The organism is Pseudoalteromonas sp. JSTW (assembly GCF_013423925.1).
Taxonomy (GTDB): Bacteria; Pseudomonadota; Gammaproteobacteria; order Enterobacterales; family Alteromonadaceae; genus Pseudoalteromonas; species Pseudoalteromonas lipolytica.
Genome location: NZ_CP058972.1, coordinates 2,745,001 through 2,860,343 on the forward strand (window position 1 = coordinate 2,745,001; position 115,343 = coordinate 2,860,343).

Below are 115,343 nucleotides of genomic sequence, written 5' to 3' on the forward strand. Positions count from 1 at the left end.
CCGGTGCTTCTTCTGTAAGTAACGTCACAGCTGAATGCTATTAACATCCAACCTTTCCTCCTTACTGAAAGTGCTTTACAACCCGAAGGCCTTCTTCACACACGCGGCATGGCTGCATCAGGCTTGCGCCCATTGTGCAATATTCCCCACTGCTGCCTCCCGTAGGAGTCTGGGCCGTGTCTCAGTCCCAGTGTGGCTGATCATCCTCTCAAACCAGCTAGGGATCGTCGCCTTGGTGAGCCATTACCTCACCAACTAGCTAATCCCACTTGGGCTGATCTTATGGCGCGAGGCCCGAAGGTCCCCCGCTTTGGTCCGAAGACATTATGCGGTATTAGCAGTCGTTTCCAACTGTTGTCCCCCACCATAAGGTACATTCCCAAGCATTACTCACCCGTCCGCCGCTCGTCAGCAGAGTAGCAAGCTACTCTCTGTTACCGCTCGACTTGCATGTGTTAGGCCTGCCGCCAGCGTTCAATCTGAGCCATGATCAAACTCTTCAATTAAAAGTTATTTCTGTCCTTCCCATAAGGGAGCGGACATGCTCAATGAATTCTGAATTTATTTAACATCTTTCGATGTTGAATTGACTGTGCTGAAATAAGTAAACTTATTTCCGTTGGTCACTCACTTTCCATTAAAGGAAAAAACATTGAGACTCTAAATTTGTTTGTCTTACTACCTAAGTAGCTCGACTGTTAGAACTCAATCTGTACGAGTGCCCACACAGATGATTGCTTTATATTGTTAAAGAACGTTTCGAGTTGCTTTCGCGTCTCGAGGGATGCGTATAATACATCCTTAATTTTTCGAGTCAACACTTAATTTCAAACTTTCTTTCGAAGACTTAAAACCGAAGTTTTACTTAACTCTCTGCTACGTTGTTCAGCGTCTTTCGTTGCTGCCCGCCGTGTCAGTGGATGCGCATTATAGGGAGATGGATTTTTTACGCAAGCACTTTTTTGCAGAAAACTACTAAAAACTTACCTTTCGCGCAAAAAACAAGCTAAAGGCAGTAAAAAACACAGTTTACTGTACAAAATACAGCCAACTTTTCTCGAGAGGATCTTAAGTATTATCGAAATTAGGTAATAAGCAAGTTTTAAAAATAAAAAAAGCGCCCTTATTTAAATGACGCTTTCTTTCATTTTCTAAATATTAATACAAGATACTGTAGAGTTTACGACGATACTTTGAAGCTAACGCATCACCATCTGGTAATGAAGCAATAATTTCTAGGTATGTTGGTTTTGCATCTGCAAAGTTTAGATCTTTCTTAAGTACATTAAACAATAACTCTAATGCTTCTTCTTTGCGCCCTGCTCCATTAAATGCATTACTTAATTCCAGCTTTATTTCTAAATCGTTCGGGTACTTTTCTACTTTTACTTGTAACGCTTTTATCTCTGGTGAGTCTGTTGCTGCCAATGCCTGCTCACATTTAGCTTTAATGTTTGTAAAATAAGCATCGCGCTCGCTTTCATCAACTGAATCTAATAAAGCTTGCGCATCATCTAATTTATGAATTTGAATACAAATATCCGCGAGCACTAATTTTACGCGCGTATGACTTGGGTCTAGCTCATACGCTTTCTTGGCATAATTAAAAGCATTGTTTAGATCTTGATTAATTAAGGCTTGTTTAGCTTGTTCAAGTAATAACTCATGTTGTGCAGGTAAATGCTTTGCAAGTGCATCACGAATTTGCTGCTCAGACTGTGCGCCTGGCAACATATCAACAGGAGCAGCATCTTTTAGCAATACTAATGTAGGCAAAGCTTGCAAGCCAATTTGTTGTGCCAATTGCGACGCCAGCGCTTGCTCCACATCACAGTCTAGTGTTGCTACTAATAAATGCTCACCATATTCGCTGGCTATTTTCTCTAAAATTGCAGCTTGCTGATGACATTCTGGGTTTTGTGCAGAATAAAAACTAAGTAGCACTAGTTTTTCTGAAGATGTTTCACCCAATGCTTGCTGCAGATTCTGCGGTGTAAGATTTATCATATTGTTCATGTGATCGATTGCACTATATATTCATTTAGGTTTTTATATGGTGACGAACATAACAATTACAAGCCCACTCAGTCGAGGTCATTATGAAATTATCGCGCATATGTGCTGCATTAGTACTCCTTAGTCCACTTGCTCACGCCGCATCATTGGATTTAAATCTAACGCAATCAATGCCAAATATCGAAAAGCTTTATTTAGATTTACATCAAACACCCGAATTGTCTTATCACGAAAAGCAAACAGGTCAAAAACTAGCAAAAGAACTTAAAAAGCTTGGTTTTACTGTGACTGATAATGTGGGTGGTTACGGGGTTGTAGGCCTTTATAAAAATGGTGAAGGCCCAACTATCATGATCCGCACAGATACTGACGGATTACCTATTGTTGAACAAACGGGAAAGCCTTACGCTTCTAAAGTCACTGTGAAAAATGACAGCGGTGCGACTGTTGGTGTGATGCATGGTTGTGGCCATGATATCCATATGAGCTCTTTTATTGGGACCGCAGAGCAATTAATATCTCACAAAGATCAATGGCAAGGCACGCTAATGATGGTAGCACAGCCCGCTGAAGAAGTTGGTGGCGGTGCAAAAGCCATGCTAAAAGAAGGACTTTTCTCTCAATATCCGACCCCAGATCATGTCATTGCGCTGCATGTTAGTGCGAGCGTCCCTGCGGGGAAAGTGAGCATGAAAAATGAATATACCATGGCCAGTGTTGACTCTGTAGATATCACTGTAAAAGGCAAAGGGGGCCATGGTGCTTACCCACATACAACAATTGACCCCGTTGTTATCGCTTCGCGCATTGTTTTAGCATTACAAACAATAACGAGTCGCGAGCTTTCTCCATTAGAACCCTCGGTCATTACTGTTGGCTCTATTCATGGTGGTTCTAAACATAATGTCATTTCTGATGAAGTAAAACTGCAATTAACACTTCGCAGCTATAATCCCGAAGTACGTTTGCAGCAAATTGCGGCGATTAAACGAATTAGTAAAGGTATTGCACTGAGTGCTGGTTTGGATGAAAGCTTAATCCCAGAGGTATACGTTCATGAAGATGAGTCTATTCCATCAACTTATAATAACCCCGCACAAACAAATGTTGTACGTAATGCGATTTCCAGTGCACTTGGTGAAGAAAATGTACTTGATGCAGATGCAGTAATGGCAGGTGAAGATTTTGGTTTGTATGGCCGTACAGAGCACCATGTCCCTATCACGCTATTTTGGTTAGGGGGTGTCGAACCTAACCAGTACAATGATGCAATAAAATCGGGTAGCACTTTACCTTCACTGCACTCCAGTAAATTTGCGCCAGATTATAAAAAAGCCCTACCCACAGGAATAACTGCGATGAGCAACGCCGCTGTCGCATTATTCAATCAATAACTATTTTAAGGCTAAGCTGGCTTAGCCTTAGATTTTGCTTTTCTTTTAAAACGCCGCTTAGGTGGCGTTTTTGGTAGTTGCGCAAATACCTGGCTATCGCAGTGTTTGGCTTGTTCTACAAGTTGTTGCAATTCATCAAGTAGCGGTGTTAAAAATTGCTGATAACTCATTTGCTGTTCAGCAATGTTACTCAAAGAAGCTTCCCACTTCGCTGTTAAATCAGGACTCGCTAACGCAAGAGGTAAGGCACTTATAAGCGCTTGCCCTGTTTCTGTAGCAATAATACTTTTACCTTGGCGTTTTAGAAAACGTCGTTTAAAGAGTAACTCAATAATGCCCGCTCGCGTGGCCTCTGTTCCAAGTCCATCAGTTTCTTTCAGTATTTTTTTGATTTCTGAATCTTTTACATAACGACTAATGCCCGTCATAGCACTTAATAGAGTGGCGTCTGTGAAATGCGCGGGCGGTGACGTCATTTTGTCAACGAGCTGAGCTTCGTAACAATGCAGTTGCTGGCCTTTTTCTAATGGAGGAAGTGTTTGTTCGTCCTTTAATTCTGTTTTACCCATTAATGCTTTAAAGCCCAGACTAACATCTTGCTTAGCTGTTGTTTTAAAAAGCCCGCCCGCAATCATCACACTCACTTTGGTTTCATTAAAAATATAATCTGGATAAAACTGAGCTAAATATTGGCGACAAATAAGTCTATAAACCTTTTGCTCATCGGCATTTAAGGCTGCAGTACGTAATTGTTTAACTGTTGGCACTATCGCATGATGCGCAGCGACCTTGCTATCATTAAAACATTTACTTCGCTTACTGCTATCGGCTTTATTGCATGCTTCATTAGGTTGTCCATCATTATGCGCAATTGCAGCAATAATGCCCGCAGCCTCACGGTGATGATCTTTTGGTAAGTAACGATTATCTGAACGAGGATAAGTAATTAATTTATGGCGCTCGTATAAATTTTGGCAGATATCGAGCACACTTTGTGCTGGCATCGAAAACGCTTTTGCTGCATCTATTTGTAAAGCGGATAAGTTATAGGGCAAAGGTGCTTGTTGTTTTTTTTGCTTTTGCTCAAGTTCTGATACCGTTGCAGGCTGGTCAGTTATTCGCGATACAACATTTTCTGCAAGTCCTCGGTGCAACACGCGACCTTCGTCATCTTGATACGGCTCACACGCTTTACTCGGTTGCCACTTAGCTGTAAATGTTTGCTGGTTTTGGGTTTTTAGATGGGCCAATACTTCATAAAAAGGCTTGGCTGTAAAATTAGCAATTTCATTATCACGGTTGACGACTAAACCTAAAATAGGCGTTTGCACACGGCCAACAGATAACACATTACCAAATCCAGCTTTTTGACCGGCTAATGTATAAGCACGAGTCAAATTCATGCCAAATAACCAATCAGCGCGTGAACGAGCCAAAGCAGAGACACTTAAAGGAATAAACTCGCGATTAGACCGCAAATTATTGAGTGCTTTTTTTACTGCATTTAAGTTTAAATCGCTGATTAGTAAACGTTGTATTTGCTGTTTTTTTGCTTGGCTAAGTTTAACTTGATCGATCACTTGATCGACAAGTAATTGCCCTTCGCGGTCAGGATCGCCTGCGTGTACAATCTGAGTAGCCTGTTTGATTAACTTTTTTAAAACGGTAAGTTGTTTGCGCGTTTTTGGTTTTGGCTTTAGTTGCCATTGCTCTGGCACGATAGGTAAATGTTCAAAACGCCATTTTTTAAAGCGTTCATCGTACTCATCAGGTTCAGCTTGCTCAAGTAAATGACCTATACACCATGAAACACAATCACCATTGGCAAGTTCAATAAAACCATCCTGCTTTTTTTGAGGTTTTGGCAGCGCATCTGCTATAGCGCGTGCTAAAGAAGGTTTTTCGGCAATGTAAAGTTTCATAAAGCAACACTAGATACTGTTTATATGAACAGTAGTCTAGCATAGGGTTTTTAACTTAGGAATAAGTTAAGCGTGCTTTGCTCGCCGTGTTAGTAAGTAAATCAGTGGTAAATAACACACAATAACAGTAGCAATATTAATGAGAGGCAGCAGCGTCTTATACATATATGTGCTGTACGATAAGTCCCAAAGGTGACGATCGACTAAACGAAAGAGTTGTAAAATAGGGGCCATAATAACAACAAGTTGACCCAACACACTCTGCCACAAATAAACTTTATCTTTGATCCCTAAATACGCAATTACAGCCATCCAAGCAATATCATTGAAAGCCCACACTACATAGCGCCAGACATAAATATCATCAAAACCACGTAAATGGTCATGAATCAACGTGCCGTATAAAAAGAAGCAGGCTGTGATTAGTGCAAACCGAAAGGCAAACCAGTCTTTTTGTAGATAGAAAACGAAAATAGCTGGGCTCAACATGAATACCCAGCTATTATTTAATATTGATATGATGGAGCCAAACCAATCAGGCAAAATTACCTACCTTAATCAGTTTTATCATCATCATCACCACTACCATTACCTGGCATGTAGCAGTACTTATCTATTTTTTTCATTTGTATACTCCATTACATCTGTTAACGAAGTTTTACTGTAATAGATTTATGGTCTCACATCAATAGGGTCTGACTCGTGCGCTTTACCCTGCATTATAGAGATCTCGACACGTCGATTACGTCGGCGATCTTCATCGGTCACATTGGGAACAAGCGGCCGTGTTTCAGCATGCCCGACAACCACCATGCGCGACTTATCGAAACCTGAGGCTTTTTCCATTTCACTGGCAACCGCCACCGCTCTTTTCGAAGATAAATCCCAGTTATTGGTGTATAGCTCATTAGAAACCTGAAAATCATCAGTATGGCCAGACACCGTAATTTCACCAGGTACGTCTTTAAGTAAGGTCGCTATATCACGAATGATAGGTTTAAATTTAGGCTGTAAAAATGCGCTGCCCGATGGGAACGAGCCATTTTCACGAATACGGATAATAATTTGCTGACCAAGCGACTCAAGCTCAATCGCCCCATCCATAATCTGTTGCTCTAATTGCTGAGCAATTTTTTTCACAAGCTCATTAGTTTGCTCTTGATCAGCCGCTGAAATTGACTGCTCCATCGCTTGCTCTTGCGCAGTACTTTGCGATTCACCACCGCGCTTGTTACCTCGTTGCTCTTGGCGACCACCAGCAGAGCTTTCATCACCCGCTTGAAACTCTAACATTTGCTGAGTCATTTCAACGGTTTGTTGTTGAATCGTTTCAATCGGCGTGGGCTCAGGTTTACCTGGCGTGAACTCCATTGCAATCACCGAGGTTCCTTTGGGAATATCTTTTACTTCAATCTTATTTTGCACACCAAAAGCAAACTTCATCGAGCCTGCTATTTGCTTAAACTTAAGTACATCCATTTCAGAGAAAGCAAGTAAGAGTACAAAGAAGCACATTAATAACGACATTAAGTCAGCAAACGTGCCCATCCAAGCTGGCAGGCCAGGGGGCGGACATTTGCACTCTTGATCAGACATGCCTACTCCTCAGTATCTACTTTACGTTTAGATTCGGCTAAATAGTTTTTCAAAATCCCTTCAATTACTTTCGGGTTTTGACCATCTTGTATGCCTAAAACCGCATCCAAAATGAGGCGCTGGTTTAGTGCTTCTTCGTCTTTACGAAGCTCAAGCTTTACCTGGATTGGAATAGCAATAACATTCGCTAAAAATGCACCGTATAAGGTGGTAAGTAAGGCCACCGCCATAGCAGGACCAATCGCTTTAGGGTCATCCATGTTTGATAACATCGCAACCAACCCTATCAGCGTACCAATCATACCCATTGCCGGGGCGATATCAGCAAGCGATTTAAATAAAGTGGCACCATGTTCATGACGTGCAGATGTCAAAGAAATATCTTTTTGTAGCGTAGCCCTCACAACATCGGCATCATGACCATCAACCAGCATATCAACCCCTTTTCGCATGAACGCATTGGGGATATCAGCCTCTTCCAGCGCGAGAAAGCCACCTTTACGTGCAGAGTCAGCTAGTTCAACTGCTTTTTCAATTAACTCTTCTGGAGATTCAATTTTGAACATGAAGGCTTTAGCTGCAACCTTCCCTATCCCCAAAAACTGTCCCATGGTGAAGTTTGATAACACAATAAAAATCGAGCCACCGAATACAATGACCACCGAAGGTGTGTTGTAAAACATTGCAACTTGGCCGTCACTACTTAACACCATCGACATAGCAATTAAGCCTATGGCACCAAGAATACCTATTATGGTTGCTAAATCCACATACCCCTCCAGAGGAAAATAACACGACACCCTCAGGCATCAAATTTTTATTATTAACTGCTTATCGGCAAGCAATTGAATTACTTAAATCATTAAATGAATTAATTTTATTTTAATGTAAGATTTTTAAGCTACAAGTTTAAGCTGTATCTAAAAGCGTAAAAATAGCATATCGAAATCGCTTTATGCGTAAAAAAACACATCATTCTTTGACCTAGTTTAGCATTCCCCCTAAAATTGGCCTCACTTTCTAATAGCTATCGAGGCCACAATGGCGGCAAAGAAACCAGAAAACTTAAGCTTTGAAGAAGCGCTGGATGAATTATCTCAAATAGTTGTGCAAATGGAGCAAGGTGAACTGTCTTTAGAACAGTCACTTAAACAGTTTGAACGTGGTATTTCACTGGCAAATGCCTCATCAGGTAAATTACAGCAAGCAGAACAAAAAGTGGCCATTTTAATGGGCAACGATAGCCAAGCTCCTCTGAGCAACTTTGATTCAAACCTGGACTAATTCAGTGCAATTAAAAGAACAACTACAACGTGCTCAACACGATGTTGAAGCCATGTTAAATCGCTATTTTGATCAGCCACTTAATACCGAACAAACAATTAAAGACGCAACCCATTATGGTGTTTTAAATGGGGGGAAGCGTTTACGGCCGTACCTTGTTTACGCAACCGGTCGTATGATGGGAGCAAACAAAGCCGATTTAGATGTACTTGCAGCAGCCATTGAGTGTATCCATAGTTACTCACTTGTACACGATGATTTGCCAGCAATGGACGATGATGATTTACGCCGAGGCCGACCAACTTGCCACATTGTTTATGGCGAAGCACAGGCAATTTTAGCCGGCGATGCACTGCAAACGCTTGCATTTGATTTAATTGCTAATCATCAATTTACGGTGCCAGCGACACAACAGGTTAAAATGATAGCCTCATTAAGCAAAGCCTCAGGTATTGAAGGTATGGTTGGGGGACAAGCACTGGATATTGTCTCTACCGATCAAGTGATCAGTGTTGAGCAATTGGAACGTATCCACCAACTGAAAACCGGGGCGCTTTTAAATTGTGCAATTACACTGGGAGCTTTGTGCGCGACTCACTGTGATCAGCATACATTGCAGCAACTAAATCTATTTGGTCAAGCGATAGGTCTGGCTTTTCAGGTACAAGACGATATCCTAGACGTTGAAGCTGATACTGAAACATTAGGAAAGCCTCAAGGGTCAGATATTGCGGCTAATAAAGCAACCTACCCTGCTTTATTAGGCATGGCAGGTGCTAAACAAAAAGCGCAAGATTTACTTGCCCAAGCTCATCAGGCTCTTGAGGCAATAGATTACGACACAAATGAGTTGGCAAGCCTTGCCAGCTATATAGTTGAACGTAAATATTAGTGCCTACAAAAGAAAGACAAAATAACTAAAAAATCAGAGCCGCTATGGGCTATAATGCACTCTGGTTAGCGAAGGATGTATAAAAAACATGACACTTGATAGTAGCAAGTATCCATTATTAAGTTTGGTTGACGAACCAGCACAACTGCGTGATTTAGCGCAAGACAAATTACCTGCGTTTAGTAAAGAGTTACGTGAATACCTTTTGAACTCAGTTTCGCAAAGTAGTGGTCATTTAGCATCAGGATTAGGCACTGTTGAGTTAACTGTTGCGCTGCATTATGTCTATAACACCCCTGAAGATCGTTTAGTATGGGATGTGGGTCACCAAGCATACCCACACAAAATCTTAACGGGTCGTCGTGACCAAATGCATACGATTCGTCAAAAGGATGGCTTACACCCTTTCCCATTCCGTGAAGAAAGTAAATACGATACATTCAGTGTAGGTCACTCTAGCACCTCTATTTCTGCAGCCCTAGGCATGGCAATTGCGGCAGAAAAAGAAGGTAAAGATCGAAAAACAGTTGCCGTAATTGGTGATGGTGCCATTACTGCGGGTATGGCATTTGAAGCGATGAACCACATGGGTGATGTAAACCCAAATGTGCTGATTATCTTAAATGATAACGAAATGTCGATTTCAGAAAACGTGGGCGCATTAAACAACCACTTCGCTCGCATTTTATCAGGTAGTTTCTATACCAATATCCGAGAAGGCAGTAAAAAGCTACTTTCGGGTTTACCCCCCGTAAAAGAACTTGCCAGCCGAATGGAAGAGCACTTGAAAGGCATGGTCATACCAGGCACTTTCTTTGAAGAGTTAGGTTTAAACTATATCGGCCCAATAGATGGCCACGACGTGAATATGTTGGTCGATACCCTGCGTAATATGCGTAACCTTAAAGGGCCGCAATTACTGCATATAAAAACGCAAAAAGGCAAAGGTTATAAACCTGCTGAAGCGGATCCTATTGGCTACCATGGGGTACCGAAATTTGACCCTAGCATGTCAAAATTGCCTAAATCAAAACCGGGCGCAGCCACATTCTCGAATGTGTTTGGTGATTGGCTTTGTGACATGGCAAAACAAGACGACAAACTCATGGCAATTACCCCTGCAATGCGAGAAGGCTCGGGCATGGTACGCTTTTCAAAAGAGTTTCCTAAACAGTACTTCGATGTTGCCATTGCAGAACAACACGCCGTGACACTCGCTGCAGGTTTTGCGTGCGAAGGCTTAAAGCCTGTCGTTGCTATTTACTCTAGTTTCTTACAACGTGCCTATGACCAACTAATTCATGATGTTGCACTGCAAAACCTCCCTGTTTTATTTGCCATTGACCGTGCAGGTATTGTTGGCGCCGACGGTGAAACACACCAAGGTGCTTACGATTTAAGCTTTATGCGCTGTATACCAAACATGATCATCATGGCACCGAGTGACACCAATGAATGCCGCCAAATGCTTTATACTGGCTATCAATGTAATCAACCGGTTGCGGTACGTTATCCGCGCGGTAGCGCTGGCCATTGTGAAGTGCAAGCACAGATGCATGCAATTGAACTTGGTAAAGCCCGTACAATAAAACAAGGAAACAAGGTGGCCATATTATCATTTGGAACCTTGTTAGATAATGCACAGCTTGCCGCAGAAGCATTAAATGCAACCCTGCTTGATATGCGCTTTATTAAGCCACTCGATACACAGGCAATTAGCGACTTACTAAGCGAGCACGATGTGATTGTAACTCTCGAGGACAACGCGATTGCTGGCGGTGCAGGTTCTGCAGTTAATGAATACCTTGCTACCATTAAAGCCAATGCATCTATCTTGAATTTGGGTATTCCTGATGAGTTTATAAAGCACGGTACGCAGGAAGAAATGCATGCCGAAATGGGCCTAGATGCAAACGGTATTTTAGCCAGCATTAAAGCCTTTATTGCTTAACTTACACAATCAGTTCAAATAAAAAGGAGCATAATGCTCCTTTTTTTAATTTTAAAATCAATAATATAAAAACAAACACTAAAAAAGTTATTTTTTCCTGCATCCAATCTCCCCTCTTCCCCGTTTACTCAATGAGGTTAACTCGTGAGCAAGGGTTATGCTTTTGAAAGCGGTTCTGAGCACTACACGTTGTCTGTTCACTTTTTGATGGATTATTAAATAAGGTATGAACAAATGAAAGCGTTTAAAAATGATGAAATAGCACTACATACTCACACAGATTCAACACCAACAAAATTTACTCTTTGTGCATTAACACTAGCCGTGTTACTCGGCGTAAGTGGATGTAGTGGTGACGATGGTAAAGACGGTGCGATGGGTGCTCAGGGTGTTGCAGGTCAAGATGGTGCTGACGGAGCCAATGGTGTTAACGGTCAAGATGGTACAAATGGCACTGATGGTTCAGACGGTATGGATGGTAACGATGGTGCACCCGGTTTTGCAGCTGCCACCTTTATTCTCGCTAATAATGGCCAAGAAAATACGGGGACAGTCAATGTTATCAATCAAAATGCCGCTAAGCTTTCAAGTTTTAACACTGGGGCAAATGAAGGTGTCGTATTCGACAGTTTAGGTAACCTTGTACAAGCAGCCGATTCGGGCAATGGGGCAATCAGCACAGTGTGTCAGATTCTCAGCCGAGGTGATGGCGGGATGTATAACAGTGACGTTGATAGAATGATATCAGGTACAAACAGCACCTTAGTCAACCCCAAAGGCATCACTATTTCAAACAAGCACGGGCTAATTTTTGCTGCTGACTTTAATGGTATGCAAGTAACGGTGTTCGGTAAAGAAGCCGCAGGAGATGTTGCACCACTGGCCAGCACAGTGACAGACGCAAAACCGTGGGATTTAACCTACGATGAAATTAACGACCGATTATACGTTGCACTCACTAATGGTGATGTGGCCGTATATGATAACTATGTAATGGGCGGCTTTGCAGCCACACCCGCGCGGACAATTACCCCTAGCGATGAAACCGGCGCCAAAATATCAGTGAACCTTCATGGCATCTCGCTTGAATCACATACTAATAAATTAGTACTCTCTGATGTAGGAAGTGCATCTGATGCAACCGACGGTGCACTCTTTGTTATTTCAAATGCATCACAGGCTGATGGCATGGTCACAGTTGACCGCCATATCGCAGGCCCAATGTCTATGCTTGGCAATCCGGTTGATATTAGTCTGACAGGCAGTGATTTACGTGTTGCCGAAAAATCAAATGATGCCGTACTCGTGTTTAGCAATATTTTCGCTGGTGACAGCGGTGATATTGCTCCTGACTTAGTGACAGCAACCACAAAGCCTGAATCAATCACACCTACAGTCATGCACAATGGTATGCAAGATAGCTCTGACAGCGTCATGATTAACATGCCATTATTGGGCGTTGCTGTCAGTAGTAACCCAGCTGTACTAGGCGCTACAACCGGTCAAATTAGTCGTATTAATGCCCCCTTGACTGCAGAGCTTGCCAGCTATAATGCAAGTCAAACCATTGAAAGTGTCGCCTTCGACAAATCAGGGACAAGCTATGCCACGTACGATAATGCAACGACATCAATAGGCGGTCTCGTTGTCTCGAACAAAGTAGCAACCCATCGTGATGGCGACACATTTACAACCAGCCAAGACAGGCTAATCACTGGAGCAAATACAGGTATCATTTCACCTAAAGGTATCGATGTGGCCTCTGATAATGGCATGGTATTTGTGGCTGAATTTAATGCCACAACCCCTGGTATTTTAATCTTTTCGAGCTGTGCAACGGGCAATGTTAGCCCACTCATGACTTTAACAGCCAATGGCGGTGCTCGCCCATGGGATGTTGATTATGATCCTGCAACAGACAAAGCATTTGTTGCCCTGACTAATGGCACAGTTGCAGTATTTGACGAAGTGAAAAGCAAATTAATGGCAGGCATGACAACCATCACTGGAGAAGACCGTTTGATCACACCAGCATCCGGTGGTACGGCGTTTGCAGCGCCAACTAACCTTCATGGTATTGATTATGGTCCTCTAAGTGATTCATTGATAGTGTCAGATGTAGGCAGTGCAGCCGATGCTACCGACGGTAAAATTTACGTGTTAAATGACGCATCAAAAGCAAGCGGCTTAACCAATGTAAGCGTCAACATTGCAGGGCCTGCTAGTCAGCTTGGTAACCCCGTTGATATTATGTATACAGGCAACCATTTATATGTCGCTGAAAAGTCGAATGGTTTGGTAATGCGCTTCGATAATATTTTAAATAGCCCAAGTGGTGATATTGCCGCGACTGTGAGTTACTCATTCACGGCACCAGAGTCAGTGGCTATTTTACCGGCTTGGCTTAACCATTAAAACTAAAAAGGGGGCTTAGGTAACAAGCGCCCTGGTTAGCCTCACAATGCCTTCTCTAGTAATAGACAAGGCATTTTTAATTACACATTGACCTAGGAACACGGAATACTATAGTGTCACCAGTTCCATATTGCTGAAAAAAGATTGTGCATGTTCTACCGCTTCCAGCACCGTTAATTACAGTATTTGTAGCCCCATCTGAACCATTAAAACCTAAAACATCTCCATTTGAATTAGTGAACATGCCTGTTTCATTCAATTCTGCTAACTTATCTAGAGTACATTCATTGTCAATTACTGAAGGTCCTGCATCATGCCCTTTTAGAGCTGAAAGAGTCATGCCTGCAACTCTCGATGCTTCATCAATAATAGTGTAACGGGCACGTGGCGCGCCATTAGAATCATGAAGGTAGATTTCATAATCAAAAACTAAACCATCTTTAAACGAACTTTCTTTTTCGCTTTGTTCAAACTCCCAAATTAGGGTAGGCTTTTTCGTTTCATCAGTGTATTGTACGGTGAAATTTACACCCATTAGGTTAACTCCAACACTAGTGGAGCTGACTCGCCCTGAATTGTTAATACGATCTAAGACGTCTGCGCTTGGAGAACTTTCTAAGTTAAACATTAGAGATAAATTCATCAACTCTTTGAGCTGATTTATTTTATTCGGCTCGACTATGATGGATAAAGCTGAATTATCTGGGCAAGATGCCGATGAAGATGTACGCGTAGCCTTTGCATTAAAAGTCATTAAATACTGAGAGTTAATTGCTTTATAATTTTGAATATTGCTTACTGCATAATTAAGCGCAGCATTGTAATCAACAACAGCTTGGTAGCCTTCAATTTGATTCTGGCTCAGTGTCATGTCTAATGCTAGGGTAGGAAAAATTGGAGCAACGTTACTGTGCCCTAATAAAAAACTATAAACAGCTTTCGTGTCAGGGTTAACTAAAACCACATTTTTCTGAACAGAGCTACAAATCATATTAGCATCGTTCATTGGACGGTTAGGGTCTTCTGGGTAACACTTCTTAGGGTTTACGTACTCATTTTTTGCTATTGTTCTAGCAATGTCTTTACTTGTACATTGCTTGCAAAAAAAAGCCTCAGATTGAATATCTGCTACACCACTAAACGAATAAAGACACAAAAGGGAAATTAAAATTACTTTCATTGTTTTCATATTTCATTCCTTTTAAATACAACTCCAACAAAATGTTATCACCACTATATATTAGTAAATCAAAAAATCATATCTAGCGCATCCAAATCTTGATGTCTGCTAGGCCATTCTCTTGTAAAACACTGAGTTGCTGATCAACATTATTGGTTTGTTCAAACTCAAATGCATCTAGCTGCTCATCAAAGGTAATATTAGCCACACCATCACCCCCGCGCTTTTTAACTTGATGCAGTGCAATATCAGCTAAATTGACAGACGTTTCCCAGCCAATTACTTGGCCGCCTAATAAAGGCAATGGATAAAACGACCAACCGATTGATGCGGTGATTGTTGTCGACTCACCATTTGGTAACCTAAATGAGTTACTCGCCACTGCTTCACATAATTCTGCAACATAATCATCTATCGCGGTGCGTTTAAAATCGCGCAGTAAGAGTAAAAACTCATCGCCGCTCCATCGAGCCACGTAGTCGGAACCTTGAGTACGGCTATTAAGCAACGTAGCCATTTGTTGTAAACAGCTGTCGCCTGCAAGCGGACCATACGCGTCATTAATACGGCTAAAATTATCAAAATTAATAATTAACAGTACCAACGATTTACCTTGTGCCTGCAATGACTGTGAATTTCGCTGAAAGTGTTCAATGTCTTTCGGTAATTGATCAAATAAGAAGCGACGACTACGAAGCCCCGTTAGCTCATCAGAGTGGCTGACTAACTTAAGCTGCGAGTTCACTTGGTTAAGTTTATCGTTAGCCTCACGAAGCTCTACGGTACGCTCAGTAACTAAACTTTCCAGCGCCAATTGCTTACGCTTCTCTTGCGCTCTAAACACCCAGAATACAAGATAAAACAATAGAATAAAGCTGCTGGTGATCAGCAACCTAAAGTAAATAGTCTCATCAAAGCGGCGCGGTACAATAAATGAATACTCTGTTCGGCGTGCTTTTTTCCAATCTTCACCCCGGCGTTTTGCTTCAAGCTGAAATAAGAAAGAACCAGGGGGTAAGTTAGTATAAATAGCTTCACGTCGCGTATTCGCGTATCGCCAATCATTGTCTAATCCGCTTAATCGATAACGAAATTCAATACTCGAAGGCGCATAATAATCAATCGCTGTGTACTTAATCGTTATGTCACGCTCATCTATTTGCAGCTCAGGTTTGTTACCTAATGTTGCGGTGCTCAAATGGCGCAATGGAGTAACAATATTTTCAATACGTGGCTTTAATGCTTTCACTCCAAAAAGTTCTACACTTTTCGGAATCTCAACAACACCTTGCAAGCTTGGGTACCAAATTGAATTTCCTGTATCTGCAACCGCATCATGGCCAAGCCCCGCACAACATTGACTCGCTTTACCATCGAGTTGACGATCAAACGATGAGATAACCTGCTCCACTTTCAAGCTTTCAATATCAGTACCAAACTGTTCAACCGGCATACGGTATACGCCTTTCATGGTACTAACCCAAATACGCTTCAACTGCTTGTCATACACTAGACTAAAAATAGAGCCATAAGGTAAACCATCGGTGGCATCAAGCTGCCGCCACTGCCCTTTTGTACTGCGATAAAATAAGCCGTCATTTAATGAGCCTATTAAAATGCCAACCCCTTCAATGTTTAAAATACTGGTGACGTAGGCACTTTCTAAGCTTGTTTGGTCGCCTATTTTTTCAATACCGCGGTCGGTAAAGTAGTAAGCTCCTTTACTGGTTCCGATAAGACCAAAGTTCTGTTCATCAAGAACATAAGTAATAAATTTACTACCAAGGAACGCGTTATAGGCAAATGGAGTAAGCCCCCCGTAACTTAAACGATACATACCGCGCCCAGTCCCTAACCAAAATCCTCCTTTATTGGAGCGACTAATAGCAAACACTGGGTTGTCTCGTAATGCACGGCCGGGCACCGTATATAAACTTTGGTTCTCGTAATAAAAAACGCCACGACCTGTTGCGATATAAAGGCGATCACCATCAAACTGCAAATCGTGCACGGCGGCACGACCAAATTGATTACTAGGGATTTTGTTAACAAAGTTTTTATTGTAATCGAAATAGCCAACACCACTTCGGTTAGCAACCCACAGCTTGCCGTCGGGGGCTTGGCTTATCGCCATTACCGCCTCGGTCATGTTAGAAATTGCTGAGTGGCGCTCAATACGCCCTTCATGTGCAAGCCATAAACCTTCACTAAAGCTTGCTAACCAAATATTATTTTGGTTATCGCGGAAGATATCTGCAAACCAAATACTTTGATCAAGTTGGCTCGGCTCTACCCATTGCCAGTCACCCGAGTTATCACGGAACAAGAGTCGCCCATAGGTTGAGATCCACAATGCACCATCGGAGTCACTCATGAATTTATACACCGCCGAGTTACTCGCATTAGGCAAAGGAAATGGGCGTAGTTCATCGTCTAAATCAAGAAAGTAAGCACCCAGCTCAGAAGCAAGATACAAGTTACCTTCAAGCCAAGCCATATCATGAATAATCGTTTGTGCTAAACGCTCGGGAAGTGAGACTTTTGCGGTTAACTCTAAGCGCAGTTTCGCAAAATCAGATGAGGTATTGGTTAAGCGCAGTAAGTGACGTTCATTTACCAGCCAAATTCCTTCAGGAGAGAGCGCCATTTGACTGACAGAACCCACAATTTGCGTGATTGCGGTCGCGTTAGACACCGGAACACTTAAGGCTGAGTTCTGTTGCAGTGCTACCTGATTACGAGCGACATAATAAAGACCATTCGCAGCAATCCAAATACTGCCCTTTGAGTCTTCTAAAATGTCCCGCACGGGGCCTTTCACATTGAAAGTTTGCGACATCATGGTTTCAGGGTCGAGTGTGACTAACCCATTTTTGGTGCCAACCCACAGCAAACCATCACTATCAACTAATAACTTGTTGATACCATTGCTTGGTAAAAAATCGCTATTTTGTGTATTAAAGTTAGTAAATGTATTACCGTCAAAACGACTAAGACCAAACTGGGTGCCTAGCCACATATAACCCTGTTCGTCTTGCGCAATGCTTTTTAATGATTGTGATGGCAAGCCATTTTGGATATTCCATTGTTTGACAACGTACTCAGTGATAGATGCAAACACCGACGTGCTACAAAACATCAACAAACAAACCACTAGAAATCGCATCATACCTTTGCCACCAAGAAAACCTTAATTCATTGCTTAAAAAGGTAAAAGGCCACTTTTAAACAAAGCTTGAACACAAATCAATGAAAATACACCTGCTAGAATATCATCAGCCATGATGCCCAGACCACCATGTAAACGTCTATCAAGAATACGTATTGGGCCTGGTTTAGCGATATCAAAAAAACGGAACAATAAAAAACCAACTAACAGTGACTGCCAACTGAGAGCAGCACCAATCATGGTGATATAATAACCAGCTACTTCGTCCCATACAATGGCAGGATGATCATGTACCCCTAAGTCATCAGCTGTTTTACCGCATGCCCAAATACCAAACACACTAATCACCACAGCAAACACAATTTGCAACCACAGTGGAAAGTACATTGTAGTAAAAATTAGTGGCAACGCAGCAAAAGTACCAAATGTACCCGGCGCTTTAGGCGCTAAACCTAAACCGAAACCCAAACCAAAAAATTGATGTGGACGTTTTAAATTGAATAAACGGTTACTGCTCAAACCGGCTCCTTCGTAAAATGCTGAAATCCTTTACCTTGATAGTTAAATTTTTCACCATCAAGTAAAAGTTCAATTTCGCCTACGCCATTTTTGATTTGTCCAATACAACTGGCTTCAACGCCATACTGACGAAGCTTCATATCCACCATGCTTTTGTTACTTTCTGGCACAGTGAAAAGTAATTCGTAATCGTCACCATAATTTAAAATATAATCAAACTGCTCAGCACGCGGAATTGACGCATTCACGGCGTCAGACACCGGAACTTTATCAACATTTATAACCGCGCTTACTTGAGAAAGCGCTAAAATATGCCCTAAGTCAGCCAACAAGCCATCGGAGATATCGATTGCTGCAGATGCTGCACCACGCAATACTTGTCCTGCGGCAACACGAGGAGCGGGGTAATCAAAGCGATTATTTAAATACGATAAATGCTCTGGTGCGATATTGAAACCTTGCTTGCGCGCTTCAATCGCCACACCTGCATCACCTAAGGGGCCTGTCACGTAAATCCAATCACCCACTTTTGCACCACTGCGACGCAGAGCTTTGCCTTGCGGTACGATACCTTTTGCACAAATAGTAATGGTGAGAGGCCCTTGCGTGGTGTCTCCCCCTATAATTTGCACATTAAAGTATTCGGCAATTTCATGCATCCCTTCAGTGAACTCTTCAAGCCATTCAACGTTTGCTTCTGGCAAAGTTAAACCAACCGAAATCCACGTAGGCTCTGCACCCATCGCCGCTAAATCACTTAAGTTGACGGCCAGTGCTCGATGTCCAAGTGCACGAGGAGAGATATCATCAAAAAAGTGAACTCCTGCAACAAGGGTATCAGTTGTCACGGCTAACTGACAGTTTTCAGGCACGGTGACCAACGCACAATCGTCACCTATTCCAAGGTTTACATCACGGCGGATAATACCGCGACCTTTAAAGTAACGATTGATTAATTCAAATTCCTTCATACACAAAAAAGCCGGCCCAAGCCGGCTCTCCTCTACGGGGTTACTTACTTACGCAGTTCTTTAACTGCTTTATCAAGTACACCGTTGACAAATTTATGACTGTCTTCAGCACCAAACATTTTCGCAAGCTCAATACCTTCATTGATTGCTACTTTATAGGGTACGTCTTCACGGAACTTAAGCTCATAGGCAGACAGACGTAAAATTGCTTTTTCGACCATATCTAACTCATCAGCAGGGCGTGCTAAATGTGGTGCAACAATCTCATCAAGTTGCTTACAATTAACAACAACACCACGTGCTAGGTCTTTGAAATATTCGACGTCGATTTTAGTCACATCATTTTCAATTAACATTTGCTGTTCGATATCAGCAATTGGGTTGGCACTTAACTGCCAAGAATATACGGCCTGAAGTGCTAAGATGCGTGCTTTACGTCTTGCTGCTGGTTTCACAGAGATTCCTTAAACTTAAATTTTGTCTAACACATTAACCATTTCGAGCGCGCCTAAAGCAGCTTCGCCGCCTTTATTGCCCATTTTGGTGCCTGCGCGTTCGATTGCTTGTTCAATGCTTTCAGTGGTTAATACGCCAAATGCAACCGGGATATCGTACTCAAGTGATACTTGTGCAAGACCTTTGTTTGATTCGCCAGCGACTAAATCAAAGTGTGGTGTGCCACCTCTGATCACGACACCGAGGGCGATGATTGCATCATGTTCTTTCTTTGCTGCAACGCGTTTCGCTGCTAAAGGTAATTCAACGGCACCTGGTACGTAAACAACAGTAATGTCGTCGTCAGATACACCACCTGTGCGCTTAAGCTCATCAACAGCACCTGCTAAAAGGCTGCTACCAATAAAGTCATTAAAGCGTGAAATGACAATGGCAAATTTTTTGCCCGGTGCGTATTTGTTACCTTCAATAATTTTCATTTAATAACCCTAAAAAATAAGTTTAAGCGGTTGCGATTGCGCAAAAATTACGGCGCATAATACCACAAAAATATAAAAGTCGCCTAGTTAACCTGAACTCTGGATAATAAATCTATCTCCAGCGGTTACTTTCAACGCTTACTGCCTTGAATTTACATGCAATAGGCCAAGAATACCTTGGCCTTAAAATTAGCTTGCTAGTAAATTTTGTTAACTAAGCTGTGCGTTAATTAAGACTGCGGCTCAACGTAATCAACCACTTCTAAGTGGAAACCAGACAATGCATGATACTTCTTCGGACGACTCATCAAGCGCATTTTCTCAATGCCAAGGTCTGCTAAAATTTGTGACCCCACACCCACAGTGCGTGACGTGCCTTGGAATTTACGATGACTGACATTTTCACCCGCATCTTCTGCTGCAAATGCTTTGACCGTTGCTTCAAGATCTTCGGTTGATTCTTGTTTACCTAAGATAACCAATACGCCGTTATGCTCAGCAATATAGGCCATTGCATCTGATAAACTCCAGCTACGATCTGCGCTGCGGTCTGACAGTAAAATATCGTTAAACGTACTTTGTAAGTGAACACGTACTAACGTAGCGTCATCTTTCGATACGTCGCCTTTTTGCAATGCATAGTGGAGCTGACCATCAATGGTGTCTTTATACGTGACTAAATCGAATTCACCGTGATCGGTTGGCAACTTACATTTTGCAACACGTTCAATGGTGGTTTCGTTTAGATTTCTGTACTCGATTAAATCAGCAATTGTACCAATCTTCAGACCATGCTCTTTAGCAAACACCTCAAGGTCGGGACGACGGGCCATGGTGCCATCGGCATTGAGAATTTCAACAATAACAGAAGAAGGCTCAAGACCAGCCAAGCGCGCTAAATCACAGCCCGCTTCAGTGTGACCCGCACGGGTAAGAACGCCGCCAGGTTGTGCCATAATAGGGAAAATATGACCCGGCTGTACGATATCGCTTGGCACAGCTCCTTTCGCAATGGCCGCTTGCACTGTGCGTGCACGATCTGCAGCTGAAATACCAGTTGTTACGCCTTTTGCAGCTTCAATCGACATTGTGAAGTTTGTTGAGAAAGCCGCTCCGTTATTTTTAACCATTAACGGTAATTCTAACTGCTGACAACGCTCTTGAGTCATGGTTAAACAAATTAAACCACGACCATGCGTTGCCATAAAATTGATAGCATCTGCACTTATGTGCTCTGCTGCGATAATTAAATCGCCTTCATTTTCTCTATCTTCATCGTCCATTAAAATAACCATTTTACCGGCTTTAATGTCATCGATAATTTCTTGCGCGCTGTGTAAATTCATAATGTGCCCATGAGAGTATGATTAATAATGACGTATCTTCGCTTATTTAATAAAACCAGCTTGCGCTAACAAGCTCATAGATATGTCTGAACGGGAAGGTTGTTCAGCCCCTTTGATCAGGCGCTCTAAGTAGCGAGCAATTTGATCAACTTCTAAGTTAACCTGCGTGCCCACTTGAAATTCTGCAATCGTCGTTTGCTCAGCGGTGTGTGGAACAATGGTCAGCTTGAAGCGATTTTGCTCGACCTCATTCACTGTTAAACTAATTCCATCAATACATACCGATCCTTTATACGGAATGTATTTCATTAAATTATGGTCGGTACTTAGCCAGTACTCTGTTGCTCTGGCATTGGCGGTAATGCTTTCAACTGTCGCGATGCCATCAACATGGCCTGACACTAAATGCCCACCAAGGCGAGAAATTGGCTGCATGGCCTTTTCTAGATTCACGGTTTGGCCTTTTTTATAGTGCGCAAACCCTGTCAGGCTAATGGTTTCATTTGATAAATCAGCACTGAAGCCATCGCTATGTTTAGTAACCACTGTTAAGCACACACCATTTGTTGCAATACTGTCGCCTAGTTTTACGTCTTTCATATCCAAATCATTACTTTGAATACGAATAGCAAGATCACCTTGTTTTTGTGTTAATTCAACAATTTTACCTGTTGCTTCAATTATTCCAGTAAACATAATGCTACTCTTTATCTTCAGTGTGTGTGGCTTGCTTTGCTTTGTACGCTGTTAAGCGGATATCGTCGCCAATTATCTGTGTGTCGGTAAACGTTAATTGAGTGACATCACCCATGGCTGTTACTTCTGCAAAGTTTAGTAAGCTTTTGCCCATATCACCTATTAACTTTGGGGCAATATAAACAATGTATTCGTCTATTAGGTCTTGCTGTGCAAAAGCGCCCGCTAGGGTTGCTCCTGCTTCAAGCCAAATATGATTAAATTGTAATTCGGCTAACCGTGCTAAAACGGCCGATAAATCAACTTTATTCTTGTTAGCTGCCACCACTTCGTGTTTTACAAAATGTGGCCATTGCTGCTGATTATCAAGCTGTGTTGTGAAAATAATCACCGGACTCTCAATACTAAATAAAGCGAGATCTGGGGTGAGTCTGTTTTGCGAATCGATAATCACACGTGTTGGCTGACGTATCGGCAATGATGTTGGCATTGCAAATGGCAGCTCTTCAGTACGCACATTTAATTTGGCGTTATCACTGATAACAGTATCTGCACCACTCAAAATTGCGCAGCTTTGTGCGCGAAATGCTTGAACGTCTTGGCGTGCTTGCGGACCCGTGATCCATTTACTTTGACCGTTATTAAGTGCCGTTTTTCCATCTAAACTACAGGCCATTTTACAGGTAACAAAAGGCAACCCTGTTTCCATTCGCTTCAAAAAGCCTTTGTTTAAATCGCGCGCCTGTTGCTCAAGTAACCCAGAGGCAACGTCAATACCTGCATCAGCCAATATTTGTAAGCCACGGCCACTGACTGCTGGATTTGGGTCTACCATTGCAGCAATCACTTTACTTACACCAGCCGCTTTTAGGCCTTCAGCACAGGGCGGAGTACGACCATAATGACTGCAAGGTTCAAGCGTCACATAGGCTGTTGCCCCTTTGGCATTATCGCCAGCAACGGCCAGTGCATTCACCTCGGCATGACCCTGCCCGGCAAGTTGATGAAAACCCTCACCAACTATATGGCCGTCTTTAACAAGTACACAACCCACATTAGGGTTTGGCGTCGTGGTAAAACGGCCCTGTTTGGCAAGCTCAATAGCGCGTGCCATATAAATGCTATCAAGTTCAGTGAACGACATGCTTAATCACCTAAACGGGCAATTTCTTCGCCAAACTCACGAATATCTTCAAATGAGCGATATACTGAGGCAAACCTAACATAAGCTACTTTATCAAGCTTTTTGAGCGATTCCATAATACACTCGCCGATTAAATGGCTTGAGATTTCACGCTCTCCGGTGGCACGTAGCTGTGATTTAATCACGTTAACGACTTCTTCGATTTGCTCTGTACTCACTGGGCGTTTTTCTAATGCGCGGTGCAGACCATTTAATAATTTGTCTTCGTTAAAAGGTTCTCGACTACCGTCTTGCTTTATCACCCTTGGCATAACAAGTTCAGCACCTTCAAAGGTGGTAAAACGCTCGTGACATTCGTTGCATTCGCGACGGCGTCTAACTTGGTGACCACCGCCAACAAGTCGTGAATCGATTACTTTAGTATCTTTTGCTGTGCAAAAAGGGCAATGCATAAGGTTAAACTTCCGTTTATAAAAAACAAAAAAAGACCGCTTAGTAAGCGGCCTTTATAATAGCAAAAAACAACACTATTGTTATCTTAATTACGGTTTAACCAGCAATTAAGCGTAAACAGGTAGTTTTTTACAGATTGCTTTAACTTTCTCTTTTACTTCTGCTTGTACTGATGCATCGTTGATGTTGTCTAGTACGTCACAGATCCAGCCAGCAAGTTCTTTAGACTCAGCTTCTTTGAAACCACGGCGCGTAATTGCCGGAGAACCAATACGAAGACCCGACGTTACAAACGGTGAACGTGGGTCATTTGGTACTGAGTTTTTGTTTACTGTGATGTTTGCATTACCAAGGGCAGCGTCAGCATCTTTACCTGTGATATCTTTATCAATTAGGTCTAGAAGGAATAAGTGGTTGTCTGTTTTACCAGAAACAACTTTATAGCCACGCTCTTGTAACACTTCAACCATTGCTTGTGCGTTTTTAACCACTTGCGCTTGGTATGTTTTGAATTCAGGCTGTAATGCTTCTTTAAACGCAACCGCTTTAGCAGCGATGATGTGACATAAAGGACCACCTTGGCCACCCGGGAATACGGCGCTGTTAAGCTTTTTATAGATCTCTTCATCACCACACGCAGAAACAATTAGACCGCCACGAGGACCCGCTAATGTTTTATGAGTTGTTGTTGTAACAACATGCGCGTGAGGGATTGGGCTTGGGTATACGCCAGCCGCAATAAGACCTGCAACGTGTGCCATATCTACGAATAAGTACGCATCCACTTTATCAGCGATTTCACGGAACTTAGCCCAATCAACGATACCTGAGTATGCAGAGAAACCCGCAATGATCATTTTTGGTTTGTGCTCTAGTGCTAGTGCTTCAACTTGAGCGTAATCAATTTCGCCCGTTTCTTCATTTAGGCCATATTGAATTGCGTTGTACGTTTTACCAGAAAAGTTAACGTGTGAACCATGCGTTAAGTGGCCACCATGAGCTAAGCTCATACCTAGTACGGTGTCATGTGGCTGAAGAAGCGCTTGGAAAACAGCCGCATTAGCTTGTGAACCAGCGTGCGGTTGTACGTTTGCGTAGTCTGTGCCGAATAACTCGTTTGCACGGTCAATTGCTAATTGTTCAACAACGTCAACGTGCTCACAACCGCCATAGTAACGTTTGCCTGGATAACCTTCAGCATATTTGTTTGTAAGCTGAGAACCCTGTGCTTCTAGCACGCGTGGGCTACAGTAGTTTTCAGACGCGATCAGTTCGATGTGCTCTTCTTGACGAGCCGTCTCTTTAGTGATGGCTGCAAATAACTCTGGATCGAAATCCGAAATATTCATGCTACGTTCTAACATGGGGTCTCCTAAGGCAACGTGTATGGTGTTTTTTTGAAGGCTATATTGTACGCTGAAAACGCACATTTGCCTATCGTGTAAAGATGAACATATTTAAACAGGGATTGAATTTATTTCACAGTGTTTTAATAATGATATTTTTTTATTGATACATAACGAAAATTTATGAATTTAAAATATTACATAGGTTTTTAAAATGTCATTTGCATAAAAAATAGCACACAGGCATTGCTTTTTACTATTTTCAAACTACCCTAATAGTCTTAATAAATATCAAGGATGGTATAAAATCTCATGTTAGCAAAACCTCTTTACGAAGCCGCCCCCTATGGCTACTTTATCCTCGGCATCAGTTGCATCACATTAGCGAATAATGTGGTGCCTACAGTCATTGGTATCGTACTCTTTTTACTGGGTGCAAATATTTGGCGAATGCGCTCAAATGCAAGACGCACAGATCATTCGAGTCAACGAGTAAATCAAAGAAAGCTCTATTATTACTATGAATTTAAACCATTTATTGTTTTTATTGCGGCATATACCTTGATCCAATGGACACAAAATGAACTTGTTTCAGTGATTGGCGTGTTACTGTGTATTACCGCTGTGGTGATTCTTGTGATGCGGATTTTAAACCGGCATAGTCATTCAATATTGCATTAAAAAAGAGCGGCTTAGCCGCTCTTTTTTATGGTTTTTTACGCCAGTTTTTTTAACAGCTCAGTACGCAAAAGCTGGTAATCACACACAATATCTTCTGCAAGACATTGCTTTGCTAACGCATCTGCTAAAGGCTTTGGCATCGGTAACTCAATCTCGAGTATTTCTTCCACGCTTTCTTTAAATTTAGCGGGGTGTGCCGTCGCTAAAAAGATACCCGCACTGCCCGGTGCAATGTTTTCTTTTAAGCCTTGGTATGCAATCGCAGTATGAGGCTCTGCAACATACCCTGTTTGATGAATTTTTTTCATCACCTCTTTGGTTGTCTCTTCATCGACACAGCTTGAATAAAAGTCATCATAACTAAACCATGCATTATCTAACATGTGCTGAACACGCGGCCAATTGTTTGGTTTACTCACATCCATCGCGTTCGATAACGATTCAATCGTTGCGTTAGGAGCCCACTCTTTATTTTGCAAGAAACGAGGCACCGTATCGTTTTGGTTGGTTGTTGCACTAAGTTTTGCCACTGGCATCCCTAGTACAGCGCCAATCATCGCAGCACACACGTTACCAAAGTTTCCACTTGGTACAGAGATATGCGCTTTAGCACGTTGCGCTTTTGGCAATTGCGCTATTGCTTCAAAGTAGTAACACACCTGTGCAACTAAACGACTGATGTTGATTGAATTCGCTGAGTTTAACCCTAGCTTTTCTTTTACTTCATCATCGAGAAACGCTTGTTTTACCATGCTTTGGCAATCATCAAAGCTGCCATCAACCGCATAGCAATGAATGTTGTTGCCTAACGTAGTGAATAGTTTTTGCTGTGCTAGCGAAATTTTGCCTTTCGGATATAGAATAACCACATCAATATTCGGTTTGTTGTAAAAGGCATGCGCAACCGCAGCACCTGTGTCACCCGACGTTGCGGTTAGAATGGTAACTTTTTCTCCTTGGCTAAATTGTGCAAGACACTCTGCCATGAAACGCCCACCAAAATCTTTAAACGCTAATGTTGGCCCGTGAAAAAGCTCTAAACAGTAAATATCCTTTTCGACTTCAACAAGTTTTACATCAAAGTTAAACGCATTTTGTACCATCTCAGCAACGGTGTCTGCGGGTAATTCATCCCCAATCAAATGGGATAAGATTTTGCTACTGCGAGTAACAAAGTCCAAATCCAATAAAGCATCAATATCAGCAATAGGCGCCAAGCTATCTGGAAAGAAAACGCCTTGGTTACGACCCAAACCCGTTTTTACAGCTTCAATAAACGACACCTGTTGTGTTGCATCTTTTAAATTATGTAATTGCATTGTAGTTCCTTAAATTCTTTATAGCTGTCGTGTGCCAAGCTGATCAAGCTGGCAAATATGGCAAAAACCATGTTCATTAATGTAATTATCATTAAGCCACGCTGCGCATTGCTTAGCGGCTTCTAGACTTTTACACACTGTAAAAAGAGTCGGTCCAGCACCCGAAATACTCACAATCTCAGCGCCAAGTTCTGGTAAAGCATGCTTCGCCTCGCTAAACCCGTTTATAAGTGGCGCTCGGTGTGGCTCAGCAATTTCATCACGCATAATTGATAAGGCATCATCAAAACGCCCTGTCAGTAACAAGCTACTAAATGCAGACAATCTTTGTGCGAACTCGACACTGTCATGCATTGATAGTTGCGTGGGTAAAACCGAGCGAGCTTTTGCCGTATTAAGAGAAAAGCCAGGAAAAGCTGCCACGTAATACCAGCGCTCATCAACCGGTAACGCAATGGATTTATTGGGAATAAGATCGCCTGTTAACTGTAAACCACCTAGGTAACATGGCGTGATGTTATCGTAATGACGACCACCACTCACAATCGCCTCAAAATCAGCCATAAGTTCAATCAACTGCTCTTGCGATAAGTCAGTTTTAGCAAACTGATCAAGCGCAGCAAATGTGGCAACCACCGAGCATGCACTTGAACCAAGCCCAGAACCGATTGGTAAGTTCTTTTTAAGCTCTAGTTTCACGGTGGGCATGGCCGGTGCAACATGCGCTTTAAAATGAATAAGGCACTGATAGGCAAGATTTTCTTCTGCGTTAGCTGGTAACTTACTGGCATACTCTCCTGAGCACACAAATGTGTCTTGCTCAGCTGCAGATACCTCAACCACATCACCAAGTAGGCTGCCATCAATAGGGGCCAATGCGGCACCTAAAGCATCAAATCCAACCGCAAAGTTACCGATAGAAGCCGGTGCGTAAATACGGATCATAACCTTCTCCTAGCGTGATAATGTTTTTAAGATATCAGCAAATACACCTGCGGCAGTCACTTCTGCACCCGCACCATAGCCACGGATAACAAACGGACGAGGCTGATAATATTGGCTAAGAATCGCCAGTGCATTTTCACCATCACGAATATCATAAAGTGCATGCTTACTATCAACCGCTTCAATACCTACTTTGCAGTGACCATTTTCAATAGTGCCAACATAACGCAGCACTTTACCTTCGCTTGCTGCACTTTGGATACGGTCATTAAAAGCAGCATCAAGACTGGGCAGCTTTTCCATAAACTCAGCAACCGAATCTCCCTCTGCAAACCCTGTTGGTAATACAGATTCAACTTCAATATCGCTTAACTCAAGTTCAAGTCCAGACTCACGCGCAATGATCAGCAGCTTTCTAGCAACATCGGTCCCCGATAAGTCATCACGTGGGTCTGGCTCAGTGAAGCCACTTTCTTTTGCCTTTACAGTTGCTTCGCTCAACGAGAGGCCATCTTGCAAAGCACCAAACATGTACGACAATGAGCCTGATAATATGCCGCTGAACTTAATAAGTTCATCACCCGCGCCAAATAATGACTTTAAATTATCAAGGACTGGTAAACCTGCCCCTACGTTGGTTTCGTATAAAAACTTACGGTTATTCTTTTGTGTCGCAGAAATCAAATCTTGATAGTACGCAAATGAGCTGGTATTTGCTTTTTTATTCGCAGCCACAACATGGAAACCAGCATTTAAGAAATCAACATACTGCGCGGCGAGTTTATCGGCTGAGCTACAATCAACAATAACAGGGTTGATTAAATGGTTTTGTTTCACAAATTGCTCAACGAGTTTTAAGTCAAAACCTTGCTCCGATACCGCTAATTTTTCTTGCCAATCACTAAAGGCAATACCGTCACTGTCGAGATAGAGTTGTTTTGAGTTAGCAACACCGTACAAATTAAGCTTAATATTGCGCTTTTCAAGCCATGCTTGCTGGCGCTCAAGTTGCTGGATAAGCTCTTGACCAACTAAACCACAGCCTAATAAGAACATATCGATTGATGGAATATGTGTAAAAAAGTTCTCGTGGCACACTTTCACAGCATCATTGCACAGCTCACCATCAATAACCGCAGAAATAGCACTCTCTGTTGAATCTTGGGCAATCGCCACAATGTTGACTTGCGCTTGCGCTAATGAAGCAAAGAATTTTGCTGCAAGACCCTTATGCGCTCGCATATTGTCGCCCACTAAAGTAACAATCGCTAAATTACGTTGTACTTGAACGGGTTCAATAAGCCCAGCTTGCGACTCAAGTTCGAAAGCCGTTTGCAACGCTTCTAGAGCCAGCGCTAAATCACTTTCGTGAACACAAAAACTGATACTAAATTCACACGACGATTGTGTAATTAACACAATCGATACATTGTCATGAGCAAGGGCATTAAACACCTTAGATGCCATACCCACTTTACCTTTCATGCCGGGTCCTGAGACCGTTAACATTGCAAGGTTTTGTAAGCTTGATAACGCTTTAACCGGTTCTGATGATACGCTATCGTTACTGATCACAGAGCCTTCAGCGCGAGGGTTATGAGTATTTTTGATCTCGCAAGGTACGCCAGCTTTAGCACATGGCAAAATTGTTTTTGGGTGTAACACCTTGGCACCAAAGTAAGAAAGTTCCATCGCTTCTTTATAAGACAGCGAATCTACTTTAGAGGCTTTTTTGATATAACGCGGGTCCGCATTGTAAACACCGTCAACATCGGTCCAAATTTGACAAACATCGGCTTCTAAGCAGGCTGCAGCAATTGCTGCCGAATAATCAGAGCCATTACGGCCGAGTGTTGTAAGCTCGCCTTGCTCATTAGCCGCAGTAAAACCAGGCATGATGTAAATGGTACTTGGTGCTGCTTTTAATGCTTCACGAAAACGCAACTTACTCGCAGCTAAGTCTGCTTCTGCATCAATATATCCACCAACAGAAGCAATACAATCGGTTGCCTCAAGGTAGTGCGCATTACTCTCTTTTAACATACGCTGCATGAGCGCTACACTCACTCGCTCACCAAAGCTAATAACATAAGCTTTAACTTGGTCTGGGCAGCACGTTAATAATGCAACACCATCCAATTTATTTTTTAGGTCATTTAAATTAGGCCAATTATCAACTGCGCCAAACTCTGCTTCTACATCCGCCTTTAACTGCTCACAACGATTAACCAGTGCATGCCATAACTCACTATAATCACGCCCCTGCTCTGCTGCACTCGCTAGCGCAACGAGTGAATCAGTCATGCCGCCCGGTGCAGAAAGCACTAATAGCATTTCATCTTTAAGTTCTTGTTTGACTAACTGAGCTACCTGTTGCAAACATGCGAAGTCAGCCAAGGACGACCCGCCAAATTTTAATACTCGCATTATTTATGTTTCCTCATCCCATAAACGAAAAAAGGCCTGTGTTCTAGTGAACACAGGCCTTTAATTTTGTTGCACCGACCTATGCCACTATCCCGTAAGGATGATGGTTGTAATAATAATGGTCGTTGCGTGATTAAATGTTTTCATAGCCCCTAGACTGCCTTAAAAACAGCCAGTCTGTCAACCCTTAATAAAAAGATAAATTATGCAATTAGGTTATATAAAGACTTAATGAATACCAAATTTATGCAAAGTTGTTTTTAAGCGGACAAGTTCTATCGGCTTATCAATAAAATCAATGGCACCAAGTTTTGCGACTCGTTGCTTCATTTCTGTTTGAATATCCGCCGAAATAACCAACACAAAACACTCTATTTTTTCGGCTTTAATCGTTTCAAGTACAGCAACACCATCAACTTCTGGCATGGTTAAGTCGAGGCAAAGCAAATCAAAGTTTTGCTGCCGCAATAAAGCAAGTGCCTCACGGCCGTTACTGGCTTGTTTAATGTCGGCACTGATGCAGTCACCTAAACAGCGTACGACCTGTTTTCGGGCAACGTTTGAATCATCACAGACAAGCACTGAAAAATTAGAATTACTCATGAAATATACATCTTCGCTGTTGCAAACACAGCGTTAATAGAGGATAAATTAAAGATGACTAATTTTATATCACACTTTTTAAAAGGCAGTAAGGTCAAGTTTTTTCATGATTTAGTTACAATCTGTAAATGATCCCGTAAAAAAGGATATATTTATTTATTTTTAATCATTTATTAGCTAACTTTAGAATTAGCTGAATGTATTACAAATCTCACCAAGGAGCTATGGATAATCCATGCTACAAAAAAGCCTGTCAAAAAAATTATTAACCAGTGTGCTCTCGGTTTATTTTTTATTAACGTTTGTCGTTACGTGTGGGCAGGTTATTGCTGAGTACGTTAATACCAAGGATTACATTCGCGATGAATTAACCACGTTGCAAAAAACATTCAGTCGCAGCCTCACACGCGCCATTTGGGAGCTGAACACTAAGCAAACGATCACCACAGCTGAGGGGTTACTTGCGATCCCTATGATTGAAGGCATTATTGTGCGAGATGACAGTGGTGAAGTGTTATCACAATTAGGGCGCTCTTTAGACATACATGAGTTATACAGTCAGCAGCTAGTGCAAGAAGAGGCGATTATTGAAGACACCCCGTCAGGTTTATTTGGTTACACTTTTCCGCTGATTTTTGAGTTTTCAGGCAGAGCCACCCAAGTGGGTGATGTCACCCTATTTTCAAGCCGAGACGTCGTATTTAGCCGTATTATGATCTCGATTTATTTCTTAATCGGTAATGCGATGATCAAAACAACATTTTTGATCATCCTATTCTTAATTGCCTTTAGAAAACAGTTAACAGAACCCTTAGCCCAGCTCACAGAACAAATAGAAGATCTTGAACTCAATGATTTAGAAGGTCGCCATATCGACATTCAAACCAGTGAGCATAACGAATTAAAAGTGATGGAAGAGTCATTTAATCGCCTGATTGATAAAGTGGTACTGTACCGAGAAGAGCTTGAACATACACAAAAAGAATTACTGATAAGCAACGAAAAACTGGATCAACAAAACCTGCAATTAGAGCAGGAAGTCGCTCGTAAGACATCAAACTTGAGCCAAGCAATGATGGACTTACAGCAACAAAAATACGAGTTAGAAAAACAAAAGTTCACCTTAACTGAAGAAATCGATTTACGTAAACAAACCGAACAAGAGCTCATAACAAAGCAAACTGAACTACAGCGTTACCTTGATGAACTGAACATGGCCCAAGAGCGGTTAGTAGGCTCAGAGAAAATGGCCGCATTAGGCGGGCTTGTTGCCGGTATTACTCATGATGTAAACACCCCGATTGGTATTGGTGTTACAGCGACCTCTTTTTTACAAGAGCGCCTGAATCAAATTGAAGCAGCCTATAAAGACAAAACCCTTTCGCCGAAAGCATTAGAAGAGTTTATAAACGACGCAAAACAAAGCACCAGCTTATTAACCAGTAATTTAGACCGTGCTTCTGAGCTGGTCGCCAGCTTCAAACAAATCGCGGTAGACCAAGCCAGTGAAGCGGTGCGTACAATTAATTTTAAAGAGTATTTAGGCGAGGTGATCCGCTCGTTACACCCTAAACTTAAAAAAACATCGCACCATATAAACCTAGATTGCCCTGAAGACTTAACACTCAATTTACCTGCGGGGGCAATTAGTCAAATTTTCACTAACTTAATCATGAATTCACTCATTCACGGTTTCGAAGGCATAGAAAGCGGCATCATAGAGATTGTTATAAAAGAAGAAGACGATGAGGTTATCATCGACTTTAAAGATAACGGTAATGGTGTAACTCAAGAGCAGTTAGAAAAGCTATTTGACCCATTTTTTACTACCAAGCGCGACCAAGGCGGCAGCGGTTTAGGCACACACATTACTTTTAACTTAGTAAAACAAACGCTCAGTGGCGATATAGAAGTAACAAGCGAGCCTGGACAAGGCTTGCATTACCATATTAGTTTCCCTAAAAACATGCCAAAGCCACTTTCAATGTTTAATACATAAACAAAACCCCCTGATGCCGAAATCATTCATTTCGGCATCACTTTTTTATTGCTATGATTGGGCAAATTTAATGAAAGGATTAGCCTAATTATGTGGTTTAGTAACCTTATCTGTTACCGTTTTAAACAAGACGTATCATACAACCAAGAAGACTTCGATAAAGCCCTAGAACAAGATCTGTTTCGCTCATGTGGTGGTCAAGAGTTATCAACGTTTGGTTGGACCAAAGCCTTTGGTAAACATGGTCAAACCCTATCGCACTTTTCTCAAGATAGCATTTTAGTGTGCGCAAAACGTGAAGAAAAAGTATTACCCGCAGCGGTTATTAACGAACTGGTTGCTGAAAAAGTAGAGCAGATTGAAGCGGAAGAAAACCGCCCAGTTAAGAAAAAAGAAAAAGACGAACTAAAAGAAAATATTCTGCATACGCTACTTCCTCAAGCATTCAAAAAGTCGAGCTTACAGTTTGCATTTATTGACCAAAAGAATGGCTGGGTGGTTGTTAACAGTGGTAGTTTTAACAAAGCCGAAGAACTTCTTGCCTTGTTACGTAAATCGTTAGGGTCGTTACCTGTAGTGCCCGCATTTGCAAACTATGATCTCGATGTGTTTCTAACCGATTGGCTAACACAATTTAATGCGCCTGAGGGGTTCGCTATTGGCAACGATGCAGAACTTGAAGAAGCAGACGATAGTGGCGCACAGGTTAAACTTAAAGGCCATGATTTATCGTGTGATGAAGTGAAATCGCATCTAGAAAATGGCAAGCGCGTGACTAAGCTTGCACTTGATTGGCAAGAGCGAGTTAAGTTCATGCTGCAAAACGATGGGTCAATAAAACGACTAAGCTACTCAGAAACACTTAAAGAAGAAAACGCCGATATCCCTAAAGAAGATATGGCCGTAAAATTAGATGCAGACTTCATTTTAGCATCTGAAGAAATTAAGCAATTACTTGAAGAACTAACTCAAGGATTAGGAGATGCAAGCGATTTATAATCAGCTTGTTGACACTAAAAGCGCAGATTAGTCGTAATCTGCGCTTTTTAATGCGTTATTCAGTAAACACCGCTTTTACATCATTTAACATGTCGTGATATTCATCTGAATTAAACATATCAAGTGACGAAATAACACCTTTATCTAAATAGGTCTGTAATGCTGAAGACTTATCTGATACTTGCAGGATCCCCTCTAAGATCGCGCCTATGCGAATAAAGTCAACATAGCAAATATGCTCAGGACGATAGTTAGGGTTTGCCCAGCTCTCAGCAACTTCAACAAATTCATCAGTGAAGCCCCACGCTCGCATAATAGCTCCCCCTACTTTGCCTCCCAATTTTTGAATTGCATGCGCAAGAAAGCTCGGGTTCGCAAATACTTCGGGGTGTTTTTCGGCTTCCGTTAAAATGGGTAACACGCCAATGTTATACACTAAAGCCGCTAGCGTAATGGTGTCGCGATTTAATGACGTCTTCTTATTATCACGTAGGAAAAAATCCATTAAGGTAATTGAGTGGCAAGCCACCTTCAGCGTTTTTTGCCACGCTTTATCCATGTAGCCTTTAATCAACTCATTGTGCGATACAAACAGTTGCTCCATTGCCATGGCCGTTGCAATGTTTTTAATTTGCCGTAAACCTATCCGCGTTACAGCTTGGTGTAGGTTTGTCACCTTAACCGAGCGCCCCATAAAGGCACTGTTCGCCACCTTAATCATGCGGGCAGAAAGCGCGGGGTCGTGTGAAATCACATCGGCCATTTGCATCAAATTGACATTAGGATTGTCTGCAGCTTGTCTGACTTTTACAGCCACTTCAGGTAAAGTAGGCAACACTAGGGTGTCATTATTAATTCGGTCGACCAAAATGGTCAGTAGTGCATTTTCTGTTGACATATCTTTGCCATCCTCTTGAATTAGCTTGCTTTTATAAAACCAAACTAATGACTGACATTGTTAGATTAATTATTGTTTTAGTATTGTCTAAGTTAGCGCTAAAGTTAAGAAATTCACAGTAATAATCTACTTTTATATTTTAAGACACCGATTTAATTGCTTAAAATCATATACTGCGCAGTAAACTTGCCATTTATATGTTAGGTTTGCTTTAATGCTTACACATTTATTTTCAAAGCAACGACTCTCTCTTTTTAACGGGCAAAAAAATGACATTAAATAAAATTAGCCACGCACTTATCTTATCTGGTGCAGTTTTTCTAGGTGCATGTTCTGACCAACAAGCGACCCCTTCTCAAACAAAGCCTGCTGCAGAGCAAACGACTCAAAATACTGAAGAAAATAATCCGCAACTAATCAATGCAGACAGAAACCGCTTAGATATCTATACAGACTTTACATTAACCTCAGACTTAAGCCACTTAAGCGATAACCAAAAGCAAATGGTTGGCAAACTTATTGACGCATCAAAAATCATGGATGCATTATTTTGGCGTCAAGCATTTGGTGAAAACAAAGAAGCATTTTTGGCAAAAATTAATGACGAAAAAGTGCAAAAATTTGCAGATATCAACTACGGCCCATGGGACCGTTTAAACGGCGATCAGGTGTTCTTATCTGGCTATGAAGAAAAGCCACTTGGCGCAGAGTTTTACCCAAGCGATATCACTAAAGAAGAGTTAAACAACGCAACAGTTGAAGATAAAACAGGCCTTTATTCAGTTATTAAACGTGATGAAAATGGCAAACTATACAGCGTGGCTTACTCAGTAGAATACGCACAGGAACTAGAAAAAGCGGCAAACTTACTCCGTGAAGCAAGTAAACTTGCCGATGACAAAGAATTTGCAAACTACTTAAGCATGCGTGCTGATGCACTTGTTAGTGATAACTTCCAACCCTCTGACTTCGCATGGATGGACATGAAAAACAACCCAATTGATGTTGTTATTGGTCCAATCGAAACCTACGAAGATCAACTCTTTGGTTACCGTGCCGCTTACGAGTCTTACGTGTTAATTAAAGACCTTGCGTGGAGTGAGCGTTTAGCTAAGTTTGCAGCTTTCTTACCAGAGCTACAAAAAGGCTTACCCGTAGACGATAAGTACAAGCAAGAAGTACCGGGTTCAGACGCTGACCTTAATGCATATGATGTTGTTTACTATGCGGGCCACTCAAATGCCGGCAGCAAAACAATTGCTATTAACTTGCCCAATGATGAGCAAGTACAGCTTGAAAAAGGCACCCGCCGTTTACAGCTTAAAAACGCGATGCGCGCTAAATTCGACAAAATCTTAGTGCCAATTTCAGAGCAATTAATTGTGCCTGAGCAGCGTAAACACATCACCTTTGATGCGTTTTTTGCAAACACCATGTTCCACGAAGTCGCACATGGCTTAGGAATTAAAAACACTATCACCAACAAAGGGACTGTGCGTCAATCACTGCAAGAGCATGCCAGCGCGCTTGAAGAAGGTAAAGCAGATATCCTTGGTCTTTACATGGTTGAGCAGTTACTTAAAAAAGGTGAAATCACTGACGGTACGCTAGAAGATTACTACATCACCTTTATGGCTGGTATATTCCGCTCAGTGCGTTTTGGTGCATCAAGTGCACATGGTAAAGCAAACATGATCCGTTTTAACTTTTTTGCCGAAGAAGGTGCATTTTCTAAAAATGCAGATGGCTTATACAGCGTAAATATGGAAAAAATGAGCTTAGCGATGGCAAAACTATCGCGCCTTATCTTAACGATTCAAGGTGACGGCGATTATCAAAAAGTCGACCAATTAATCGCGACTCATGGTGAAATTAAAGCCGAGCTTGCTAAAGATTTAGAAAAGCTAAGCCAAGCAAACATCCCTGTTGATGTGACCTTTAAACAAGGTAAAGAGGTATTAGGTTTAAACTAAACGCACTCTCATCTGAGTAATAACGAGTTTAAACAAAAAACGCTGCTTTCGAGCAGCGTTTTTTTATGCTTAAACAACAGTCATTAATGCGCCACAAAGCTCAGCCCATATTTATTGTTTAGTTTTACGATTTCCCCATTTAGCAACATTTTTTGAAACTCAGCATTAAACTCATCAATAAATTGCGCTAAATCTCGCTGCTTAGTAAAACCAAAATAGCCTTGATTAACCGTTAAAATAGGAGAAAGTATGATCACCTTATCGGCAATACCCAAACTTTCTATCACCGGCCTTGCTGCGCGGGGGTGAGTTAGAATTAAATCAACCCTGTCATACATTAATTGTAAAAAACTTGCCCGCACATTGGCGACTTCCGATAACAGTAAACTCGATTCATGGCGCTTAAATTCAACCCCATAATCCCAGCCACGAATAACCCCTATTACATCTTTTTTTAAACTGGCGAAGTTTCCTCGCCAAGTAACTTCATTATTCGGTTTGGTATAAAAAACAATAGGGTCTTCATAAAAGGGTAATGCACTAAAGAGCATGTATTGGTTACGCTGAAACGATTTATAAGGGCCAATAATGGCATCGGCATCACCTTGCTCAACCATTTTTAAAGCCCGTTTAAGCGGCATAATATCAATCACAATAGTATGCCCCAATCGCTTGCCTATTTCATAAACGATGTCAGCCCCGAGTCCTGTTGGAGAACCGTGCTGATCCTGTTCTAAAATGGCAGGAAAATGACTTCCTACAAAATAATAACTTTTTGCCACACTCTCAAAGGCACTCAAAGATAACATCGTCACAAAAAAACAACGTGTTATTATTGCCGCGCTAACGTGCCACTTTTTCATATTTGCTGGACTATATTTTCGATATTCACCGTTTAAAAATACGCTTTAAGCGAAGTAATCTGCTCATCAGAATACGGAACCGCCGGTAACTTACCCCACACAGGTGCAGGCCAAGCAGCATCTGTTTTAAAGCGTGCGATATGATGAATATGCAGTTGTGGCACCATATTTCCCAAAGCAGCCACATTGAGCTTGTCTGGATTAAAAACCTGCTGTAATAATTTACTTAGTTTGGCCGACTCGCGTAAAAGTGTCACTTGCTGCGCTTCACAAAGGTCGATAATTTCTTTTAAACCCGCTTCTCTCGGGACTAAAATAAACCACGGATATTGGCTGTCATTCATTAGCAATACTTTACACAGTGGCCAATCTGCTAATTCAATACAATCACGCTGTAATTCAGGTGCCAAGGAAAATGGCATATCAGCATTTTTCATCAATAAGTCCTTAAATCTAAGTTGTACCCCTGCTACTTTATAGCATTTAGTTGCAGTTGCCTAAGCTTACCATTAACATCGTGGCAGTTTTTATTCGAGCGAAGGTACCCCTGTGCTAAAAAAAATTAAATCTCTCTCACTTGCCTTACCAATAGTGGCAACAGCACTGAGTGTGAATGCTGAACCACTATCACTAGAGCGTATTTTTGACGATCCTAGTTTAGCAGGTAAAGCACCTGTACAACTTAAATTCTCACCCGATGGTAGCCGCGTTACCTACTTACAAGGTAAAACCGACGACTACAACCGTTATGACTTGTGGGAATACAATTTAAAAGATAACAAAAACCGCTTATTAGTTGACTCTGCGGCACTATTCTCAGGCCCAGAAAACCTATCAGATGAAGAAAAAGCACGACGTGAGCGTCAGCGTATCTTTGGTAAAGGGATTTTAGAGTATAAATGGTCAAAAGATGGTAAAGCACTGCTTTTCCCACTGAATGGCGACCTTTATTACTACGAACTTGCCTCAGCTAAAAGCCGCAAACTGACCGATACCGAAGCATTCGAAACCGATGCACGTTTTTCACCGAAAGGTCATTTTGTATCGTTTATTCGCGAGCAAAACCTTTACGCACTGAACTTAAAAACGGGTCAAGAAATCCAGTTAAGTAAAGACGGCGGTGGCGTTATTAAAAACGGCATGGCTGAATTCGTGGCTCAAGAAGAAATGGGCCGCATGACGGGCTACTGGTGGTCAGGTGATGAAACAAAAATTGCCTATACGCGTGTCGATGAAAGCCCTGTAAAAGAAGCGATTCGAAACGAAATTTACGCTGATGAAGTAAAGCTTTTCAACCAGCGTTACCCGTTCACGGGTACAGACAACGTTAAAATTAAACTCGGTGTTGTTAGCATTAACAACCAACAAACTGATTGGGTTGATTTAGGCGAAGACGAAGATATCTACATTGCTCGCGCCAACTGGTTAAAAGATAACAAAACGCTATCTTATCAATGGCAAGACCGCTCACAGCAAACGTTAGAGCTGCGTTTTTACAACAGTGAAACGAAAAAGCAAAAGGTCGCCCTAACAGAAAAAAGCGATACATGGATTAACTTACACTTTGATCTACAGTTCCTAAACGATAAAAAACACTTCGTGTGGGCCTCTGAACGTGACGGCTTTAAACACCTTTATTTGTACCGCACAAATGGCGAGATGATCCGCCAAATCACGCAAGGTGACTGGGTGGTTGATAGCTTAAAAGGAATCGATGAGAAAAAAGGCATTGTGTATTTTGCAGCGCGTAAAGACACCGCTCTTGAAAGCCATTTATACAGTGCACCGTTATTCAAAAAAGGGGATATTAAGCGCATAACAGAGCTTGGTGCTTATCATAATGTGGTTATCGCCAAAGATAATAAAACCTTTATCGACAACAGCTCATCGGTTAATAAACCAGGTTCAGCCGCACTTCGTAAAATTAACGGCGAGTTTATTACCTGGCTTGAAGAAAACAAACTCGATAAGTCGCATCCACTTACACCGTACTTAGACGATTTAATCACTCCTGAATACGGTACATTAACAGCTGAAGACGGCCAAATAATGCATTACCGTTTATTCAAGCCGACTAACTATCAAGATGGTAAAAAGCACCCTGTTATTGTAAACGTATACGGCGGCCCACATGCCCAACGAGTGACAAATAGCTGGCGCAGCAAAAACTTGTATTTCCAATACATGGCACAGCAAGGCTACGTTATTTTTCAACTCGATAACCGTGGCTCTTACAACCGTGGTAAAAAGTTTGAAGACGTTATCTATAAACACTTAGGGGTTGCTGAAGTCGCTGACCAAATTAAAGGGGTTGAGTTCTTACGCACTCTTGATTACGTTGATCCTGAGCGCATAGGTATTTACGGTCACAGTTACGGTGGCTATATGGCACTGATGACCATGTTTAAAGCCGGTGATTATTTCAAAGCGGGTGTATCGGGCGCGCCAGTGACCGACTGGGCACTTTACGACACACACTACACAGAACGCTACGTAGGCCACCCTGCAACAAATGCAAAAGGCTACGAAGCAAGTGCCGTTTTCCCTTATGCTGAAGGCTTAAAAGGACCGCTAATGATTTACCACGGCATGGCTGATGACAACGTGTTATTTACTCACGCCACGAAGTTATTTAAACAACTGCAAGATCAAGAAAAGCAGTTTGAGATGATGACGTACCCAGGTTCTAAGCACAGTTTACGTGGTAAGAGTGTGCAAACACACTTGCACCAAACTATCACAAGCTTTTTCAACCGTCACTTTAACGTACAATAGTTAAATTTAAATTCGGTAACTTAGACTAAAGGCTGATTGTCCAATCAGCCTTTTTTTTGTCTCAATGTATTCCATCCACAACTAGATTTAATACCTGTTTTAACTACACTTAACATATTGCTTTTAGACAAGCATGACCAAGGAATACACATGAACTACTTACGCCGTTTTACAATCTTACAACGCCTTGCCATGTTGGTTAGTGTAGTGGTGGTTGGATTGATCTTTTTAAGTATCTCAAGCTTAATGAAGCAATATGATTCTTTAGAACAAGAGCAATACACCAAAACTCAAAACCTAGTGGAGTCAGCCCACAGCATTATTGAACACAATTATGCTTTATTCCAACAAGGTAAACTCAGTGAACAACAAGCAAAACAAGCTGCGCTGGATACTATCGCTGCACTTCGCTATGACAAAAGCAATTACTTTTGGATAAACGACTATCAACCTGCGATGGTTATGCACCCATTCAAACCAGAGCTTGAAGGTAAATCACTTGCCAACAATAAAGACCCCGACGGGGTACACCTGTTTGTTGACATGGTGAACGTGGTTAAACGACAAGGCGAAGGGTTTGTTCCATACAAATGGCCTAAGCCTGGAAAGGATCAACCCGTTGACAAAATTGCCTATGTTAAGGGTTTCACACCATGGCAATGGATTATTGGTTCGGGTGTCTACATTGACACCATTGAAGATGCATTTGCTTCACTACGAAATCACGTCATTATCACTGCGGTGGTTATTATTGGTCTGTTAATTGCGCTCAGTTATTTAATTGCAAATAGTATATTACGACCAACTCAATTGGCTGCTGATATGATGAAAGACATTTCGCAAGGTGAAGGTGATTTAACCCAACAACTTGATGAAAACGGCAATGATGAGGTCTCTCGGCTATCGCGTTACTTCAACCTATACACTGCAAAAATGCGAGAGTCACTCAAGCAAGTCGCGCAAAATGCTCAACAGGTCAATCAGTACGCCCACAATGTGGATGATGCCACTAAAACCAATCATTCTTTTATTGAACTGCAAAATGACAGCTCAACACAAGTTGCCACCGCAATGGAAGAAATGACTCATCAAATTCATGATGTTAGCCAAAATGCAGATCAAGCTGAGCATGCAGCAAACGACGCGGCGCAAAATGCTTCAACCGGTAAACAGGTGCTCAACAAAACCATTACCGCTATTGAAACTCTGTCGCATAATATTGAGCAGGTTAGTAAGGTAACCACTGACCTTGCAGCAGAGAGTAACAATATAGGCTCTGTACTGGATGTTATTCGCAGCATAGCAGAGCAAACAAACTTACTTGCGCTTAATGCCGCGATTGAAGCGGCGCGCGCGGGAGAGCAAGGGCGCGGCTTTGCTGTCGTAGCCGATGAAGTGCGTACACTGGCTAGCCGTACCGGTAAAAGTACTGATGAAATTCAGGCCATGATCAGTAAGTTACAAGCAGGTGCTAAAGCTGCGGTTGATGCGGTATCTGCCAGTCAACAACTGTCGAGCGAAACCGTCTTACAAGCAGGTGAAGCAAGCAGCTCACTCAGTGAAATTGAGCGTTTGGTCACAATTATTAAAGATATGAATAGCCAAATAGCCCGCGCCACAGAACAACAAACGAGTGCGGCAGATGAAGTTAACTTACGTATCAATGAGCTGTCACAATCAACCGAACAGTCACTATCTAATACCCAAGGGCTATCAGATGCCAGTGAAAGCTTAAAGCAAAGCTCACAAGCACTGAGCGATGTGGTAAATCGCTTTAGACTTGATTAAGCTAAATTTTAACGAAAAAAAGCCCCGCTTCATTTTTGCGGGGCTTTTTTAATGCTTAAATATTACAAGCAATAACGTGCAAATAAACTGCTGACAGCTGCTGCGGTTGGCTTACCATGTTGCCAATCACCGCCTTCTACACCACTGCCCGCGATGTCCATATGAACATACGGTAATGGGTGTGCTGATTCAGTGCCATGCTTATCTAAACCACCTACAATCGCTAAGAATGCCATTGGGAACTGGTGTCCACGTGCAGTCACAGCTGACGGTGCATTGTTACTCGAAAGTACATCATCGGCTAATGTACGAGGCTTAACAAAGTCGTAGTCTTCACGACGGCTGCGAGAGACCTCTGCGCCATCAGCCCATAAATCACCTAAATCAGCAATTTTACGTGAAACCTGCGCTTGACGAGCGGGTCCATTTTCAACATAAGCGCTGTAAGGACCCATCGCACGTGCTGCGTGACCTGTTAGCGTTGCAACAGTGAATAGCTCTGGATTTACTTCATTTAATGCGCGGTCTTTCATTTCACTGAGTAAATCACCCATTGCTAAACGCCCCTCTGCGTCGGTATTACCGATGCGTACACGAACGCCTTCACGGCACGTAATGATTTCGTCAGGCACGAAACAATCAGAACCAATTGAGTTTCGAACCACGGCTAAGTAAGCAATCACCTTGACACCTTTAGGTGCATAATCAGCCACTGACTTCATAAAACCAGCGACCGATGCTGCGCCACCTTTATCGCGGCTCATACCCGCCATAAAGCCACCCACTTTAAGGTCGGCACCACCGGTATCATAAACAAGCCCCTTACCAACGAACATTAACGTACGCTCAATGTCACCCTCAGGAACATATTCAAGCTTAACAACACGTGGATGATGACGCTCAACAGCGTATGATGCACGCGCTACAGTGCTCATCATTGGGTAATCTTTATCGATAGTGTCGATATCTGAAATCACATCAACAGACACTTTACTGCCCGCAAATAACTCAACACAATAATCGGCAAAACGTGGCGGTGCCATGCGCTCAGGCTCTGTACCGCATAAGTCACGCGCAGCATATTGGCCTGCGGCAATTGCATTCAATGCTTTAACCATGGCCTCATCAGCACCCACTAAGCTAATTTGACTGATTGGCTCAATCGCTTGGCCATGAAACTCACGCGCTTCAAGTGGCTGCCATAATGCTTGGCAAGCACCTAAAAAGGCAACTTCAAGTGCATGTTTGTAACGCGCATCGTGGTGTGCACTCGCAAGTAAAATAGCAGGCTTGGTGCTGCCCGAAGCTTTTGCTTCTAGCACGGCTAATTTAGCAGCATCAAAATAACGACGTACATCGTCATAATCGCGATTAAGCGGACCTGTAGGCGCTAAAATAACGCGCTTTGAGTCAATCACAAGTAATGTGACTTGCTTAGAGATACGTGCATCAATGGCTTGTTGAGCACTGATAGCGTGGCTTAAGCTTGCATCGGCTAAAGACGAAAAATTATCACCGATAATAATCAATGCATCGTGATCTGCATCAGCTAATTGAGAGGCGACAACTGCATGAGGGTATGCCATAAAAAAAGGTCCTGCTGTTAGAAACATAGGACCTTATTATCATTGATTTAACGCGCTATTGCCAGCCGTGCAAATGAGCGGCTGGCAAGCAAAGTTTACTGCTCTGACACAGATTGGTTGTCTTTGCGATGTTTCACAATGACAGACCATGCTTCTAGCATCACCAGCACACTGATCACCAGTACCAGTAAATCGAGTGTTACAAGTAACCAGTTGCCTTGTTGGTAATATTCACCTAGCTTAATCACACCCGCGAAAAATGCCATTACCAGTACAAAGCTCATCGGTATTAACGTGTACTTCGCTGGACGATTCGCTTTGATTAACATTACCGAAATAACCAGTAACGTTAAACTTGCAAGGATTTGGTTGGTAGAGCCAAACAGCGGCCAAATGATCATTCCGCCGCTGCCATCGGCACCACCTGCACCAAAGGCAAGTAGCAAGCAGCACAGCACAGCGACGAGCGTTGCGACAATCCCATTGCGAATAATACTGATATTATAAATATCACCCCACTCTTGAATAATGTAGCGTTGTAAACGAACGCCAGAGTCCATTGTCGTGCCTGCAAATAGCACCACCATTACCGCAAGTAAGGTCGACGCGACTTCTTGTGAAATACCCCAACCACTTTCGATTAAGTTTGCACCCCCGTTGATAAAGGCACTCACGCTCCCCGCTCCTAAGTGGCTGTAAATTTCATGCCATTCTTCAGGTGATACAGCCAATGCGACACCACTTACCGCTACCAGCGTAATAAGTGCAAGCATGCCTTCGCCCACAGCACCTAAATACCCAACAAAGCGACCGTCAGTTTCTTTGTTTAACTGTTTAGAGCTGGTACCTGATGACACGATTCCATGGAAACCCGATACTGCACCACAGGCTATGGTGACAAACAACAGCGGAATAATACTCGGCGTATCCACTGCCGTTTGCGTATTAAATGCAGGTGCGGTGATATCTGGCATTGAAATAAAGACCGCGCCATATAAAAGCACTAAACCAACCAGCAACTGCATACCATTAATAAAATCGCGAGGTTGTAATAACATCCACACAGGCAGTAAAGAAGCAATTGCAGCGTAGATGAACAAGATAATGATCCAGTTTGCGTTTGCACTTAAGCCAAACATCTCATCTGGCAACGCAATGGGCATACTACTGCCAAGATAAATGGTGTAATAAAGGATACCGACACCAATTAAACACAGAGGAATTAAAGAAACTTTACGGCGCAGTAACTGGCCTATAACAAGGGCCACAACAATGGCTGACCAAGCAGGAAAAACCGCATTTGGCTGGGATACAAATGATTTAGCAATAACAACCCCAAACACCGCATTCACCATCAGTAGCACTAAAAATACCACAATCATAAATAACGCACGGGTACGCTTACCGATGACGCTTTCAGACAAAGCCCCCATCGACTTACCTTTGTTGCGAGCACTGGCCCAAAGAGCCCCCATATCATGGACGCCAGCAAAAAAGATTGTTCCAAATACGACCCATAACACGGCAGGCACCCAGCCCCAATAAACAGCAATAGCAGGACCGACTATCGGTGCCGCACCTGCTACAGACGTGAAATGGTGGCCCCACAACACGACCTTATTGGTGGGTACATAATCCACACCATCCTCAAGCTCATGAGCAGGTGTGACGAAGTTATCATCCATTTTAAAGATTTTTTCGGCGATGAATTTCGAATAAACAAACCATCCGAATAACATACCGACTATTCCGAGCAGCACGATCACGACCGATTGCATAGTCATCTCTCTTATGTAGTTATAATGTTGTCTAGAGGCCGTGAACACAAATGGTTCAACACCCCACACTAAACACTAACAAACTTTAAACAACCTAGGTGTTAACCTTTAGTCTAATATACTTAACTGAAAATGCTCGTGGGCTTCACTCTTTATTCCCACACCAATGCCCAAGAGTCTGACGGGTTTATTATTTCCGCGTTCATACGCTTTACTCATTAACTCTGTAAAAATGCTGTCATCTAACTGATGATGACTTTGGTCGGCACTGGTCACTGTGAAATTTGCGAACTTCACTTTAACTGATAATTTGTTGATTCTGTTACTCAGTTGCTGCCTTTCTAAACGGCGTACTAACTCTGTCATTAAACGGGGTAACTCAGATAAACACTCAGCTAAGCTATTTTTGTTGAATTCATAAGTGTGTTCTACACTCAGCGATTTACGTACGCGTTCCGTAGACACTTTACCTACGTATTCTCCTGCGCATTTTTGATAAAGCGAAACACCAAAGTTCCCCACGTGTTGCTGCATCCAATTAACCCCTTTTTCGCGAACATCAGCTCCCGTGTATAAGCCTTTAAGTTGCAATTTTTCAAGCGTCACCTTCCCTACACCTGGGATCTTGCCTAGCGGCAACTTGGCTAAAAAGCTATCCACTTGCTCAGGCAGTACCACGCACTGACCATTGGGTTTATTCTCATCACTGGCTATTTTGGCAATAAATTTAATCGGTGCGATACCCGCCGATGCAGTTAGGCCTGTTGTGGTAAAAATTTCTTGTCGAATTTGCTCAGCCATTAGAGTCGCACTGCCTCTGCATGCACTGCTTTGGGTAACATCTAAATAAGCTTCATCAAGCGATAAGGGTTCAATCAGGTCAGTGTATTTAGCGAAAATTTCACGGATTTGTTGAGAGACTTCTTTGTATACATGCATTCGTCCGGGCACAATGACTAGATCAGGACACAATTGTTTAGCATGGTAGTTAGACATAGCTGAACGAACGCCATATTGGCGCGCAATATAGTTGGCCGTAGAAAGCACACCACGGCGACTGTTCCCACCAATCGCAAGAGGCACACTGGCAAGTGCAGGATTGTCACGCATCTCTACTGCAGCAAAAAAGCAATCCATATCAATATGAATGAATTTTTTCATCAGGCATACAACAACTGTTCATTTATACAGTTATTATTGTTTAATCTACCTGATAGTGCAAGCGAACATACTAAGAGGTTTGACGTGTTTGCTCGCGTGTTTTTTTGCGATTAAACAGCCGTGCTCCAAATAACCAAAAGGCGGCTTCGAGAAAAAGTCCCAAGACAATTAGTACGATAAACCCAGACATTGTGCCCATACTGTAGCACAGTAGAGCCAGAGCCAGTAAGATGAATAATACTGCCCACTTTATCATTTTCGCTGTTAGTTGCTGCATAACTAGGTCCTTCATGTGTGTTCGATTTACTCACACTTTACGTAAGCGTGAACTTATAAAGTTAGCACAATATACTTAGTTTTCTAATTTTCTTGAGCTAAAAGCAGCATGTTGCTAACCTAGCTTTTCTCACAATTAACCTGGATTTGCTATGCAATCGTTTATAGAACAACACCCTATCAGAACAAAAATTAATGTAGCATGGGGTGAAATGGACGCCCTTCAGCATGTGAATAATGTGGTCTATTTTCGTTACTTTGAAACCGCTCGTATCGACTTTTTTACACAATTAGGCTTTCTTAAAGATTTACAAGCAACAGGCGTGGGTCCGGTGATCAGCGAAAACAATGCTCGCTATAAACGCCCCGTGACGTTTCCAGATTCCGTGCATGTTGGTGTAACCATAAGTGACATTGAAAAAGATCGCTTTATGATGCACTACACCGTATTCAGTGAGAGCCAAAAGGCAGTTACCACTGTTGGCTCATCACACGTTGTCATGTTTAACTTTACTACGGGTAAAAAAGCAGAACTAAGCGATGAGCTTTTAGCTGCACTTAAAGCCCACTCTAACGATTAACAAGGAACTAATATGCTTTATAGCCCACTTGGCCGAAGTGGTATTGACGTCTCCCGTGTTTGCTTAGGAAGCATGACATGGGGTATGCAAAATAACCAAGCTGATGCCGATGAACAAATTGCCTATGCGTTAGATAAAGGCGTTAATTTTATCGACACGGCAGAAATGTATGCCGTACCGCCCTCGCCCGACACCTATGGTAAGACCGAAGAGATTATTGGTCATTGGCTTGCACGTAATAAAGATAAACGTGAAAACCTCGTTATTGCGACTAAAATTGCCGGTAATGGTTTACCTTGGGTTCGTGAAGGCGAAGATATCACTCGTCAAGCGGTGGTTAACGCCGTTGATGCCTCATTAAAACGATTACACACTGATGTTATCGACTTATATCAGCTTCATTGGCCTAACCGCACCTCGCCGCATTTTGGTAAACAATGGCCCGGCATTGTGCGTTTTTCAGATGCCGACACCGAGCAAAATATTGCAGGTATGCTCGATATTCTTGAAGGCCTGAATGACTGTGTTAAAGCCGGTAAAATTAAACACTGTGGTCTTTCTGATGATAGTCCATGGGGTATTAGCCAATACTTGCGTTTAAGTGAGCAACATAATTTGCCGCGCATGGTGTCTATTCAAAACGAATTTAGTCTACTGCATGCCAAAGACTGGCCTTACTTAATCGAGCAATGTATTCACGAAGATATTGCGTATTTACCTTGGTCACCCCTTGGTGGTGGTATGTTAAGTGGTAAATACCTTAATGGTGCGCGCCCTGAAGGTAGCCGCTGGACACTGGTACAACGCAATGGCCTATTTAGAGACACGCCTCAGTCGCAACAAGCTATCGCAGAGTATGTAGAGATAGCGAATGCCTTTAATCTAACCCCTTCACAACTTGCGCTTGCATGGTGTGATCAGGTCGATGGTGTCAGTTCAACCATCATCGGTGCCACGTCAATGTCGCAGTTAAAAGAAAATATTGATGCTTTCTCAGTGACGCTCACCGATGAGGCACTTGAAAAAATAGCACAGGTATTTAATCGCTACCCAATGCCATTTTAATGCTGTAAAGCCTATCGTTTGATAGGCTTTAATCCCGCCAAAACCAATACTATATAACCATTTTTAATTGCTGTTTATTTTATTTTCAATACTTTGGTGTATAGTTAATCATCGTTATTGAGTTGTAAGGTAAACGATGAGAAAACATCTAAAAAAAGCATTCTATGTTATTTCTAGCTTATTACTTGGCTCGTATGTGCATGCTTCTGAACAACTATCAATTACATGGCTCGAAAACGATAGCGGGCCTTTTTATATCGAAAAAAATGAAACAACTCCTCACGCGGGTTTATGTAACGAAATAACCGATTTACTCATCACCGCCCTGCCACACATAAAACATACCAAGGTGACAATCCCACAAAAGCGAGCAAGTAAATATTTAGATGAAGGCCACATGGCTTGTTATGCGTGTATGATTCATCGTGAACAAAAAACACATCGCGTTACTTACTCTATTCCGACCACGGTTTACCCACCGTTTACTATCTTAAGTAATAGCGAGCAAGCTGAAAAAATTTATAAAGCTCACGGTAATCCCGTGTCATTAATTTCGCTGTTAACGGATGCACACTTTATGTATGGTCAAAATGATGCACGCAAGTTTGGCAACACACTGGATAACATTGCAAAAAACATTAAGCTTTATGACTATGCAGCACTGAGCAGTACCGGCAGTCAAGCAAGTTATGCACTACTCACGCAGCTTGAGCACGGCTATATTGACTACACCATTGATTACCCATTTGTGGCAGACTATTACAATAATAAATACCAGCAAGATATAAAAAAACTCGCCATCGGTGACCCTGAACAGCATGTTGTGCTGGGTGCGATTGGCTGCTCAACCAGCGCCCCCAATAATTATGCACAACGCGTGTTAGTCGACATTAATAACGCGCTTAAAAACACCGTATTACCAAGTGAAAAATATCAACAAAACCAACGAGCTTGGTTAGAGGAAAGTTTTCCTGATTTTTTAAATTACTACCAACGATTTATCTTAGCGCCACTTAAATCGCCTGCCATTGATGGGTTAGAACTTGAGTAGAGCCATCTTTTAGCGCCACATTAAAAGTGGCACCTGAAATAACTTTACCCACTCCCTCAGGGGTGCCTGTCATAATGATGTCACCATCCTGTAAACTCATAAATTCATTGATCTCAGCTAAAATCTGCTGAGCAGTGTGGATCATCAACTGAGTGTCGCCAAGCTGGGCTAATTTACCATCAATGTGTAGACTAAATTGATACTGCCCTGACTCATTGACTGGCACAAACTCTGTAAAAAGTGCAGCTCCATCAAAGGCTTTAGCACGCTCCCAGGGTAAGCTTTTTTGTTTTAGCTGAGTTTGTAAATCGCGTTTGGTTAAGTCAAGTCCAAGGCCAACACCAGCAAGCTGTTTATTTTTAACTAAAAAACACAACTCTGCTTCGTAATGTAATTGCTCAGAACCGTGCTTAGCATACAGCGACTGCGTTAATGCGCTGTTCGGTTTTACAAATAACACCATACTGGTCGGTGTTTCGTTATTGAGCTCTGCGATATGAGCGGCATAGTTTCGACCAACACACACCACTTTACTTGGTGTCACTATTTCGTTAACAAATTTGACTGAGTGCATTGTGGGTTCCTTATAATCTACAACACCTTTTGTACTATATTAACATTAATTGAATTATCTAATTTTACCTAAAACAGCTGCAAAACCCGTTAAAAAGCCAAAAAGTTACACTTAATTATTCCTTATAATAACATGAACATACATATTAATTGCCAACTAAAAAGTGATTTATATTGACCATTGTTTAACTTTCTAATAACTTATTGTAAGCGGTTACATTTATAAAAATCGGGTTCGGCGATTTTTTTTGCAATAGAATGTAAGCGCTTACATTTAGACAACAAACACGAAAAATAAAACCAAATCTGGAGATTTGCATGAACCACACACTATTCAAGAAAAAGCAGCTTGCCATTAGCCTTTCCATGGCAATGGGATTAAGCGCGCTAGTTCCTCACTCAGCTGCTGCCGAAGAAAAATCCGAGAAAGCGAGTGATATTGAAGTAATACAAGTATCGGGGATCCGCGGTAGCCTTGTAAAATCAATGGATATCAAACGTCAATCTGCAGGTGTTGTTGATGCAATCACGTCAGAAGATATCGGTAAGTTTCCAGACACAAACTTAGCAGAATCTCTGCAACGTATTACAGGTGTGTCTATAGACCGCAGTAACGGTGAAGGCAGTAAAATCACTGTACGTGGCTTTGGTCCTGAGTTTAACTTAGTCACGTTAAACAACCGCCAAATGCCAACAACGGGCGGCCGCTCATTTGATTTTGGTGATATCGCGACTGAAAGCGTCAGCGGTGTTGAAGTATACAAAACAGCTCGTTCAGACATACCTAGTGGTGGTATCGGTGCAACCGTTAATATCACTACAGCAAAACCATTATCGAACCCTGGTCTTAAGGCATCAATTGGTGCAAAAGCGGTTCATGATACATCAAACGAAACTGGCGATAATATTACACCTGAAGTTTCTGGCATTTACAGCAACACTTTCAATGATGACCGTTTTGGTGTTTTAATTTCAGGTTCAGTGCAAGAGCGTAACAACCGCGAGCAAGCAATGGCGGTTGATAACTGGATCCCGAATGTTGATATTTCGTCATCTCCAGATTTAGCATTAACAGACAACAATCAACGTGCCGATGGGGCAACATGGTATCCACAAAATGCCGGTTATGCCTTCTCGGACAACACACGTAAACGTACTAACGGTCAACTTGTATTGCAATACGCGCCAACAGACCGTATTACAGCAACACTCGATTACACCTACTCAAAACTTGAATTTGAAAAAGACGGTCGTAGTTTCGGTGTGTGGTTCAATAATGGTGGTAACGTAAGTTCAGCGAACATCAACGAAAATGGCACTTACACAAAAGTTACTGAAATTGGTGGTGATTATTCGACAAACCTTAACCGTGGTGCCACAGAAAACGAAAACAAATCACTGGGTTTAAACATTGATTGGCAAGTAACTGATAACTTAAACATCGAGTTTGATGCTCACAACTCATCAGCAGAAAGTGCTGGGGTTGGTCTTGGCCATGATGCATTTATGATCATTGGTAATACATCGTGTTCATGGTGTGAAAACCCAACAGTGAATATTGATGAGAAAATGGCTGACTTCAGCCAAGGAGAAATCCCACTGATCGATATGACATTGACCAACGGTCAAGCAGAGCTATTACCAAGCGATATGGGAACCCTATTCGCTGGTGTTAATAAAGACACGAACACTAACGATCTAGACCAGTACCAGTTAAAAGGTACTTGGTACAATGAAAACACAGGCGCGCTTTCAAGCATTAACTTTGGTGTATCACATACAAAAGTTGATTTCCGTACTACCACGGCTTATTCAGGTCAGTTAGCGGCTGGTTGGTGGCTAAATTCTGCTGATTGGTATGATGACAGCATGTTTACGCGTGTTGACAGCTCTGGTTTACTTGATGGCTTCTCTGGTGGCGGTAGCGACAAGCTATTAAACTACTACTACGATGCTGACTTTGATGAAATCGTTGCAATCGCCGAAAGCATTGACTGTGACCACCCTGATGGCGGCATTGGTGCATGTAGTTGGCCAGCGGATGTAAACGGCAAGGTGCAAGCGGGTCCAATTGATGATGACCACCGTGTTAGCGAAGAAACGACGGCATTTTATGCACAAGCTAACTTCGAAACAGAATTCAACGGCATGCCAATTAACATTACCGCAGGCTTACGTTACGAATCAACAGATGTTACAGCAAACAGCCTAGAGCGCCCTGCTGTTGCAATGGAATGGGTAAACGGCAACGAATGGTCATACATTTATGCTGATGAGCGTACATTCTCAAACGGTGAAGGCAGCACGAAAGAATTTTTACCAAATATCGATATGAACATCGAAGTGGTTGAAGATGTGATTGCTCGTTTCTCATATAGTCGTACCCTAGCTCGCCCACCTGTTGGCGCACTGCGTTCAACAACGTCTTTCTTGGGTAACCCCAAAGTGGGTCAACGTAAAGTTGCGGTAGGTAACCCGAACTTAAAACCTTATACAGCCGATAACATCGACTTATCACTTGAGTACTACTACGGTGAAGGCAGCTATGTTTCTGCTGGTTACTACCGTAAGCAAGTTGATAACTTCTTAGTGAACATCACCACAGAAGAAACAATTGACGGCATCACAGACCCATTCATTGGTGACCGTGCTGAGCAAGCGCGTGAAGACCTAGCTGCGGCAGGTGAGCAACCGTCTGACCAAGCAATTCACGATAAAATCAACGAAAACCAAGGCACTGAAGAAGGCACACCGATTGTGGGCAATAGCACTGACCCACTGGCAAACTTCTTTGTATCTCGCGATAACAACGTTGAGACCGCTAACCTTTGGGGTTGGGAGCTTGCTGCACAGCACATGTTTGGTGAAACTGGATTTGGTATCGCAGCCAACGCAACGTTTGTATTTGGTGATGTTGAAGCAGACAGAGATGCTATCGGTTATCAATTTGCCTTACCGGGCTTAAGTGATTCAGCAAACTTCTCAGCTATTTATGATTTAAACGGCTTATCGGCGCGTATTTCATATAACTGGCGCGATGAATTCTTAACAGGCTTTGATCAACACTCATCACCTGTTTTTACTGAGTCTTATGGCCAGTGGGATATCAACGTGAACTACGCCGTGAACGAAAAGCTAACGGTGTTTGTTGAAGGTCTAAACCTGACAGATGAAACGCAACGTACCTACGTTCGTTACTCTGAGCAGCTGTTACGTGCAAACCAGTACGGTGCGCGCTACAACATCGGCTTCCGCTACTCGTTCTAGCATTTTGTTGTCAAAAAAGCCGCTCAACAGCGGCTTTTTTTTTCACAAATATGCTAGTTTGTCTTTATAGCGTTTAAGGTAGCTTTGAACATGCAACAGAATAATGTAAAAAAAGTGGTCATTTTAGGAGGGGGAACTGCCGGTTGGTTAACCGCGGGTTTAATTGCCGCACAGCCACATTTAACCCATAACGCACAGATCACCCTCATTGAATCCCCTTATATTGCCACCATTGGTGTTGGTGAAGGTACCTGGCCGACAATGCGCCAAACACTGAAAACCATCGGCATTAGTGAAAGTGACTTTATTCAAACCTGCGATGCTTCATTTAAACAAGGTTCACGCTTTGATGGCTGGTGCGAAGATGATGGCAGCACCCATTATTACCACCCGTTTAGTTTGCCTGTTGCCTATCAGCAGCTAAACATTGCTCCCTATTGGTTCGCCAATAAAGAGGCCGTAAGTTTTAGCCATGCCGTCGCAAGTCAAACCTACTTATGCGATCACCACAAAGCCCCAAAAAACCACCTACACAGCGCCTACCAAGGCGAAGCAAACTATGGTTATCATTTAGATGCTGGAAAGTTTGCGATGTTATTGCAAACTCACTGCACCACTCAACTTAATGTCGAGCATATTGTAAGCCATGTTGAAAGCATTAATAACGATGATGAAGGCTACATCAGCTCATTAGAAACACGCGATCATGGAATAATTACCGGCGACTTGTTTATTGACTGCTCGGGGACACACGCAAAGCTCTTACATCAACATTACGGCGTTGAATTAATCGAGCAACAAGATGTGCTATTTAACGACCGCGCAGTGGCAGTGCAAGTACCTTATGCAAGTCCACAACAAGACATTTTGTCTTATACCAAAGCCACCGCTCAAGATGCGGGCTGGATTTGGGATATTGGCCTACAAAGTCGTCGTGGGCTTGGTATGGTTTACTCAAGTCGTTTTGCCAACAGTGATGATGCCAAACAAGCGCTTGGCCGCTACATTGAAAGCACCCAGCCAGGCACAGACCAAAGCCAATTAACATTTCGCGAGATTCGTTTTACACCCGGCTACAGGCGCACTTTTTGGCATAAAAACTGTTTAGCAATCGGAATGTCAGCAGGCTTTATTGAACCGCTAGAAGCCTCTGCACTCGTGATGGTGGAGCTTGGTCTTAATAATTTACTGGCTAATTTCCCCACACACCGTGCAGCGATGCCTACGCTTGCCAAACGCTTTGATGACCAATGCCATTATCGCTGGCAGCGCATAATCGAATTTTTAAAACTGCATTACGTGTTATCAAAACGGACCAGTCCATACTGGCAAGCACATAAAGAAGCCGCAAGTGTACCGGCGCAACTGCAAGAGAATTTAGCGCTGTGGCAGTATCAAAGTCCATGGCTCAACGATTTTGATCGTGCCCAAGAGGTATTCTCTGCGGCCAGTTATCAGTATGTGCTCTATGGCATGAAACAGCTGCCTAAATTTCCAATCATGGCAATGCCTGCTGCAATTGTTGAGCACTTTACTGCTAATCAACAACATGCCAAACATGCTTTACAGCAGCTACCAACAAATCGTGAGCTGCTAAACCATATTCAGCAATTTGGTATTCAACCTATTTAATATCAGCATTAGGAGGCCCAATGGCCAATCACGTTTTACTTGATAATATTAGCCATAAAGACCTGAAAGTGATCACCGCACGCGGTGCCGACTGGGGCGATCAAATTAGCTGCGCCACTATTTTCCCAAGTGAGTTTGCAAAAGTACAAGCAAACCAACCTATCGTATTTCGTAAGCAACCACAAACAGGCCAGTTTGAAGCATTGGCATTATTTGGTTTTGAAAATAGTGAAAACCTACTGCTTGATGAAAAAGGCGAATTAAAACTAAGTTACTTACCGCTTAGCATGCAGCGCCAACCGTTTTTAATAGGCCAACAGACGCAATATAACAATGGAATTCCTGAGCAATCATTAGTGGTGCATATTGATTTAGACAGCCCTCGTGTTAGTACAAGTCAGGGGGAAGCCATTTTCCTTGAGCATGGCGGTAACAGTGATTACTTAAATCACATTGCTCAAGTACTGAATACCCTGCATCAAGAGCATCAAACAATTAATGGTTTTTTTGAGCGCCTACTTGCCGCCAACCTGCTGGAAGCATTCAGTATCGAATATGCCCAAAAGAATGGCGAAAAAGTTACAGTGACAGGTTTTTATACCATTAATCAACACGCACTAAATGATTTAACACCGCAACAGTTAAAACAGTTGCAACAGCAAGGCGACTTACAAGCCATTTATATGGTACTTGCATCAATGGAACAGATCCCACACTTACTGAATAAGAAGTGGGCGCAGCAGTAATGTTTAGCGCAGCGCCAATTAATGAGTGCAATGCCTCAGAGATTACCAACCTTAAAGCGTTTTTAGCCGACTTAACTGAGCCTTTGGTGATAAGAGAGCTGTGTGCTCACTGGCCTCAGGTTGCAGCAGCCAAAAAAGGCGAAAAACAGGCATTAAGCTACCTTTTAGAGCTGGCCAATAATGCGCCTGTTCGCAGTTTTAGTGCCGATGCTATGCATCAAGGCCGCTATTTTTATAATGCTGATTTATCGGGACTTAATTTTTCACAACACGCCGACTCACTTAAAAGCGTGCTAGACAAGTTAGTCGATAAATTAGCGCACACACAGGCTGACTCGTTGTATATGGGGTCAACCGCTGTGGAATACTGCGCGCCGGGCTTTAGCCTCGACAACCCATTAGAGGTGACCGATTATAACTGCCTAACAAGTCTCTGGGTCGGAAATCACAGTCATATTGCGGCTCATTACGACAATGCCGATAACTTGGCGTGTGTTGCTGCGGGTAAGCGCACCTTTACCCTACTACCCACTGAGCAGGTAAATAATTTATATGTTGGGCCTCTTGAGTTTACACCCGCGGGTCAGGCTATTAGCTTAGTCGATTTTAATAACCCTGATTTCACGCGTTTTCCACGTTTCAAAGAGGCAGCAGAAAAGGCGCAAACAGCGACATTAACACCTGGGGATGCTATTTATATTCCTGCACTTTGGTGGCACCAAGTCAGTGCAACACAGCCATTTAATGTGTTAGTTAATTATTGGTGGCGACAAGCTCCGGAGTATTTGGCCAACCCCTTTGATGCTATGTTGCATAGCATGTTGGCGATAAAGGACTTACCAAAAGAGCATAAACAAAAATGGCAGCAATTGTTTAATCACTATGTATTTGCTGATGAGCTCGATTTAACCAGCCATATTGCACAGCCTGCACACGGTATTTTGGCTGATATTGATGAATTAACCGCAAGAAAAATAAGACAATTATTACTGCAAAAACTCAACCGATAGAATGAGCCAAAAGCCAGCAGATGCAACGAGTTCGGCGAAACACCTGCAGGCTCTTGGCTCATAATTCACTGACGTTTGCCTTTTATGTGCACTGCTGATGGCTGCACAGAAGCGCACCCCTTGCCCGTTTCACTGTTTTGACTACACTGAAAAACACGCACATAATCCACTAGCATTTGCTTTGGATAACCACTCATATCAACCCCTTTGTCATTGACATTGGCGGGCCAATTACCCCCAACTGCAAAGTTGAGTAATAAATGAAAACGCTGATCAAAAGGGGCAAAACCGCTGTTTTCTACAAATGAGCCATCGGCTTGCTGTGATGTTGAATACCACTGGTCATGGCGAAACGTTGCATAGTGCACATTATCAACATACCAACGAATTTCATCTTGCTGCCATTCAAGCGCATAAACATGAAAATTATCAGCGGGGTTATCTGCATCACTAAAACGATAAGGCGTGCCACTGTAAACATTTTCAGGAGCAGGTCCACCGTAATGCAAGGTGCCATGCACGCGTGTTTCTAAGCTACCAGCTGGGGCTGTTTTATCATCAGTTTGAGTGTTTAAATTAACCGCTTCCATAATGTCAATTTCGCCTGATGACGCCCAGCGACCATAGTGCCAATCCGTAGGCAGCATCCAAATAGCAGGCCACGCCCCTTGTCCTGCTGGCAATTTAGCGCGAACTTCAAAGCGTCCATAACGCCAATCACCTAAGTGCTTAGTACGAAGCCGTGCCGATGTAAATGGCTGAGTAGCCACCAACGCTCTTTCAGCATCGCGAGTAACTTCATCTGCGTTATGTAAAGGCCCAGTGTATTGCTCTTTACGCGCAACAATATGCAACAAGCCAGATTCAACAAAGCTGTTTTCGCTTCGGGCGGTATAGCATTGCTGCTCATCATTACCACCACCACGGCAATTAACTTCGTGCTGCCACTTAGTTGGGTCAATGGTGTTTTGTTCAAACTCATCGTGCCAAACAAGCTGCCAGCCTTCACCTAGGCTGGCTTTAATGGGTTCTGCTGTTTGCTGACAGGCACTCAATGCGCCTGTTAGCAAAATAACAGCATAGGTTTTTACTGACATGAAATTGTTGAGTCCTGTGCGTGTGAACTGCTCACACTAAGTTTAGCAACAGATACATGCCACGCACCGTCAGTTGCAAGCTGCCACGGTGAGAATATTTGTCCAAGGTTAACGCCTTGCTCAACAAAACAGTTCAAATCAACCGTGAGTGTTTGCCACTCAGACGTGCGTGTTAGCTGTTTGCTAATATCAAATTGACCGTCACAATTTTCACCACACTGCATCCCTAACATCAATGGTGCATCTGCTGCTTGGTCTATCTTAATTTGCATTTCAAGCTGACCCGCTTTTTCAACATATGAACGCAAATCTGACGGGAACGCAGCCATTAAACGTACCGCAGCAAGCTCTTTACCATTAAAGGTAATCGCACGCGCGTCTTCTTGTACGTCTTTATCAAAGGTTTTTACGCTTACCGCATTGAGTGATGCACGGCTACTTGTCATTGTTTGTTGCTCATTACCACTTTGCAGTTGCAATGACCAAGGGGCTTTTACTGCGCGTTCAAATAACACTAAATCTTCTAATTTAGTGGCCACGTCAGATACCTCGTTTAGTTCATCAGTTAAGGTATTGGCATCTTGGTAGGTTAAGCCAAAGCCATACGGCAGCAGAGGTGCGTAGTTTTTATCGCCACGATTATAATTTTCTACCGGATTATTTGGCCAAGAGAACGATAATTTCCCTTTAAAATCATGATTAATTGAACCGTCAGCCTGTTTAAAGATAACATCGCTAATGGCATCACCTTCACTGCCTACAAGCCAAGTTGCTACAAACGCATCACTGGCATTAAGCTCAGCATTCACCCACATTGGGCGACCACTAATAAACAGAGATACCACTGGAATTCCGGCTTGTTTCAACTTTTTAAGTAAGGCTAAATCTGATTTATTACCACGCTGATATTCAAGGTTATCTAGGTCACCATTGCCTTCTGCATATGGTTGTTCACCAAACACCACAATGGCCACATCAGGTTTTGTTGTATATTCACCATTTAAATCGTATTGAACCTGTCCACCGGCTTGCTCAACCGTGTGTTTAATACCATCGTAAATTGATGATCCACCCGGAAAATCACTGTTTTCATTACCAGTGCCTTGCCACGTAATTGTCCAGCCACCCGACTGCATACCAATGTTGTCAGCACCCAGACCTGCGACAAGTACATTTGCTTTAGGCGATAATGGCAACAGCTGTTGCTTATTCTTTAATAACACTAACGATTCACGCACCGCTTGCTTGGCAATTGCACGATGCTCCGCACTGCCAATGATGTCTGTTTTGCCTGAAAGCGGACGGTTTGCCGGGCTTGGTTTATCGAATAAACCGGCACGCATTTTAACGCGCAGAATACGCGTTACTGCATCATCAATTCGGCTTTGGGCAATGTCGCCACTGTTAACTTGTTTGATTAAATTTTCATACAATGGCTTCCACGCATCTGTTGGTACCATGTAAACATCAAGACCCGCATTCGCAGCTTGTGCACAATTACCATTTGTACAACCCGGAATTTGACCGTGACCATTCCAGTCTCCAACAACAAAGCCATCAAAGCCCATTTTACCTTTTAACACATCGGTAAGTAGGTACTTACTGCCATGAATTTTCTCTCCATGCCAGCTATTAAACGACGCCATCACGGTTTGTGCGCCGGCACCTAGCCCACCGACATAGCCTTGGGCATGAATATCAAATAACTCTTGCTCAGATGCCGTGTTATTACCTTGATCGTCACCCCCTTCAGTCCCTCCATCACCTAAGAAGTGCTTAACGGTACTGATCACGCGCTTATCCGATAAAAAGTCTTCATCAACTGCGCCTTGTAACCCTTTTACAATTGCTGCTGAGTAAGCTTTAACGATTTCAGGGTCTTCAGAATAGCCTTCATATGTACGTCCCCAGCGATCATCACGAACCACGGCAACGGTCGGTGCAAACACCCAGTCGATACCCGTTACCATCACTTCTTGTGCGGTTGCCGCTGCAATTTTCTCAATTAAGGCGGGGTTGTTTGTCGCCCCTAAGCCAATGTTGTGTGGGAATAAGGTCGCCCCAATTACGTTATTGTGACCATGCACAGCATCGGTGCCCCACATAGTAGGGATTTTGCTGCCATCAAGTGAATCGTCAATTGATGCTTGATACATTTTTTCAGCTAAGTCTATCCAATCAGCGGCGCTGGCGTGTTTATCATTATTAGGGAATGCGCCTCCACCATTTAGGTAAGAACCAAACCCGTATTTACGCATATCTTCAACCGTAATATCTCGAATTTCAGGTTGAATCATCTGCGCCACTTTTTGCTCAAGCGTCATGTCTGCCAAAAGAGCAGCTATTTGCGCTTCCATTTCTGGGTCTGCGTTAATGCCCGTTTCGATACGAGGCCAGATTTCATTCTCAGCGTTCATTTTTGCCACCTTATCTTGCCCTGTACAGCCAAGAATGCTGATGCTGGCAATCATTATCGAACACAGCGTTAATGGTTTTTTTATTGTCATAGTCTGCACCTTTAAGAATGACGGTTCTGAGACACTACTTTTGAGCCAGAAAGCGCAAAGTAAGTAATATATAAATAACAAGCGATTGGCAGTAGTAACGCGAGCTGTACACCGATTGAATCAGCCAGCATACCTTGCATAAGCGGTATAATGGCGCCGCCAACAATCGCTAAACATAAAATACCTGACCCTTTTGAAGTGTATTTACCCAGACCATGCAGTGCCAAGCTAAAAATGGTTGGGAACATAATTGAATTACATAATCCAACCAGTAAAATCGCCCACATTGCAAGGCTGCCCTCGCCGGTCATTGCAACAATAATCAATACAACAGCCAGTAATCCATGACACGCAAGCACTTTACCTGCATTGAACTTTTGCATTACCAGCGCGCCGATAAAGCGGCCGATCATGGCGCCAGCAAAATAGTAGCTAATGTAATGAGCGGCTTCTTTATCAGTTAAGCCTGCAATGTTATCAAGAGTTAAAAAGCCAACTAAAAAGCTGCCAATGGCGACTTCAGCACCGACATAAACAAAAATACCCACAGCACCAAGAATCAAATGGCGATACTGCCAAACGCTGCCTAAATCAACAAAGTCTTCAAGGTCTTGATGCTCCGCTTCGTTATCAGCTTCTCTGCCTAACTTAGGTAATTTTAAGAATGCAAAAATGAGGGCAAGAACCAGCAAACTGGCAGACAACATTAAATAAGGAAACTTCACTTGTTCCGCAGTCGCATGACTCACTTCCGTTAAAATTAACCACCCACCAAAAATAGGTGCAACCGTGGTGCCTAGCGAGTTGAATGCCTGGGTCATTGTTAAACGTGAAGACGCGGTTTTTTGTGGTCCAAGTACACTGACATACGGATTAGCAGAGACTTGTAAAATAGTGATGCCTGATGCAAGCACAAACAAGGCAAGTAAAAACAACTCATACACATGTGCGACAGCCGCAGGGTAAAACAGTGCGCATCCAATTGCTGCTACAACCAGCCCTACAACAATACCAAACTGATAACCAATACGACTTACAAGCTTACCGGCGGGAATAGACATCACAAAGTACGCGCCAAAAAAGCAAAACTGAATCAGCATCGCTTGCGTGTAGTTAAGTGAAAACATGCCTTTTAGATACGGGATCAGAATATCGTTTAAACACGTGATGAATCCCCACATAAAAAACAAAGTGGTTAATGATGCCAGTGCAAAAGTTTGCTTGGGCATCGCCACTTGACTTGATGTTGCCGCAACAGGCGTTGAAACATGAGCCATAATTTTATTCTCTAGTTATTTATATTTATCAGTTTGTTACAGCAAATATAGTGCTTTTTCATGGTTAAAGAAAAAACAAAAAAGTGTTGCAACATAAAATGTAAGCGCTTACATTTATAACATATAAATCATATTAAGCAATTTATTTGCAGAAAAACTGTAAGCGCTTACAACTGACTACTATGCTGTATGCCAGCCGCCTTACACAATCAATGCGAAGGAAGACTATCCACTGTGTTTAAAACTATTTCTCTTTTGCCCGACTCGTATTTACTCAAGCCCGAGTTTACCTTTGGTGTTGCTACTGCCTCATTTCAAATTGAAGGCGCACGGGATACACGCTTAGCGTGTATTTGGGACACTTTTTGCGAAAAACCTTCCGCCATTGCCGATAACAGTAACGGTGATATAGCGTGCGATCATGTTACACATTGGCGACACGATATTGAGATGATTGCTGATTTAGCCGTTGATGCCTATCGTTTATCTATTTCATGGCCTCGGGTAATCAACGAGGATGGCTCTGTAAACTCACAAGGCATGGCATTTTATACTGAGTTACTCAGCGCACTAAAAGCACGCAATATCAAAACATATGTCACCTTATACCACTGGGATTTACCCCAGCACCTTGAAGACAAAGGGGGCTGGCTGAATCGCGAAACAGCCTACAAGTTCCAAGACTATGCCGACAAAGTCAGTCGTCACTTAGGTGACTTGGTTGATTCTTTTGCCACGTTGAACGAACCGTTTTGTAGTGCGTATTTAGGCTACGAAATTGGTGTGCATGCACCGGGCATAAAAAGCCAGCAAGCAGGTCGTCAAGCGGCTCATCATCTATTACTGGCTCATGGTTTGGCTATGCAAGTATTACGCAAAAACTGCCCTAATACCGAGGCAGGTATCGTATTAAACTTCAGTCCAACCTACCCACTGACAGAGAATGATTGCAACGCAGCAAAGCTTGCTGACCAATACCATAATCAGTGGTACATTAAAGCGGTTTTAGAGGGATGCTATCCCCCGCTTTTTGATGACTTAGCGGCGGATGTAAAACCCATTATCGAAGCCGATGATATGGCAATTATTAGTCAATCTGTCGACTTTATTGGCGTTAATTACTATACCCGCATACACTACAAAAACACGCCTGATGGCTGGTTTGAAGAAGCCCCGCTGACCGATGTGCGTGTCACCGATATGGGCTGGGAAGTTTACCCAGAAGGCCTGACTGAGCTGCTTGTTTCATTACATCAGCACTATAATTTACCCAAAATGTATATCACCGAAAATGGTGCAGCTATGGCTGATAGTTTAGTAGATGGTGAAGTATACGATATTGAACGCGTTGATTATTATCACACTCATTTAAATGCTGTGTGTAATGCAATTCGCCAAGGCGTTAATATTCAAGGCTATTTTGCATGGAGCTTAATGGATAACTTTGAATGGGCATATGGTTATGAAAAACGTTTTGGGTTAGTTTATATCGACTATCAAAGCCAACAACGCATTTTAAAAGAAAGTGCAAAGCAGTATCGCGCACTGTTAAAGCAGCGAAAAAAATAATAACAAACGAGAACACACATGCTGACAACAAAAGAAAAGATAGCTTATGGCTTAGGAGATACAGCGAGTAACATTATCTTTCAAACGGTGATGTTATTTTTAACTTTTTTCTATACCGATATTTTTGGTATCTCGCCAGCAGTTGTCGGCACCTTGTTCTTAGTGGTAAGAGTCGTTGATGCGATTACCGATCCACTTATGGGCGCATTAACCGACTCGACACGCACTAAATATGGCAGTTACCGGCCTTATTTGCTGTGGCTGGCTGTGCCATTTGGGGTGATTAGTATGATCACCTTCACAACCCCCGATTTACCCGAGTCGGGCAAGGTCATTTACGCCTTTATCACCTACACACTCCTTATGCTTGTGTATACCGCTATCAATATCCCTTACTCTGCTTTAGGGGGCGTATTAAGCCCAGACCCTAAGCAACGCGTATCTATACAGTCTTATCGCTTTGTATTCGGTATGTTAGGAGGATTGATTGTCAGTGCCTGTACTTTACCGCTGGTAAATTGGTTAGGTAAAGGTGACAACGCCCTAGGTTATCAGCTTACTATGGCACTGATGAGTGGCTTGGGTGTGGTGTTATTTTTAATCTGTTTTCGCTTTACCAAAGAGCGTGTTATAGCCGAGCATAACAGCTCTCTGAGCTGGAAAAGCCGCATGAGCACCTTATTGCAAAACGGCCCGTTTAAGGTACTTTGTTTTGCCGCCGTTATGCTTTTAACCAGTATGGTACTTCGTACTACCTTGGCAATTTATTACGTCAAGTATGTTCTTGGCGAAGCTGAACTGGTCACTTACTTTATTACAATTGGCATGATAGGTAATATTTTAGGCTGTGCTTGTGCGCAACCACTCAGTAAACGTGTCGATAAAAAAACGGCCTATATTCGCTTACAATACATCTCGGCCATCATTAGTTGCGTGGCATTTTGGTTACCGAGCGAACAGTTAGCACTTGCCTTTATTATTTACTTTTTATGGTGCTTTTTCACCCAAATGGCCACCCCGTTACTGTGGGCCAAAATGGCCGACACAATTGACTATGGTCAATGGAAAACCGGTGAGCGATTAACCGGCCTAGTGTATGCCAGTGTGGTGTTTTTCATTAAGCTTGGCCTTGCTTTGGGTGGGGCTATTGCTGGCTGGTTACTCGCATTTTACGGTTACGAAGCAAACACAACGCTGAGTAATCAAACACTGTCGGGAATTTTGATTTCATTTACGCTATACCCTGCAATTGGCAGCGTGCTTGTCGCCTTAATCATGAAAAGGTATATTCTCGATAATAAAACAGTTGAGCAGATCAGTGCTGACTTGTCACTGAAAAATCATCCATAATTTGGGTTTTAAAAAGGAATAACATGGCCACCATTTACGAGGTGTCGAAACTAGCGGGTGTATCACTTGCGACTGTTTCAAGAGTAATGAATAACAACGCTAATGTTAGTGATGCCACTCGCAAAAAAGTCACCGCAGCGATGGATGAACTTGGTTATAGACCTAACTCAATCGCCCAATCATTAGCGTCGAATTGCTCAAACAGTGTTGGCCTTTTGGTATCTGAATTACATGGTCCCTTTTATGGACCGATGATGAGCGGTATAGAAAATACTTTTCGCAATCAAAAAAAGCACTTAATTATCGCCGCAGGCCACAGTAATGAAGAGCGTGAAAAACAAGGCATTGAATTCCTTATTAGTCGTAATTGTGACGGGCTTATTTTACATGTTGAAGCCGTAAGTGATGACTACCTTATAAAACTCAGTAAAAGCCAAGTACCCTTTGTGCTAATCAATCGCTTTATTAGTGAATTAAGCGATCGGTGCATTATTTTAAACAATATTAAAGGTGGCTACCTTGCAACGAAACATGTGCTTGAACAAGGCCATAAACAGATTGCATATATTAGTGGTCCACTTTGGAAAAAAGACGCGCAAGACCGTCTTGAAGGCCATAAAAAAGCACTCGCAGAGTATGGGTTACCCTTTGATGAACAATTACTTTATCAAGGTGACTTTATGGAAGCCAGCGGGTTTACAGGCCTAAAAACGCTTTATCAACACGCTAAGCCGTTTAGTGCGGTTATTTGTGCCAATGACGAGATGGCAACCGGTGCTATGGCGAGCGCCAGAGAGCTCGGTCTCACACTCCCTGATCAACTTTCTATAATGGGTTACGATAATGTGTTTTTTACACGCCATGTTTACCCCCCTCTCAGTACCATAAACTACCCTATTAACGAAATGGGCAAAATGGCGGCAGATTGGGTGTTGAGCCACGTTTATCAAAAGCAAACGGCTCCTTTGCAAACCGTATTTGAACCTGAGCTGGTTGTAAGGCAGTCGATAACAACTAACCCTCAATAAGCTGGGTTAACAAGCCTAAGTTAATCGGCTTTAACAGCACTTGATCAATATCTAACTGTTCAATTTTTTCTGGTTCTGGCTCAGCCCCACTGACAATAACTAACGTTAAGTTGGGGTAAAGCTGTTTAACTTCGCGTGCTAAATCAAGTCCTTCACCATCAGGTAGGTGCATATCAAGTAACACTTTATCGAAGTGTTGGTCCGTGTGTAAGGTTTGTAGGCACGCCTTATAACTGGCTGCAATCACCGTTTCGACACCCAAGCTTTCTAACAATAGCTGCGTAATTTGCGCGGCATCACTATCATCTTCCACCAGCAAGTAGCGCGTACTTTGTTGTGTTATGGCGGGGCAATCATCACGTGCCACGACGGGGTCGGTTTTTCCTTGGCAAATATAATGGTTAAGCACATGGTAAAGTAGACCTGAATCAAGGGGTTTCGCTATCATGTCATTAAAGCCAAGCGCGGTAAGTTCGCTTTTAACGCCTTTCATTGTGGCGGCTGTTAACGCAATAATAGGACCTTGGTAACCCATTTTTCTGAGCTCTATGGTTGCTTCTTTGCCGCCCATAACAGGCATGTGCAAATCGATAAAAACAATATCAAACGTCTTACCATTTTTTTCAGCAGCGGCCACTTTTTCAATCGCTTGTTTGCCGTTTTCAGCGTATTCAACATCAGCCCCTGTGCTGGCGATCATATGGCCCACTAAAATACGCAAATCTTTTAAATCATCTACAACTAACACACGGCCATGGGTGGTCAAGGTCGTTAACTTTTGTTGGTAATCTGGATTCGAATCAAAGCGAAGTCGTTGGCGTTCAACATCGCGAATATTGCCAGGGTAAATCGACAAGGTGAACTCAGACCCGACTCCCTGAGTTGACTCCAAACTGATTGACCCCTGCATACGCGTTAACAGCTCAGAACAAATAGCAAGGCCTAGGCCTGCTCCGCCCACATCGCGTGATTCAACATCGGCAATTTGTTCAAACGGTTTAAAGATAATAGCTTGCTTTTCTGGTGCAATACCCAGCCCTGTATCTTTAATACTAAAAAACAGCATTTCGCGCTCATTAACCCACGCAGTCCATGCGCGCACGACAATTTCACCGTGGTTCGTAAACTTAATCGCGTTATTAATAATATTAATTAAAATCTGTCGTAAGCGCGTGGCGTCTGAATTAATGATCAAAGGCAGGGCTTGCTGCGATTCAAATCGCAATGATAACCCCTTATCAATCGCAGATACCCGCATCAGCGTGTACACATCAGCCATCAAGCTATCAAGGTTTACATCACTGCAGTTCAACTCAAGTTTATCTGCAGCAATTTTAGACAAATCAAGTACATCGTTTAACAAACTCAAAAGGTGCTTACCGTTTCTGTAAATCACCCCGAGCTCATTCTGCGCATGCTGGTTTTTTTCACTTTGCATTAATAGCTCAGTGTAGCCAAGAATTGACGACAAAGGGGTGCGTAACTCATGACTTAAGTGCGCCAAAAAACGGTCTTTCGAGCGGTTTTCAGCTTCGGCTTTTAAACGCTCAACACGTTCATCTTCGACTTCTCGTCGCGCTAGTGCGTAACGTATCGCGCGCGCAAAACGCCCTGAGCTCATTTCGCTTTTGACTAAGTAGTCAACAGCTCCCGCATCGAGCGCAGCGGAATCAAGCGTTTCGTCAGACTGCCCCGTAAGCATGATTATCGGGCCGCGAAAACCATTCGCAACAGCCCGTTTTAGCACTTCTAATCCGTCCGATGCCCCTAAGCGATAATCTAACAAACAAATATCATGTTTGTTCTCACTCAGTACACCAATCGCCTGCTCAGGGCAGCTTAACCATTCAACATCAAATGTATGGGAACCCAGTTGCTCTAAGTAATCACAGGTCAGAATATAATCATCTTCATCGTCTTCTACTAACAGTAATCGGGTTACCTTATCTAACATTGCTTATCCTTTAATCATTATTTGATGGCGGTAGTTCAACAAACTCGACCCAGTATTTTCCTAAGGTTTTCATGAGCTCGACTAATCCATCAAAAGTAACCGGTTTGGTGATATAAGAGGCTGCACCTAAGTCGTAGCCTTTGATCATATCTTCCTCTTGCTTTGATGTAGTAAGAATAACAACCGGAATCCCTTTTAAATTAGGGTTAGACTTAATCGCTTGTAACGCTTCACGTCCATCCATGCGAGGCATATTTAAATCAAGTAATATGAGCCCTGGACGCGGCGAGTTTTCTTTCTCACTGAACTTGCCTTTTCGTTCAAGGTATTCAAGTAGCTCAACACCATCTTCAACAAAAAACAGCTCATTGAGTACGCGACTTTCAGCTAAAGCGTCTTGGGTTAATAAACGATCGTCTTCATCGTCATCTGCCATTAAAATGGTTATGGGTTTTACTTTATTAAGTGGCATCTAAGCCTCTCCTTGCAATGTGAAAAGTGATGTTTCCACAGGTAGTTTAATAGTGAAGCTTGCACCCTCACCCACTTGACTGGTTGCTGTAATTTCACCACCGTGGCGTTCTACGATTCGTCGGCATACAGACAAGCCAATTCCAGTGCCTTTGTATTGCGAACGACCATGAAGGCGCTGAAATGGAACAAATATTTTTTCTAGGTACTCTTCAGAGAAGCCAATACCGTTATCTGAAATAGTAATAATTTCCCACGCAACATCGCTGTTGTGTGCAGGGCTAAACTCTTCAGTTCGTTGATAGGAGATGGTAATGATAGGTGGCACATTTTCACGTCTAAATTTAACGGCATTAGAAAGAATATTTAAAAACAGTTGCAGCATCTGACTCGGATCAGCTTGAATATGCGGTAACGTATCTAAGTTTACCGTTGCCTCTGACTCTTTAATGGCAATCTCAAGGTCATCTAACACTTCATGAACGACCTCGTTAAGGTCTGTATCAATAAAGTCTTTGCCACGGGTTGTAACTCGCGAAAACTCTAATAAGTCATTAATCAAATTAGACATGCGCTGCGCCGCATTTTTCATACGATTAATATAATCGAGGCCTTTTTCACCCAAATCGTCTTTGAACATACTTTCGAGCCGATCACTAAACGCCTGAATTTTCCTCAGAGGCTCTTGTAAATCATGGCTGGCGACAAACGCAAACTCTTCTAGCTCTCGGTTCGAGCGACTTAATTCGTCTGAATAAATGGTTAACTCTTGGGTACGTTCTGACACTTTAGCGGCCAATGTTTCATTTTGCACTTCTAAATCTGCACGGTATTTTGCTGCATTAAGTGAGTTGATCCGCGTCAAAATAAACATGCCAATGATCAATAGCGTACTGGTCACCGCAGTGATCACAAAAGTCAGTTTCGCGTCGTTTTTGATTTGCGATAATTTAGCGAACTGTTCGACTTTAAAATTAAGTTCGCGCATATGAATTTCATCAACAGCAGCGCGAATGTCTTTGTAAAGTTCGCGCCCTTTATCTGTTAAAAGCAAACGCCGAGCTTTCACGTTTTTATCGGCCAAAGCAAGATCCGTAATTTGGCTCATTATTGCGATTTTGTCATTCACTAAAAAAATAAACCGCGCAATACGCTCAGCCTGACCGGGTATCTCAGAATGTAAACTTTTAACCAGCATAATTTGCGCTTGCATAGACGCAATCGCATCATTGTATGGCAGCAAATAATCTTCACGGTCTGTCAGTAAGTAACCTCGTTGACCCGACTCAGCTTGCACCACCGATAAATGTAATCGTTCAATGGCAGTATTTAGCGAATTGGTGTTATCAAGACTATTTTGTGTCTCTGTCAGTGAGCGAATCGTGTTTACTGCCAAAATGGCATTGGCTATCACAATACACAGAACAATCGCTATAAAGCCTGCCCAATTTAATGTGATTTTTCCCTTTTGTTTATGCATTTTCTTCCCAATGGCTTATTCGTTAATCGCTGGTATGCGTATCACTAATTTGCTGAAGTTGCTCACTACATTGCTGGCAATTGGCGATAATCTTATCAAGCGCGGCCAATGCTTTTTCTTTAGGCATATCGTTTTCTAATACGAGCTTAACTAACTCTGCATTCATTGAAATACGGTTAAGTGGTGCGCGAGCATCGTGTACCAACTGACGTAAAGACTCGTGATTATTCATTTTTTATCCTTTTTTTATTTGTATTCTCCGATGCCGCCATAAGCATTTAAACGGTTATAGAGTGTTTTAGTACTGATCCCCAGCATTTGTGCTGCGATGGTTTTATTACCTTGTACTTTATCCAAGGTTGCGTGGATCAGCTCTTTTTCGACTTCTTCTATGGTTTGTCCGGCCATAACCTGGCTGGTCTGTGTTTCTTTATTGACGCGAGAAAATGGTGATTCGAGCGATTCAGGTAAAGTAATAGCACTGCCTTTAGGGTCGCTCATTATAAAAGCACGGTGAATAGCATGGCGAAGCTCTCGCACATTACCGGGCCAATCATGACTTTCAAGTTCTTTTAGCTGACTTGCTTGCCATTTAAAGTCTGTGCCATTTTCTTCGTTTAGTTGCTCTAAAAATGCGTTCGCAAGTAGCGGGATATCTTCTTTGCGCTCACGTAGCGCAGGAATATCAATCGGAAAAACAGCTAAGCGAAAATAGATATCTTCACGGATCACGTTATTCTGCGCAAGGTCATCCAACGTCCTGTTGGTTGCTGAAATCACACGGCAGTTCACCGCTTGCTCTTTTGTCCCCCCGACACGGGTCACTCGTTTATTTTCGAGGACACGCAATAAATTTGGTTGCATATCAATGGGCATTTCGGTGACTTCGTCTAAAAATAACGTACCACCAGCAGCTTGCTCAAACACCCCTTCTTTGCGTGCAACAGCCCCTGTGAAAGCGCCTTTTTCGTGGCCAAATAATTCGCTGCCAATCAACTCTTTAGAAAATGCACCGCAGTTTGTAGCAACAAGCGGGCCATCGCAGGCTGTCGCATTGTGAATCGCTTGTGCGACGACTTCTTTACCAGCACCACTTTCCCCCATGAGCATGACATTGGCAGAGGTTGCTGCGACACGTTCAATCATGGTGTAAAGCTTATGCATAACATCAGATTCACCAATGAGCGTGCCAAAATGACGTTTAATACTCGGTGCTGACTTTTTCTTTGTATTTGCTTTTTTAGGGTTGAGAACCCTTTCGATGTCTTCGCGCTGAAGGGGTTTAACTAAGTGCCCTACATTCGCCTCACACATTTCTGCTAATTTCCCCTTCACCGAAGGGTGGCCAGAAATGAGAGTCACTCGCGGGGATTGACCAATTTTTTTAAGGTGTTCAAGTAGGTGCAGACCACTGCCATCTGGTAACATAAAATCTAAAAAGACGTGGTCGAATGTATTGTTTTCGAACCATTGCTCTGCTTCTGCAAGGTTTGCAGCTGTATTTATATTATGCCCGAGGAATTCTACAATGTGACACACGACATCACTAAACTCACTGTCATCATCAACTAAAAGCACATTTAACATATTCTTTCCCTAAGCCTTTTTTTACCATTCTACGCACAGTTTTTCCGAAAATAAAACAACGAGCGTTAGGTAGCTAAGTTATTATTAATTACAACTATATTATCGCAATAAGTTTCAATTTGGGGTAATTATAATGAATTAAATATTCATAACACGTTATCATAACTCACCAAATATTAAGCTAAGCTGTACTTTAGCGAAGTTGCTACGTTGTAATTAAATGAAATTATTAAGAAAAGTTATTCATCCAAGCCTAAGTAATGATTATGGTTCGGTATTTATTCGCAACACCGCGCGTGCAATCGTGCTAAAAGGTGAACACATACTGCTTTTATACACCGCACGCTATGATGACTATAGTCTACCGGGTGGTGGGGTCGATAACGGTGAAAGTATTGAACAAGGCCTGTACAGAGAGCTTTCAGAAGAAACCGGTGCACAACAGATAAACATAACGCACCCACTAGGCTTATACGAAGAAATTAGGCCGTGGTATAAAGATGATTTTGATTGTGTGCATATTAAATCTTACTGCTACTTTTGCGAGATCAACGGTGAGCTAGCCGCGCCCAAAATGGAGCACTACGAAGTACAAAATGGCATGCAACCAAAGTGGATTAATATTTATGACGCCATCGCTCATAACGAGACCACCTTGGCTATGAGCGAAAAACAAGGTTTATCTATTCAACGAGAAACCTACTTACTCAAGCTGATTGCTAACACGCTTTGAGGTTTTTTCGATGGAAAAGCACGGTATGCCTATAATGCCGTGCTAATACCTTACTGATACTCATACAGCTTTAGGCGGCGCATAATAGCGCCATATTCCGACTAAATTACTCAATAAAAATACCGTTTCCATCACCACTGCGACTGGCGAAAACAAGAGCGCGTTATGTGTTATCCAACATAGCGTACCTACCACCATCATCAGCCGTAATGATAAGTCTTTACTTTGGAACGAAGCATAAGTCTGAATTAAGGTTGCGGCGAGGGCTATAACACTCACCCAGTTATACCAAGTCAGGCTTACAGCAGCCATACTCAGCAACATGAAAACAACCATCATCCTGGTTTTACGGGCAAAAATACAATATACGTAGCGCACTGCGGCTATGAGCATTAAGCTTGCGGCACTTAAATTATCAAGTAGCAAAAAGTGCACAGAAGTGAGCAACACAGAACTAAACAAACAGGCTAAAATAAACTGCCTTTGCTTAAATTGAAATGACGCTAAATCGAGTAATGTGGCAATCGCGACCAAGCATTGCGATAAAATAAACATACCAACTCCTGAAAAATCAGCAGTGTAATGTTCCTTAAAATCGCGCACATTAACTTAAGTTAAGGCGCCCTCTAATTCGCGATAATGAAATAGCTGAAATACCTAAATACATTGCGACCTCATTTAAACTCAATTGTGCGAGCCAATGCGGTTTGTTATCCAGCAAATATTTATACCTTTGCTCTGGCGTATTCAGTAATAAAAAGGCTTCTTTTGCCTCTTTAAATAATAGCTGTTGAGTGATTAATTTATGCTTCATTGCTTGCCAATCTGGGTTATCAAATAAAGTCAGTGGCACCTTGATAAGCTCAGCGTCCCGCATTACTTTAAGTTGGTAAAACGCATTAGTTTCGGTTAGCCAGTTGCCATAAAGCAGTGCAAACTCATCCTGAAAGTAAAACTCTTTGCACTTTTGAGCGCCCTGCTCTGATACATGTAATGCGCTAAGTACTCCAGATACAATTAAATACCCCGCTTGTTGTTGCTCACCTTGCTGTAGCAGCACATGCTCTTTAGCGTACCGCTTGAGTGCAATCATGCCCGCAAGCTTATTACGAAACTCATTAGCAAGGTAATGGTAACTATCACCCAAGGGCAGTAACTGAGTATCCGTCAAGATTGCCACCCTTGCATTAATAGCGCGGTTATTTGTTTGGCGTTAATGCCTTCTCTGGCTTTAAAATGCTCACCACACCACAGCGGTGAAAAACCACTGCTTCCTTGTGCTTCTGCTCTCGAGCGCAGTGCTGTTAAGGCTATCGAGGCATAAGGAAAAGCAGGCGCTTGCATTGGCATTGCGCCAAGCTCTTGCATAATTCTGTTTCGTATCCCACGCGCAGGACGACCCGAGAAAAGAGTGGTGAGCTCAGTATTATTTGCCGCTGTCGTTTTTAATGCTTCACGGTGTAATGCGCTTGTCGTTGCTTCTTCACATAACAAGTAGGCACTGCCAACTTGTACTGCCGCCACGTTGAGCTCTTTAAACATTTTTACCTGTTCTGGCGTACTAATGCCCCCAGCCGCAATTATCGGTATATCCAAACATAAACAATCATGAACGAGCTGTTCGGTGCTGGGCTGTAACGATAAATCCATCGATAAAAAGCATCCTCGGTGTCCACCCGCTTCTTTGCCCTGTGCAATGATTGCATCAACACCACGCTCTTTTAACCAACGAGCTTCGTCTAAAGTCGTTGCTGATGACAAAACCTTGCCACCCCATGCTTTGATTTGCGCGATAATTTCTTGATTAGGTAAGCCAAAATGAAAACTAACCACGGGAGGTTTATAAGTCGCAATTGTATCAATTACCTGCTGATCAACGGGCTGTCGTGAGGCTTTGCGACTGAATTGCGATGCATCTATTTCAAACTCAGCAAAATATGGGCTTAATAGTTCATGCCACTGCTGTTGCTCAGCTTCGCTGTACGGGCTGACTTGATGACAAAAGAAGTTTAAATTATATGGCTTATTAGTATGGTGCGTTAAATAGTCTAACTCGTTAATCAGTTGCTCTTTCGAGAGCATGGCACAAGGTAACGACCCCAAACCTCCCGCTTCACACACCGCAACCGCCAGTTGTGCATTTTGCACCCCTGCCATGGGCGCTTGGATAATCGCAAGCTCTGTATTAAACAATGTATTACTCATAGCCTATCCTTGTAAGTTTTGCAGCCTCTTGCAGTTTTTACATATTTCCACACACACAGAAACCAGATAAAAACAAATAAAAGCCAATAAAAACAAAAGCCTAAAAAGCATTTAAAAAGCTGGTGTTAGCTTTGCACAAGGTCATGTACATTTTGTAAGGAGATAATGATGACTGATACAGTAACTACAATCAATCCAACAAACGAGCAAACTTTAAATACCTACACTCTCTTGTCTTTACAAGAAGCTAAGGCTGAAATAGATAAATGCCATAAAACCTTTTTATCATGGCGCGAGACATCTTTAGTAGAGCGAGCTAAATACCTTAATCAACTTGCAAAATTGATTGACGATAATAAACATGAATTAGCACAGTTAATGACTGACGAAATGGGCAAGCTTTATCAACAAGGCTTACAAGAAACGGAACTTTGTGCTGCTATATGTCGCTACACAGCCGACCAAGGCCCTGAGGTCCTCGCCGAAGAAAAACGCGATATGCAAGGTGGCCGCGCCATCATTAGCTACCAACCTATCGGTGTTATCTTAGGTATTCAACCTTGGAACTTCCCTCTTTATCAGGTTATTCGTTATGCCTGTGCTAATGTTATGGCTGGTAACACGACCGTGCTAAAACACGCCGGTAACGTATTTGGAATGGCTGAAAAAATTGAGCAGTTATTTAACGAAGCTGGTTTTCCAACCCATTGCTTTAAAAACTTATTAATCGACGGTAAAACAGCCAGCGAATTAATTGAGCATACCGCTATTCGCGGTGTCACATTTACTGGCAGTGACAGCACGGGTAAAAAAGTGGCAGAGCGTGCCGGTAAGCATGTCAAGAAAACCGTGCTTGAGCTTGGCAGTAATGATGCTTACGTTGTCCTTGATGATGCCGACCTTAATACCGCCATTGAAGCATGTACCCAAGGTCGTCTTATCAATAATGGCCAAACATGTGTCGCGGCGAAACGCTTTGTGGTGGTTGACGCAGTATATAATGACTTTAAAGCACGTATTAAAGAACAGTTTGAGCAAGTAAAACTGGGTGACCCTAATGATGAAAACACAGGGCTTGGGCCAATGGCACGTGAAGATTTACGCGCACAGCTTCACCAACAAGTACGTGACTCTATTGATGCTGGAGCGAAGGCGATTGTCGGTGGCAGCATGCCAACAGGCACTGGTTTTTACTACCCAGCGACCTTACTTGAAAATGTAAAACCAGGAATGCCAGCCTACGATGATGAGCTATTTGGCCCCGTGGCCTCTCTGATCCGCGCCAAAGATAATGACGACGCAATGCGTATAGCCAATGACTCGCGCTATGGATTAGGAGGAGGTATTTTTTCTAGCAACGAGAAACAGGCTGTTGAACTGGCTAGGCTGCATTTTGATACAGGAATGGTAAATATAAATGGCTATGGACTCGCTCAGCCAAACTTGCCGTTTGGTGGAGTGAAAGACAGTGGCTATGGCCGAGAGCATGGTGGTTTTGGCTTACGCGAATTTGTAAATATTAAAACCATTATGATCAACCAATAATACACACTAAAAGGGCTCATTGAGCCCTTTCTCATTCATCAAAGGTCGGAACTTGCTGCTTTGATGCCATAGGCATTTTTAACTCTTTAATCGCCTTATCTTTATCAATATCCTCATGTTGTTTTTGATTTGAAGCAGCGGGGTCATAAGTCAATTCGGTTAATAGTGCAAAATGATCAGAGCCATACTTAGCAAGGCGTTCAATTCGTTTTACACTGAATTCATCACTGTGGAATAAGTGATCAAGCGGCCAACGCATAAAAAAGTAACCCGCATGAAATGTATTAAAAAAGCCGCGTCCTTTACGCGGGTCTAACAACTTAGAAACTCGCATAAACAAACGCGTGCTCCGTGACCAAGCAACATCATTCAGATCGCCTGCAACGATGCAAGGGCGCGTTCTATTTTTAAGGGCTTTGGCCAGAATAATAAGCTCGGTATCACGAGGACGCGAGGTGTCTTTTTCGGTGGGACTAGGAGGAGCTGGGTGAATAAAGTGCGCCTCGACTTCTGTGTTATTGGCATCTACAAATACGATATGAATCGAGGGAATATCCGCTTCGATTAATTCACATACCTGTTGGTGTTTAATTTCAAACTTACTGTATAAATGCATACCGTAACGATTATCTTTAGGGCAATAGATACGATATGGGTAATCTGCTTCTAGACAACTGAGCTGCTGTTGCCACGTTTCATTAGATTCAAGCGTGATGAGTAAATCTGGTTGGTGGTTTTTTACCAGTTTAATAAGTTTGCCGTAGTGCGTATTCGACATCAGCACATTCGCAGACATTATGCGAATACTGTGAGCATCATCTTTACTACTTGAGACAACTTCTTTCTTAGCGAACCATGTGTAGGGGTAAATCCAGTTCGCTTGCAGTAGCAAAACCACAAAGCTTATAACAATACAACCGAGTAAATAATGGCTGTTGGAGAGGTAAAATAACACGCTTGCTCCCAGCAAACATGCAACTGCAAGATACGCTACTTGCAGCCGCACAAAATCACAACTTCGAATTAAATAATGCTGGGAGTACGAAAATGGCAATAGTGAGACAATAAGCAAAAGTACAGACAGTACACTCAATGCATGGCTCATATAACTCATTGGCACAATTTATCGGCTCAGAATCGAGACTATTTCGCGGGTATCCTCTACCAAACGAACAATGGTGCCATCAACCTGAATTGAAATTAACCCGTCGTTATTACGCGATTTAATCACCTTACCTCGACGATAAATATCGCGGTCAAGTATGTCACCTTTTCGGTATTTCTTTTGCCAACCAGGCGGAAGATCTCCACCATTTTCAAGTTTTTTATCTAGACCAGGCGGTAAGCTTTTTCCTTTGTCTTTGTCCTTATCTTTGTCTTTTGCTAAAGCGCCTGTCGCAACAATACTAAGCCCTAAAACAGCCACTGTTAAAAATGTTTTCATACGAACTCTCCTTTTTATGTATTCTACTAAGCGTAGCAACTATTTCTGAACTGGGAATGAAAGAGTATAAAAAAGCCGCAAAGCGGCTTTAAACAGGATTAACGATGACGCGACACGATGGATAAAATTTCTCGTGTGTCATGTACTAAGTGTATTAAGCGGTCATCAATTTCAATGGCAATAATGCCATTTCTATCGCGACGCTTTATTACTCGGCCGTGGCGATAAATATCTCTGTCGAGAATATCACCATGATGATACCGTTTGTACCAACCTGGCGGTAATCCACCGCCATAACCTACTTTTTTGTATAAACCGGGTGGTAAATCACGGTAGCTATAGCGGTCATACCTATCGTGATGACAATCACGGTCATGGCGATGATGCTTATGATGCTTTTTATGTTTATGGTGCTTTTTACGTTCGTGTTTGTACTCGTATCTGTCATGGTCACGATCATGTTTAGCACTCGCTTCTATAGGCACCAAACTCAAACCTAGCACGGCTAACGAGATAGTAATTATTTTATTCATAATAGAGACCCTCTGCATTTGCTCTTGTTGAAAAGCCTATCAAGCAAGCCTGAATCATAGATGAAGGGTTACAATTAAAAATAACAAGTTCATAAATAACAATACGTTATAAAAACAATCTTTACATTTCTTTAAACTTCTTTGGCACTTTTCATGACTTTCTCTGTCTGAATGAAAGCTTCAATTAGGAACAATGACTGTGATTAAAAAACCAAAATTACACCCATTGTTTTCGAACACGTTATAAAAAAGGATCGTTTATGAATTCATTAAAGTGGTGTTTGATCATTGTGATATTTACGCTAACTGGCTGCAGTACCATGTTGAGTCAACACGGTAATCAGCAAACTCAATCTAGCTCATTGGTTGACTATTTATACCCAGATCAACAACAACGAGCAGCCGAACAAATCAGTGTGCCCACTCTAAACTTACCCGCCACAGTGGGTATTGCCTTTATTCCTAACAAATACAACAACGGCCTCCATCATAGTGACGAAATAGCACTACTCAACAAAGTAAAAAAACAATTTATGCAGTATGACTATATTGACCGTATCGAAGTCATCCCAAGTACCTATTTAAAGGGAGGCGAGGGGTTTACTACTTTAGAGCAGGTATCACGCTTATACGATGTGGACATTATGGCGCTGGTGTCGTATGACCAAGTGTCACAAAGTTTAGAAAATAATGCAGCCTTCTTATACCTCACCATTGTTGGTCTCTATGTCATTCCGGGTAATGAAAACACGGTGCAAACATTCGTCGATACCGCGGTATTTGATATTAAAAGCCGAAAAATGTTGTTCCGTGCGCCAGGCATCCATAAAGCAGAGAAACGAAGTACAGCAATTGGTATCGATGAAGTCGCGAAACAGCAATCGCTAGCAAGTTTTAATGCTGCTGTTGACGACATGATAGGAAATCTAGATACCGAATTAGGTCAATTTAAAATTCGCGTTAAAGACGAGAAAATTGCCAATGTCAGCCATAAAAAGGGGCACAGTGGCAGTAGCCTATTTTGGCTTATCGCTTTACTTTTGGGGACTGTGTGTCTGCGACGAAAAGCAATTCATTAATCGCGAAAGCTTTTACACACCGTTAAAAGCAGTTACCCTTTGATTCTCGTTGTCGTTGTTTAATCAAAGGGTTTTCATGAAGTTGTCATTAATCTCAGCGCTTATTGGCTCTCTTTCAATTAGCTGCCATACATTTGCCGCAACAAATGAACTTGAGCATATCACTACCACCGCCTCTCGTACTGAAGTGCTTGCTGATCCACTTCCTGTGGTTGTAAGCAGTATTTCTAAACAACAATTATCACTCATTGCACCCACGCATATTCAACAAGCCCTTAAACAGGTTGCAGGTGCAAACTTACAACATGGTAATGGACAAGAGTACTTACCCGCTCTTCGCTCGCCAGTGCTATCGGGCGCTGGGGCCTGCGGTGGGATACTCACAGCAGAAGATGGTATTCCCCTACGTGCCGCTGGTTTTTGTAATATCAACGAATTATTTGAAGCGCACACAGAAATGGCTGAGCGCATTGAGGTATTAAAAGGCCCAGGCTCAGCTCTTTATGGTTCCAATGCAGTCCATGGGGTTATTAACGTTATTACGCCCGATACAACCTATGATCACACCACACTTGGTTTAGACTACGGTTCTTTTGGCTATAGCCGCTATAAATTGGGGCAAGGTCACGACTTTGGCAAACAAGGCCTTGGTATTAATGTGAGTATCACTCGCGACACAGGCTACCGTGATGATGAAGGGGTTGACCAAGAAAAAGTGACCATGCGTCATCGTTATGATGCTGACAATTTCACGCTCAATAGCGGCCTTACTTATACGCACTTAGATCAACAAACCGCAGGCTATATTGAAGGCTTTGAAAGCTACAAAGATGAAGACATTGCACAGTCAAATCCAAACCCCGATGCCTTTAGAAAAGCACAATCGATGCGTGTGTGGTCCAAGTTAAATTGGACAAAAGACGACAACAATAGTTTCACGCTAACCCCTTACCTGCGCGACCAAAGCATGACCTTTTTTAAACACTTTTTACCCGGCACACCTTTGGAAGAAAACGCGCAACAAGGCGTAGGTATACAATCAATGTGGCAGCACCAATTTGCAAACGCAAGTACGCTTACCGTGGGCTTTGATGGTGAGCTTACCGATGCCGATTTTTTACAATACCAAGATAAGCCAACAGAGGGGTCTGCTTTTTTGGTTGCAACAGTCCCTCAGGGTAAACATTATGACTATCAGGTTACGAGTCGCTTACTGGCACCATTTATAAACCTAGACTGGCAACATGATGAACTATTAGTCACTGTAGGGGGCCGATACGAACACATGCGTTATGATTACACGAACCATATGCTCGCAGGACGCACGAAAGAAGATGGCACCCCGTGCGGAATGGGTGGCTGTCGCTATTCTCGCCCAGAAAGCGGTATTAATAGCTTTGCTAATTTCTCACCTAAACTTGGCATAAGCTACCAATTTACCAATAATCACTTTATTTATGCCAATGCGTCTGAAGGCTTTCGAGCGCCGCAAGCGGCTGAGCTTTATCAGCTTCAGCGTGAACAAAGCGTTGCTGAGTTAAAATCAGAAATTGCAAAAAATCTAGAATTTGGCTTCAAAGGTCAGCAAGCACAACTCCATTACGTGATAAGTGCTTATGCTATGAATAAAGAAAATACGATTTTCCGCGACAGTGACTTTTTCTATGTCAATGATGGGCAAACTCAGCATCGCGGCATTGAGCTTGAACTCGCCTACGCCATTACGCCCACTATCTCAATGCAATTAGCTGCAACGCACGCTAAACATACCTACAGCTATGACCAACTATTAGGTGAGGTTAATATCAATGGCAATGAGGTCGATACCGCCCCGCGTAATATCGCTAATTTACAATTACTTTGGCAGGCTAATGATATGACACGAATAGCGCTTGAGCTCTACAACACCAGCGGCTATTTTACCGACCCTGAAAATCTTCATCGTTACGAAGGCCACTCGCTGGTTAATTTAACAGCAGCTTGGCAGCTTACCCCTACGTTTGCTGTCACTCTGCGCGTGAACAACTTAACCGATGAGCACTATGCTGAACGAGCAGACTACACGAGCTTTAACGGCGATCGCTATTTTCCAGGAAGACCCCGTAACGCAATGTTATCAGCACGTTATCAGTTTTAAGTGACCGCATTATTTGGTGAGCTATCTCATAGTTCACCCACGCTGTTTAGTATTTAGGTATGATAGTTTTATCTCTTACTTAAGTGTCTAAACAGCGTGCCATCTTCTCAAAACGCAATTCGCACCCTTTTATTAGTGCTTGGCATTTTTCTTATTGCAGCCAGCTTACGCGCGCCCATCACAGGCATTGCGCCAGTACTAGAACAGATTATTGAGCAATTTAAGCTCACAGCATCGCAAGCCGGTATGTTGACCACTTTACCCCTGATAGCCTTTGCCATTGCCTCCCCCATGGCAGCAAGCCTGGCTAAAAAATATGGTCTGGAACTGTCGTTGTTTATCGCTCTGCTCCTGATTGGAGTGGGTGTTTTGTCTCGCCTGATTGATTCTGCAAGTGTTTTATTTATTGGCACCGCCGTGATTGGCGTTGGTATTGCGATTGGTAATGTATTATTGCCAAGTCTTATTAAGCGTGATTTTTCGCATAAAGTGGCGGTAATGACGTCAAGCTACGTACTTGCAATGGGCATATTTGGCGGGAGTTATTCAGCACTGATCACTCCCCTTGCAGAATACAAAGAAATAGGCTGGCAAGTGGCTTTAGCCAGTTACTCATTACTGGTGTTACTGGCCATTGTTGTTTGGCTTCCTCAGTTAAAACAGCATACGATGCCTGGCAAAGCACAGGTATCGCACACCACTCAGGCGAAAGTTTGGCATTCCCCTTTAGCGTGGCAAATAACACTATTACTCGGTTTTAACTCATTTTTTACTTACATTATGCTTGGTTGGCTGCCGAGTATTTTGATTGAGTTTGGTCATACAGCTGAACACGCTGGAGCCTTGCAAGGTGCGTTTCAAGTTGCCTCAGCATTACCCGGTATCGTGCTTATACCCTTATTAGCAAAACTAAATGATCAGCGAATACTCACTTTTAGTTTGGCCTTATTAGGTGCGCTATGTTCATTTGGATTATTGTACGCCCCAAGCTTCGCTATGCTTTGGTCTGTCACCTTAGGATTTTGCTCAGGTGCTTGTTTTATTTTAGGTTTATCGTTTGTGAGTTTACGTACTCATAATGCGCAGCAAGCTGCTGCTTTATCAGGTATGGCGCAATGTATCGGCTATTTACTGGCCGCAACAGGGCCAATCTTGGCCGGTACATTACATAGCTTTTTTAATAATTGGGCTGGCGCGCTATGGCTATGTATTGTATCAAGCCTGTTATGCGCGCTATTTGGTTACTTGAGTGGCCGAAACGTGACTATCAATGACGTGACTATCAATGACGTGACTATCAACAATGACGTAACTATCAACAATAAATAGTACAGCCCCTTATTGACTGGCTGCCGTGATTTCAAATGTGCTCATATCCGCTAAGTTATCAAGCCATGGTTTATGAGAACGATACCAAATATGTGTGTTTGGGATAAGCTCAGCGGCTTGCTCAACAGCCCCTAAACGTAAGCCATAAATGCGCTCGCCTTCACCGACTGAGGTCGCGTACAAAGCAGTACCACAATTAGCACAAAACCCCTGTGCTCTTTGATTACCGCTTTCAGCGATTTTTATATATTCTTTTGGTGTAGCACCCGTGAATGTAACAGCATCGGGCATTGACATAACAACGGTACGAAATGGTGCCCCTGAAATTATTTGACAGTCGGTACAATGACAGTTAAATACTTTATTTTCATCAACTTGCGCTTGGTAAGTTACCTCACCACAGTGACAACGACCCGTGATTTGCATATTAAACTCCTTCTTGTTTAGTTTCGTATAGATTCGCACGCTTGATACTGCGTAAGTCATTAAATCTTACCCCGTGCTGCGCCATAATAGGCAGTATTTTTTGACTAATAAGTTGGCGAATATAAAACGGCTGATTTGGCACAAAATGATGAATAGTATGGGTACGACCAAAGTCAAAACAAAATAATTGAAAAGGTATAAACCAGCGACTATTAATCACGTGAGTTTGCTCAATCACATTGTTTACACCACCGTAGTAATGCATCGATGAAGTAATAAAATTGAGCGATGATGAACGAATAATATTTGGTATTATTAACACTACCATCAAAAACTCAGCAACCGCCAGCACATCTAACCCCCAACTAGGTAACATAGATTCTAACGGCATAAATAACTGCAGTAAGTAGTACGCGATTACCCCATATAAAATAACGAAATAGGCGGTCGCAATTGGAAACCCCGCGTTAAATACGGTCAAAAACTTAAAGCCTTTAATTTCTTTATTAAAGCGCTTACTGTTGATTACTAATCCCAACAAACCATCAACAATCACCACAGCCCTAACAAACGGGTTTTTTATGCCATTACCGACCAAACGTTCTTCTAAGTCTTGATTGGTTCCTGAGACCTTATGATGGTGCAAATGAATTTTACGTCGATACCACGGGTTCACCGTATTTGGTCGCATTAACCACACAACCAGCATCATAAAATTATGAAGCCAAGGACGCTTACTAAAATATTGCTTATGAATAAGGTCATGTTCAAGTTCGTGAGAAATAGACGTAATCACAGCCGCTAAAATAATACACAACCACGCGGGAATGAGGCTCATATAATAAAGTGACGCGACACCAATTAATGACAATAGTGACAACAACAAAATAACCAAAGCAATACTATTTTGTTGATTAAGAACAGGGTATTTCGCTCTCAGTGCTTGTTCTTCTGTTTTAATAGCACTGACAATCGCCTGAATATTTTGCTTAGCGGTTAATTTTGGCATAGTTACGTTTGCTCGTTTGTGTATACCAAAATCATACCGCGAATACTCAGCGGTCTCTAGCAAATTGCTCTAAAAAAGGAAGTATCTCACTGGGTGGCAAAGGTTTTGAAAAGTAATAACCTTGAATATAGTCACAACCAGCATCCGTTAACACTTCAAGTTGAGCGTATTCTTCAACCCCTTCAGCAACCACTTTAATACCCAGTACACGACTCATTTGAATGATTGACCTAACTAAGGCTTCGTCAGCTAAATCAACATGTATTTCATCAATAAACGACTTGTCGAGCTTGAGCACATCAACCGGAAAACGACGCAGGTAACTTAACGATGAGTAACCAGTACCAAAGTCGTCTAACGAAATTAAACACCCTGCTGCTTTAAGTTGAGTAAGCACGTCGAGGTGATTGGTATTTTCGGGGGCAAGTACACTTTCAGTTAATTCAAACGATATTTGCGAAGGCTTAACACCTTGACTCTTTATGATGTCAATCCACACATTGCGTTCAGGGTTGTACTCTGCAAACTCAAATAATGAACGGTTAACATTAAATACCAGCTGATCATACCCTTGTGCTTCAAGTGCCTTAATTTGCTGACACGTTTTTATTAACACCAATTCACCGAGTGGAATTATGACACGCGACTCTTCAGCTAATGGTATAAACTCTACAGGCGACACCCACTGCCCTTGGTTTTGCCACCTGACTAAACTCTCAAATTTAGCAACTGTGTTATTTTCAATATCAATAATTGGTTGAAAATAAACCTCTATCTCGTTGTTCTTAACAGCCTGTGTCAGTTGCTCTACCAGTAAATTGTGTTTTTTAACTTTGTCGTCCATTTCAGTACAAAAGTGTAAATATGGATCCGCTGTTTGTTTTGCGTTTAAGCTAGCCAGCTCAGCTTGCCTAATAAGACGACGGGCTATTTTTTCAATTTTAACCTGCGATGTCAGTACATTATTATATTCATAATGACTGATACCCAGTGTCACTGTTACATTTTGACGAATACCGCCAATAGAAAAAGGCTCAATCAATAAAGCATTAATTTGTTTACAGACAAGTTCAAGCTCATGGCTATCCTGATAGGTCTGTAATATTGCAAAGCTGTCTCCATCGATGCGTGAAAATGCACACTCTTTAAAGGTATATGCCAGCCGATTTGCTATTTCACATAGCAGTTTATCCCCGAAGGTTAAGCCATATACGGTGTTAATGTCTTGAAATCGATCAACATCAAAATAAATCACTGCCAAGTGCGTATTAACATCATTTTGATACGACGGTGCCGAAATTAAATCACAAATACGTTCTTTAAAATAAAAGCGATTTGTGAGGCCCGTCAGTTGGTCATGATTTGCATGAAAATAAATTTTCCGCTCAGCTTCTTTTTTCTCTGTGATATCGAGAATGAAGGCGACGTAACACACCTCACCATTGTTAACCATTTTAGTAATTGATAAAAACTGGGTGTATAAGTCCCCTTGCTTGTTCTTATTCATGATCTCACCAGACCATTTACCTTCGGTATCAATGTGATGCCACATGGCACGATAAAAATGCGATGCATGCTTATTCGAACTCAATATTTTAGGATTTTTTCCTATAATCTCGTCGAACGAATAGCCAGTCATATTCGTAAATGCAGTATTTGCGTATATGATCTCGACATTTTCATTGCAGATAAAAATAGCTTCGTGACTTTGTTCTATCAATTGATTGGCAAAATCTAACTTGGCAATAAAGCGATCTTTTTCAATCTCTCGTTGAATAAGGCCTGTAAATAAGGAAAAGAAAGACTCAATTTGCATGGCATCACTGATCGCATGCTGAAAAAGTGCAACGAGAATGGTATCTGTTTTGCCAGACATACTCTGCAAGGGCACCCCGACATACGCTTCAATACCCATATCAACGAGTAATTTATCGTCTGGAAATAATTGCTGTACGTCTGAGCTATAGCTCGAGATACCGCCGCAACTTACATCGTTGCAAGGCGTGCAGCGAATATCATAACTAATGTTTTCGACGATTTCGTCATTGGCCACCAACGTTAGCGTTGTTGCCTGCATGGTGTCTTCATCAACATGAGCTAAAAAAACGTGTGACGCCCCCACCACTTCTGACAAAGAGAGGCATATAGCATTATAAAAGTTTTCACTTTTAAGATTAGATATACTTTCAACAATACGTTTTAGGTCGAATGTACCCACGCTTCCCGCCTTATCTTATATGCACTAAGTGTTTGACTTAACTTAAAGTTAAGGTTTCAAATTGTATTACATGAAGCCTATAAATACCATGCTACTCTAGTCCATTATGATTAATTTTCAATCAAGTAGACACACAAAATCAGGGGTTATTTAATTACTCAACATTGTTTGAACACCTGTGATTAATAATAGAACAAAAAGGATTTTATAGGGGCAATCAGAGCATGCCAGAAGAAAATGAATGAAAGGTTAGCCATGGAATTATACTGAAAGCTGTCTTTATCCCTCCTCTTGCAAAAGGCACGAATCTTTAAAGTTACGATGGTTAAAAGATACGATGGTTAAAAGATGCAGTGGTTAAAAGGTACGGTGACAAAAAGACACGGTGCGCAGACTTTACTTGCCTAATTGCCACGCCCCGTGTGTTACTCAAAAACGCGAACACACAACATAAGACACATAACTGATTTATTTCAGGCATAAAAAAACCCCAGCAAAAGGTGCTGAGGTTAAAAAGTGGTACCAGTGGGCGGACTTGAACCGCCACGCCCGAAGGCAACGGATTTTGAATCCGTCATGTCTACCAATTCCATCACACTGGCTTCATTTTTCTTTAACCTTCTAAACACGAGAAGATAAAGAAAAACCACTTTAGAGCAATAAGCTTTTTAACTGCTTTTGTCTCTATGCCAAGCATTATACAAAGAATGGGTGAGGCAGCAAGCGTTTTATGCGGCCTGATGAATCAACCGCACAATTATTAAACAAGTTGTTAACCAGTGTGCTTTGGCATCATTCGAGAAACAATGGCCTGACAGTCTATTTCATGGCTTAAACAACCATACTGCGAAAAGTGAGGACCTTTCAAACGGCTTGTTACAAATGCGTGTGCGATAATGGGTTCACCAAACTGCAAGAACGTTGCGGCTTGCCAAAGCTGTGCTAAGCGCTCAATGATCCGCCGAGCCTGTATTTCTAAATGTGACGTATCGGTTAGTAATGCCTGCAATTCATCAAGCTTATCGGCGTAATCACTGTTTAGTGCACGTGCTTTTTCAAGCTCCTTCATAAGCGCCGTTAACGATTCTGGCTCGCGGTTAAACACGCGCATTAGATCTAAGCATTGCACGTTACCTGACCCTTCCCAAATTGAATTAACAGGGGCTTCTTTATAAAGGCGACTGGCAATATTGTCTTGCACATAACCTACTCCACCAATGCATTCCATCGCCTCGAAGGTGTGCTGAACTGCACGCTTGCAAATCCAGTACTTTCCAATCGCAGTCGCACTGCGAACGAGTGCAGCTTCGCTATCATCGTCTTGTTTATCAAGTGCGTGGGCAATCCGCATCGAGATTGCCAACGCGGCCTCTGCTTCCAAGGCTAAATCAGCTAAGACATTCAGCATTAATGGCTGTTGATGCAGTTTTTTTCCAAAAACAGCGCGCTCTGATGTGTGCCATACCGCTTCTTTTACTGCTTGCATCATCAATGAACTTGAGCCGAGCATACAGTCATACCGTGTGAGTGCGACCATTTGAATAATCGTCTTAATACCACTGCCTGGTTCGCCCAACATCCAGCCATGCGCTGATCTAAACTCGATTTCAGAACTGGCATTTGACTGATTTCCTAATTTATTTTTTAAACGCTGAATATAGACGGCATTTTTTTCACCACTTTCAAGCCAGCGCGGCACTAAAAAGCACGACAATTGTGAATTAGGGGCATAGGCGAGCACTAAAAAAGCATCGCTCATGGGGGCTGAACAAAACCATTTGTGTCCTTCAAGCACGTAAAGCTGCCCTGCACCGCCTTCATTTAGTGGTGTTGCTTTGGTGGTATTTGCTCGTACATCGGTGCCTCCTTGCTTTTCGGTCATGGCCATACCAATCGTAACACCTTGTTTTTCAAACCACGGCTTGTTGTCGCCATCATAATGATTGGCCAGTATTTTTGGCAGCCAAACTTCAGCGATATTGGCTTGACTGGCAATAGCGGGCACACTCGCAAAGGTCATCGTTAGCGGGCAACCTGACCCTGGGTCAGCATGATTATGTAGTACAGCCATCACCGCGCGTACAACATGACTGCCTTGCTTTTTTTGCTGCCAAGGTAAGGCACAGTGTCCTTGCGCTATGGCATGCTGCATAAGCTGATGATAACTTGGATGGTAATCAACATGGTCAATACGCTCACCAAAGCGGTTATGTGTATTAAGTTCAGGCAAATGCTTATTTGCCAAGAACCCAGCTTGTAACAGTTCCCCTCCCACCTGTTGCCCAAAAGCAGAAAGATGCGCTGTTCCCCATTGTCCCGCAAAACAATTTTGCCAATACTGCAACACGTCGTCAGCCTCGTACGCGTTATAGTTTTCAAGCGGTTTGGGTTGATTAAATACCACGTGGGTTTCACTCGAAGAAACAGACATAGAAGGGCTCTCTTTTTTATTATTTTTTCAACTATAGCAGGTCAGACCTGTTTGTCGACAAGCGAAACCCTCGCTAAGTATTTCTTGTTTGCTAAGGACTTTGCTAAACTACAGCGCAATTTAATAGGATGAGAGTGTTTATGTCAGCTGAGTTTCCTCGTGCCGGTTTTTGGCGCCGTTTTGCCTCGTTAATTTACGACACCTTGGTTGTGATTGCCTTTGCAATGCTCACAACTGTGCTATACCTACTGGCTGTTCAGGGACTTATTTCACTTGATGTGTTGAGTATTGGCAATGCTGAGGATGTCTCAGCGTATATTCAAAACTCCCCTTTGCTTTATGGCATCCGTAGTGGATTACTGGTGTTAGTGAGCGTGGCATTTTTTAGTTACTTTTGGGCTAAAAGCGGGCAAACCATAGGCATGCGCGCATGGCGCTTAAAAGTACAAACCCTCGATGGTAAGCTGATTAGCTGGCAACAAGGTGCGCTAAGAGCAATATGTGCTTTATTAGGTTTGGGTAATTTAGTGGTGCTGATTGATTTTAAAAACAAACGTGCACTGCAAGATTACATAGCTAAAACAGAAGTAATTACGCTCACAAAAGAAGAAAATAAACGCATTTATCGCTCATTGGATTAGGCGCAGTTCGCTTAATTAAGCTTATTGGTGTAATCACTGATTGGTAAAGCGAGACAGTAGATACAAAAAAGCGTGACTAAATGGTCACGCTTTTTTTGTAATTAAGTACGTTTACTACACACGCTTATTTAGCAAGTAGGTCGCAAAACCAATAAATAGAATGCTTGGCAACACCGCACCGACAACCGCTGGAATTTGATATACCATCACCACAGGGCCAAATATTTCATTGGTTAAGTGGAAGGTAATGCCGGTTATAACCCCCATAATGATTCGAGCGCCCATTGTAACGGTTCGCAGTGGGCCAAATATAAACGACAACGCCACTAATAACATCACCGCGATAGACACAGGCTGCATTACTTTGCGCCACAGTGCTAACTCATAGGTGCTGGTATCTTGTTCATTTTGTTTTAGGTAACTCAAATATGACCAAAGCCCAGTAAACGATAACGCTTCTGGTTTTACCGATACAACCCCTAATTTTTCTGCTGTTAACTGTGAATCGTAAAACTCTTCAGTTTGCTGTTCAGTGCTAATCTGTTCTGGCGTGATTTTAACTTTATTAACGCCACGCAACAGCCAACCATCTTTTCGGTTTACGGCTTCTTTTGCTTTCGTTATTTGAGTTAATTGCAATGACTTATCAAAATGATACATATGTACACCACGCAATACGCCTTGCTGATCAACATCTTCTATATTTATAAAGTTGCTGCCATCTTTTGCCCATACACCTTGTTTGGCATTAAAGACATCGCCCCCGTTAATAGCGTGGTTGCGTATTTCTTTCGCTTTAAGCTGTGCTTCGGGCGCTCCCCACTCACCAAGCGCCATCATACAGATAGCCATAAACATGGCAGTTTTCATTACCGAGGCAATAATCTGTAAACGCGACATGCCCGCGGCCTGCATCACCACCAACTCACTGTTTGATGCTAAAGCACCGAGTCCCGTTAAGCCACCAATGAGCGCTGCCATCGGAAAGAAAATAACCAAGTCTCCCGGCATGCTGTACACAGTGTAAATCAGTGCTGTCGCAATATCATAACTGCCACGCCCTACCGATTTTAACTGTTCAATAAATTTAATAAGGGTACTGATACCAACCAGCACCATTAATGCAAATCCTGTAGTTTGAATAATGCTGCGGCCTAAATACCAGTCGAGTGTTTTCATCATGCGCTTAACTCCCGCTTAGTCACCACTGCTTTTAACCATGCGCCGAGCGGGCGGCCTTTAATAATCAATAAACCACCAATAAACAAGGCAGATAAATGAATCCACCACAGCCCAATTGAAGGTGGTATTTTACCATCTTCAACAGCAAATTTAGCGGCATTAAGAAGGATGAAATACCCTAAATACAAGCTGATTGCAGGCACTAATTTAGCAAATTTACCTTGTCGTGGGTTAACCACACTAAGCGGAACGGCCAGTAAAGTAAGCAGTGGAATCGAAAGCGGTATTGCAATACGCCACTGCCACTGAGCAACCGCTTCTACACTTTTCATTTTAAATAAATCAAACGTTGGTACGGCTTCTAATTTACGGCGTTGATGTTCAATTTCTTGGTCTTGGATTTGTACGCTATAACCATCAAACTCTGTCAGGTTAAGCGCCGCAGATTCACCGTCTGTTTCATAACGCTTACCATCATTCAAAATAAGTTGTTGCTCACCGTTATCTTGTTCAATCACGACACCACGCTCTGCGTAGACTAACCGTGCCAAATCACCTTTCTCACGGTCAGGTAACTGGGCAACAAAAACTTTGTGAAGTTCTTTACCACCGTTTTCAATATTATGAATAAAGACAACGGCTTTTTCGTTGCCTGTTTGCTGAAAACGACCCGCTCGAAGCGTAGACAAACCAGCATCGGCTTTTGCTTGTTCTTTTAATTGATACTCTTGCTCACTCGCCCAAGGTGCAATGTACAGTGTTAAGGCACCCGCAAGAATGGCCATCGCTGTACTTGAAATAAGCGTGACGCGCACAACATACCATTCACTGACGCCACAGGCTCTAAACACCGTCATTTCGCTATCGGCATAAATACGACTATAGGCCAAAATAATGCCTAAAAAGATACTCAAAGGGAGAATAAGCGACGCAAGCTGCGGTAGTTTTAACGCGATCATCGAAAGCACAAGCTTTGCAGGAAGTCCTCCATCTGAGGCATCACCTAAAATCACCACAAACTTTTGCGACACAAAAATGGTCATTAAAGTTAAAAATACGGCGACCTGCGACTTTAAGACTTCAGTGGTCAAATAACGGAAAATTAGCAATGCTCGCCCCTGTTAAACATCGTGTTTCACTGGAATAGTAAGAAATTTTGAGTAAACTAGTTATTTTACTCACTTTATTATATGCCATCACAATTAAATATCATACCTAGCAAGAACATATAATCTTGCATTTATAGTACAGATGGCATCTATTATGTGATATTGATATTCACAATAAGATAAAGTTCAAAAACACGTAAATAGAGTCATAGTTTATGAGCTAATATTAGTGTTAATAAACTAAAAAATGTAAGAAAGGACTCGAAAATGAATTTCTTACCCTTATTTACTAAGGTTATACGACTCAAAATCAGGAGTGACAATGGAATTTAGCGTAAAAAGTGGTAGTCCAGAAAAACAACGTAGCGCATGTATTGTAGTTGGCGTTTATGAGCCACGTCGTTTATCGCCCATTGGTGAACAGCTAGATAAAATCAGCGATGGTTATATTTCAAATTTACTGCGCCGTGGCGACCTTGAAGGTAAGCCTGGTCAAGTATTGTTGTTGCATCATGTACCCAATGTACTGAGCGAACGCGTTTTACTTGTAGGCTGTGGTAAAGAGCGAGAGTTGGACGACAAACAATATAAACAAATCATCTCTAAAACCATTAACACGCTGAACGAGACAGGCTCTATGGAAGCGGTATGCTTTTTAACAGAGCAGCACGTTAAAAGCCGTGATACTTATTGGAAAGTACGTCAAGCCGTTGAAACGACACAAGATTGTTTATACACATTTAATCAGCTTAAAAGTAAAAAAAGCGACCCTCGTCGACCATTACGCAAAATTGTCTTCAATGTACCGACACGCCGTGAACTCACGATTGGCGAAAGTGCAATTGAGCATGGTTTAGCTATCGCAGCCGGTAGTAAATTATGTAAAGACGTTGCCAATATGCCACCTAATATCTGTAACCCAGCGTATTTAGGTGAGCAAGCACAAGAGCTTGCCGACAACTTTGACAATGTCACGGTTGAAATTATTGGTGAAGAAAAAATGGCTGAGCTTGGCATGAATTCATACCTTGCTGTCGGCCGTGGTAGTGCGAACGAGTCTGTGATGTCGGTAATTAAATACCAAGGTGCCGACAAAGACCAAGCCCCTATCGTACTCGTTGGTAAAGGTTTAACCTTTGATTCTGGCGGTATTTCAATCAAACCAGGCGAAGCCATGGATGAAATGAAATACGACATGGGCGGTGCCGCTGGGGTTATTGGCACAATGCGCGCATTGGCTCAAATGCAGTTACCTATTAATGTGGTTGGTGTGCTTGCTGGTTGTGAAAACATGCCTGGTTCAAATGCTTATCGTCCGGGTGATATTTTAACGACAATGTCAGGTCAAACTGTTGAAGTATTAAATACGGATGCAGAAGGCCGTTTAGTGCTGTGTGATGCACTCACCTATGTTGAGCGCTTTGAACCCGATACCGTGGTCGATGTAGCCACCTTAACGGGTGCCTGTATTATTGCGCTTGGTTCGCATGCAACGGGGTTACTTTCAAATCATAACCCGCTTGCCCATGACTTACTTAAAGCATCTGAGCAAAGTGGCGACCGCGCATGGCAGTTGCCACTGTGGGATGATTATCAAGAACAACTTGAAAGCCCATTTGCTGATTTCACCAACTTAGGTGGCCGTGCAGCTGGGACAATTACTGCTGCGTGTTTCTTGTCTAAATTCACCAAAAAATACAATTGGGCGCATTTAGATATCGCTGGTACAGCATGGCGCAGTGGTGGTAAAAACAAAGGTGCAACGGGTCGTCCGGTGCCAATGTTGACACAGTATTTACTAAACCGTGCTGGCATTAGCGAAGCAAGCCACGACTAAGCACGTTATTTACAGAGTAAGTAACGCTAAATAAGGCGCCAAATGGCGCCTTATTAATTGAAGCAATACGCGTTCTATGTCAAAATCTCTGCTTTGATCTGTGTATCTGTGGGGACGCCCGTCACAATGAGCATGAACGCACAATTTTACGTTCTAAAACAAGATGATAACAGCCAACAAGCTGATAAAGCGTGTTTTGATCTTGCCGCTAAAATCGCTGCGGATCAGTATCGTCTTGGTCATCGCGTATTTATTTACGCCGATAACATCGACACGGCCCACACAATCGACGACATCATTTGGTCATTTGAACCAGATAGTTTCATACCACACAACCTACAAGGTGAAGGCCCTAAAGGCGGCGCTCCAGTAGAAATTGGTATGACGCCACCTGTCGGCAACAGAAAGATATTAATCAACTTAGCTGAACACCTGCCGGATTTTATTCGCCGTTTTCAGCAAGTTTTTGACTTTGTTCCCGTTGAGCCAACCGCTAAACAAGCTGCCCGTGAGCGGTTTAAAAAGCTTCGCCAACTGGGCGCCCATATTGCAACGCAAGAAATTGACATTTAAGCATTTATTTAAGGTTCTGTGTAATGGATAAAACCTACAATCCGCAAGATATTGAACAGTCTTTATATCAAGACTGGGAAGAAAAAGGCTACTTTAAACCATCTGGCCAAGGTGACGCATACTCAATCATGATCCCGCCACCAAACGTCACGGGTAGCTTACACATGGGCCACGCATTCCAAGACACTATCATGGATACGCTAACACGTTTAAAGCGTATGCAAGGCAACAACACATTATGGCAAGTAGGTACCGACCACGCAGGTATCGCAACACAAATGCTGGTTGAGCGTAAGCTTGCTGCTGAAGAAGGTAAAACACGCCATGACTTAGGTCGTGATGCATTTATCGACAAAATTTGGGAGTGGAAAAATCACTCTGGCGGCACAATTACCAAACAATTACGTCGCTTAGGTGCGTCAGTCGATTGGGACCGTGAACGTTTCACTATGGACGAAGGTCTATCTGAAGCCGTAAAAGAAGTGTTCGTACGTCTTCATAAAGACGATTTAATCTACCGTGGTAAGCGTCTAGTAAACTGGGATCCTAAGTTACACACAGCCATCTCAGATCTTGAAGTTGAAAATAAAGACAAGCAAGGCCATATGTGGAACCTTCGCTATCCACTCGCTGATGGCGTAAAAACACAAGACGGTAAAGACTACATCATCGTAGCAACAACGCGTCCAGAAACCATGTTAGGTGATACTGGCGTGGCTGTTAACCCTGATGATGAGCGTTACCAAGACCTGATCGGCAAAGAAATTTTATTGCCTATCGTCAATCGTCGTATTCCTATTGTTGCCGATGAACATGCCGACATGGAAAAAGGCACGGGGTGTGTGAAAATCACGCCAGCGCACGACTTTAACGATAACGAAGTAGGCAAACGTCATCAACTGCCTATGATCAACATCTTCAACAAAGATGCGGCAGTATTAAGCCAAGGCGAAAGCTATACTTTCGACGGTAAAGAGCTGGCGCTTGATGCACCTATTCCTGAACGCTTGCACGGTCTTGACCGTTTTGATGCGCGCAAGGCAATTGTGAGCGAATTTGAAGAACTGGGTTTATTAGAAAAAATTGAAGACCACAGCCTAACGGTTCCTTACGGTGACCGCTCTGGTGTGGTAATTGAGCCTCTACTAACAGACCAATGGTACGTGCGTGTAGCACCGCTTGCAGAACCAGCCAAAGAAGCCGTTAAAAACGGTGACATTAAATTTGTACCACAACAATATGAGAACATGTACTTCTCGTGGATGAACGACGTACAAGACTGGTGTATTTCACGTCAACTTTGGTGGGGTCATCGTATTCCAGCTTGGTACGACAACGAAGGTAACGTGTATGTTGGCCGTGACGAAGCAGAAGTTCGCCGCGACAATAACATTGCTGATAACGTGGCGCTTAAACAAGACGAAGACGTACTTGATACATGGTTTTCATCAGCACTGTGGACCTTCTCAACACAGGGTTGGCCTGCAAACACAGATGATTTAAAAACCTTCCACCCTTCAGATGTATTGGTAACCGGTTTCGACATTATCTTCTTCTGGGTTGCGCGTATGATCATGATGACCATGCACTTCATCAAAGATGAAGACGGCAAGCCACAAGTTCCATTTAAAACCGTTTATGTCACCGGTCTTATCCGTGATGAAAACGGCGACAAAATGTCTAAATCAAAAGGTAACGTACTTGACCCAATCGATATGATTGACGGTATCGACCTTGAAAGTCTCGTTGAAAAGCGCACTGGCAACATGATGCAGCCACAGCTTGCGAAGAAGATTGAAAAGAATACCCGTAAAACATTCGAAAATGGTATTGAAGCACACGGTACAGATGCCCTACGTTTCACATTAGCGGCAATGGCTTCAACAGGCCGTGATATAAACTGGGATATGAACCGCCTTGAAGGTTATCGTAACTTCTGTAATAAACTATGGAATGCGAGCCGTTACGTATTAATGAATACGGAAGAGCAAGATTGTGGTTTTAATACTGAGGCTGAAAAGCAGTATTCACTGGCTGACCGTTGGATTTTAGGTCAATTTGAAGCCACGGTTAAAACCTACACAGAGCACCTAGAAAACTACCGTTTTGACCTTGCTGCAAACACTATCTACGAGTTCACATGGAACCAATTCTGTGATTGGTATTTAGAGCTTACTAAGCCGGTATTATTCAAAGGCAACGAAGCACAACAACGTGGTACGCGTCATACTCTTATCACGGTATTAGAAAGCTTACTGCGCTTAATGCACCCAATGATGCCTTATATCACAGAAACAATCTGGCAACGTGTTGCTCCGCTGGCGGGTATTGAAACTGCAAACACCAGTATTATGGTGCAAGCTTTCCCTGTATACACAGCTGCAAACGTCGACAGCCAAGCAATGGACGACCTAGAGTGGGTTAAACAGTTCATTCTAGCTATCCGTAATATCCGTGGTGAAATGGATATTAGCCCAAGTAAACCATTGTCGGTTTTACTGGCTAATGCATCAGATGAAGACACGCGCCGTTTAGCTGATAACGAAGCATTCTTAGCATCACTTGCTAAGCTTGAAGCGTTCACGCTGCTTGAAAATAAAGACGATGCGCCAGCGTGTGCAACATCGTATGTTGGCAACTTGGAAATCATGATCCCAATGGCTGGCTTAATTGATGTTGAAGCTGAGCTTGGTCGTATTGCTAAGCAGCTAGAAAAAGCTGAAAAAGGCTTAGCGCAAGTACAAAATAAACTTGCCAACGAAAAGTTTGTGAACAACGCACCTGAAGCAGTTCTTGCTAAAGAGCACGCTAAGCTTGCTGAGTTTACAGATGCAAAAGACAAACTATTAGCGCAAAAGGCGAAAATAGAGAGCCTATAACGCCATACACTAAGCGCGATTAATTCGCGCTTACAAAAAAGCCGCATCATGGTATTTCATGATGCGGCTTTTTTAATTTCTAATAAGTATCAGCGATTTTTACACAGTATAAAAATCGCCTTAAATATTAAAATGTGTAGTTATACTGAGCACCTAATAGTACAGCATGACCTTTTGATTCATATTCCCATGAAACATTTTGGCCAAGTGACGCTGCTAAACTATCTTTTTCAGTGAAGTTTTGTGTTTTACCACGAAGAATACTCACACCTAAGTCGATATTTGAGTTTTCGCTAAATGCGTAATTACCACCGAACGAGAACCAGAAACGGTCTGTATCAGGAATAGAGATTGAAAGGTGTGATTGATCAGCTGGCGATTCATCGTAGGCAATACCTGCACGAAGTAATAACGCATCGCTGTACTGATAGTCAGTACCAATTGAGTAACGCATTGAATCAGAGAAATTCTCTTCTTTAGAGAAAACAGGCGTTTCACGGCTTGGTGTATACGCTTCTAATTTCTGGAAGCTATCCCAACCAGTCCATAAAATGCTGTAGTGTACGCCTAGCTTTTTGTCTAATTGGTGTGAACCAGAGAACTCAGCAATCGCTGGTAATGTTAATTTTAGCTCGCCAGGTACAGTCATGCCCGCTAAACCACCCACAGCTGCAGGTAATTGGTTTGAGTACTCACCTTCAAAATCGATATCTGTTTCGCTGCGGTAGCTAAAGCCAAAGCGGTTATTTTCATCAAGTTGGTACATTGCACCCACGTTCCAACCAAAACCGTAATCGTCACCTTCAAGGTGAGCAATTTGCGTATTCGCAGGGATACCAAATGGGTTAGCACCGGCATTACGAACTACTTTTGCATCAGCGTAAACATAGTTTAAGCCAAGACCTACGCTGAACTGCTCGTTGATTTTGTACGATGCACTGGCATTCATGTTAACAGTTACGATTTCAGTTTCACCCGCAATCGAGCCTGCCGCATAGTCGTCATTAAACTCAGTTGAAAGACCAAAGTTAGAAAAAGCACCAAAACCTAACGACACTTTGTCATTTAATGGCATGGTGAAGTAACCCGCAGGAATAAATGCAGATGGAGCGATGCTATCATCATCAATTGAGTTTGCATCTAAACCATATGCAGCGCTCTGGCCTTTTAAGCTTACGTCTGGAATAACAGCAATGCCTGCCACTGAAATTTGCTTGTCTTTGAATAAAGACATAAGTGCAGGGTTACGAGCTACAACTGAAGCATCATCAGCAACGGCTGCTTCACCTGCGTATGCACGGCCTAAACCCGATACATTTTGCTCTGCTAATTGGAAAGCTGCAGCAAAGCTGTCAGCAGAAACAACAGCAAGTGATGCTGCAATTAATGTTTTAGTGAACTTCATAAATCTGTGTCCTCTTGCAATCTAATGCGTTAGCGATACCAATTTATAGTGCAACCAGCTAGTTAGCTTTTAAAGTTAGCGCTACATGTTGGTATTAGATGTTTTATTCTAATAATTACAAACTTTCGAACATTACCTTAATTAAGATCAAAAAACTGTAATTTTTCGTTAGAAATAGGTAAAAAACCCACATTTTAACAACAAGATAACAACCTATTAAAACTCATCAGATCTCTAGTAACAAACAGCAATTGATATCAATTATCATTTGCATTGACATCTTTTTAGCATCGCTTTAGACTAAAAACAGTGTGTTAATGGATTAGGCGTGGTTATGGAAATCGCTTTTATTTTTACTGCATTGCTCTTATGTGGAGTCAGTGTTTACTACTTCTGTAAAGCAAACTACTGTGCTTGTACCAAAGCCGGTGAGTGCGATAACCCCGTTAATCAGTATTGGTTAGGTGCGATGTGCAGCGCGGTTCTGTCGTTATTGTTGTGTTGTGTTGCTTTGCATGTCGAAAAAGGCACATTATTGTGGTTGGTATTAATGGTAAGTTGTTTTAGTGGTGCATTTATTTCAGCTAAACGTAATGCCAAAAAGCGCTGCACTAAAGCTAAACAAGCAAATGCTCTTTTAACAAACGAGCCAAATTAAGCTGGTAATCAAGCGGTTTGATACTAGCAACAATCTTTAATTCATGGTTTTCGCTTAAATTAACATCTTTAGCGGTAATATGGTGCTTGTGTTTAGCATTATAGAATATTTTTACTTTAGGCTTTATAGGGTTCTCGTGATTCCCTTCCATCACTAACGCAAGGCGTTCATTGTTAAGCTTAACAATTGTGCCAACTGGATGTACTCCCAAGCACTTAATAAACCGCTGTACAAGTTCTGAGTCAAACAGGTGCTTATTAGCCAACAAGTAACGTAATGCCGAGATAGGCTCTTCGCCTAATTGATGAGGGCGGTCTGCTGTCATTGCATCATACACATCGACTATAGCCATCATTCGCGCTGGCCGACTCAGCTTTTCAGCGCCAATGCCACGCGGGTAGCCACTGCCATCTAAGCGTTCATGATGATTAACGACCATATCAAGCATTAACGGGCTAATTCCCTTTTCACCTTTAATCACACCTAAGCTTTGTGCGACATGTTTTCTAACAACCTGCATTTCTGTGTCATTCAATGCACTGGGCTTTGATAGCACTCCTTGCGGCATTTTTGCTTGCCCTATATCATGCAAAAGCGCTCCCATAGCAAGTTCTTTTATCGTTTTTTCTTTGTAGCCTAGATACTTAGCAAACACACTGACTAAAATTGCGGTATTAATCATATGACGCCAATTATAGATATGCTTGTCTTTAAGACGCGTTAATATCGTCAGCGCATTGTGATTCCGAAACACAGAGCCGACAATATCAACCGCAATATCATCTAATAAACTCATATTCATTTTCAGACCCGCGGTGATGTCTGAGTAAAGTGCTTGTAATTTACGGCTGTACTGTTCGTAGTGAACACTCGCCTTAAGAAACTCCTGCTCAACCGTTACAGCGTGCGACTTAGTATTAAGGGCGTCAGTTTGCTCTACAATGGGTTTGCTTGGTTCTGCAACTGGTTGGTATTTTTTAGGAAGCGCAACATCACTCTGAGCAAAATCGATAAGGAGTTCTTCAACGCCCTCAGAAATTAAACGCTTAATAATGGTTTTATCACGCACTAAACCACGCGTTTTTATTTTAATGCTGTTTATGTGTTCTTGTTGCTTACTGACACTGTCAACAAACATCCCTGGTACAAGTTCGGCAATCGGTAAGGTGATTAACATAAAAAGGTTAGTGCATAAAAAATCGAGTTTTCATTATCGCCCAACCGAAAAAAATGTCTATAGATCAAGTCTCGAATACGAAATAGGTATGAGTTAATTTTAGAAGTTAGAAGTTAGAAGTTAGAAGTTAGAAGTTAGAAGTTAGAAGTTAGAAGTTAAAGGTTAGAGGTTAGAGGTTAGAGGTTAGGAAATTATAAGCGCGATTGTATATCGCGCCATAATTCAAACAGTAACGCGGGGTAAACCCGCTGCTACATTTTATTCCTGAAAGTATGTGCCCCAACCGTCATACTCAACGTCACATTGCTGTGCAAGGGCTTCTAATTTATCAACATCTTCCATTATGACTTCAACGTCAAGCTCAGCTTCAACAACGACGTCAAAGCTCCATACTTTTTGGCCATCTTCTAGCTCAAGTTCTGCAGGTTCTTCAACATCGTAGCCAAGTTTAAATGCGGCTAGCGCAGCTTGCTCTAATTTTTCGAAGTTTTCACTTACGAAGTGATGTTCAACTTCATACAGTACTTCAGGATCTGAGCCATCTTCAAGGAGTGAAGTAACAATGTCTTCACTAATTTCGCGCCAATTTTCCATTATTTATTTCTCACTTGAGCATCTAATTCAGTTATTTTAGCAGCCATAATATTATGAACATGCGACGCATGCTCACGTGCAGTTACGTCTTTATCAAGATAAATCGGCGCTAACATTTCAAGGTAAATTGTACCATTGTCTAAGCGGTTTAGCTTAATAGTTTTATGCGTGGTACTCATACAAACAGGCACAATGGGGACATCGGCACTCATTGCGGTATGAAATGCCCCCGTTTTAAAAGGCAGTAAACCGCGACCATAACTCCGAGTTCCCTCTGGGAACATCCACACAGACAGACCTTTTTGCTTTATTTTTTCGGCTGATTTAGAAATGGTACCCGCTGCTTTTGAGCGGTTTGCACGGTCAATTAAAATATTACCTGAAAGCCAGTATAGCTGACCAAAAAACGGAATCCACTTTAAGCTTTTCTTACCAAGGCTGACACAATTTTCTGGCACCATCGCGGGTAAGGTGAATATGTCGTAGTTGTTTTGATGATTTGCTACATACACTGCTGGACCCACATTTTTAGCGTCAGGGTGATAAGTCAGCTCAAGCTTAACGCCTAGCAACACCGCCATTTTACTAAACCAACCTGAAACAATGTGCACATTATTATTGTGAAATGGTTTAAAAATGCATAAAAGCAAACCAAACACACAGCTTAAAACAATAAATAACGCCATGATAATAATACGAAAAACAGCTAACAAACGGATTCTCCTCGAGTAAATCAGCGCGCATTATAACGTGAAATATGTCATTACCATAGCTTTTGGCGTACATGTGTGCGCTAAGATATTAATCTCTTTTCGTTGCAATAAAAAAGGCCTGCTTAGCAGGCCTTCTTAATTTATTCACTCAAATCTGTTGAGGATTCGTCTGGTTCATCGGTGTGTGTTATTTCTACCACCGCTTCATCTACACGCTGTAACCCTCGTGGTAGCTTATTACCTCGACGACCGCGCTCACCATGATAATGCTCAAGATCACTTGGTTTTAAGGTTAATTTACGCTTGCCTGCATGAAGTGTCACACTGCTGCCCTCAGGCACCACCGCAAGTACTTTTACAAACTCTTCACGGGCTTGTACTTTTGCACTAGGAATAGAAATAATCTTGTTTCCCTTGCCTTTGCTTAGCTTAGGTAAATCACGTAATGGGAATAACAGCATACGGCCTTCATTTGAAATCGCCATACAGTAATCTGTCGCAACATCACTCACACGGATAGGAGCAAGTAGCTCTCCGCCTTTAGGCACGCTAACCAGCGCTTTACCATTCTTGTTCTTACTAACAAGATCTTTAAAGTCGCTAATAAAGCCATAACCTGCATCTGAAGCCATCAATAATACTTGATTGTCTTCTGCCATCACCACATGTTCAAAGTTAGCCCCAGAGCTTAAATTAAAGCGCCCTGTCATTGGCTCACCTTGGCTTCGCGCTGACGGTAAGCTGTGCGCATCCGTGGCAAATGCTCGACCACTTGAGTCAAGGAACACCGCAGGCTGGTTGCTCTTACCACGCGCCGATGCTTTATAGTTATCGCCTGATTTATAACTGAGTCCTTCCACATCTAAATCATGGCCTTTACCGACACGTGCCCAGCCTTTTTCAGACAGCACAACAGTGACTGATTCTGATGGAATAAGATCTTTCTCGCTCAATGCTTTTGCTTCAACACGCTCAACAACAGGTGAACGACGATCGTCTCCGTACATTTCAGCAGCTTCTTGAATTTCTTTCTTCATTAACGTCGACATACGACGATCTGAGCCTAGCGTTTGCTCTAATTTATCACGCTCTTTGGCAAGCTCATCCTGCTCGCCTTTAATTTTAAACTCTTCAAGTTTCGCTAAGTGACGTAGTTTTAATTCTAAAATCGCTTCGGCTTGCGTGTCTGTTATTGCGAAACGCTCCATCAGCACTGGCTTTGGCTTATCTTCAGTACGGATGATTTCAATCACTTCATCAATATTTAAGAAAGCAGTTAATAAACCTTCTAAAATATGTAAGCGCGCAAGTACTTTATCTAAACGGTACTGTAAACGACGACGTACTGTTTCACGGCGGAACGTTAACCATTCAGTTAAAATGCTGAGTAAATCTTTTACTTGTGGGCGTCCATCTAAACCCAGCATATTTAAGTTTACGCGGTAGTTCTTTTCTAAATCGGTTGTCGCAAATAAGTGGGCCATTAATGGCTCTGCTTTAATGCGATTTGAGCGCGGTACAATAACGATACGCGTTGGGTTTTCGTGATCAGATTCATCACGTAAATCTGCCACCATTGGCAGCTTTTTCGCATTCATTTGCGCCGCTATTTGTTCAAGTACCTTAGCACCTGAACATTGATGCGGTAGCGCCGTAATAACAATATCACCGTGTTCTTCGGTGTAGATTGCCCGCATTTTAATTGAACCACGACCAGTTTGATAAATTTTACGAATATCGTCTTTTGGTGTGATGATCTCAGCTTCTGTTGGGTAATCAGGCGCATGCACTAATTCCAGCAGTTCTTCGATTTCAGTTTTTGGTTTATCGAGTAATAAACAACATGCACTCGCCACTTCACGCACATTGTGTGGTGGAATATCGGTTGCCATCCCCACCGCAATACCCGTCACACCATTAAGTAAAATATGCGGTAAACGAGCAGGCAGCACCATCGGCTCATCTAATGTGCCATCAAAGTTAGCCGTCCAATCAACAGTTCCCTGCCCAAGCTCTTTAAGTAAAACTTCTGAGAACTTTGATAAACGTGCTTCGGTATAACGCATTGCAGCAAATGACTTAGGATCATCCGCGGCCCCCCAGTTACCTTGCCCATCCACCAGCGGATAACGGTAAGAAAACGGCTGCGCCATTAAGACCATGGCTTCGTAACATGCGCTGTCACCATGTGGATGGTATTTACCTAAAACATCACCCACGGTACGCGCTGATTTTTTATATTTTGCTTGTGCCGATAAGCCCAGCTCACTCATCGCATAAATAATACGGCGCTGTACAGGTTTTAGACCATCGCCTACATGCGGTAAGGCGCGGTCCATAATGACGTACATCGAATAATTTAAATAGGCGTCTTCAGTAAAGCGCCCCATTGTTTGTTGTTCTATGCCCTGCATCAGCAAGGTATCTGTATCACTCATTAACGCTTACCTATTTTTTCTTAGCGCTAACGCGGTAAATCGCATTAGCGTAATCGTCTGAGATCAATAAGCTGCCATCTGCAAGTTCTGCAAATGCAACTGGGCGACCAAATGTTTCTTCATTTTGCATAAAGCCAGTAATGAATGGGGTGTACTTTGTAATACGGCCTTGTTCAACATTGGCTAGCATGACTCTATAACCCGACTTTTTCGAACGATTCCACGAACCATGCTCAGCAACAAATAACTGTTCTTTGTAGTTGGCCGGAAATTGCTTACCGTTGTAGAAATGAATACCGAGTGGTGCAACATGCGCCCCCAGCGCCAGTGCAGGTGATTTGTAATCAGCAATACGCTTACCTTTGCCAAATTCAGGGTCTAAAATAGCCCCTGCATGCACATAAGGGAAACCGTAATGAGCGCCTTCTTCTCCTTCACCTACTCGGTTAATCTCGCATGGAGGCATGTCATCGCCCATCATGTCACGGCCATTGTCACTGAACCAAAAAGCATGGGTAGTTGGGTGATAATCAAAGCCCACTGAATTACGTACACCTTTGGCAATCGTTTTAATTTCTTTGGTATCAACATCCAAAGAGAAAATACGGCCGTACTTGTCATCTTCTGCACAAATATTACACGGTACACCAACAGGAACAATTAACTCCCCCGTTGGCGCAAAGCTAATAAACTTCCAGCCATGGTGACGATCGGTTGGGAACTTATCGTAAACCACCTCAAATTTGGGTGCTTTTAAATGTTTATCAATTTCTTTAAAACGAATAATACGTGACACTTCAGCAACGTATAAATCGCCGTCTTTTATTGCTAAACCCGACGGCATTTCGAGCCCTTTGGCTATCACAATTTTCTTATCTGCTACACCATCACTGTTATGATCGATAAGCGCATAAACATTGCCCGCTTTTCGCGAGCCGACATACACAATGCCTTTTTTAGAAACGGCAATTTGACGCGCATTCTCAACATCATCTGCAAATAAACTAACGTTGAAGCCATCTGCAACCGTTAGTTTATCTAAAATATCTTTTGCCATCACTGGCGCTGACAACAAGCTCAGTGATAATAATGAAGTCAGTATTTTTTTCATTTTTCTTGCCTTTTAATTCATTTTCAGCAACTAAGTTGCAGCTCTATATTTAAACTTGTGCACGATTACCGTGATCTTCTAGCCACTGACGACGGTCTGAAGAACGCTTTTTAGCAAGCAACATGTCCATCATTTCCATGGTTTGCTCTTCTTCATCAAGTGTTAGCTGCACTAAGCGACGTGTATTAGGATCCATGGTGGTTTCGCGTAATTGCAGCGGATTCATCTCACCAAGACCTTTGAAGCGTTGTACATTAACTTTACCGCGTTTTTTCTCTGCTTCTATCCGGGCTAAAATGCCATTTTTTTCGTCTTCATCAAGGGCGTAATACACATCCTTACCAATGTCGATTCGAAATAAGGGGGGCATTGCCACGTACACATGGCCTTTTTTGATAAGCGCAGGAAAGTGACGCACAAACAATGCACACAACAAGGTGGCAATGTGTAATCCATCCGAGTCAGCATCCGCTAAGATACAGATTTTATTGTAGCGCAGACCTGATAGGTCACTTGAATCAGGGTCAATGCCGAGTGCCACCGAAATATCATGCACTTCTTGCGATGCCAAAATTTGCCCAGACTCAACTTCCCACGTATTTAAGATTTTACCTCGCAGCGGCATAATCGCTTGGAACTCGCGATCACGTGCTTGTTTAGCCGAACCACCCGCCGAGTCACCCTCAACTAAAAATAGTTCAGTGCGGTCATTATCTTGCGCGCTGCAATCGGTTAATTTACCAGGTAATGCGGGGCCAGAGGTAATGCGTTTACGCACTACTTTTTTGGCTGCACGTAAACGACGTTGCGCATTAGAGATACATAAATCGGCAAGTAACTCGGCAGTTTCGGTGTGCTCGTTTAACCATAAACTAAATGAGTCTTTCACCACACCAGACACAAATGCAGCACATGAACGCGAAGACAGCTTTTCTTTTGTTTGACCTGCAAATTGCGGGTCTTGCATTTTAACTGACAGCACATAACTACAACGCTCCCAAATATCATCTGGGGTCAGTTTTACACCACGTGGCAGTAAGTTTCTAAACTCACAAAACTCACGCATCGCCTCTAAAAGCCCTTGGCGCAAGCCGTTTACATGGGTTCCGCCCTGTGCGGTTGGAATTAAGTTTACATAGCTCTCGGCAATCGATTCACCACCATCAGGTAACCACACAACTGCCCAATCAGCGCCTTCTGTTGAGCTGGCAAACTCACCTATAAACGGCTCTTTAGGCAAGACATCAAAGCCTTTTACAGCCTCATTTAAATAGTCTTTTAGGCCTGTTTCGTAGTACCACTCGAGTGTTTCTTTAGTTTGCTTATTGGTAAACTTGATGCGCAAACCTGGGCATAATACGGCTTTGGCTTTTAATAAGTGATTAAGCTTGGTGATCGAAAAGTTCGCTGAGTCAAAATAGCTGGCATCAGGCCAAAAACGAACCGTTGTCCCGGTGTTACGCTTACCAACCGTGCCAATTACGTTTAAGTCTTCGACTTTATCGCCGTGTTCAAAGGCCATTCTAAATTGCTGCGCATCGCGGCGAACAGTCACTTCAACACGAGTAGATAGCGCATTCACAACCGAAATACCTACGCCGTGCAAACCACCTGAGAATTGATAGTTCTTATTTGAGAACTTACCACCTGCATGTAGCTTGGTAAAAATAAGCTCTACCCCGGGAATTCCTTCTTCAGGGTGAATATCGATTGGCATCCCTCGGCCATCATCAATGACTTCTAATGAGTTATCTTCATGAAGAATGACATCTATTTTTGTTGCATGGCCTGCCATTGCTTCATCGACACTGTTATCGATAACCTCTTGGCCTAAGTGATTAGGACGCACCGTGTCGGTATACATACCAGGGCGGCGTTTAACAGGTTCTAACCCGTTTAAGACTTCAATTGCTTCGGCGTTATAATTTTGCTGACTCATAGTTTTTATATCTTTTATGCGCTTAGCTATGTTTTACGTGATTTTAAGAAAATCTACAATACTTGCAAAGGTTTGTTCGAAGCCGATAAAACTATGATCGCCTCCAAATTCAACGCGTTGCTTACACTGAGAATAATATTTAACCGCCTCTTGATAAGGCAGTACTTCGTCGCCTGTTTGCTGTAACAAATAGAGTAATGACGGCGTTTTTATTTGCGCTAAATACAAGCTGCGCAATGCATCCATATGCCGCTTATCAAGCTCATAATGAACATTTTGATACGGGTTATAGTTTGGTCCCAAGAGATTATCAAGCAGCTCAAAAGGACGAACCGCGGGATTAATGACAACAGCAGGGAGGCCATAACGCTGCGACAAATACGTCGCATAAAACCCACCAAGCGAACTGCCTAACAACACGGTATCTGCCGTGATGAGCTGCTCTAGCTGTAGCATGGCATGCAATGGCTCATGGGTTAAACGAGGCACTTGATAGTCAACATCAAATTGCGCCATATGCTCACCAAAACGCACCGCTTTATAAGACTTTTCAGAGCTGTTAAAGCCATGAATATAAATTACCCGTTTAGCCATACTACATCCGTTGTTAACTGCACGCTATGCGTATCATCAAAGTTTAGGGTAATTAAACGAAAAGCAGGCCCTAAATCCTCTTGCTGCCACTGTGTAGTTTGCTTGGTAAACTGGATGGAGCTTGCGGGTGTTGCGTATATATTCAAGCCGCGAAATGCATACTTATAATCATGATGAACGTGACCATGAAACAACGCGATGCAGTGATGAGTGTTCACCAACGCATTTAACAATTGCGGGCCATTTTCAAGGAGGTGTTTATCGAGATAACCGTTTATAGGTAATGGGTTATGATGACAAAACACCACACTAGGTGTGTCATCCACTCCCTTACTAAGCTCCTCTAAATGCGCCTGCTTTACCCACCCCGCAGGTGTTGCACCTTTCGAGTTAGCCAACAATAATTGCCCACCCTGAAAAGTAATTCGCTTATGGCTTAAAATGTGAGAACCCGCAATCGCATGGTATTCCTGTAACTCATCGTGATTACCCGGCAACCAAAATACGGGACACAACAACGGTGAATCCGCAATTAGTTTAGCGAATAACTGGTATGAATCGCTGCTATGATCTTGCGTTAAGTCACCACCAAATACAACGCAGTCGACTTGATGTTCTGCAATTGCGGCTAAACAACGTGCAAAATACTCTGCGGTATTAACCCCAAAGTACTCGCCACTTTGATCTTTAAATAAGTGACAATCTGTAATATGGGCAACCGTTAACTGCGATTTTTCAAAATGGTAAGCGTCGCTAAACCAAGCCATTGTTAACATCCCAATTTAATACTGCGCGACCATTTTCAACACAAGCCACTAACCAGTCATATAAAAAAGCATTCAGCTGATATTTCTCGTCTTTTTGATGCATATTTGGATTAGGATAAGCATACGAAGGTTTAATGCGCTGATGAAAATCATGATGAATTATTTCGGCGACTTTCGCATCATGGTACATACGAACGGTTAAATACAGCGGTTTAACCGAATGTACGTGTCCCGCTTCCTGACTAATCGAGATATCCATGGTGTACTTTGCTGTATTGTCAATTTTGACCACAAAGGTACTACTTCCCAACTGAACTTTGCGTTCTTGGTCAACTTGACGCTCTTGAGGAAGTAACTTTAATGCACGCACATAATTGTGCTCACACAAAGTTAAGTACTTAGGTAAGCTCTGAATGTAACGTTGTTCAGCCGTGACGTACGTCAAAATGCCCCCTACTCGTTAGTCGTTTTGCAAATCAGACACTATACGTTGCCTGTTCAGTGCTAACCATTGAAGCGAAATAACCGTTGCAGCATTGTCTATTTCACCTTGCTCCAATCGCAGCATGGCTTCATCATATGACATTATATGTGTTTTGATGTCTTCATCTTCGTTATCAAGACCAAAAATACCACCTTGGTATTGAGATAGGTCAGTATAGGCTAAATACAAGAACAAACGCTCTGTTGTTCCACCCGGACTTGAAAGATACGACATCATGAATTCAAGTTTATCAAGCTCAATCCCCGCCTCTTCAAACGCTTCGCGTTTGGCGACTTCTTCATAGTCAGTACTGCCATCAGCCATACCCGCTATGCATTCAAGTAACCAAGGAGAGTGTTTTGAGGCCAATGCCCCAATGCGTATTTGCTCAATTAACAGCACCTGATCAGTCACCGGATCATAAGGAAGTACGGCAACCGCATGGCCTCGTTCTAATATTTCACGCTTTACTTCGACAGACTGTCCACCGGCAAACAGTGCATGACGAAAGCAATATAAATTTATCTTAAAAAAACCATCATAAACACGTTCAATAGGCTTTAACTCTATGTCGTCATGGCTAAATTGTGAGATTGCGGTTATTTTCATTCTCTATTTCCTATACATTATGCGTAAAAAATACGGCCAATTATATTCTGTTACACTTGGACATGCAGATTTACGTATTTTTTTTTTGGTTATTCATTAAAAAAGAGTACCATGGTGACAGTACGAAAATTGTCTAAGGACTGAACGAACAATGAAAAAAACACTACTCGCTGCGCTTATCGGTTTTTCAAGCGCATTGACTGCAACAGCAAGTTACGCTGAAGACCTACTTCAAGTTTACGAGATTGCAACAGCAAACGATCCTACCGTACTTAAAGCAAAAGCCCAAGCAGATGCGCAAGCTTATGAGAGCGATCGCGCGTTAAGTGCACTATTACCGCAAATTGGTCTTAGCCTTGGCTATGAATCAACAGATTCAACCTTATACGAAGGCACTGATGCGACAGGTTATGCTGAGTTTAGTCGCGATACAGATGTATTCAGCCGTGGCATCAGCTTAAGCCAAACATTATTTGATTTAGGTGCTTGGAATACCCTAGGTATTGCTGATAAACAGGCTTTACAAGCATCTGCACAATACGACTTTGCAAAACAAGATCTTATCGTGCGTGTGGCTGAAGGCTATTTCAATGTATTGAGCGCGATTGATAACTTAGAGTTTGTGCAAGCTGAGAAACGTGCCATTGAGCGCCAACTTCAACAAACAAAAGAGCGCTATGCAGTGGGTTTAACCGCGATAACTGACGTTCATGAAGCCCAAGCTCAGTTTGATAACTCAGTCGCAAAAGAAATTGTTGCTAAGAACAGTGTCGAAACAGCGCGTGAGCAACTTCGTGAAATCACGGGTAAATATCATGCTAAGTTAGACATGTTGAACACGGACACTTTTTCAACGGTTGCACCTAGTAAACAATCAACTGATTACATAAAAATCGCTGAAGAGAAAAACTTAAATCTGCAAGTGTCAAAAGTGACTGTCGATATTGCAAAAGATCAAATCGACTTAGCAAAAGCAGGACACTACCCTAAGCTGACACTCAACGCATCGTACAGTGACGGCCTAGAGGATTTAAATAAAAACTCACATGAGCCACGCACAGATACGGCCAGAGTGGGCGTTAATTTCAGTGTACCAATTTACTCTGGCGGAGCAACCGTAGCTGCGACAGATCAAGCGCGTGCATTCTACGTTGCAGCAAGCGAAGATTTAGAAGCAAGTTTACGTGCAGTTACACGTTCTGTTATTACGTCTTATAACCAAGTGGTTTCAGATATCGCTACATACAAAGCACTTCAACAAGCGGTTGTGTCAGCCGAAAGTGCATTAAAAGCGACTGAAGCAGGTTTTGAAGTTGGTACACGTACCATTGTTGACGTACTGATCAGCACGCAAAATCTTTATAACGCGAAAAGTAACCTTGCCAACGTACGTTACCGTTATGTTGTTTCTACATTACGCTTGAAGCAAGCTGCGGGTACATTAACAGGTGAAGACCTCGTCGCGATTAATCAAGGATTAAAAGAAATCTAAGTATTTCTTATCATTCTTGACAATTCTATAAGCCAGCTATTGCTGGCTTTTTGTATTTTTAAACACTTACAGTTAAACTAGCTTTTTTATTTTTAGAGATAATTTTTGTGGTTAGTTCATCTCCCTTTAAAGCGTCTTTTTTAGGCCCTCGTTATTGGCTTACTTGGGTTGGCGTGTTTTTTCTGTATTTAATTTCTTGGTTACCACATAAATTCCAATTATTTCTCGGCAAACTCATCGGCCGTTTAGTGCATCGCTTTATGAAGCGCCGCCGCCATATTGCAGAAGTAAATATTCGGTTATGTTTTCCTAATATGCCTGAACACGAGCAACGTGAGTTGGTACTAAAAAACATGGAAAACACCGGCATAGCCATGATGGAAACAGGCATGGCTTGGTGGTGGCCAGAGTGGCGAATTAAAAAAGTGTTTGGTTCAGTAACAGGACTTGAACACTTTGAAAAAGCGCAGCAATCGGGTAAAGGAGTTTTGTTACTGGTTCCACATTTTTTGCATTTAGAAATGGCCAGCCGAATCATGGGAATAAAGCACCAAGGCATAGGCTTTTATCGCCCACACAATAACCCATTGATGGAATACTTCACCACCAACGGGCGGTTGCGTTCTAACGAATACCTAATTGGCAAACGCGATGTAAAAGGCTTACTACAAGCGCTTAAAAACAAAAAAGTATGCTATTACTTACCTGATCAAGATTATGGCCGTAACCGTTGTGAGTTTGCGCCCTTTTATGCTGTTCAAGATGCAGCAACCACCACGGGAACATTACTTTTTTCAAGCAGTAAATACTGTGAAACGGTGAGCTTGACCAGTCGCAGAGATGAGCAAGGGCGTTATCATTTAACGGTACTGCCGGCTCTTGAAAATTTTCCATCTGGCGATAACCTGACAGATGTGACGCGTGTTAACCAACGTATGGAACAGGCAATCGACTTAGCGCCCGAACAATACATGTGGTTACACCGCCGTTTTAAAACACGCCCTGATGAGAATGCCCCTTCTTATTATAAGTAGAGTGACAATTTTTAATTTGTATGGTTTTATTAAACGAGTAAACAACAAGAGAATTAGAAATGTGGTTTTGGGTTAAGCATTTATCATTAGCTGTAATTTTAATTGCTGCTGCGATTTATTTTTTATTTGGCAGCGGGCCAGTTCTTGATATCAAGGATACTCAGAATGCTGCAGCACAGGGACTATCCCGTTTTTACGCTGCCCTTAGAAATCAAGTGAACAGTAAAGACAACGAGCGTGATAAATACGTGCTCAAGTTGCCCGCACCTGAAACAAGCCTTGATATGGCGTTGTTTGAACGAGAAAAAGTCGTTGAGCCCTCTTCACCTAACTGGACGGGTGATGTGCAACCGCGTCGCTTTGAAAACGGCACAACCCTCAAGGATGTGTTGTCCGATTACGCACGTAACGAAGACATTGTGTTGTATTGGTATTTAAGCAAAGATTACGTTGTTAAAGATCACTTTCGTGTTGATAGTAATTTTGTCTCTGCCCTGTACCAAGTAGGCAGGGCAATTAACGACGACTTTGAAAACGAGGTGTATACATTTTTCTGCTTTAAGCAAAGAGCAGCGGTGATCACTGAACTGCCCTCTGCTTATGTACGTGAAAACTGCCGTCGTTTAAAAAGCTAATACTTGCTGCCACACCTGCTTTACAAGTGCTATGTGCTGAGTTAGCTCAGCACGAGGGGCACAACGGCCTTGCTGATTTAAACTCATCATATGATAACGCGAGCGATACTCAATGTATGCAGCGACTAAATCGCGCTGCATACGTTCTGAAATACACCCAAAACGAGCGGCATCAGCCAAAATGCGCACATTATCAGACCAATATGTCAGCGCACGGTGCTGATGCGCATTTTTGAGCACAACATATTGAGTGATAAATTCAATATCGGTTATACCGCCTTGGTCTTGCTTTAAATCAAATAACTCTTCGGTCCCCTTGGCAAGATGGGCACGCATTTTTTCGCGCATTTCAACCACGTCTTTTTGTAATTTGTCTGCTTCACGCGCTTGGCACAATACATCTTGACGAATTTCTGCAAAACGTTCACTCAACGATGCCTGACCGTAGATCATACGCGAGCGTACAAGGGCTTGATGCTCCCATGTCCATGCCTGCGTTTGCTGGTAGTGGTAGTAGCTTTCAAGATTAATTGCGAGTAACCCCGACGCCCCTTCAGGGCGCAGACGCGTATCCAGCTCATACAATATGCCTGATGCTGTACGAGTATTAAATAAGTGCATTAATCGCTGAGCGAGTTTTAAATAAAATTGACGCGAATCAATCGACTTGTCGCCATCGGTGTAGCTGCTGCCATCGTGGTTGTGAACAAACACTAAATCGAGATCAGAGTCGTAGCCCACTTCAAATCCCCCCGTTTTTCCATAAGCAATGACTGCAAATCCTTTTTCTTGCTCCGAGGTATTTGTTGGTCGGCCAAAACGCTCAACACAAGCATGCCATGCAATATTAACCGCTTGCTCTACAATCGCTTCTGCAAGCGCAGTTAAGTGATCGCTTACTTTCATGACATCAAGAACACCTGTGGCATCGGCCGCGGCAATCCGCAATTGATGAGTTTGCTTAAACTGGCGTAAAGCTTCCATTTGCAACTCAAGATCGCCATGCTCAATGCGTAGAAAATACTGCCTAATTTCATCTTTGTAAGCAGATAACGGCGTTGGTTTGTAAAGCACCTGGGGATCAATTAATTCATCAAGCAAAATTGGATAACGAGAAATATGTTCGCCAATCCATTTACTATGACAACACAGTGCAACCAATTGATTAAGTGCACCTGGGTTTTCATATAAAAGCTCTAGGTAAGCCGTTCGCGAGATAATTTTATTCAGCACTTGGCAAATCATGGTAAAGGCATCGCTACTCGCTTTCGTTACCGTAAGTTGCTTAAGCAATAGTGGCATGAGTTTATCGAGAATATCACGACCACGGGTGCCTATTTTGGCTTTTGTTAAGCGTGCTTTAAAATCATCAAGCGCAGTCTGCCAATCTAGATTAGGCTCGCACATCAAACTGACGTCGGTCATTTCCCATGCACTGATAAATTCACTTTCACATGGGTCTGCACTGTCACTTTCAAAGCCTATCACCTGCTCAAACTCACCGTGCACGTCGGCCATTATTTTATTAATAGCCACAAGACAGCTATCAAAATCGGGCTGCTTAAGTAAGTAGCATAAACGCTGCTGATTTTGCGCGTCATCTGGCAATGTTTGTGTTTGTTTGTCTGCGAAAATTTGTAAGTACTGTTCAATACGACGAAGCGCTAAGTAATTATGCTTAAGTAAATCAGCTTCTTTTTTCTCAATCACTTGATTATTAACAAGCTCTTGCAAAGCTAATAAGAGCGACTGAGTTTGCAAGTTAGCTTCGCGCCCGCCGCGAACCATTTGCAGTGCTTGCACCACAAATTCCACCTCACGAATTCCGCCTGCGCCAAGTTTTATGTTATTAGTTAAACGTTTTCGGCGTACTTCTTGTGCGATCATTTGTTTCATTTTTCGTAAAGATTCAATCACCGAAAAATCGATATAACGTCGGTATACGAAGGGCCTTAGTAGCTCATAAAACTCTTTCCAGTAACCATTTTCAGCGCCAATTAAACGCCCTTTAAGCATGGCGTAACGCTCCCATTCACGCCCTTGTTCTTGGTAATAATCTTCAAGTGCTTGAAAGCTCATGACCAGAGGGCCACTTTCGCCAAATGGGCGCAGACGCATATCAACACGAAAAACTTGGCCATTAACGGTGGTTTGATTTAGCGCCATAATAAGCTTTTGGGCAACCTTTGTGTAAAAGACCTGTGCTTCGACAGAGCGACGTCCACCTTGGGTTGCGACATCTCGCGGGTATGAAAAAATCAAGTCAATATCAGACGAATAATTAAGCTCTTTGCCCCCTAATTTCCCCATGCCAAGTACCATCATAGGAATGGCCTCTCCAGCACTGTTCAGCGGTGTGCCACTCACGTTTGCTACTTGTGCAAATGCCCACTGATTCGCACTGTCGATAAGTTGATCTGAAAGCTCGGAGATATAAGCAATGCTGTCATCAATCGGGTTTTGGCAACATAAGTCTAAATAGGCGACTTTTAGCCAATATTTTTCTCGGTATACACGCAATTTTGCCATTGCCGCCGCATCATCAAGGGTTGAGAGTTCATTGCTATTGAGGGGCGGTTCTGTGGTGCGATTAGCAAGTTCATCGGTATCTAACAACCACGCTTTTAATGTTGGTTGCGATTGTAAGCAGCTCCAGGCAAAGTCACTTAAAGACAATAAGTTAACAATACTTGGTTCAACATCTTGGCCTGGATACAAATCAGCAAAGCGTGTCTGACCTAGCTGCTGAAGCGCTTCTGGAAGCGGGTGTAAATTACTCATTAAATACTCTCTTTTAACTTACCTGTAACCGTACTAGAATGATTATCAAAGAATCTT

At 42.5% G+C, this 115,343-nt stretch carries 94 protein-coding genes, 1 tRNA gene and 1 rRNA gene (1 of these 96 running past the window's edge); 34 read left to right on the forward strand and 62 right to left on the reverse strand.

Annotated features, from left to right (window positions below):
• Positions 1 to 506: ribosomal RNA gene (locus GZH31_RS12415) — 16S ribosomal RNA — on the reverse strand (it extends 1,035 nt beyond the left edge of the window).
• A 652-nt stretch (positions 507 to 1,158) separates the two neighbouring features.
• A complete protein-coding gene (locus GZH31_RS12420; protein ID WP_075594062.1) occupies positions 1,159 to 2,016 on the reverse strand; it encodes a tetratricopeptide repeat protein in 858 nt (285 codons plus the stop codon).
• Between the two features lie 83 nt (positions 2,017 to 2,099).
• On the opposite strand from GZH31_RS12420, the gene GZH31_RS12425 reads away from it, so the two are divergent.
• Positions 2,100 to 3,410, forward strand: coding sequence for a M20 family metallopeptidase (locus tag GZH31_RS12425; protein WP_074988898.1), 1,311 nt, complete (start codon positions 2,100 to 2,102; stop codon positions 3,408 to 3,410).
• An 11-nt stretch (positions 3,411 to 3,421) separates the two neighbouring features.
• Here GZH31_RS12425 and GZH31_RS12430 read toward each other — a convergent pair whose 3' ends face one another.
• The 4 genes from GZH31_RS12430 to pomA all read right to left on the reverse strand — a co-directional run bounded on the left by GZH31_RS12430 (position 3,422) and on the right by pomA (position 7,698).
• Positions 3,422 to 5,332 (reverse strand): DNA topoisomerase III, encoded by a 1,911-nt coding sequence (locus tag GZH31_RS12430; protein WP_065979737.1) that lies wholly within the window; start codon positions 5,330 to 5,332, stop codon positions 3,422 to 3,424.
• A gap of 66 nt (positions 5,333 to 5,398) precedes the next feature.
• Complete coding sequence (locus GZH31_RS12435) at positions 5,399 to 5,875, reverse strand: hypothetical protein (protein WP_036966353.1); 477 nt, start codon at positions 5,873 to 5,875, stop codon at positions 5,399 to 5,401.
• A 129-nt stretch (positions 5,876 to 6,004) separates the two neighbouring features.
• Positions 6,005 to 6,928, reverse strand: coding sequence for a flagellar motor protein MotB (locus GZH31_RS12440; RefSeq protein WP_036966350.1), 924 nt, complete (start codon positions 6,926 to 6,928; stop codon positions 6,005 to 6,007).
• A 2-nt stretch (positions 6,929 to 6,930) separates the two neighbouring features.
• The gene (gene pomA / locus GZH31_RS12445) at positions 6,931 to 7,698 is read right to left on the reverse strand and encodes a flagellar motor protein PomA (RefSeq protein WP_036966347.1); all 768 of its coding nucleotides are present in this window, start codon (positions 7,696 to 7,698) and stop codon (positions 6,931 to 6,933) included.
• A 271-nt stretch (positions 7,699 to 7,969) separates the two neighbouring features.
• On the opposite strand from pomA, the gene xseB reads away from it, so the two are divergent.
• The 4 genes from xseB to GZH31_RS12465 all read left to right on the forward strand — a co-directional run bounded on the left by xseB (position 7,970) and on the right by GZH31_RS12465 (position 13,470).
• Complete coding sequence (gene xseB / locus GZH31_RS12450) at positions 7,970 to 8,212, forward strand: exodeoxyribonuclease VII small subunit (RefSeq protein WP_074988900.1); 243 nt, start codon at positions 7,970 to 7,972, stop codon at positions 8,210 to 8,212.
• 52 nt (positions 8,213 to 8,264) lie between these two features.
• A complete protein-coding gene (gene ispA, locus GZH31_RS12455; protein ID WP_206770808.1) occupies positions 8,265 to 9,104 on the forward strand; it encodes a (2E,6E)-farnesyl diphosphate synthase in 840 nt (279 codons plus the stop codon).
• An 88-nt stretch (positions 9,105 to 9,192) separates the two neighbouring features.
• Complete coding sequence (gene dxs / locus GZH31_RS12460) at positions 9,193 to 11,055, forward strand: 1-deoxy-D-xylulose-5-phosphate synthase (protein WP_180311054.1); 1,863 nt, start codon at positions 9,193 to 9,195, stop codon at positions 11,053 to 11,055.
• 234 nt (positions 11,056 to 11,289) lie between these two features.
• Entirely contained in the window at positions 11,290 to 13,470 is a 2,181-nt protein-coding gene (locus GZH31_RS12465; RefSeq protein WP_180311055.1) for a hypothetical protein, read from the forward strand.
• 76 nt (positions 13,471 to 13,546) lie between these two features.
• Here the strand turns inward: GZH31_RS12465 and GZH31_RS12470 are convergent, their stop codons facing one another.
• The 11 genes from GZH31_RS12470 to glyA all read right to left on the reverse strand — a co-directional run bounded on the left by GZH31_RS12470 (position 13,547) and on the right by glyA (position 25,247).
• Positions 13,547 to 14,659 (reverse strand): hypothetical protein, encoded by a 1,113-nt coding sequence (locus tag GZH31_RS12470; RefSeq protein ID WP_036966338.1) that lies wholly within the window; start codon positions 14,657 to 14,659, stop codon positions 13,547 to 13,549.
• A 73-nt stretch (positions 14,660 to 14,732) separates the two neighbouring features.
• A complete protein-coding gene (locus GZH31_RS12475) occupies positions 14,733 to 17,819 on the reverse strand; it encodes a ligand-binding sensor domain-containing diguanylate cyclase (RefSeq protein ID WP_065979734.1) in 3,087 nt (1,028 codons plus the stop codon).
• A 33-nt stretch (positions 17,820 to 17,852) separates the two neighbouring features.
• A complete protein-coding gene (locus GZH31_RS12480; protein ID WP_036966334.1) occupies positions 17,853 to 18,338 on the reverse strand; it encodes a phosphatidylglycerophosphatase A in 486 nt (161 codons plus the stop codon).
• Positions 18,335 to 19,309 (reverse strand): thiamine-phosphate kinase, encoded by a 975-nt coding sequence (gene thiL, locus GZH31_RS12485; protein ID WP_036966332.1) that lies wholly within the window; start codon positions 19,307 to 19,309, stop codon positions 18,335 to 18,337. The genes GZH31_RS12480 and thiL overlap by 4 nt, the downstream gene beginning before the upstream one ends.
• A 44-nt stretch (positions 19,310 to 19,353) precedes the next feature.
• A complete protein-coding gene (gene nusB, locus GZH31_RS12490) occupies positions 19,354 to 19,764 on the reverse strand; it encodes a transcription antitermination factor NusB (RefSeq protein ID WP_036966330.1) in 411 nt (136 codons plus the stop codon).
• Positions 19,765 to 19,779: 15 nt separating this feature from the next.
• Positions 19,780 to 20,244, reverse strand: a complete 465-nt coding sequence (gene ribE / locus GZH31_RS12495; RefSeq protein ID WP_036966328.1) for a 6,7-dimethyl-8-ribityllumazine synthase — start codon at positions 20,242 to 20,244, stop codon at positions 19,780 to 19,782.
• A 230-nt stretch (positions 20,245 to 20,474) separates the two neighbouring features.
• Positions 20,475 to 21,590, reverse strand: coding sequence for a bifunctional 3,4-dihydroxy-2-butanone-4-phosphate synthase/GTP cyclohydrolase II (ribBA, locus tag GZH31_RS12500; RefSeq protein ID WP_065979732.1), 1,116 nt, complete (start codon positions 21,588 to 21,590; stop codon positions 20,475 to 20,477).
• Between the two features lie 42 nt (positions 21,591 to 21,632).
• The gene (locus GZH31_RS12505; RefSeq protein ID WP_036966322.1) at positions 21,633 to 22,286 is read right to left on the reverse strand and encodes a riboflavin synthase; all 654 of its coding nucleotides are present in this window, start codon (positions 22,284 to 22,286) and stop codon (positions 21,633 to 21,635) included.
• Between the two features lie 4 nt (positions 22,287 to 22,290).
• Complete coding sequence (gene ribD / locus GZH31_RS12510) at positions 22,291 to 23,430, reverse strand: bifunctional diaminohydroxyphosphoribosylaminopyrimidine deaminase/5-amino-6-(5-phosphoribosylamino)uracil reductase RibD (RefSeq protein WP_036966319.1); 1,140 nt, start codon at positions 23,428 to 23,430, stop codon at positions 22,291 to 22,293.
• Positions 23,431 to 23,432: 2 nt separating this feature from the next.
• Positions 23,433 to 23,882 carry a transcriptional regulator NrdR gene (nrdR, locus tag GZH31_RS12515; protein ID WP_036966316.1) on the reverse strand — a complete coding sequence of 150 codons (450 nt, stop codon included), beginning with the start codon at positions 23,880 to 23,882 and terminating at the stop codon, positions 23,433 to 23,435.
• Positions 23,883 to 23,990: 108 nt separating this feature from the next.
• On the reverse strand, positions 23,991 to 25,247 hold the full coding sequence (glyA, locus tag GZH31_RS12520; RefSeq protein WP_036966312.1) for a serine hydroxymethyltransferase: 1,257 nt from the start codon (positions 25,245 to 25,247) through the stop codon (positions 23,991 to 23,993).
• A gap of 294 nt (positions 25,248 to 25,541) precedes the next feature.
• Here glyA and GZH31_RS12525 point away from each other — a divergent pair, with 294 nt between their 5' ends.
• Complete coding sequence (locus GZH31_RS12525; RefSeq protein WP_036966310.1) at positions 25,542 to 25,910, forward strand: hypothetical protein; 369 nt, start codon at positions 25,542 to 25,544, stop codon at positions 25,908 to 25,910.
• A gap of 35 nt (positions 25,911 to 25,945) precedes the next feature.
• On the opposite strand, the gene thrC is transcribed toward GZH31_RS12525, so the two are convergent.
• The 4 genes from thrC to GZH31_RS12545 form a co-directional block, all read right to left on the reverse strand.
• Positions 25,946 to 27,229: a threonine synthase gene (thrC, locus tag GZH31_RS12530; protein ID WP_065979731.1), complete on the reverse strand. Its 1,284-nt coding sequence runs from the start codon at positions 27,227 to 27,229 to the stop codon at positions 25,946 to 25,948.
• Positions 27,230 to 27,247: 18 nt separating this feature from the next.
• The gene (gene thrB / locus GZH31_RS12535) at positions 27,248 to 28,174 is read right to left on the reverse strand and encodes a homoserine kinase (protein WP_074988905.1); all 927 of its coding nucleotides are present in this window, start codon (positions 28,172 to 28,174) and stop codon (positions 27,248 to 27,250) included.
• Positions 28,175 to 28,183: 9 nt separating this feature from the next.
• On the reverse strand, positions 28,184 to 30,601 hold the full coding sequence (gene thrA, locus GZH31_RS12540) for a bifunctional aspartate kinase/homoserine dehydrogenase I (protein ID WP_036966303.1): 2,418 nt from the start codon (positions 30,599 to 30,601) through the stop codon (positions 28,184 to 28,186).
• Between the two features lie 228 nt (positions 30,602 to 30,829).
• Positions 30,830 to 31,204, reverse strand: a complete 375-nt coding sequence (locus GZH31_RS12545; protein ID WP_036966301.1) for a response regulator — start codon at positions 31,202 to 31,204, stop codon at positions 30,830 to 30,832.
• 235 nt (positions 31,205 to 31,439) lie between these two features.
• Between GZH31_RS12545 and GZH31_RS12550 the strand changes: the two genes are divergently transcribed.
• Positions 31,440 to 33,203 (forward strand): sensor histidine kinase, encoded by a 1,764-nt coding sequence (locus GZH31_RS12550; protein ID WP_036966299.1) that lies wholly within the window; start codon positions 31,440 to 31,442, stop codon positions 33,201 to 33,203.
• Between the two features lie 90 nt (positions 33,204 to 33,293).
• Positions 33,294 to 34,202 (forward strand): recombination-associated protein RdgC, encoded by a 909-nt coding sequence (rdgC, locus tag GZH31_RS12555; protein WP_036966297.1) that lies wholly within the window; start codon positions 33,294 to 33,296, stop codon positions 34,200 to 34,202.
• 55 nt (positions 34,203 to 34,257) lie between these two features.
• On the opposite strand, the gene GZH31_RS12560 is transcribed toward rdgC, so the two are convergent.
• The gene (locus tag GZH31_RS12560) at positions 34,258 to 35,100 is read right to left on the reverse strand and encodes an HDOD domain-containing protein (RefSeq protein WP_036966295.1); all 843 of its coding nucleotides are present in this window, start codon (positions 35,098 to 35,100) and stop codon (positions 34,258 to 34,260) included.
• A 269-nt stretch (positions 35,101 to 35,369) separates the two neighbouring features.
• Here GZH31_RS12560 and GZH31_RS12565 point away from each other — a divergent pair, with 269 nt between their 5' ends.
• On the forward strand, positions 35,370 to 37,073 hold the full coding sequence (locus GZH31_RS12565; protein ID WP_065979727.1) for a Zn-dependent hydrolase: 1,704 nt from the start codon (positions 35,370 to 35,372) through the stop codon (positions 37,071 to 37,073).
• Between the two features lie 83 nt (positions 37,074 to 37,156).
• Here the strand turns inward: GZH31_RS12565 and GZH31_RS12570 are convergent, their stop codons facing one another.
• Together GZH31_RS12570 and GZH31_RS12575 are read right to left on the reverse strand one after the other, a co-directional pair.
• The gene (locus tag GZH31_RS12570) at positions 37,157 to 37,936 is read right to left on the reverse strand and encodes an ABC transporter substrate-binding protein (RefSeq protein ID WP_180311056.1); all 780 of its coding nucleotides are present in this window, start codon (positions 37,934 to 37,936) and stop codon (positions 37,157 to 37,159) included.
• Between the two features lie 32 nt (positions 37,937 to 37,968).
• On the reverse strand, positions 37,969 to 38,373 hold the full coding sequence (locus GZH31_RS12575) for an HIT domain-containing protein (RefSeq protein WP_036966288.1): 405 nt from the start codon (positions 38,371 to 38,373) through the stop codon (positions 37,969 to 37,971).
• A gap of 112 nt (positions 38,374 to 38,485) precedes the next feature.
• On the opposite strand from GZH31_RS12575, the gene GZH31_RS12580 reads away from it, so the two are divergent.
• Together GZH31_RS12580 and GZH31_RS12585 are read left to right on the forward strand one after the other, a co-directional pair.
• Positions 38,486 to 40,711, forward strand: coding sequence for a S9 family peptidase (locus GZH31_RS12580; RefSeq protein ID WP_036966286.1), 2,226 nt, complete (start codon positions 38,486 to 38,488; stop codon positions 40,709 to 40,711).
• A gap of 150 nt (positions 40,712 to 40,861) precedes the next feature.
• Positions 40,862 to 42,499, forward strand: a complete 1,638-nt coding sequence (locus tag GZH31_RS12585; RefSeq protein WP_036966284.1) for a methyl-accepting chemotaxis protein — start codon at positions 40,862 to 40,864, stop codon at positions 42,497 to 42,499.
• A gap of 62 nt (positions 42,500 to 42,561) precedes the next feature.
• On the opposite strand, the gene GZH31_RS12590 is transcribed toward GZH31_RS12585, so the two are convergent.
• From GZH31_RS12590 to GZH31_RS12605, 4 genes are all read right to left on the reverse strand, one after another.
• Positions 42,562 to 44,085 carry a leucyl aminopeptidase family protein gene (locus GZH31_RS12590; protein WP_180311057.1) on the reverse strand — a complete coding sequence of 508 codons (1,524 nt, stop codon included), beginning with the start codon at positions 44,083 to 44,085 and terminating at the stop codon, positions 42,562 to 42,564.
• Positions 44,086 to 44,180: 95 nt separating this feature from the next.
• Positions 44,181 to 45,863, reverse strand: coding sequence for a carbon starvation protein A (locus GZH31_RS12595; RefSeq protein ID WP_036966280.1), 1,683 nt, complete (start codon positions 45,861 to 45,863; stop codon positions 44,181 to 44,183).
• 108 nt (positions 45,864 to 45,971) lie between these two features.
• Positions 45,972 to 47,024 carry a DNA polymerase IV gene (gene dinB, locus GZH31_RS12600; RefSeq protein ID WP_036966279.1) on the reverse strand — a complete coding sequence of 351 codons (1,053 nt, stop codon included), beginning with the start codon at positions 47,022 to 47,024 and terminating at the stop codon, positions 45,972 to 45,974.
• Positions 47,025 to 47,094: 70 nt separating this feature from the next.
• The gene (locus tag GZH31_RS12605; RefSeq protein ID WP_075594054.1) at positions 47,095 to 47,301 is read right to left on the reverse strand and encodes a hypothetical protein; all 207 of its coding nucleotides are present in this window, start codon (positions 47,299 to 47,301) and stop codon (positions 47,095 to 47,097) included.
• A gap of 151 nt (positions 47,302 to 47,452) precedes the next feature.
• On the opposite strand from GZH31_RS12605, the gene GZH31_RS12610 reads away from it, so the two are divergent.
• The 3 genes from GZH31_RS12610 to GZH31_RS12620 all read left to right on the forward strand — a co-directional run bounded on the left by GZH31_RS12610 (position 47,453) and on the right by GZH31_RS12620 (position 49,997).
• Complete coding sequence (locus tag GZH31_RS12610) at positions 47,453 to 47,881, forward strand: thioesterase family protein (protein WP_036966275.1); 429 nt, start codon at positions 47,453 to 47,455, stop codon at positions 47,879 to 47,881.
• 12 nt (positions 47,882 to 47,893) lie between these two features.
• Positions 47,894 to 48,946 (forward strand): aldo/keto reductase, encoded by a 1,053-nt coding sequence (locus GZH31_RS12615; RefSeq protein WP_036966273.1) that lies wholly within the window; start codon positions 47,894 to 47,896, stop codon positions 48,944 to 48,946.
• A 136-nt stretch (positions 48,947 to 49,082) separates the two neighbouring features.
• Entirely contained in the window at positions 49,083 to 49,997 is a 915-nt protein-coding gene (locus GZH31_RS12620) for a hypothetical protein (protein WP_051501720.1), read from the forward strand.
• Here GZH31_RS12620 and GZH31_RS12625 read toward each other — a convergent pair.
• A complete protein-coding gene (locus GZH31_RS12625) occupies positions 49,960 to 50,571 on the reverse strand; it encodes a fumarylacetoacetate hydrolase family protein (protein WP_036966270.1) in 612 nt (203 codons plus the stop codon). The genes GZH31_RS12620 and GZH31_RS12625 overlap by 38 nt on opposite strands.
• Positions 50,572 to 50,888: 317 nt before the next feature.
• Between GZH31_RS12625 and GZH31_RS12630 the strand changes: the two genes are divergently transcribed.
• The 4 genes from GZH31_RS12630 (at position 50,889) to GZH31_RS12645 (ending at position 57,225) form a co-directional block, all read left to right on the forward strand.
• Positions 50,889 to 53,837 (forward strand): TonB-dependent receptor, encoded by a 2,949-nt coding sequence (locus GZH31_RS12630; protein WP_036966267.1) that lies wholly within the window; start codon positions 50,889 to 50,891, stop codon positions 53,835 to 53,837.
• A gap of 90 nt (positions 53,838 to 53,927) precedes the next feature.
• Positions 53,928 to 55,469 carry a tryptophan halogenase family protein gene (locus GZH31_RS12635; RefSeq protein ID WP_180311058.1) on the forward strand — a complete coding sequence of 514 codons (1,542 nt, stop codon included), beginning with the start codon at positions 53,928 to 53,930 and terminating at the stop codon, positions 55,467 to 55,469.
• 20 nt (positions 55,470 to 55,489) lie between these two features.
• Complete coding sequence (locus GZH31_RS12640) at positions 55,490 to 56,215, forward strand: SapC family protein (protein WP_180311059.1); 726 nt, start codon at positions 55,490 to 55,492, stop codon at positions 56,213 to 56,215.
• Positions 56,215 to 57,225 (forward strand): cupin-like domain-containing protein, encoded by a 1,011-nt coding sequence (locus tag GZH31_RS12645; RefSeq protein WP_065979718.1) that lies wholly within the window; start codon positions 56,215 to 56,217, stop codon positions 57,223 to 57,225. The genes GZH31_RS12640 and GZH31_RS12645 overlap by 1 nt, the downstream gene beginning before the upstream one ends.
• A gap of 65 nt (positions 57,226 to 57,290) precedes the next feature.
• Here GZH31_RS12645 and GZH31_RS12650 read toward each other — a convergent pair whose 3' ends face one another.
• From GZH31_RS12650 to GZH31_RS12660, 3 genes are read right to left on the reverse strand one after another with little or no spacing between them, the layout of a single operon-like run.
• Positions 57,291 to 58,322 (reverse strand): family 16 glycosylhydrolase, encoded by a 1,032-nt coding sequence (locus GZH31_RS12650; RefSeq protein ID WP_075594049.1) that lies wholly within the window; start codon positions 58,320 to 58,322, stop codon positions 57,291 to 57,293.
• The gene (locus tag GZH31_RS12655) at positions 58,313 to 60,829 is read right to left on the reverse strand and encodes an exo 1,3/1,4-beta-D-glucan glucohydrolase (RefSeq protein ID WP_180311060.1); all 2,517 of its coding nucleotides are present in this window, start codon (positions 60,827 to 60,829) and stop codon (positions 58,313 to 58,315) included. The genes GZH31_RS12650 and GZH31_RS12655 overlap by 10 nt, the downstream gene beginning before the upstream one ends.
• A gap of 11 nt (positions 60,830 to 60,840) precedes the next feature.
• Complete coding sequence (locus GZH31_RS12660) at positions 60,841 to 62,106, reverse strand: sugar MFS transporter (RefSeq protein WP_074988914.1); 1,266 nt, start codon at positions 62,104 to 62,106, stop codon at positions 60,841 to 60,843.
• A 234-nt stretch (positions 62,107 to 62,340) separates the two neighbouring features.
• Between GZH31_RS12660 and GZH31_RS12665 the strand changes: the two genes are divergently transcribed.
• From GZH31_RS12665 to GZH31_RS12675, 3 genes are read left to right on the forward strand one after another with little or no spacing between them, the layout of a single operon-like run.
• Entirely contained in the window at positions 62,341 to 63,675 is a 1,335-nt protein-coding gene (locus tag GZH31_RS12665; RefSeq protein ID WP_118844594.1) for a GH1 family beta-glucosidase, read from the forward strand.
• 18 nt (positions 63,676 to 63,693) lie between these two features.
• Positions 63,694 to 65,025 (forward strand): glycoside-pentoside-hexuronide (GPH):cation symporter, encoded by a 1,332-nt coding sequence (locus GZH31_RS12670; RefSeq protein ID WP_036966243.1) that lies wholly within the window; start codon positions 63,694 to 63,696, stop codon positions 65,023 to 65,025.
• A gap of 23 nt (positions 65,026 to 65,048) precedes the next feature.
• The gene (locus GZH31_RS12675) at positions 65,049 to 66,053 is read left to right on the forward strand and encodes a LacI family DNA-binding transcriptional regulator (protein ID WP_036966238.1); all 1,005 of its coding nucleotides are present in this window, start codon (positions 65,049 to 65,051) and stop codon (positions 66,051 to 66,053) included.
• Here the strand turns inward: GZH31_RS12675 and GZH31_RS12680 are convergent.
• From GZH31_RS12680 to GZH31_RS12700, 5 genes are read right to left on the reverse strand one after another with little or no spacing between them, the layout of a single operon-like run.
• Positions 66,040 to 68,007, reverse strand: coding sequence for a response regulator (locus GZH31_RS12680; RefSeq protein WP_180311062.1), 1,968 nt, complete (start codon positions 68,005 to 68,007; stop codon positions 66,040 to 66,042). The two genes, GZH31_RS12675 and GZH31_RS12680, sit on opposite strands and share 14 nt — an antisense overlap.
• A 10-nt stretch (positions 68,008 to 68,017) precedes the next feature.
• Positions 68,018 to 68,479, reverse strand: a complete 462-nt coding sequence (locus GZH31_RS12685; RefSeq protein WP_036966232.1) for a response regulator — start codon at positions 68,477 to 68,479, stop codon at positions 68,018 to 68,020.
• Entirely contained in the window at positions 68,480 to 69,958 is a 1,479-nt protein-coding gene (locus tag GZH31_RS12690; RefSeq protein WP_036966226.1) for an ATP-binding protein, read from the reverse strand.
• 22 nt (positions 69,959 to 69,980) lie between these two features.
• Positions 69,981 to 70,190, reverse strand: coding sequence for a histidine kinase (locus GZH31_RS12695; RefSeq protein WP_036966223.1), 210 nt, complete (start codon positions 70,188 to 70,190; stop codon positions 69,981 to 69,983).
• 14 nt (positions 70,191 to 70,204) lie between these two features.
• Positions 70,205 to 71,545: a sigma-54 dependent transcriptional regulator gene (locus GZH31_RS12700; RefSeq protein WP_036966220.1), complete on the reverse strand. Its 1,341-nt coding sequence runs from the start codon at positions 71,543 to 71,545 to the stop codon at positions 70,205 to 70,207.
• Between the two features lie 220 nt (positions 71,546 to 71,765).
• On the opposite strand from GZH31_RS12700, the gene GZH31_RS12705 reads away from it, so the two are divergent.
• Positions 71,766 to 72,278 carry an NUDIX hydrolase gene (locus tag GZH31_RS12705; protein WP_036966217.1) on the forward strand — a complete coding sequence of 171 codons (513 nt, stop codon included), beginning with the start codon at positions 71,766 to 71,768 and terminating at the stop codon, positions 72,276 to 72,278.
• 60 nt (positions 72,279 to 72,338) lie between these two features.
• Here the strand turns inward: GZH31_RS12705 and GZH31_RS12710 are convergent, their stop codons facing one another.
• Genes GZH31_RS12710 through GZH31_RS12720 form a run of 3 tightly spaced genes read right to left on the reverse strand, consistent with a single transcriptional unit; the run spans position 72,339 to position 74,483 of the window.
• Positions 72,339 to 72,833 carry a YgjV family protein gene (locus tag GZH31_RS12710; RefSeq protein WP_180311063.1) on the reverse strand — a complete coding sequence of 165 codons (495 nt, stop codon included), beginning with the start codon at positions 72,831 to 72,833 and terminating at the stop codon, positions 72,339 to 72,341.
• Positions 72,834 to 72,882: 49 nt separating this feature from the next.
• The gene (locus GZH31_RS12715) at positions 72,883 to 73,449 is read right to left on the reverse strand and encodes a Crp/Fnr family transcriptional regulator (protein ID WP_180311064.1); all 567 of its coding nucleotides are present in this window, start codon (positions 73,447 to 73,449) and stop codon (positions 72,883 to 72,885) included.
• Positions 73,446 to 74,483: a nitronate monooxygenase family protein gene (locus GZH31_RS12720; RefSeq protein ID WP_036966208.1), complete on the reverse strand. Its 1,038-nt coding sequence runs from the start codon at positions 74,481 to 74,483 to the stop codon at positions 73,446 to 73,448. Before GZH31_RS12720 ends, GZH31_RS12715 begins: the two co-directional genes overlap by 4 nt.
• Before the next feature lie 168 nt (positions 74,484 to 74,651).
• Here GZH31_RS12720 and GZH31_RS12725 point away from each other — a divergent pair, with 168 nt between their 5' ends.
• On the forward strand, positions 74,652 to 76,028 hold the full coding sequence (locus GZH31_RS12725) for an NAD-dependent succinate-semialdehyde dehydrogenase (protein ID WP_180311650.1): 1,377 nt from the start codon (positions 74,652 to 74,654) through the stop codon (positions 76,026 to 76,028).
• A 31-nt stretch (positions 76,029 to 76,059) separates the two neighbouring features.
• On the opposite strand, the gene GZH31_RS12730 is transcribed toward GZH31_RS12725, so the two are convergent.
• The 3 genes from GZH31_RS12730 to GZH31_RS12740 form a co-directional block, all read right to left on the reverse strand.
• Complete coding sequence (locus GZH31_RS12730) at positions 76,060 to 77,133, reverse strand: endonuclease/exonuclease/phosphatase family protein (RefSeq protein WP_180311065.1); 1,074 nt, start codon at positions 77,131 to 77,133, stop codon at positions 76,060 to 76,062.
• Between the two features lie 18 nt (positions 77,134 to 77,151).
• Positions 77,152 to 77,472, reverse strand: a complete 321-nt coding sequence (locus GZH31_RS12735; RefSeq protein WP_180311066.1) for a hypothetical protein — start codon at positions 77,470 to 77,472, stop codon at positions 77,152 to 77,154.
• Between the two features lie 98 nt (positions 77,473 to 77,570).
• A complete protein-coding gene (locus tag GZH31_RS12740; protein ID WP_036966195.1) occupies positions 77,571 to 78,005 on the reverse strand; it encodes a hypothetical protein in 435 nt (144 codons plus the stop codon).
• A 260-nt stretch (positions 78,006 to 78,265) separates the two neighbouring features.
• Here GZH31_RS12740 and rhlP point away from each other — a divergent pair, with 260 nt between their 5' ends.
• The 3 genes from rhlP (at position 78,266) to GZH31_RS12755 (ending at position 82,550) form a co-directional block, all read left to right on the forward strand.
• Positions 78,266 to 79,084 carry a rhombotarget lipoprotein gene (gene rhlP / locus GZH31_RS12745; protein ID WP_180311067.1) on the forward strand — a complete coding sequence of 273 codons (819 nt, stop codon included), beginning with the start codon at positions 78,266 to 78,268 and terminating at the stop codon, positions 79,082 to 79,084.
• Positions 79,085 to 79,160: 76 nt separating this feature from the next.
• Positions 79,161 to 81,221 carry a TonB-dependent receptor gene (locus tag GZH31_RS12750; RefSeq protein ID WP_180311068.1) on the forward strand — a complete coding sequence of 687 codons (2,061 nt, stop codon included), beginning with the start codon at positions 79,161 to 79,163 and terminating at the stop codon, positions 81,219 to 81,221.
• A gap of 96 nt (positions 81,222 to 81,317) precedes the next feature.
• On the forward strand, positions 81,318 to 82,550 hold the full coding sequence (locus GZH31_RS12755; RefSeq protein WP_051501717.1) for an MFS transporter: 1,233 nt from the start codon (positions 81,318 to 81,320) through the stop codon (positions 82,548 to 82,550).
• A gap of 9 nt (positions 82,551 to 82,559) precedes the next feature.
• Here GZH31_RS12755 and GZH31_RS12760 read toward each other — a convergent pair whose 3' ends face one another.
• The 5 genes from GZH31_RS12760 to GZH31_RS12780 all read right to left on the reverse strand — a co-directional run bounded on the left by GZH31_RS12760 (position 82,560) and on the right by GZH31_RS12780 (position 88,634).
• Entirely contained in the window at positions 82,560 to 82,976 is a 417-nt protein-coding gene (locus GZH31_RS12760; RefSeq protein ID WP_180311069.1) for a GFA family protein, read from the reverse strand.
• Position 82,977: 1 nt separating this feature from the next.
• The gene (locus GZH31_RS12765; protein WP_036966182.1) at positions 82,978 to 83,985 is read right to left on the reverse strand and encodes a fatty acid desaturase; all 1,008 of its coding nucleotides are present in this window, start codon (positions 83,983 to 83,985) and stop codon (positions 82,978 to 82,980) included.
• 46 nt (positions 83,986 to 84,031) lie between these two features.
• Positions 84,032 to 86,203 (reverse strand): bifunctional diguanylate cyclase/phosphodiesterase, encoded by a 2,172-nt coding sequence (locus GZH31_RS12770; protein WP_036966180.1) that lies wholly within the window; start codon positions 86,201 to 86,203, stop codon positions 84,032 to 84,034.
• 517 nt (positions 86,204 to 86,720) lie between these two features.
• Positions 86,721 to 86,805: transfer RNA gene (locus tag GZH31_RS12775), tRNA-Leu, on the reverse strand.
• 170 nt (positions 86,806 to 86,975) lie between these two features.
• Positions 86,976 to 88,634 (reverse strand): acyl-CoA dehydrogenase family protein, encoded by a 1,659-nt coding sequence (locus GZH31_RS12780; RefSeq protein WP_180311070.1) that lies wholly within the window; start codon positions 88,632 to 88,634, stop codon positions 86,976 to 86,978.
• A gap of 140 nt (positions 88,635 to 88,774) precedes the next feature.
• Between GZH31_RS12780 and GZH31_RS12785 the strand changes: the two genes are divergently transcribed.
• A complete protein-coding gene (locus GZH31_RS12785) occupies positions 88,775 to 89,275 on the forward strand; it encodes an RDD family protein (RefSeq protein ID WP_036966174.1) in 501 nt (166 codons plus the stop codon).
• A gap of 114 nt (positions 89,276 to 89,389) precedes the next feature.
• On the opposite strand, the gene lptG is transcribed toward GZH31_RS12785, so the two are convergent.
• Together lptG and lptF are read right to left on the reverse strand one after the other, a co-directional pair.
• The gene (gene lptG, locus GZH31_RS12790) at positions 89,390 to 90,457 is read right to left on the reverse strand and encodes an LPS export ABC transporter permease LptG (protein WP_036966171.1); all 1,068 of its coding nucleotides are present in this window, start codon (positions 90,455 to 90,457) and stop codon (positions 89,390 to 89,392) included.
• Positions 90,454 to 91,566, reverse strand: a complete 1,113-nt coding sequence (gene lptF, locus GZH31_RS12795; RefSeq protein ID WP_180311071.1) for an LPS export ABC transporter permease LptF — start codon at positions 91,564 to 91,566, stop codon at positions 90,454 to 90,456. Before lptF ends, lptG begins: the two co-directional genes overlap by 4 nt.
• A gap of 322 nt (positions 91,567 to 91,888) precedes the next feature.
• Between lptF and pepA the strand changes: the two genes are divergently transcribed.
• The 3 genes from pepA (at position 91,889) to GZH31_RS12810 (ending at position 96,855) form a co-directional block, all read left to right on the forward strand.
• Positions 91,889 to 93,403 (forward strand): leucyl aminopeptidase, encoded by a 1,515-nt coding sequence (gene pepA / locus GZH31_RS12800; RefSeq protein ID WP_036966165.1) that lies wholly within the window; start codon positions 91,889 to 91,891, stop codon positions 93,401 to 93,403.
• A 126-nt stretch (positions 93,404 to 93,529) separates the two neighbouring features.
• The gene (locus GZH31_RS12805; protein ID WP_036966161.1) at positions 93,530 to 93,976 is read left to right on the forward strand and encodes a DNA polymerase III subunit chi; all 447 of its coding nucleotides are present in this window, start codon (positions 93,530 to 93,532) and stop codon (positions 93,974 to 93,976) included.
• Between the two features lie 23 nt (positions 93,977 to 93,999).
• The gene (locus tag GZH31_RS12810) at positions 94,000 to 96,855 is read left to right on the forward strand and encodes a valine--tRNA ligase (protein ID WP_065979700.1); all 2,856 of its coding nucleotides are present in this window, start codon (positions 94,000 to 94,002) and stop codon (positions 96,853 to 96,855) included.
• A 127-nt stretch (positions 96,856 to 96,982) separates the two neighbouring features.
• Here the strand turns inward: GZH31_RS12810 and GZH31_RS12815 are convergent, their stop codons facing one another.
• Complete coding sequence (locus GZH31_RS12815; RefSeq protein ID WP_036966153.1) at positions 96,983 to 98,260, reverse strand: outer membrane protein transport protein; 1,278 nt, start codon at positions 98,258 to 98,260, stop codon at positions 96,983 to 96,985.
• Between the two features lie 334 nt (positions 98,261 to 98,594).
• Between GZH31_RS12815 and GZH31_RS12820 the strand changes: the two genes are divergently transcribed.
• The gene (locus tag GZH31_RS12820; RefSeq protein WP_036966150.1) at positions 98,595 to 98,918 is read left to right on the forward strand and encodes a hypothetical protein; all 324 of its coding nucleotides are present in this window, start codon (positions 98,595 to 98,597) and stop codon (positions 98,916 to 98,918) included.
• On the opposite strand, the gene GZH31_RS12825 is transcribed toward GZH31_RS12820, so the two are convergent.
• The 10 genes from GZH31_RS12825 to GZH31_RS12870 form a co-directional block, all read right to left on the reverse strand.
• The gene (locus GZH31_RS12825) at positions 98,878 to 100,095 is read right to left on the reverse strand and encodes an HD-GYP domain-containing protein (protein ID WP_074988927.1); all 1,218 of its coding nucleotides are present in this window, start codon (positions 100,093 to 100,095) and stop codon (positions 98,878 to 98,880) included. The genes GZH31_RS12820 and GZH31_RS12825 overlap by 41 nt on opposite strands.
• Positions 100,096 to 100,353: 258 nt before the next feature.
• Positions 100,354 to 100,689, reverse strand: coding sequence for a ribonuclease E inhibitor RraB (gene rraB / locus GZH31_RS12830; protein WP_036966145.1), 336 nt, complete (start codon positions 100,687 to 100,689; stop codon positions 100,354 to 100,356).
• The gene (locus tag GZH31_RS12835) at positions 100,689 to 101,402 is read right to left on the reverse strand and encodes a 1-acylglycerol-3-phosphate O-acyltransferase (RefSeq protein ID WP_036966142.1); all 714 of its coding nucleotides are present in this window, start codon (positions 101,400 to 101,402) and stop codon (positions 100,689 to 100,691) included. Before GZH31_RS12835 ends, rraB begins: the two co-directional genes overlap by 1 nt.
• A gap of 140 nt (positions 101,403 to 101,542) precedes the next feature.
• Positions 101,543 to 103,840 (reverse strand): DNA topoisomerase IV subunit A, encoded by a 2,298-nt coding sequence (parC, locus tag GZH31_RS12840; RefSeq protein ID WP_036966139.1) that lies wholly within the window; start codon positions 103,838 to 103,840, stop codon positions 101,543 to 101,545.
• A 10-nt stretch (positions 103,841 to 103,850) separates the two neighbouring features.
• Positions 103,851 to 104,951, reverse strand: a complete 1,101-nt coding sequence (locus GZH31_RS12845; RefSeq protein ID WP_036966136.1) for a sorbosone dehydrogenase family protein — start codon at positions 104,949 to 104,951, stop codon at positions 103,851 to 103,853.
• A 49-nt stretch (positions 104,952 to 105,000) separates the two neighbouring features.
• Positions 105,001 to 106,890, reverse strand: coding sequence for a DNA topoisomerase IV subunit B (gene parE / locus GZH31_RS12850; RefSeq protein ID WP_036966132.1), 1,890 nt, complete (start codon positions 106,888 to 106,890; stop codon positions 105,001 to 105,003).
• A 33-nt stretch (positions 106,891 to 106,923) separates the two neighbouring features.
• Positions 106,924 to 107,484, reverse strand: a complete 561-nt coding sequence (locus tag GZH31_RS12855; RefSeq protein ID WP_036966129.1) for a YqiA/YcfP family alpha/beta fold hydrolase — start codon at positions 107,482 to 107,484, stop codon at positions 106,924 to 106,926.
• Complete coding sequence (locus tag GZH31_RS12860) at positions 107,469 to 108,251, reverse strand: metallophosphoesterase (protein WP_036966125.1); 783 nt, start codon at positions 108,249 to 108,251, stop codon at positions 107,469 to 107,471. Before GZH31_RS12860 ends, GZH31_RS12855 begins: the two co-directional genes overlap by 16 nt.
• Entirely contained in the window at positions 108,238 to 108,696 is a 459-nt protein-coding gene (locus GZH31_RS12865) for a DUF1249 domain-containing protein (RefSeq protein WP_036966122.1), read from the reverse strand. Before GZH31_RS12865 ends, GZH31_RS12860 begins: the two co-directional genes overlap by 14 nt.
• Before the next feature lie 15 nt (positions 108,697 to 108,711).
• The gene (locus GZH31_RS12870) at positions 108,712 to 109,344 is read right to left on the reverse strand and encodes an NUDIX domain-containing protein (protein ID WP_036966119.1); all 633 of its coding nucleotides are present in this window, start codon (positions 109,342 to 109,344) and stop codon (positions 108,712 to 108,714) included.
• Positions 109,345 to 109,495: 151 nt separating this feature from the next.
• Here GZH31_RS12870 and tolC point away from each other — a divergent pair, with 151 nt between their 5' ends.
• The 3 genes from tolC to GZH31_RS12885 all read left to right on the forward strand — a co-directional run bounded on the left by tolC (position 109,496) and on the right by GZH31_RS12885 (position 112,505).
• Positions 109,496 to 110,836: an outer membrane channel protein TolC gene (gene tolC, locus GZH31_RS12875; protein ID WP_036966116.1), complete on the forward strand. Its 1,341-nt coding sequence runs from the start codon at positions 109,496 to 109,498 to the stop codon at positions 110,834 to 110,836.
• A gap of 107 nt (positions 110,837 to 110,943) precedes the next feature.
• A complete protein-coding gene (gene lpxL, locus GZH31_RS12880) occupies positions 110,944 to 111,870 on the forward strand; it encodes an LpxL/LpxP family Kdo(2)-lipid IV(A) lauroyl/palmitoleoyl acyltransferase (RefSeq protein WP_180311072.1) in 927 nt (308 codons plus the stop codon).
• A gap of 59 nt (positions 111,871 to 111,929) precedes the next feature.
• Positions 111,930 to 112,505: a TcpQ domain-containing protein gene (locus GZH31_RS12885; RefSeq protein ID WP_180311073.1), complete on the forward strand. Its 576-nt coding sequence runs from the start codon at positions 111,930 to 111,932 to the stop codon at positions 112,503 to 112,505.
• Here the strand turns inward: GZH31_RS12885 and glnE are convergent.
• Entirely contained in the window at positions 112,494 to 115,286 is a 2,793-nt protein-coding gene (gene glnE, locus GZH31_RS12890) for a bifunctional [glutamate--ammonia ligase]-adenylyl-L-tyrosine phosphorylase/[glutamate--ammonia-ligase] adenylyltransferase (protein ID WP_180311074.1), read from the reverse strand. The genes GZH31_RS12885 and glnE overlap by 12 nt on opposite strands.
• Positions 115,287 to 115,343: the final 57 nt, after the last annotated feature.

Bases quoted from the DNA above. Each gene is read 5' to 3' on its own strand.
- GZH31_RS12525 (WP_036966310.1), top strand. From the start codon at position 25,542: ATGTTAGCAAAACCTCTTTACGAAGCCGCCCCCTATGGCTACTTTATC.
- GZH31_RS12470 (WP_036966338.1), bottom strand. From the start codon at position 14,659: ATGAAAACAATGAAAGTAATTTTAATTTCCCTTTTGTGTCTTTATTCG.
- GZH31_RS12430 (WP_065979737.1), bottom strand. From the start codon at position 5,332: ATGAAACTTTACATTGCCGAAAAACCTTCTTTAGCACGCGCTATAGCA.
- GZH31_RS12690 (WP_036966226.1), bottom strand. From the start codon at position 69,958: ATGCATAAACAAAAGGGAAAAATCACATTAAATTGGGCAGGCTTTATA.
- GZH31_RS12630 (WP_036966267.1), top strand. From the start codon at position 50,889: ATGAACCACACACTATTCAAGAAAAAGCAGCTTGCCATTAGCCTTTCC.
- lptG (WP_036966171.1), bottom strand. From the start codon at position 90,457: ATGATGAAAACACTCGACTGGTATTTAGGCCGCAGCATTATTCAAACT.
- GZH31_RS12440 (WP_036966350.1), bottom strand. From the start codon at position 6,928: ATGTCTGATCAAGAGTGCAAATGTCCGCCCCCTGGCCTGCCAGCTTGG.
- GZH31_RS12785 (WP_036966174.1), top strand. From the start codon at position 88,775: ATGTCAGCTGAGTTTCCTCGTGCCGGTTTTTGGCGCCGTTTTGCCTCG.
- GZH31_RS12425 (WP_074988898.1), top strand. From the start codon at position 2,100: ATGAAATTATCGCGCATATGTGCTGCATTAGTACTCCTTAGTCCACTT.
- pepA (WP_036966165.1), top strand. From the start codon at position 91,889: ATGGAATTTAGCGTAAAAAGTGGTAGTCCAGAAAAACAACGTAGCGCA.
- rhlP (WP_180311067.1), top strand. From the start codon at position 78,266: ATGAATTCATTAAAGTGGTGTTTGATCATTGTGATATTTACGCTAACT.
- GZH31_RS12640 (WP_180311059.1), top strand. From the start codon at position 55,490: ATGGCCAATCACGTTTTACTTGATAATATTAGCCATAAAGACCTGAAA.
- GZH31_RS12675 (WP_036966238.1), top strand. From the start codon at position 65,049: ATGGCCACCATTTACGAGGTGTCGAAACTAGCGGGTGTATCACTTGCG.
- GZH31_RS12685 (WP_036966232.1), bottom strand. From the start codon at position 68,479: ATGCCACTTAATAAAGTAAAACCCATAACCATTTTAATGGCAGATGAC.
- GZH31_RS12590 (WP_180311057.1), bottom strand. From the start codon at position 44,085: ATGGCATACCCTCATGCAGTTGTCGCCTCTCAATTAGCTGATGCAGAT.
- GZH31_RS12735 (WP_180311066.1), bottom strand. From the start codon at position 77,472: ATGAAAACATTTTTAACAGTGGCTGTTTTAGGGCTTAGTATTGTTGCG.
- thrB (WP_074988905.1), bottom strand. From the start codon at position 28,174: ATGATCCGTATTTACGCACCGGCTTCTATCGGTAACTTTGCGGTTGGA.
- GZH31_RS12550 (WP_036966299.1), top strand. From the start codon at position 31,440: ATGCTACAAAAAAGCCTGTCAAAAAAATTATTAACCAGTGTGCTCTCG.
- GZH31_RS12695 (WP_036966223.1), bottom strand. From the start codon at position 70,190: ATGAATAATCACGAGTCTTTACGTCAGTTGGTACACGATGCTCGCGCA.
- GZH31_RS12750 (WP_180311068.1), top strand. From the start codon at position 79,161: ATGAAGTTGTCATTAATCTCAGCGCTTATTGGCTCTCTTTCAATTAGC.
- glyA (WP_036966312.1), bottom strand. From the start codon at position 25,247: ATGTTAGAACGTAGCATGAATATTTCGGATTTCGATCCAGAGTTATTT.
- GZH31_RS12765 (WP_036966182.1), bottom strand. From the start codon at position 83,985: ATGCCAAAATTAACCGCTAAGCAAAATATTCAGGCGATTGTCAGTGCT.
- parE (WP_036966132.1), bottom strand. From the start codon at position 106,890: ATGAGTCAGCAAAATTATAACGCCGAAGCAATTGAAGTCTTAAACGGG.
- GZH31_RS12605 (WP_075594054.1), bottom strand. From the start codon at position 47,301: ATGCAGCAACTAACAGCGAAAATGATAAAGTGGGCAGTATTATTCATC.
- GZH31_RS12565 (WP_065979727.1), top strand. From the start codon at position 35,370: ATGACATTAAATAAAATTAGCCACGCACTTATCTTATCTGGTGCAGTT.
- GZH31_RS12740 (WP_036966195.1), bottom strand. From the start codon at position 78,005: ATGAATAAAATAATTACTATCTCGTTAGCCGTGCTAGGTTTGAGTTTG.
- GZH31_RS12760 (WP_180311069.1), bottom strand. From the start codon at position 82,976: ATGCAAATCACGGGTCGTTGTCACTGTGGTGAGGTAACTTACCAAGCG.
- GZH31_RS12870 (WP_036966119.1), bottom strand. From the start codon at position 109,344: ATGAAAATAACCGCAATCTCACAATTTAGCCATGACGACATAGAGTTA.
- dinB (WP_036966279.1), bottom strand. From the start codon at position 47,024: ATGAAAAAATTCATTCATATTGATATGGATTGCTTTTTTGCTGCAGTA.
- GZH31_RS12475 (WP_065979734.1), bottom strand. From the start codon at position 17,819: ATGATGCGATTTCTAGTGGTTTGTTTGTTGATGTTTTGTAGCACGTCG.
- GZH31_RS12610 (WP_036966275.1), top strand. From the start codon at position 47,453: ATGCAATCGTTTATAGAACAACACCCTATCAGAACAAAAATTAATGTA.
- GZH31_RS12810 (WP_065979700.1), top strand. From the start codon at position 94,000: ATGGATAAAACCTACAATCCGCAAGATATTGAACAGTCTTTATATCAA.
- GZH31_RS12700 (WP_036966220.1), bottom strand. From the start codon at position 71,545: ATGTTAAATGTGCTTTTAGTTGATGATGACAGTGAGTTTAGTGATGTC.
- GZH31_RS12625 (WP_036966270.1), bottom strand. From the start codon at position 50,571: ATGCACTCAGTCAAATTTGTTAACGAAATAGTGACACCAAGTAAAGTG.
- GZH31_RS12860 (WP_036966125.1), bottom strand. From the start codon at position 108,251: ATGGCTTGGTTTAGCGACGCTTACCATTTTGAAAAATCGCAGTTAACG.
- GZH31_RS12710 (WP_180311063.1), bottom strand. From the start codon at position 72,833: ATGTTTATTTTATCGCAATGCTTGGTCGCGATTGCCACATTACTCGAT.
- tolC (WP_036966116.1), top strand. From the start codon at position 109,496: ATGAAAAAAACACTACTCGCTGCGCTTATCGGTTTTTCAAGCGCATTG.
- GZH31_RS12730 (WP_180311065.1), bottom strand. From the start codon at position 77,133: ATGAGCCATGCATTGAGTGTACTGTCTGTACTTTTGCTTATTGTCTCA.
- GZH31_RS12650 (WP_075594049.1), bottom strand. From the start codon at position 58,322: ATGTCAGTAAAAACCTATGCTGTTATTTTGCTAACAGGCGCATTGAGT.
- parC (WP_036966139.1), bottom strand. From the start codon at position 103,840: ATGAGTGATACAGATACCTTGCTGATGCAGGGCATAGAACAACAAACA.
- GZH31_RS12645 (WP_065979718.1), top strand. From the start codon at position 56,215: ATGTTTAGCGCAGCGCCAATTAATGAGTGCAATGCCTCAGAGATTACC.
- ribE (WP_036966328.1), bottom strand. From the start codon at position 20,244: ATGAAAATTATTGAAGGTAACAAATACGCACCGGGCAAAAAATTTGCC.
- thrA (WP_036966303.1), bottom strand. From the start codon at position 30,601: ATGCGAGTATTAAAATTTGGCGGGTCGTCCTTGGCTGACTTCGCATGT.
- GZH31_RS12805 (WP_036966161.1), top strand. From the start codon at position 93,530: ATGAGCATGAACGCACAATTTTACGTTCTAAAACAAGATGATAACAGC.
- GZH31_RS12560 (WP_036966295.1), bottom strand. From the start codon at position 35,100: ATGTCAACAGAAAATGCACTACTGACCATTTTGGTCGACCGAATTAAT.
- GZH31_RS12780 (WP_180311070.1), bottom strand. From the start codon at position 88,634: ATGTCTGTTTCTTCGAGTGAAACCCACGTGGTATTTAATCAACCCAAA.
- ispA (WP_206770808.1), top strand. From the start codon at position 8,265: ATGTTAAATCGCTATTTTGATCAGCCACTTAATACCGAACAAACAATT.
- glnE (WP_180311074.1), bottom strand. From the start codon at position 115,286: ATGAGTAATTTACACCCGCTTCCAGAAGCGCTTCAGCAGCTAGGTCAG.
- GZH31_RS12620 (WP_051501720.1), top strand. From the start codon at position 49,083: ATGAGAAAACATCTAAAAAAAGCATTCTATGTTATTTCTAGCTTATTA.
- ribD (WP_036966319.1), bottom strand. From the start codon at position 23,430: ATGTCGTTCACTGAACTTGATAGCATTTATATGGCACGCGCTATTGAG.
- GZH31_RS12670 (WP_036966243.1), top strand. From the start codon at position 63,694: ATGCTGACAACAAAAGAAAAGATAGCTTATGGCTTAGGAGATACAGCG.
- GZH31_RS12855 (WP_036966129.1), bottom strand. From the start codon at position 107,484: ATGGCTAAACGGGTAATTTATATTCATGGCTTTAACAGCTCTGAAAAG.
- thrC (WP_065979731.1), bottom strand. From the start codon at position 27,229: ATGCAATTACATAATTTAAAAGATGCAACACAACAGGTGTCGTTTATT.
- rdgC (WP_036966297.1), top strand. From the start codon at position 33,294: ATGTGGTTTAGTAACCTTATCTGTTACCGTTTTAAACAAGACGTATCA.
- rraB (WP_036966145.1), bottom strand. From the start codon at position 100,689: ATGGAAAATTGGCGCGAAATTAGTGAAGACATTGTTACTTCACTCCTT.
- GZH31_RS12585 (WP_036966284.1), top strand. From the start codon at position 40,862: ATGAACTACTTACGCCGTTTTACAATCTTACAACGCCTTGCCATGTTG.
- GZH31_RS12575 (WP_036966288.1), bottom strand. From the start codon at position 38,373: ATGAAAAATGCTGATATGCCATTTTCCTTGGCACCTGAATTACAGCGT.
- GZH31_RS12655 (WP_180311060.1), bottom strand. From the start codon at position 60,829: ATGACAATAAAAAAACCATTAACGCTGTGTTCGATAATGATTGCCAGC.
- GZH31_RS12845 (WP_036966136.1), bottom strand. From the start codon at position 104,951: ATGAAAAAAATACTGACTTCATTATTATCACTGAGCTTGTTGTCAGCG.
- GZH31_RS12885 (WP_180311073.1), top strand. From the start codon at position 111,930: ATGTGGTTTTGGGTTAAGCATTTATCATTAGCTGTAATTTTAATTGCT.
- GZH31_RS12680 (WP_180311062.1), bottom strand. From the start codon at position 68,007: ATGTTAGATAAGGTAACCCGATTACTGTTAGTAGAAGACGATGAAGAT.
- GZH31_RS12815 (WP_036966153.1), bottom strand. From the start codon at position 98,260: ATGAAGTTCACTAAAACATTAATTGCAGCATCACTTGCTGTTGTTTCT.
- dxs (WP_180311054.1), top strand. From the start codon at position 9,193: ATGACACTTGATAGTAGCAAGTATCCATTATTAAGTTTGGTTGACGAA.
- GZH31_RS12570 (WP_180311056.1), bottom strand. From the start codon at position 37,936: ATGAAAAAGTGGCACGTTAGCGCGGCAATAATAACACGTTGTTTTTTT.
- GZH31_RS12725 (WP_180311650.1), top strand. From the start codon at position 74,652: ATGACTGATACAGTAACTACAATCAATCCAACAAACGAGCAAACTTTA.
- GZH31_RS12705 (WP_036966217.1), top strand. From the start codon at position 71,766: ATGAAATTATTAAGAAAAGTTATTCATCCAAGCCTAAGTAATGATTAT.
- xseB (WP_074988900.1), top strand. From the start codon at position 7,970: ATGGCGGCAAAGAAACCAGAAAACTTAAGCTTTGAAGAAGCGCTGGAT.
- GZH31_RS12615 (WP_036966273.1), top strand. From the start codon at position 47,894: ATGCTTTATAGCCCACTTGGCCGAAGTGGTATTGACGTCTCCCGTGTT.
- GZH31_RS12825 (WP_074988927.1), bottom strand. From the start codon at position 100,095: ATGTTAATCACCTTACCGATTGCCGAACTTGTACCAGGGATGTTTGTT.
- GZH31_RS12720 (WP_036966208.1), bottom strand. From the start codon at position 74,483: ATGAGTAATACATTGTTTAATACAGAGCTTGCGATTATCCAAGCGCCC.
- GZH31_RS12545 (WP_036966301.1), bottom strand. From the start codon at position 31,204: ATGAGTAATTCTAATTTTTCAGTGCTTGTCTGTGATGATTCAAACGTT.
- GZH31_RS12595 (WP_036966280.1), bottom strand. From the start codon at position 45,863: ATGCAATCGGTCGTGATCGTGCTGCTCGGAATAGTCGGTATGTTATTC.
- GZH31_RS12505 (WP_036966322.1), bottom strand. From the start codon at position 22,286: ATGTTTACTGGAATAATTGAAGCAACAGGTAAAATTGTTGAATTAACA.
- nrdR (WP_036966316.1), bottom strand. From the start codon at position 23,882: ATGCATTGCCCTTTTTGCACAGCAAAAGATACTAAAGTAATCGATTCA.
- GZH31_RS12465 (WP_180311055.1), top strand. From the start codon at position 11,290: ATGAAAGCGTTTAAAAATGATGAAATAGCACTACATACTCACACAGAT.
- GZH31_RS12820 (WP_036966150.1), top strand. From the start codon at position 98,595: ATGGAAATCGCTTTTATTTTTACTGCATTGCTCTTATGTGGAGTCAGT.
- GZH31_RS12660 (WP_074988914.1), bottom strand. From the start codon at position 62,106: ATGGCTCATGTTTCAACGCCTGTTGCGGCAACATCAAGTCAAGTGGCG.
- ribBA (WP_065979732.1), bottom strand. From the start codon at position 21,590: ATGAATTTACACAGCGCGCAAGAAATTATCGATGACATTAAAGCCGGT.
- thiL (WP_036966332.1), bottom strand. From the start codon at position 19,309: ATGAAGGAATTTGAATTAATCAATCGTTACTTTAAAGGTCGCGGTATT.
- GZH31_RS12635 (WP_180311058.1), top strand. From the start codon at position 53,928: ATGCAACAGAATAATGTAAAAAAAGTGGTCATTTTAGGAGGGGGAACT.
- GZH31_RS12420 (WP_075594062.1), bottom strand. From the start codon at position 2,016: ATGAACAATATGATAAATCTTACACCGCAGAATCTGCAGCAAGCATTG.